We start from the raw sequence: 114,634 nt of genomic DNA on the forward strand, positions 1-114,634 counted from the left end.
ACCACCCATGAGTCACAGAAAATCTGATTTGTGAATCCCATCCACCCCGATAACGTGAAAAATTCTGCCAAAGTAGTGCTAGGGCACGTACTCATAAATCCCCACGTCCGCTCTGCCTCCAATCGCGGCCGAAATGCCGGCTTTGGTCAAGAGCGGCCCCAAAACGGTCCGTGCCATAGGTCCGTCAAAACCGGTTGGCGCTTTGGGGTACTCGCAATCCTACCAGTAACGCCACCGTTTGGACGGCCCCAAATGCCCATGGCAGCTCCTTGGAGGGTGCCATTGGAACGCTATCGCTTCACAATTTGGGACGCCGACTCTTTCGAATACGTGGCCGAGTGGGAATACGTCAGCGCGCTGGCTGCGGAAGCGGAAGCGACACAGGTTGCCAAGGAATTGTCGGAAGGCGATGACACCTGGCACGGCGGCCGGATTTCGGTGGAAAATTCGCGCGGCTATGAAATCGCGAAGGTGCCGATCGGCATCGGAAGAACGCTCACGAAGTCGGATCCGTTCGGCTGAGATCCCGGGAAGCGATCCGAAGGTCGAACTCATATCCACCCGCCTGAGGAGGCGGCAGTCCGCCGGACGTGGTCGGCCGACTGATTGCGACGCCGACTGGCGCGGGGCCCATCGGCTATTTTGCGAGTTCCCTGCTTATGGTAACGATGGCCGCTAAACCGCGCCGCATAAGGCGTGTGACGGATATCAACGCGCTGCGACATCGGCGCCGCTATGGACATATCCATGCCGGGTGCTCCGCCCTTCCCGAACAGGGGTCGCAAAGCGAATTCTGTTCCGTCGACGGCCCTGGCCGAGGCGCCAGGCGGTGATTCCGCACTGCGCCACACGGGCATTCGCTTCATGGGTGATATGCCGTGGGGAACTCATGTTTGCCTGTTCTATGAAACTCCCCAGGATCTGCTCGACACCGCCGTTTGCTATTTCGAAGCGGGGTTAAGGAGCAACGAGTTTGGCGTATGGGCCGTCTCCGATCCGGTTTCGCTGGAGCAGGCGGAGGAAGCCCTGCGGCGCGCCATTCCGCGTTTTGACCGTTATCGAGAGGCGGGGCAGATCGAACTGATCGCAGGCAGCGAGTGGTACCTGGAGGGCGACGAGTTCGATCTTCAAAAGATCACCGGCGGCTGGAGCGAGAAGCTCAGCGCGGCCCTGGCCAAAGGCTACGATGGCGTGAGGGTGAGCGGAAATGCGTTCTGGATAGGAACGAAACATTGGAAGGAGTTCTGCGAGTACGAGCACGAACTCGATCGCTCTCTCGTCGGGCAGAAAATGATCGTGCTCTGCACCTATTCGTTTCAATCCAGCAGGGCCGTCGACATGCTTGATGTGGCGCGTGCGCATCAATGCTGCATCGTGCGACGGAAAGGCAATTGGGAATTTCTCGAGACGCCCGAACTCAAGCAGGCCAAGCGGGAAATCAGGAGGCTAAATGGCGCGCTGGATATCCTGTCGAAACCGTTCCCCGGACATCAGATTTTGACTCCCAAAGAACGTGTTGCGCTGGCTCAAATCATTCGGGGTGCCTCCAGCAAGGAGGCCGGACGGACACTAGGCATCAGCCCGCGCACCGTCGATTTCCATCGCGCCAATCTCCTGAAAAAGCTCGGTGCCCGGAACGTCGCTGATCTCGTCCATAAAGTTCTCGGCGAATAATGCGAGCCAATGGCCCGCTTCCCTCGCCGTCGGTGCCCTCAGCCCTTCTCCCGCTTGCCATCCTCCAGCGGCACCACGGTGCCCTTGCCTGACATCGCCGACAGCGCCTCGAGCGCCTCCTCGCAGAAATCCGCCACCATCTGCTCGTGCCGCGCGCCGAGGCGAAGCAGCAGCAAATTGCCGAGGTCGAGCCGGCCCTCCGCCGTCCCGTCGGGAAAACGCTTCTTCAGGATGCGCTCGTAATTGGCGTGCCGGTCGCGGTGATGCTCCAGCCGGTCCATCAGATCGGTGCGGATCGGCTCGATGTCGATGCTGTCGAGCGCATGCAGCCGGACCAGGAGATCGTCCTTGATCGAGGGCGGGGTGCTCGGCCGCGCGGCCCAGTGCCGCAGCGCTGTTCGGCCTTCGGGAGTGAGCGTATAGATGAGCTTGTTGGGTTTGCCCGTCTGCACGACCTCGCGGCCCTGGATGTAGCCGCGGTCGCGCAGCTTGGAGAGCTCGCGGTAGATTTGCTGGTGGTCGGCCTTCCAGAAGAAGCCGATCGAGGAATCGAACGTCTTGGCGAGCTCGTAGCCCGTCATCGGACGTTCCGTCAGGCATGCGAGGATCGCGTCGCCCAGCGCCATGTGACCTGCCTCCCTGTATTCTGAACCAACCAGCTTGACTTTATGCGCATCGGCGCATATGCGTCAATGTGCATATGAGGTGGGGCTCCAGACCCCCGGACAAGCGACCTTGGCGCTACTGTGCATGGGGTTGTTTTCGCGTTTTTGCCAAAGCCCTTTGGGAGGCACCTGACAATGACCGGCCTCGACTCCTGGTACGCCTACATGACGTCCCACGACAGCAAGGCGTTGTGGGAGCTGCTGCATCCTGACGCGGTGTTCGAAAGCCCTGTGGTGCACACCCCGCAGCGCGGGCGCGACATCACCTTCAAATACCTCGCCAGTGCCGAGAAGGTGCTCGGCGGTCCCGGCTTCAGCTATGTCGGCGAATGGCGCAGCGCCAATGGCGCCGTGCTCGAATTCAAGACCATGATCGACGGCATCGAGATCAACGGCGTCGACATCATCAGCTTCGATAGCGAAGGACGCATCACCCATTTCAAGGTGATGGTGCGTCCGCTCAAGGCCATCAACATGCTGCACCGCCTGATGGCGGAGCAGCTCGCCGCTGCCCAATCCTGATTCAGCATCATCACTTTCCAAGGCCTGCCGGGAGACCACCATGCCGATCTACAAAGCCCCCGTCGAAGACGTGAACTTCCTGCTCAACGACGTCTTCCAGATCGACCGCTACGACAACCTCGCCGGCTTCTCCGATGCCTCGAGCGACGTGCGCGAGGCGATCCTGGGCGAAGCCGCCAAGCTCGCCGAAGAGGTGCTGCAGCCGCTCAATCGCGTCGGCGATCTCGAAGGCTGCAAGCGCGCCGATGACGGCAGCGTCACCACGCCGAAGGGTTTCAAGGAGGCGTTCAAGCAAGTGGCAGAGGGCGGCTGGCTCGGTCTTTCCGCGCCGACCGAGTTCGGCGGCCAGGGGCTGCCGGTGACGCTCAGCCAGGCGGTCAACGAATTCCAGATCTCCGCCAACATGGCGTTCTCGATGTATGGCGGCCTCACCATGGGCGCGACCGCCGCGCTGCTGGTGCATGGTTCGCCGGAGCAGAAGCAGACCTACGTGCCGAAGATGATCGCCGGCGAGTGGACCGGCACCATGAATCTCACCGAGCCGCATTGCGGCACCGATCTCGGCATGCTCCGCACCAAGGCAGTGCGCCAGGCCGACGGCTCCTTCAGGATATCAGGCACCAAGATCTTCATCTCGGCCGGCGAGCACGATCTTGCCTCCAACATCATCCACCTCGTGCTGGCCCGCATCGAGGGCGCACCCTCCGGCATCAAGGGCGTGTCGCTGTTCGTCGTGCCGAAATTCCTGGTGAACCCGGATGGCTCGGTCGGTGCCCGCAACGGCGTCGTCTGCGGCTCGATCGAGCACAAGATGGGCATCCACGGCAACTCGACCTGCGTGATGAACTACGACAACGCCACCGGCTGGCTGATCGGCGAAGAGAACAAGGGCATGCAGGGCATGTTCGTGATGATGAACGAGGCCCGGCTCGGCGTCGCCGTGCAGGGCCTCGCGCAGTCCGAGGTCGCCTATCAGAACGCGGTGGCCTATGCGCGCGAGCGCATCCAGGGCCGCGCGCTCACCGGCGTGAAGGCGCCGGACAAGCCGGCCGATCCGATCATCGTGCATCCCGACGTGCGCCGCACGCTGCTCTCGATCCGCGCCTTCAACGAGGCCGCCCGCGCCTTCGTGATGTGGACCGCGCTGAAAAGCGACGTCGCTCATCGCTCCGAGGATCCGAAGGACCGCCAGGCCGCCGACGATCACATGGGCCTGATGACGCCGGTGCTGAAGGGCTTCCTCACCGACTACGGCTTCGCCAATGCGGTGCAGGCGCAGCAGATGTATGGCGGCCACGGCTACATCGCCGAGCAGGGCATGGAGCAGTTCGTGCGCGATGCGCGCATCGCCATGATCTATGAAGGCGCCAACGGCATCCAGGCGCTCGATCTCGTCGGCCGCAAGCTGCCGCGCGACGGCGGCCGCGCCATCATGGCGTTCTTCGGCGAGGTCATGGCCTTCGCCAAGGAGAACGGCGGCGACGAGGCGATGAAGCCCTTCATCACCCCGCTCTCGACCTCGCTTGGCCATCTGCAGCAGGCCACCACCTGGCTGATGCAGAACGCGATGATGAAGCCCGATAATGCGGGAGCCGCCGCAACCGACTATTTGCATCTCTTCGGCTTCGTCGCGCTCGGCTACATGTGGGCGAAGATGGCGAAGGTCACGCTGGCCAAGATTGCCGAGGGCGGCGCGACGCCTTATCTCTCGACCAAGCTCGTCACCGGCCGCTTCTTCATGGAGCGGATGCTGCCGGAGACCGCGGCCAATCTCGCGCGCATCCAGTCCGGCTGCGCCACCATCATGGAATTGCCGGCGGAAGCGTTCTGAGTCGGCTTCCGCATCATCAAAATTCGAACAACAGATCAGGAGGGCGTCATGCCTGAGGCATTCATCTACGATCACGTTCGCACCCCCCGCGGCCGCGGCAAGCCGGACGGCGCGCTGCACGAAGTCACCGCGCTCGCGCTCGCCACCGTGCCGCTGAAGGCGCTCAAGGACCGCAACAATTTGCCGGAAGATTCCGTCGACGACGTCGTGCTCGGCGTGGTCGATCCGGTCGGCGAAGCCGGCTCCGACATCGCGCGCTTTGCCGCGCTGAAAGCCGGCCTCGGCGAAGCCGTGCCCGGCGTGCAGATCAGCCGCTTCTGCGCCTCCGGCTTGGACGCCGTGAACTTCGCGGCCGCGCAGGTGATGAGCGGCCAGCATGAGCTGGTGATCGGTGGCGGCGCTGAATCGATGAGCCGCGTAGGCATCGGCGCCTCCGGCGGCGCCTGGCCGATGGATCCCTCGATGGCCGTGCCGGCCTATTTCATGCCGCAGGGCGTCTCGGCCGATCTGATCGCGACGAAGTACGGCTTCTCGCGCGACGACGTCGATGCCTACGCCGTGCAGAGCCAGCAACGCGCGGCCAAGGCCTGGGACGAGGGCCGCTTCAACAAGTCGGTGGTGCCGGTGAAGGACATCAATGGCCTCACCATCCTCGCCAAGGACGAGCATATGCGTCCTTCGACGACCATGCAGTCGCTGGCGCAGCTGCAGCCGTCGTTCACGATGATGGCGCAGATGGGCGGCTTTGACGGCGTCGCGATTCAGTCGCACCCGGAGATCGAGCGCGTCAATTACGTGCATCATGCCGGCAACTCCTCCGGCATCGTCGACGGTGCCGGCGCCGTCCTGCTCGGCAGCAAGGAAGCGGGTGCCAAATACGGCATGAAGCCACGTGCAAAGATCCGCGCGTTTGCGAATATCGGCTCGGAGCCGGCGATGATGCTGACCGGTCCGGTCGACGTCACCGAAAAGCTGTTCGCACGTTCCGGCATGAAGAAGTCCGACATTGACCTGTTCGAGCTCAATGAGGCCTTCGCCTCGGTCGTGCTGCGCTACATCCAGGCCTTCGACATCGACAACGCCAAGATCAACGTCAATGGCGGCGCCATCGCGCTCGGCCATCCGCTTGGCGCCACCGGTGCGATGATTCTCGGCACCGTGCTCGACGAGCTCGAGCGCACCAACAAGTCCACCGCCCTGGTCACGCTGTGCATCGGCGGCGGCATGGGCACGGCGACCATCATCGAGCGCGTTTAGCTAGCTGCCGTAGGGTGGGCAAAGCGAAGCGTGCCCACCACCTGTTTCGATCGGAGAAAGATGGTGGGCACGGCGCAAGAGCCTTTGCCCACCCTGCGAGATCACAGTCAACCGCCGCGCCTGCATTCGGCCGCGGCTCCGAGGAGCAACCAACATGGCTTACAAGAACTTCAAGGTCGAGACCGATACCGACGGCGTCGCGCTCGTCACCTGGGACATTCCCGGCCGTTCGATGAACGTGCTCGACGAGACCTCGACCAGCGAGCTCGAAGCGATCGTCAAGGAAACGACCGCTGACGCCGCGGTGAAGGGCGTCGTCATCACCTCCGCCAAGGAGGCGTTCTGCGCCGGCGCTGATCTCTCCATGCTCGAAGGCATGAACCAGGCCTACGCAAAAGTCCTCAGGGAGCAGGGCGAGACCGCGGCGAACCAGATGCTGTTCGACCAGAGCCGTCGCTTCTCGCAGGTGCTGCGCGGAATCGAAACGTCAGGCAAGCCGTGGGCGGCGGCGATCAACGGCCTCGCGCTCGGCGGCGGTTTCGAGATCACGCTGTGCTGCCACTATCGCGTGGCCGCGGAGAATCCCAAGACGCGTCTCGGCCTGCCCGAGGTCAAGGTCGGCCTGTTCCCCGGTGCTGGCGGCACGCAGCGCGTGCCGCGGCTAGTGCCGCCGCAGGACGCCATGACGATCCTGCTCAAGGGCGATCCCGTTACCATCGACAAGGCGAAGCAGCTCAACCTCATTCATGCCATCGTCCCCGCCGCCGATCTCATCAAGGCCGCGAAGGACTGGATCAAGGGCGGCGGCAAGGCCGTCGCGCCCTGGGACGAGAAGGGCTTCAAGCTGCCCGGCGGCCCGGTGTTCTCCAAGGCCGGCATGATGATGTTCCCGGCCGGTAACGCGATCTATCGCCGCGAGACCTACGACAACTATCCGGCCGCGCGCGCGATCATGAGCTGCGTCTATGAAGGCCTGCAGCTGCCGATCGACGCGGCGCTTCGCGTCGAGTCGCGCTACTTCACCTCGGTGCTGCGCTCCAAGGAAGCGGCCGCGATGATCCGCAGCCTGTTCCTGTCGATGCAGGAGCTCAACAAGGGTGCGCGCCGTCCGAAGGACGTAGCCCCGACCAAGGTGAAGAAGATCGCCGTCATCGGCGCCGGCTTCATGGGCGCCAGCGTCGGCTACGTCTCGGCCCGCGCCGGGCTCGACGTCGTCCTGATCGATCGCGACCAGGAGAGCGCCGACAAGGGCAAGGCCCATGCCCAGAAGGTGATCGAGGACCAGATCAAGAAGGGCCGCGCCAAGCCCGATGATGCCGAGAAGCTGCTCGCGCGCATCACGCCGACCGCGGACTACGCGGCCCTGAAGGACGTCGATCTGGTCATCGAGGCCGTGTTCGAGGACCGCAAGGTCAAGGCCGAGACCTTTGCCAAGGCGCAGGACTATCTCAAGCCCGACGTGATCTTTGCCTCGAACACCTCGACCCTGCCGATCACGTCCCTGGCCGAGAACTTCAAGGACCAGGGCAAATTCGTCGGCATTCACTTCTTCTCGCCGGTCGAGAAGATGATGCTGGTCGAGATCATCAAGGGCAAGAACACCGGCGATCTCGCGCTCGCGACCGCGCTCGACTATGTCCGTCAGATCGGCAAGACGCCGATCGTCGTGAACGATTCCAGAGGCTTCTTCGCCAACCGTTGCGTCGGCCGCTACGTCGCCGAGGGCAACGAGATGTTCCTGGAAGGCGTGCCGCCGGCGATGATCGAGAACTGCGCCAAGATGGCCGGCATGCCGGTCGGTCCCCTCTCGCTCTCGGATGAGGTCGCGCTCGATCTCGGCCTGAAGATCATGAAGGCGACCGAAGCCGATCTCGGCCCCAACGCCATCAACCCCGACCAGAAGAAGCTGATGGTCGAGATGGTCGAGAAGCAGGGCCGCCTCGGCCGCAAGAACAAGAAGGGCTTCTACGACTATCCCGAGGGCAAGGGTCAGAAGAGCCTGTGGCCGGGTCTCTCCGCGCTGCAGCCGAAGCAGCTCGATCCTGACACGCTCGACGTCGAGGAATTGAAGCAACGCTTCCTGGTGGTGCAGGCGGTCGAGGCCGCGCGCACCGTCGAGGATCACGTCATCACCGATCCGCGCGAGGCGGATGTCGGTTCGATCCTCGGCTTCGGCTTCGCGCCGTTCACCGGCGGCACGCTGTCCTATATCGACTTCATGGGCACGAAGACCTTCGTCGAGCTCTGCCACAAGCTCGAGGCGAAATACGGCTCGCGCTTCACGCCACCCAAGCTGCTCGAGGAGATGGCGGCGAAGGGCGAGACCTTCTATGGCCGTTTCGCGCCGAAGAAGGCGGCTGCTTAAGGCATTCGTAGCCCGGATGGAGCGCAGCGAAATCCGGGAAGAGTTTGTCAGTCGCGAAAGCCCTCCCGGATTGCGCTTCGCTCCATCCGGGCTACGCGGCTGTCATCCCGGAGAAGCGGGGTAATGGGTCCTGGCTTTCGCCAGGACGACGCTTGGATGGATCGCAGCAAACCGAAAAAGGCCGGATCGTCGATCCGGCCTTTCGCGTGTTCGCATCTTGTGCGGGCTCACTTCGCCTGCGCCAGCCCTTCCTTGGTCAGCGCTTCCTGCACCTTCGGCCGCGCGGCGACGCGGGCCTTGTAGGCGGAGAGGTTCGGCATTGCCGAGAGGTCGAACTTCATCCGGTCGGCCCAGGTCAGCATGGTGAAGAGATAGCCGTCGGCGACCGAGAACTGCTTGCCCATCAGGTAGTCCTTGCCGGCGAGCTGGCTGTCGATGTGCTTCAGCTTGCCCATGACACGGTCCTTGAAGAAGGCCTTGGCGTCGTCGTTCAGCGCCGGCGCGAACATCGGGCCGAAGCTCTTGTGTACCTCCGAGGTGAGGAAGTTCAGCCATTCGAGCAGCTTGTAGCGTTCGGAGCTGTCGCGCGCGGGCGCCAGCGCCTTGGCCGGAACCTTGTCGGCGATCATCTGGACAATGACCGGGCCTTCGGTCACGATCTCACCGTTATCGAGGCCCAGCGCGGGGACCTGACCCTTGGGATTGACCTTCAGATAGTCTTCACCGTTCTCGAGCTTCTTGGCCCGGATATCGACCTTGACCAGCTCATAGGGCAGGTCGGCCTCCAGAAGCGCGATATGGGGCGACAGCGAGCAGGCGCCGGGCGCGTAATACAGTTTCATGGAATTTCCTCCTCTTGAGGCTTGGTAGGGGCGAAAGAACGCCTACATGCACCTGCATGCAATAGTCAAGATTGATGCAGGTGCATCGAGTGGGGTAAGAAGCGGACGACGAGCTTGAGCGGGACCATGAAGCGCAAACCATCGACCGAGGCAACCAGTGCCTGGATCCGCCTGATGCGGGTGCAGAGCCGTGTGCTGGACTGCGTGGAGCAGGACCTGAAGAAGGCCGGGTTCCCGCCACTGGCGTGGTACGACGCGCTGCTCGAATTGTCGCGCGCGCCGAGTGGCGAATTGCGGCCGGTGGAGCTCGAGCGGCAGATGCTGATCCCGCAATACTCCACCTCGCGGCTGATCGACCGCCTGGTCGACGAGGGGCTCGCCTCCCGGCGTGAATGCAAGATCGACAAGCGCGGCCAGTTCGTCGAGATCACGGAGGCCGGCCGCGAATTGCAGAAGCGGATGTGGGGCGCCTATTCGGCTGCGATCGAGAAATACGTCGGCTCGAAGCTCTCTGACGCCGATGCCGTCAAGCTCAGCGGTCTGCTCGACCGGCTGGGATGCTCGTGCGGCGAGATGAAGCTGCCCGTCGTCAACGTCAACGAAACCACGCCGTCGCGATGACCGCGCGGCAAACCAGCTCGTCCGTGCACCCCAAGGGGTCCGCGGACCATCCCGTCACCCGCGCGCCTTCGATCGAAGCGCCCTTTTGATTAGAGTTTGATATGGCGCGAGACCAGATCGATATGACGCCGCTGCAATCACGCAACGAACTCGTTGCGTGGTTCGAGGCCGGCTGCAAGCACCCGTCCGAATTCCGCATCGGCACCGAGCACGAGAAGACGCCGTTCACGCTCGAAGGCCATCGTCCCGTGCCGTACGAAGGCGCGCGCGGCATCGGTGCGCTGCTCGAAGGCATGAAGCTCCTGCTCGGCTGGGAGCCGATCATGGAGAAGGGCAACATCATCGGGCTCTACGACGTCACCGGCGGCGGCGCGATCTCGCTGGAGCCCGGCGGCCAGTTCGAGCTGTCAGGCGCGCCGGTCGAGAACGTGCACCAGACCCAGAGCGAGCTGATGGCGCACCTGGCGCAGGTGCGCGAGATCGCTGCCCCGCTCGGTATCGGCTTCCTTGGGCTCGGCATGACGCCATCCTGGTCGCGCGCCGACATCCCTGTGATGCCCAAGGGCCGCTACAAGATCATGACCAATTACATGCCGAAGGTTGGCCAATACGGCCTCGACATGATGTACCGGACCTGCACGGTGCAGACCAATCTCGACTTCTGCTCGGAAGCCGACATGGTCAAGAAGCTGCGCGTGTCGCTGGCGCTGCAGCCGGTTGCGACCGCGCTGTTCGCCAATTCGCCGTTCACCGAAGGCAAGCCGAACGGCTTCCTGTCTTTCCGCTCCGAGATCTGGCGCGATACCGACAATGCGCGGTCAGGCATGATGCCGTGGGCGTTCGAGGACGGCATGGGTTTCGAGCGCTATGTCGACTACGCGCTCGATGTGCCCATGTATTTCGTCAAGCGCGGCGAGGAATATATCGACGTGTCGGGCTCCTCGTTCCGAGCCTTCTTCGAGGGCCGCAACAACAACCTTCCCGGCGAACGTCCGACGTTGTCGGACTGGGCCAATCATCTCTCGACGATCTTTCCCGAGGTGCGGCTGAAGCGTTATCTCGAGATGCGCGGCTCCGACGGTGGCCCATGGGGTCGGCTGCCGGCACTGCCGGCGTTCTGGGTCGGGCTGCTCTATGACGGTGCGTCGCTCGATGCGGCCTGGGATTTGGTGAAGCACTGGACCGCACACGAGCGTCAGGCCCTGCGCGACGATGTGCCGCGCTTCGGCTTCAAGGCCCGGATCAAGGACCGCTATCTGTTCGAGATCGCCAAGGAATGCCTCGTTCTGGCACATGCGGGCCTGCGGCGGCGAGGCCGCATCGATGCCATCGGCCGCGACGAAACCCGGCATCTGGAGCCGCTGGATCGCATCATCGATTCCGGCCGGACACCGGCCGAGGACATGCTCGAGAAGTTCAACGGCCCCTGGAAGGGCTCGGTGGAACCGGCCTACGCGGAGTACGCGTTCTAGTTTTGGGCAAATAGGCCGACGAGCAGATTCGGGACCGTTCATCGGCCGTACAGGTTTGCGGCGATCAAATGACCGGCCGAAAAAACCTGAGCGTCGTCAATAACTCGAAAGCTGTTCCGATGGGGAAGGGCCGCCTGCCTGGGACCGTCATGGCAAAGGTCTTGATGGCGAGGGCTTTGGCTTGCGTCGTGGCCTGTGCCGCGCTGCTCTCGCTCGTCCTTGCGAGTGTGCCCGCGCGCGCCCAGACGGCATTCGACCGGCCCGGCGGCGATTATTTCAATACGCCGGTCACATCGGGTGATCCCGAGGACTGCGCGCTGCTTTGCGAGCGCGATCGCCGCTGCCGCGCCTGGAGCTTCGCCTATCCCGATATCGATGGCGCCGCGGCGGTGTGCTGGCTCAAGAATACCGTGCCGCCGCGACAGCCCGCCAATTGCTGCATCTCCGGGGTACGCGGGGCCGGCGTGATCGAGCCGCGCGTCGAGGGCGTCGAGACCTCGATCGACCGCCCCGGCGGCGATTTGCGCAATTTCGAGCTCAAGGAAGGAGAGGGCGAGGACGCCTGCAAGGCCGCCTGTATCGCCGACAACAAGTGTCGCGCCTTCACCTATGCCCGCCCCGGCTACACCGGCCGCGAAGCGCGCTGCTTCCTCAAGAAAGATATCAAGCCGCCGCGGCGGAAGGCCGGGTTCACGTCGGGCGTGGTGAGATAGGCAAGGTGCCGTAGGTGGGTTAGCCGTGTGGGCAAAGGCGCACTTGCGCCGTGCCCACCACCTCTCCATGAGTCCGACAGGACGTGGGCACGTCGCGCGAAGACGCGTGCCTTTGCCCACCCTACGAGATTTCACTCCGCGGCAATCACCGTCAGCTCCGGCCACAACGCCTTCCATCTCTGAGCTTTCACCGCGTAATTCGCCGCGGAGAAATTCGGACCCGGATTGGGGCGCGCAATCAGGCCTGCGACGTCATCGAAGCCATGCGGCGCGTAGACTTCGAAACCATCACCGGCGCGCCTCACGCCCACTTGCGTGTTCTGCGTCAGAAAACGGTCGATGCCGTCGGTCGAGCACGACAACGCCGGATAGGGCAGGCCGTGCTTGGCCGGGTACCACAGATGCACGCGGGCCTGGTTGCGGGTCTCGATCTTGACGCCGAGATGATCGAGGCGCGTTTGCAGCTTGCGGATGACGGCGTCCTCCGCGTCCCAGGAGGTATCGGGATCGAAGTAGAAGATGTCGTAATCCGCAATACCGTAATCGACGGCACGGCCCGTGAGCACGTTCCACACCGTCTGCACCAGGCATCCCGAGACCAGCCACGCGTCCGGCAGCGCAAGTCGATGAAGCTCGTCGATGATTGCGGTGTTGACCGGATTTTTCAGGGCGAGGGCGAGAAACTCGTCCTTGCCCATGTCGCGATCCCCTCAGCGCACGGCGGTGAAGAACCGCGCGAGGCGGAAGCCGGAGAGCCAGGTCCAGACCGGCTGGCCGCGCATGCCGAGATCCCAGGAGCCGAGCACGGCATCGGCACGGCCGACCAGATTGTCGACCGGCAAGAGGCCGACGCCGCCGGAGCGCAGCGGCACGCGGCTGTCGGCCGAGTTGTCCCTGTTATCGCCGAGCACGAACAAATGCCCGGCCGGCACCTTCACCTCGGGTGTGTTGTCGAGCGGGCCGTTGTCGCGCATCTTGAAGATCAGATGCGAGACGCCATTCGGCAGCGTCTCGACGTAACGGTAGGCCGGCTCGCTGCCGCCATTGTCGTCCTCGGCGGCGCCAACGCCGTCAGGCTTCAATTCGGCGGGACGGTCGTTGATGAAGAGCTGCCCCTGCCGCATCTGGATGCGGTCGCCGGGCAGGCCGACGACGCGCTTGACCCAGGCCTGCGAGCGGTCGCCGGGCCATCGGAACACGACGACGTCGCCTTGCTTCGGCATTTCCGCGAAGACACGGCCGGTCTCGGGCAAGTTGATCTGGATCGGCAGCGACGAGGTGCCGTAGCCATAGGGGAATTTCGAGGCGAGCAGCGCATCGCCGATCAGCAGCGTCGGCTCCATCGAGCCCGACGGCACGTAGAACGGCTCGGCCAGCGCGCCCTTGGCGATGAACACCGCGGCGACGATGCCGGCAAGCTGCATCAACTGGCCGGCCCAGCCGGAGCTCTTCCGCTTCGGAGCGGCCGTTACCTTCTCAACGCTCATGCGCCCGTTCCACCCACCGTAATGCGTTCCATCAGAAGCGACGGCTGGCCGACGCCGACCGGCACGCCCTGGCCGTTCTTGCCGCAGGTGCCGATGCCGGTATCGAGCGCGAGATCGTTGCCGATCATGCGGATGCGATGCAGGTCGGTCGGCCCGTTGCCGATCAGCATGGCGCCCTTCAGCGGCGCGCCCAGCTTGCCGTTCTCGATCTTGTAGGCCTCGGTGCACTGGAACACGTATTTGCCCGAGGTGATGTCGACCTGTCCGCCGCCGAAATTCGCGGCAAACACGCCGTTCTTCACCGACGCGAGAATCTCGGCCGGGTCGCGGTCGCCCGCGAGCATGTAGGTGTTGGTCATGCGCGGCATCGGCACATGGGCATAGCCCTGGCGGCGGCCGTTGCCGGTCGGCTTCATGTTCATCAGCCGCGCGTTCTGGCGGTCCTGCATGTAGCCGACCAGGATGCCGTCCTCGATCAGCACGGTCCGGTTGGTCGGCGTGCCCTCGTCGTCGATCGACAGCGAGCCCCGCCGCGAGGCGATGGTGCCGTCATCGACCACGGTGACGCCCTTGGCCGCGACCTGCTGGCCCATCAGGCCCGCAAAAGCAGAGGTCTTCTTGCGATTGAAGTCGCCTTCGAGGCCGTGGCCGACTGCCTCGTGCAGCATCACGCCGGGCCAGCCGGCGCCCAGCACGACGTCCATCTCGCCGGCGGGGGCGGGAATCGATTCCAGATTGACCAGGGCCTCGCGCAGTGCGCCGTCGGCGGCATCGCGCCACGACTTGGTCTCGATGAACTCGGCATAGCCGGCGCGGCCGCCATAGCCCTTGCTGCCGCTCTCCTGGCGGTCGCCTTGCCCTGCGACGACGGAGATGTTGACGCGCACCAGCGGGCGGATGTCGCGATAGCTCTCGCCGTCGGGCCGCAGGATCTCGACGACCTGCCAGGTCGCGCCCAGGCTGACGCTGACCTGCCGCACCCGCGGATCCTTGTCGCGCAGGTAAGCGTCGATCTCGGCCAGCAGCTTGACCTTGGTCTCGAAGCCGGGGGCATCCAGCGGGTTTTCATCGCCATAGAGGCGCACATTGGTGTGCGGAGGCGGCGCGGCAAAGCTGCCGGAATAGCCGCCGCGCACGGCCGCGACCGCATCGGCGGCGCGAATCAGCGCCGGCAGCGACACATCGGAGGAGTGGGCGTAGCCCACGGCATCATCCTTGACCGCGCGTAAGCCAAAACCTTGCGAGGTGTCGTACGTCGCCTGCTTGAGCCGTCCATTGTCGAACATCAGCGCTTCGGTCTGGCTGTATTCCAGGAACAATTCGCCGTCGTCGGCACCGGAGAGCCCGCGCGCGACCTCGTTGCGAACCTGGTCGCGATCGAGATTGGCGCGGTCGAGCAGGGAGGTTGTGGCAGGGTTGGTCATCGATCACCCATTGTCGGAGAGATGTCGGGCAACATAATGGCTTCGGGACCGTTCGGCGAGAGGGCGGTGCGTCACATTACGGAAACGACATGATTGAAATCATTGCCATATCCGAAGCCCGGATCGAAAGCTTCCACCGCGCGCTCGACACGGTTGCGCGGGAGCGGCGTTATCTGGCCTTTCTCGAGGCGCCCCCGCTGGAGGCAACGCGCAGTTTCGTCCTCGACATGATTGCGCAGGGAAATCCGCAATTCGTTGCGCTTTCCGGCGGCGACGTCGTCGGCTGGTGCGACGTCAGGCGCTATCCGCGCCCGATCTACGCCCATGCCGGCGTCCTCGGAACGGGAATTTTGCAGCCTTTCCGAGGCCAAGGGCTCGGAACGCGGCTGATCACGACGACGCTCGCCGCCGCGCAAGCGATAGGCCTGTCGCGAGTCGAACTCTCTGTTCGCGAGAACAATCTGAGCGCGATCGCGCTCTACGAGAGGGTCGGTTTTGCCGTCGAGGGGCTGTCGCGCAACGCCGTCAGAATCGACGGCGTGTACGAGAACGTGATCCAGATGGCGGTGCTGTTCTAGTGCTATCAGGACGGCTACGGAGCGCCGTGTGTCGGCTATGAGTTTAGTCCCTCACCGTCATCCTGAGGTGCTCGCCTTGCAAAGCAAGGCGAGCCTCGAAGGACGGCGGCCCGACTGGCAGCTCGGCCGTTCATCCTTCGAGGCTCGCACGGCAGCGCAACCGCGCTGCCGAACTCGCGCCTCAGGATGACGGGCCTGAGAACATGCGCCGGGCCCCTACGGCAGCTTGTCGTACCCCTCGCCGAGCCCGTTCAGGCTGAGCGGGAAGCCGATGCCTTCTTCCGGCGTCTCGAAGATGATGAAGGTCGCGGTCTTGGCGCTGCGGAGCTGGCCGAGCAGCTTGTCGTCCATGACGACCTCGGCGACGCAGCCATTGGGCAGGCAGCGCACGAAGCCGGCGCGGCCGACATCCTGGTTGTCGAGCTTCAACCCGAGGCCGGAGGGCAGCAGCACGCCTAAGGGGGCCACCACGCGCATCAGGCGGCTCTTCTGGTCGGCGGTCTTGAGCACGATCACGGTGAGGCCGGCATTGGAGCGGTCTTCGGCCACCACGCTCTGGATCAGGGCGCATTGCTCGGCCTGGGCGCCCGGCGGGGTATCGCAACGGATCTGCCAGTCGCCATGAACGGAACGCACCGCGCCCTGCGCATGGGCAGCGCTTGATAGGAAAAGGCCGGGAAGGGACAGGAAAAGGACGACCGCCACGAGGCGGATCAGCGTCGTGAGGCAGTCAGCCGGCCATACAACCGATCTTGGAGCCGATCTTGCCATGCATCTCGAAAGCCCCATCGGGGTCGGTCCCTCTGCTCGCTCGGGTCGCTCGCGCTGGTGGACAGATACGGGAATGACGGCGTCTTGAAGGCAATTCACAAGCAAATTCCGCGCCGCCTTGGCCGCCCTTGCCGCCACGAATCAGGTTCCTGCACGGCCCTGCGCCTGTGCCTACAGCGGGCAATTCGGCTGTCAAGCCGCGGCCTCCCGGGAAACGGTATTTTTGTCTGATGTTACTAGGAAATATCTTGCGGGTGATCGCTGACAGAGGGGCCTCAAGACTGCATTGCGATAGATCAAGAATTATGGTTTGAGAGGCTTGATTTCGGCGTTCTAGCGATCTGGCCCCAATTCCTCCTAGAGGTATTCTTGCGGCGGTTTGTCAGACGGGCGGATCGAATAAGCGTTCCCCAAAAATAGGGGAATGCACTTGGGGTGATTTCGTTAGGGGAGCGCGAACGGCATGAAGATGTCGATGGGCCGGGTGGGCCGGCACTTGCTGGGATTGGCCGTGGCGGGTCTGACGCTGGCGACGGGCGGTGCGGCATTTGCCGAGCTTGGGCAGCCCGAGCCGTGGGAATGGCACCTGCAGGGTTCCGGCTCCCCGGTGATGGACAACATCGTCTGGTTCCACAACTTCTTGTCCGTGCTGATCATCCTGATCACGCTGTTCGTGCTGGCGCTGCTGGTGATCGTGGTGATGAAGTTCAACGCGAGGGCCAATCCGGTGCCGTCGCGCACCACCCACAACACGCTGATCGAGGTGGTGTGGACGCTGGTGCCGGTGCTGATCCTGGTCGGCATCGCGGTGCCGTCGTTCCGCCTCCTGTTCCTCGAGCTCGACGTGCCGAAGGCGGATCTGACCGTGAAGGCGACCGGCAAGCAGTGGTACTGGTCCTACGCCTATCCTGATAACGGCAAGTTCGAGTTCGACTCGCTGCTGGCCCAGGACAAGCAGCCCCGCCTGCTCGGCGTCGACAACGAGATGGTGGTGCCGGTCAACAAGGTGATTCGTGTTCAGGTCACCGGTGCCGACGTCATCCACGCGTTCGCGCTGCCGGCGTTCGGCGTCAAGATCGACGCCATCCCGGGCCGGCTGAACGAGACCTGGTTCAAGGCCACCAAGACCGGCATGTTCTACGGCCAGTGCTCGGAGCTTTGCGGCAAGGACCACGCCTTCATGCCGATTGCCATTCGCGTGGTGAACGACCAGGAGTTCGCCTCCTGGGTCGATGCGGCGAAGAAGAAATTTGCGAGCGGCGGCACCAGCACCTTCGCCTCCGCAGCCGGTCCGACGCAGTAAGCGCCGGGCGACGGCTCAACCGGACTGAACGCGACATAAAGGGCGGGACCTCCACAGGTCCGAATGGGACGCAAGGCAGGATTTGAAAATGGCAACGAGCGCAGCGACACACGGCGATCACGCGCACCATGACGAGCACGCCCATCCGACCGGATGGCGTCGCTACGTCTATTCGACCAACCACAAGGACATCGGCACGATGTACCTGATCTTCGCGGTCATCGCGGGTATCATCGGTGCCGCGATGTCGATCGCGATCCGTGCCGAGTTGATGTTTCCGGGTGTGCAGATATTCCACGAAACGCACACCTATAACGTATTCGTGACCTCGCACGGCCTGATCATGATCTTCTTCATGGTCATGCCCGCGATGATCGGCGGCTTCGGCAACTGGTTCGTGCCGCTGATGATCGGCGCGCCCGACATGGCGTTCCCGCGCATGAACAACATCTCGTTCTGGCTGCTGCCGGCCTCCTTCGCGCTGCTGCTGCTGTCGAGCTTCGTCGAGGGCGAGCCCGGTGCCAACGGCGTCGGCGCCGGCTGGACCATCTACGCGCCGCTGTCGACCACGGGCCATCCGGGTCCGGCCGTCGACTTCGCGATCCTGTCGTTGCACCTGGCCGGTGCCTCCTCGATCCTCGGCGCCATCAACTTCATCACCACGATCTTCAACATGCGCGCGCCGGGCATGACCCTGCACAAGATGCCGCTGTTCGTGTGGTCGATCCTGGTGACGGTGTTCCTGCTGCTGCTGTCGCTGCCGGTCCTCGCCGGCGCGATCACCATGCTGCTCACCGACCGCAATTTCGGCACGACGTTCTTCTCGCCTGACGGCGGCGGCGATCCCGTGCTGTTCCAGCACCTGTTCTGGTTCTTCGGTCACCCCGAGGTGTACATCCTGATCCTGCCCGGCTTCGGCATGATCAGCCAGATCGTCTCGACCTTCTCGCGCAAGCCCGTGTTCGGCTATCTCGGCATGGCCTACGCCATGGTCGCGATCGGCGGCATCGGCTTCGTGGTGTGGGCGCACCACATGTACACGGTCGGCATGTCCTCGGCGACGCAGGCCTACTTCGTCGCCGCCACCATGGTGATCGCGGTGCCCACGGGCGTGAAGATCTTCTCCTGGATCGCCACGATGTGGGGCGGCTCGATCGAATTCCGCGCCCCGATGATCTGGGCCGTCGGCTTCATCTTCCTGTTCACGGTCGGCGGCGTCACCGGCGTCGTGCTGGCGAATGCCGGCGTCGACCGCGTACTGCAGGAGACCTACTACGTCGTCGCGCACTTCCACTACGTGCTGTCGCTCGGTGCGGTGTTCGCGATCTTCGCCGGCTGGTACTACTGGTTCCCGAAGATGACGGGCTACATGTACAACGAGACGCTGGCGAAAGCGCATTTCTGGGTCACCTTCATCGGCGTCAATCTGGTGTTCTTCCCGCAGCACTTCCTCGGCCTGTCGGGCATGCCGCGCCGCTATGTCGACTATCCGGATGCGTTCGCCGGCTGGAATCTGATCTCCTCGATCGGCTCCTACATCTCCGGCTTCGGCGTGCTGATCTTCCTCTACTGCGTGCTCGACGCCTTCATGAAGAAGGTCCCGGCGGGCGACAATCCGTGGGGCGCCGGCGCCACCACGCTGGAATGGACGCTGCCCTCGCCGCCGCCCTTCCACCAGTTCGAAGTGCTGCCCCGCGTGCAGTAAGCAACACGACTCCCGCGGCGCCCGCGACGGGCGCCGCGGCTCTGCAACGAAACGAGCAGGTTTAAGTGTCCGTCCTCGATCAGAACGCCATCGACATCAATCCCCGCATCTCCGAGGCGGAGGTTGGTGACTACCTCGCGCTGCTCAAGCCGCGGGTGATGTCGCTCGTGATCTTCACCGCGCTGGTCGGGATGGCGATGGCGCCGGGACATTTCCACTGGGTGCTCGCCATCACCTCGCTGCTCTGCATCGCCGTCGGCGCCGGCGCCTCCGGTGCGCTCAACATGGCGCTCGAGGGCGATATCGACGCCAAGATGTCGCGCACCGCGAACCGCCCGATCCCGCGTGGCCGCATCACCCGGCCCGAGGCGATGACGTTCGGGATGACGCTCGCCTTCTTCTCGGTGATGACCCTCGGCATCCTCGTCAACTGGATCGCGGGCGCGCTGCTCGCCTTCACCATCTTCTTCTACGTCGTCATCTATACCATGGGCCTGAAGCGCTGGACCGCGCAGAACATCGTGATCGGCGGCGCCGCCGGCGCCTTGCCGCCGGTGGTGGCCTGGGCGTCCGTCACGGGCACGGTCGACGTCGAGCCGCTGCTGCTGTTCGCCATCATCTTCTTCTGGACGCCGCCGCACTTCTGGGCGCTGGCGCTGTTCCGTTCCGAGGACTATGCCCGCGCCGGCATTCCGATGCTGCCCAATGTCGCCGGCCCGGACGCGACCCGCCTGCAGATCCTGCTCTACACGATCGTGCTGATCGCGGTGGCCGCAGCGCCCTGGGCGCTCGGCTATTTCGACGCCGTCTACGGCATCGTCTCGCTGATCCTCGGCGCCGGCATGCTGGTGCTCGCCATCAACGTCTACTTCCGCCGCGAGCGCAGCCAGTCGCTGCGCGCAACGCGAAAGCTGTTCGCCTTCTCGATCCTGTACCTGTTCGCGCTGTTCGCGACCTTGCTGGCCGAGGTCGTATTCCCTGTGCTTGCTCGGATGGTAGGGGGCGCATGATCACGGCGATGGCTGACAAACCCGAGCCAGATGGAATCGTCCTCACCGAGGCGCAGAAGAAGAGCCGTCGTCAGCGCTCCATTGCCATTGCTTTGGCGCTCGGTGTGCTCGTCGTCCTTTTCTTCGCCGTCACCATGGTCAAGGGACCGGCGGTTCTCGTTCGGCCGTTGTAGGGGCAGATGGATCAGAAGCCGACCATATCGCAGCATCAGAGCCGAACGGCCGGCAAGGGCCGGGGCCTCGGCCGCGATGTGCTGGTCGCCTCGATCTGCGGCGGCGTGGTCGCATTGATGGTCGGAGCGTCCTACGCGGCGGTGCCGTTCTACAACTGGTTCTGCCGCGCCACCGGCTTCAACGGCACCACGCAGGTCGCGACCTCCGCGCCCGCCAGCGGCCCGATCGCACGCAAGATCGCGGTGCGGTTCGATTCCAACGTCGCCCCCGGCCTGCCCTGGAAGTTCGAGCCGGAGCAGACCGAGGTCGAGGTCAATATCGGTCAGGTCACCACCATCTATTACACCGTGACCAACCAGGCCGCGCGCATCACCTCAGGGCAGGCCGCCTACAATGTCGCGCCGCTGACGGTCGGGTCGTATTTCCAGAAGATCAACTGCTTCTGCTTCACCGAGCAGACCATGGCGCCCGGCGAGAAGCGCGAGATGCCCGTGGTGTTCTACGTCGATCCGTCGATCGTCGGCGACCACGACAATGACGGGCTCAGCACCATCACGCTGTCCTACACGTTCTATCCGGTGAAGGATCCGGTGGTGAAGCCGCTCGCATCCGGTGATGACAACAAGCGCAAGGGAAATCTCCAGCCGCCGGGTTGACGCTTCGGAGGTTGGACCAAGGGGATAAGTGCCGGACAGGCACGGGATTGAGGAGACAGACCGCAATGGCTACCGCGCAAGGCAAGCATCACGACTACCATCTGGTCGATCCGTCTCCGTGGCCGGCGGTCGGCTCGGTCTCCGCCTTCATCATGGCGGTCGGTGCGATCTCCTGGATGCACCACATGTTCTCCGCCGCGCCGATCGTGTTCGGTATCGGCACCGTCGGCGTGCTCTACACCATGGCGAGCTGGTGGGGCGACGTGATCAAGGAAGCCCAGTACAAGGGCGACCACACCCGCGTCGTGCAGCTGCATCACCGCTACGGCATGATCCTGTTCATCGCCTCCGAGGTGATGTTCTTCGTCGCCTGGTTCTGGGCCTATTTCAACGCCGCGCTGTTTCCGGCCGACGCCGTCCACGCCACCCGTGACGCGGTGTTCGGTTGCGGTCTCGGCACGGCGGCCGGCGCCTGCGCGGTGCCGGGCACCTGGCCGCCCCATGGTATCGAAACCTTCGATCCCTGGCATCTGCCGCTGCTCAACACGCTGATCCTGCTCACCTCGGGCACCACGGTCACCTGGGCGCACCACGCCCTGCTCGAGAACGATCGCCAGGGCCTGAAATATGGCCTGATCCTCACCATCCTGCTGGGCGCGACCTTCACCTGCGTGCAGGCCTACGAATACAGCCACGCGGCGTTCTCCTTCGCCGGCAACGTCTACGGCGCGACCTTCTTCATGGCGACCGGCTTCCACGGTTTTCACGTGCTGGTCGGCACCGTCTTCCTGATCGTGTGCCTGGCGCGCGCCTATGCCGGCCACTTCACGCCGAAGCAGCACCTCGGCTTCGAGTTCGCCGCCTGGTACTGGCATTTCGTCGACGTGGTCTGGCTGTTCCTGTTCCTCTGCATCTATGTCTGGGGACACGGTGCCGAGGCCATGGCCCACGGCGCGCACTGAGCCGGGACGGATCAATCTGCAAAGGGCGGCCGCAGGGCCGCCCTTTCGTTATCCAGCGGCCGGAGTTTGGGCCGAAATTGTGATAGGCTTGCGTGTGATGAACGACACTGCCGACACCCCGGAGGCCCAGCCCACCGTCCTGCAAAGCGCGCTGCGCGGGCTCGCCTGCAAATGCCCGCGCTGCGGTGAGGGCAAGCTCTATGCGGGCTTCCTGACGCTGGCGCCTTCCTGCAGCCGTTGCGGCCTCGACTACGCCTTCATCGATGCCGGCGATGGTCCGGCGATCTTCATCATCATGCTGGCCGGCGCGATCGTGGTTGGCTGCGCGCTCGTCGTCGAGGTCAAGTATCAGCCGCCATTCTGGCTGCATGCGGTGCTGTGGCTGCCGCTGATCCTCGCCACCACGCTCCTGCCGCTACGCTCGATGAAGTCGCTTCTGATCGCGCTGCAATTCCATCACAAGGCAGCACCCGGCCGGTTGATCGACCGCGCGAAATGAACGAGACGTCGCGCAAGCCCGGCGTCGCCGGCTTCATGCTGTTCACACTTTTGCTGACCGCGGCTTTCGTCGCGCTCGGAATCTGGCAATTGCAGCGCCGCTCCGCCAAGCACGAGCTGGTCGCAGCGCTCACCGAGCGCATCGCGGCAGCACCCATTGCGCTGCCGCCTTCAGAGCAATGGCCCGCGCTGACGCCTGCGCGCGATGAGTTTCGCCGCGTCAGCTTCACCGCGACCTATGCGCCCCTGCCGGATGCCATGGTCTATTCCTCCGGCTCCGCGGTGCGCAAGGATGCGTCCACGCCCGGCACCTGGGCCTTCCTGCCGGCGCGGCTGCCGAGCGGCGAGATCGTGGTGATCGATGCGGGCTTCGTCGAGAACACGATGCAGGACCGCGGCGTCGAGGATCGCGCCGTGCAGAAGCTCGTCACCGGCACGCCCGCTACACTCACGGGCTATTTGCGTTTCCCGGAGGCGCCGGGATGGCTGACGCCGGCCGAGAATCGCGACAAGCGGTTGTGGTTCGTGCGCGATCATCTGGCGATCGCAGGTGCCTTGGGCTGGGGCACGACCGCGCCGTTCTATATCGATCTGGAGCAGCCGGTGCCTGCGAACGGCATCCCACGTCCGGGGCCGCTCGATGTGCATCTGAAGGACGATCATCTCCAATACGCCATCACCTGGTTCACGCTCGCCGGCGCCGTGCTCATCGCCTTTGCCGTGTGGGTGAGAGGACGGCGCCAGGGCGGCGCGAGCCCGTAGGTTCCCGGTGGGAACCCGGTATCGTCCGGTCTATATTATTCAGCGCATATTCACGAGGGTGGTCCTAATCCGCCTTCAGGTTTTTTCCGCGGCAAACAGGATTGCTGGCGTTGAGCGATTTCGATCAGATGGGACTTGTCATTGATTGGGTGGATGCCTGCCGCAAGGGCGACCTAGCGATGCTACTCGATCTCTATGCCGACGACGCCAAGCTGGAATGCACGTGCAACGGCACGCAGATTTATCGCGGCCGGGGCGAACTCGAAACCTATTGGGGACCGAAGCTCAGCGCCTTTTCCTCGGCGGGTTTCGGCCTGGAGGAAATCCACCCGGCACAGAGCGGCATCGATCTCGAATATTCCGTTGCGGGTGCGCTGCGCATCCGCGCCTCGTTTCGCTTCAGTGCGGAAGGCAAGATCCACAGCACGCTGTGCGAACCGGCGCAGCAGGGTTCGCACGATTGCTGTGCGTGTTAATCTACCTCGGCTCGGCCCTGATCTCCCCGCGGGGAAGGCGGCAGCGCACATAGGTGCGTTGGTCCGCACGCAGCAATGACAGCGAGCCGCTGAGCGCGCGCACGCGCTCGTGCATGCCGGTCAGGCCGCGGCCGAAGACATTGTCGGCGGGAAAGCCGCCGCCGTCGTCGGAGACTTCGATGGTGAGCGCATCGCCTGACGTCGCCGCCTCGACATGGGCATTCCTCGCTCCGGCGTGGCGCAGCACATTGGTCAACGCCTCCTGGATCACACGATAGACGGTCTGGGCCAACGGCCCTCTGATCCCGTTGAGATCAGGATCGATCGTTGCGGTGAGGCCGATATCCGGTGCCTGCGCGCGAAAATTGCGCAGCAGCGTTTGCACGCTGGCCTCGAGCCCCAGTTCCTCGATGTAGAGTGGCCGCAACCGGTCGAGGATGCGGCGATTGGTCTGCTGGAGCGCCTCGATGGACCGCATCACCTCCTGCACGGAGTTGCCGAGATGTCCCGTCTGCGGCGAGGCTTCGCTCAATGCGATCGTGCCGGCACGGATGCTGAACAGCAACGGGCCAAGCTCGTCATGCAGCTCGCGGGCGAGATCGTGCCGCTCATCATCCTGGAGCGACACCAGGCGATGCAACAGGTCGCGATTGTGCTGGCTCAATTGCGCGAGCGTTGCGGCAAGGGCATTGGCTTCCTTGCAGCTCTGCCGGATTTCCGGCGGCCCCGCGACCGGGATCGGCGTCGCATAATCGCCGCGTTGTATGCGCGTCAGGCCTGCGCCGAGATCTTGCAGCGGCTGCAGCGTCGATCTTGCGAAGAGATAGGCGATCGCGCCGGTCAACGCCATCAGCACCGCGACGAGGCCCATCAGGGCCAGAAAACCGACCCATTTCTCGAACAGGTCGGCCGACAGGTCGGGCCTGAACACGATGTCGCCAACGCGCCTGCCGTCGATCATCACAGGCGATGCTGCATCGATATCCGGGATGGCGATCAGGTCCACGAACCATTGCGGGACGCCATGCGCGCCGTGCAGGCCGTCCCGGACGGAAGGCGCGGGACCCGCCTCCGCTGGATGGAATTGGATATCGGAGGAGGTGCCCAAAGATTTGACAAAAGCGTCGAGCATCTTGCTCGGATTGTCTGACGCGCTCAGGGCGCTGTTGAGTGCGACCGCGATGGTCTGAGCCGAGCGTCGACCAGGCTCGTTCTCGTCGGCCAGCTGGCCGGCCGAGAAGGTCTGGAGCAGCACGCCGCCCATGACCAGCGCGGCGACGAAGCTCACGCCGAGTGGGAGGAATAACTGGGTCCTGAATGGAAGTCGTTGCCACATTAGGACAATTCTAACGCGCATTGGCGGGATTCTCTCTTTCCATTTGTTCCCGCCGGTCTATGACTTGCCAAAACACGAGAGCGCGAATGCAAGATACAACCAAACTGGCGACCCGGGTCCTCATCGTCGACGACCACCCCGTTGTGCTGTCAGGTTGTCGCACCCTGTTTGCCTCCGATCATTCGATTCGGATCGACGAAGCGAACGACGCCAAATCCGGACACAAGGCCTATATCAGCAAGCGGCCGGACGTCACGGTCATCGACATCAGCCTGCCAGACGTCTCGGGCTTCGAACTGATGCGCCGGATCCGCAAGGACGATCCGGGCGCCAAGATCATCATGTTCAGCATGAATGAAGATCCGGCCTTCGTGGTGCGCGCGGTGGAGCTCGGGGCGCAGGGCTATGTCTCCAAGGGCGACGATCCCCGGATCCTGCTCAAGGCCGTGCGCAAGGTGGTCGCCGGCGACAATTTCATCTCGCCGCAGCTTGCGGAGGCGGTAACCTTCTCGGGCGCCGCGATCAAGGCGAATCCGGCCTCGCAGATGACGCCACGGGAGCTCGAAATTCTCCGCCTGCTCGGGCGCGGCCACAAGATCGTCGAAGTCGCCGAGGCGCTCGGTATCTCCTACAAGACCGTCGCCAACACCACCTCCCTGCTCAAGCAGAAGCTGGGGGCCAAGAACCATTCCGACCTGATTCGGATCGCGGTGGAAATCGGGATGAACTCACCCGTCAGGGGCTGAGCCGGCTGCCCCAGGATGCAGCCGGCTCGGCCGGCGGACCGGTTTGCCGCACGCCTTCTGCGTAGAGTTAGGAAAAAGCGGCAATGATGCCGCGCGCCCGGCGACGCTCGCGGGCACTGCGCCGGGGGCAACCGGGAAAAGCCGGAACATTTGGCGCCGCGCGCCGTTTTCTCCTTGACGATTTCGTGACAGGAAACGATAGCTCGAACCAGCGATTTTCGGGGCAGGCGCCCCAGCGACGAAACCGGGTCTGCACACATCAACGACAGACCTTCCAAGAGAAGGGCTGCGGCCTCGCCGCAGCCCTTTTTCGTTGGGCATGGTGCGGCCCTCCAAAACACTCTATGGTGCCGCAAAGCCTCTGGCTTGGAACTAGGAACATCGTGAAATCAAAGGCTTAAGGCCCGGACTGGGACCGCGCCAGCCTTTGGAGGGCAGTTTGACTCGTTATATCTCGACCCGGGGCGAGGCCCCTGAGCTTGGCTTCTGCGACGTGATGCTGACGGGGCTTGCCCGCGACGGCGGCCTGTACGTGCCGGTGACCTGGCCGCTTCTGCCAGCCGAGACCATCGCCGGCTTCTTTGGCCGGCCCTATTGGGAGGTCGCGGTCGACGTGATCCGTCCGTTCGTCGGCGGGGAGATTTCCGACGCCGAGCTCGGCCGCATGGCGAACGAGGCCTATGCCACCTTCCGTCATCCGGCCGTGGTGCCGTTGCGGCAGATGTCGCCGCATCAATTCGTGCTGGAGCTGTTTCACGGTCCGACGCTCGCGTTCAAGGACGTGGCGATGCAGCTGATCTCGCGGCTGATGGACCATGTGCTCGCCAAGCGCGGCCAGCGCACCACCATCGTGGTCGCAACCTCGGGCGACACCGGCGGTGCCGCGGTCGAAGCCTTCGCAGGCCTGGAGAATGTCGACCTCATCGTGCTGTTTCCGCACCAGCGCATCTCCGAGGTGCAGCAGCGCATGATGACGACGACGGGCGCGGCCAATGTCCACGCGCTCGCCATCGAGGGCAATTTCGACGATTGCCAGGCGCTGGTGAAGGGGATGTTCAACCATCATCGCTTCCGCGATGCGACCTCGCTGTCCGGCGTCAATTCCATCAACTGGGCACGCATCGTCGCCCAGGTGGTCTACTACTTCACGTCGGCGGTTGCCGCCGGCGCTCCGGCGCGCGCGGTGGACTTCATCGTGCCGACAGGCAATTTCGGCGATATTTTTGCAGGATACGTCGCCAAGCGCATGGGTCTTCCGGTGCGCACGCTGCGCATCGCCGCCAACGTCAACGACATCCTTGCCCGCACGCTCAAGACCGGCATCTACGAGGTGCGGGAGGTGCACGCCACGGCATCGCCGTCGATGGACATCCAGATCTCCTCGAATTTCGAGCGGCTGCTGTTCGAGGCGAGCAAGCGCGATGCGGGCAGTGTGCGGCGGCTGATGGATCAGCTGAAGCAATCGGGACGTTTCGTCCTGCCCGACGCCACGCTCGCCGCGATCCGCGAAGAATTCGACGCCGGCCGCGCCGACGAGACCGAGACCGCGGCTGCGATCCGCGCCGCCTGGCGCGAGGCCGGCGAGTTGGTCGATCCCCACACCGCGGTGGCGCTTGCGGTTGCCGATCGCGATACCACCGACACGACCGTCCCCAACATCGTGCTCTCGACCGCGCATCCCGCCAAATTCCCTGATGCGGTCGAGGCGGCCTGCGGCCAGCGACCGCTTCTGCCGGCCTGGCTCGACGGTCTCATGACCAAGTCCGAACAGATGAAGGTGATGAAGAACGATCAGGCCGAGGTGGAGCGGTTCGTGCTGTCGGTCAGCCGCGCCGCAAAACAGGGAGTTGCCGGATGAGCGTCGAGATCACCAAGCTTGCGTCCGGCCTGACTGTCGTCACCGACAACATGCCGCATCTGGAGACCGCCGCGCTCGGGGTCTGGGCCGGGGTCGGCGGCCGCGACGAGAAGCCGAACGAGCACGGCATCTCCCATCTGCTGGAACATATGGCCTTCAAGGGCACCACGGGACGTTCCTCGCGCGAGATCGTCGAGGAGATCGAGGCGGTCGGCGGCGATCTCAACGCCGGCACCTCGACCGAGACCACGTCCTATTATGCCCGGGTGATGAAGGCCGACGTGCCGCTCGCGCTCGACGTGCTCGCCGACATCCTCGCCAATCCCGCCTTCGAGCCCGACGAGCTCGAGCGCGAGAAGAACGTCATCGTGCAGGAGATCGGTGCAGCGCAGGATACCCCTGATGACGTCGTGTTCGAGCATCTCAACGAGCTCTGCTATCCCGACCAGCCGATGGGCCGCTCGCTGCTCGGCACCGCCAAGACGCTGAAGAGCTTCAATCGCGACTCGCTGCGCAATTACCTCTCGACGCATTATCGCGGCCCCGACATGGTGGTGGCGGCGGCGGGCGCCGTCGATCACAAGCAGGTGGTCGCCGAGGCCGAGAAGCGCTTTGCGAGCTTTGATGCGACGCCGGGGCCGAAGCCCCAGCCTGCCCAATTCGGCAAGGGCGGCACCAAGGTCGTGCATCGCGAGCTCGAGCAGGCGCATCTGACGCTGGCGCTGGAGGGCGTGCCGCAGACCGATCTGTCGCTGTTCTCGCTCCAGGTCTTCACCAACATCCTCGGCGGCGGGATGTCGTCGCGGCTGTTCCAGGAGGTGCGCGAGAAGCGTGGCCTCTGCTATTCCATCTACACCTTCCACGCGCCCTACACCGACACCGGCTTTTTCGGTCTCTACACCGGCACCGATCCGGCCGACGCGCCTGAAATGATGGAGGTCGTGGTCGACATCATGAATGATTCGGTCGAGACCCTGACCGAGGCCGAGATCGCCCGCGCCAAGGCGCAGATGAAGGCAGGCCTCTTGATGGCGCTGGAGAGCTGTTCCTCGCGCGCCGAGCAGCTCGCCCGGCACGTGCTGGCCTATGGCCGGCCGCAGACGGTGCAGGAACTGGTGTCCCGGATCGATGCCGTCAGCGTCGAATCGACCCGCGATGCGGCGCGGGCACTGCTGTCGCGCAGCCGCCCTGCCGTTGTCGCATTAGGCAGCGGCAGGGGTCTGGACACGGCGGTGTCTTTTGCGGAAGGATTGACCCGGGCGCGCGCCAAAGCTCGGCTTCACTAAAAGGCGCGGCTGCATGAGGAGCCGCTTTGGCGGAAGGTCCGCCCCGGGAAGCATCACATGGCCCTGTTCCGCCTGCCCTCCAGTGGACCTGCCGCTCTCGCCCCGCGCGGCAACGGATTGTTGCTGCGCGCCCCGCAGATGTCGGACTTCCTGCAATGGGCGCATTTGCGCGAGACCAGCCGCGATTATCTGACGCCGTGGGAGCCGATCTGGCCGTCGGACGATCTGACCCGCTCCGGCTTTCGCCGCCGGCTGCGGCGTTATTCCGAGGATATCGCCGCGGACCGCTCCTATCCCTTCCTGATCTTCCGCGAGCTCGACGGCGCCATGGTCGGCGGCATCACGCTCGCCAATGTCCGCCGCGGCATCGTCCAGGCCGGCACCATCGGTTATTGGGTCGGCCAGCCCCATGCCCATCGCGGCTACATGACGGCAGCGCTGCGCGTGTTGCTGCCGACGCTGTTCGGCGAGCTCAATCTGCACCGGGTCGAGGCCGCCTGCATCCCCACCAATGCGCCGTCGATCCGGGTGCTGGAGAAGTGCGGCTTCTCCCGCGAGGGACTGGCGCGCCGCTATCTCTGCATCAACGGGGTCTGGCAGGACCATCTGCTGTTCGGCCTGCTGCACGAGGATTTCCGCGGTTGAGCTGAGCCATCGCGCAGCGAGCTCAGCCTTTTTTCCTGCCTTGTTTTCTCGCCTTGGGTTCGCCGATTTTGGCGATATAACGCGCGGGATCGACCGGCGATTGGCCGGGATATTGTCATGGAGTACAGGCGTTCATGAATGAGCTTCGGTCATTGCGGAAGGCGCTGCGGCGGGGTCCGGTGATCGCGCTGGCGCTGTCGGTTTCACTGGCGGCGGTCTCGCCGGTCGCCGCGCAGTCGTTGACCGACCGTTTCAAGAGCCTGTTCGGCGGCAAATCCGACGAGCCTGCCCAGCCTAAGCCGGCGCCCGCGCCAGGCGCGCCCCAGGCCGATGACGAATATGATTGCCCGCAGGTCACGGTGCGCGCCGGAGCGTCGACCTATGGCGTCGGTGCGAACGGCAAGCCGGCGGTCGGCAATGACGTGCGCTTCCAGGCCTCGATCTCCAAGATGGCGCGCGAATGCATCCGCAATGGCGGCGAAATCACCGCGCATATCGGCATCCAGGGCCGCGTCATCGCGGGCCCCGCCGGCGCGCCTGCGACGGTCGAAGTTCCCTTGCGCGTCGCCGTGGTCCAGGGCGGCGTCGGCGAGAAGGTGATCGCCTCGAAGGCCTACCGCACCACGGTCCAGATGACCGAGGGCGCCAGTGTGCCCTTCACCTTCGTCGCCGAGGACCTGTCCTACCCGCTGCCGTCTCCCGCGGTCGCCGATTCCTACATCTTCTATGTCGGCTTCGACCCGCAGGCGCTCTCGCCGGAGCCGAAGGCGCGGAAGAAGAAGTAGGTAGCCGCAATCTCAGCTGTCATGCCCCGCAAAGGCGGGGCATCCAGTACGCCGCGGCTCCTCGGTTCAAGCACAGCCGCCCCTGGAATACTGGATCACCCGCCTTCGCGGGTGATGACATCGCATTTGCGGATGCGGTGTCGAAAACAAAAAAGCCGGCGCTCATCGCGCCGGCTTTTGATTGGATGAGGCGTTCGCCCCTCAGTTCAGCTTCTGGCGAACCTCGGTGATGCCCTTGGCGAGCAGATCGTCGGCGACCGGGCCCTTGACCGACTGCGACAGGATCGTGGAGGCGGCCTGCACGGCGGCTTCCGCGGCTGCGGCGCGGACATCGGCCAGCGCCTGGGCCTCGGCGAGCGCGATCTTGCCCTCCGCGGTCTTGGTACGGCGGGCGAGGAAGTCTTCCATCTTCGCCTTGGCCTCGGTCGCGATGCGCTCGGCTTCGCTCCTGGCGTTGGCGATGATGTCGGCGGCCTCGCGTTCCGCCGAGGCGCTGCGGGCCTTGTAGTCGGCCAGCACCTTGGCGGCTTCCTGCTTCAGGCGCGTCGCGTCGTCGAGCTCGGCCTTGATGCGCTCGGCGCGCTTGTCGAGCGCCGCCATCGCCGATTTGAAGACCCCGAGATAGCCGAATACGACCATCAGGATCACGAAGGCGACGGCGACCCAGGTTTCAGGATCGAAGAACATATCGACTAACCCTTCAAGGACGCATCAACGGCGGCATTGACCGACGCCGCATCCGGAACGACGCCGGTGAGCTGCTGCACGATGGTGCCTGCCGCATCGGCCGCGATGCTGCGGACGTTGCCCATGGCGGTCGCGCGGGTCGAGGCGATGGTCTTCTCCGCCTCGGCGAGCTTGGCCGCCAGCTGCTCTTCCAGGGCCTTGCGCTCGGCTTCCGCCTGCGCATTCGCCTTGTCGCGGGATTCGTTGGCGATCGCCTGCGCCCGCGCGCGCGCCGCAGCGAGCTCGCTTTCATAGGCCTTCAGCGCCGCCTCGGACTGATCCTTCAGCGCCTGCGCCTCGGTGAGGTCACCCTCGATCTTGTTCTGACGCGCCTCGATCGTCCCGCCGACCTTCGGCAGCGCGAGCTTGGACACGATCACGTAAAGCGCGACGAAGAAGATCGCGAGCGACACCAGCTGCGAAGCAAAGGTGCTGCTCTCGAACGGCGGAAAGCCGCCGCCGTGATGACCGCCATCGGCTTCGGTGTGGGCGTCGGTCGCCGGAGCTTTCGCCCCGCCATGACTCTCGGCCATGGAGTACTCCTGTTGCTGTCACGCGCCGCTTCGGATGAAGCGGCGCGGAAGAAGTCGTTCTTTAGAAAACGAACAGCAGAAGCAGCGCGATCAGCAGCGAGAAGATGCCGAGCGCTTCGGTCACGGCGAAGCCGAAGATCAGGTTGCCGAACTGGCCCTGAGCGGCCGACGGGTTGCGGACGGCTGCGGCGAGGTAGTTGCCGAAGATCACGCCCACGCCGACGCCCGCACCGCCCATGCCGATGCACGCGATGCCCGCGCCGATAAGTTTTGCTGCTGCCGGATCCATTTTAGACTCCTTGGAAGAAAGATTGGGTTGTGGGTGGAAATTCCCCGGACCGCTCAGTGTCCCGGATGAATGGCGTCGTTGAGGTAGATGACGGTCAGGATCGCAAACACATAGGCTTGCAGGAACGCGACCAGGATCTCGAGGGCGTACAGCGCGATGGTGAGTGCCAGCGGCAGCACGCCGCCGACCCAGCCGATGGCGCCGAGCGAGAAGCCGAGCATGGCGACGAAGCCCGCGAACACCTTCAGCGCGATGTGGCCGGCCAGCATGTTGGCGAACAGACGGATGCTGTGCGAGACCGGCCGCAGGAAGAACGACAGGATCTCGATGAACATGACCAGCGGCAGGATGTAGCCGGGGACGCCGTGGGGAACGAAGATCTTGAAGAATTTCAAGCCGTTCTTGGCGACGCCGTAGATCAGCACGGTGAAGAAGACCAGCAGCGCCAGCGCTACGGTGACGATAATGTGGCTCGAAATCGTGAAGGTGTAGGGGATGATGCCCACGAGATTCGAGACGCAGATGAACATGAACAGCGAGAAGATCAGCGGGAAGAATTTCATGCCTTCCGCGCCGGCGTTGCCGCGGATCGTGGCGGCAATGAACTCGTAGGAGATTTCGGCGACCGACTGCAGGCGCCCGGGAACCAGCTGCGTGCCGCTGGCGAGCATCAGGAGCGAGATGATGACGACGGCCACCAGCATGTAGAGCGACGAATTGGTGAAGGCGATCGTCTGATGGCCGATATGGCCGATCGTGAAGAGAGGCTCGATGTTGAATTGGTGGATCGGATCGATTTTCATCGGCGCGGCATCTCTTGGTCTGCCGGACGAGCCGGCGTGTCTCGATTCTGCCGGCCGGGCCGGCCCGCACCGGGGATCCCGGCGCGACAATTCCTCTCCGTGTGCGGATTGGCCTTACGAACCACCACGCCTGTTCTGACCTGCGCCCGCCGACCTCACCACATTCACCACGCCGGCCACGAAGCCCAGCAGCAGGAACACGATAAATCCGAAAGGCGACGTCGACAGCAAGCGGTCGAAACCCCAGCCAATCCCCGCTCCGACAGCGACACCGGCGACCAACTCGGAGGATAACCGAAAACCAAGCGCCATCGCCGAGGCTCTGGCCGCTCCGTCTCCACCGTCACCTGCGGGTTGCTCGGTCTTGACGTGGCGGCCGCGAAATTCGGACAACCGCTGGTCGAGACTTCCGAGCCGTTCGGAAAGCGCAGCTTCCTCGGGCGATCTATCGCGATCTCCATTCCCGTTGTGTCCCGTGTCTTGAGCCATGCCACGAAGACCCGAAACGCTGCGGTTGAATGGAAATTACGCCCGCCACCCTCAAAAGCCGCGCGGACCATACTGACCGCACATAATCAAGTCAAGCCAAGTCACGATCGCGTCGTGATCAGCTATATAGCTGATTTTACTGGAGATATCGACCTGCGCGCAAGCGCTGCACACAGCGTGACGCCGCACCGCAGCAGCTCGCCGCGTGATCTGCCGCCGCAGTCGACATTTCGCCGCGCTCTCGGGATCAAAGGGATGGCCGTCATCATTGATTCCGCAAGGTGCGGTTCAGGCGGCGGATTCGCGCGCGCCGGCGATGCGCGGTCGGCCGCAGGGGTGTAGAATTCGATGATGTGCCACCTGCGCGGCGTGGCGGAGAGCACGATGAGACCTGCAAAACCATCCACAACATCATGGTGTGCGGCGGCCATCGTCGCGATGACGGCGGTCAGCGGCAGCCTGGTTGCCGCGCAATCCGCGCCCGACGGCGAAAATGGCCGCTATACCATGACGCCGATCCCCGAAGGCGTGCTGCGGCTCGACACCCGCACCGGCACGGTCTCGACCTGCAGCAAGAATGGCGCCGGCTGGGCCTGCTACGCCGTGCCTGACGAGCGTTCTGCACTCGATGCCGAGATCGGCCGCCTCCAGGCCGAGGTCGAGAAGCTCAAGGGGCAGCTCGCCGCCGGGCCCACAGTCTCCGGCAAGATCGACGAAGCGCTGCCGAAATCCGACCCGCTGAAAAAGGCCGAGCCAAAGGTCGCCGAGGGCGAGCGCAAGCTCGAGATTCCGCTGCCGAGCGACCAGGACCTCGACCGCGCGATGTCGTTCCTGGAAAGGGCCTGGCGCCGCCTGATCGACATGGCCAACCGCGTGCAGAAGGACGTGTCGGGGAGGATTTGATACACCACGCGGTGCCGTAGGGTGGGCAAAGGCGCATCGCGCCGTGCCCACCATCTGGATATCGTCGCACGGATTTCGTGGGCACGCTCTGCTTTGCCCACCCTACGGCACTACGGCACCTTGCGCGTTGAGAGACCTTCGATGACATCGGCCAAATCCATCATCCGCTCCACGCCATCTTCGGTGCAAGCCACCACGATCGTCTCATCGCTGCTCACCGTGCAGACGAAGGGCCGCGGCTTCACCGATCTCACCAGCGAGGCCGCAAAATTCGTCCACGAGGCCCACGCAAGCGACGGCGCGCTGACGCTGTTCATCCGCCACACCTCGGCGTCGCTGACCATCCAGGAGAACGCCGATCCGTCCGTGCTGGTCGATCTCACCACCGCGCTGTCGCGGCTCGCGCCGGAAAGCGTGCCGTGGACACACGACACGGAGGGGCCGGACGACATGCCGGCGCATGTCAAGACGATGCTGACGCAGACCTCGCTGCAGGTGCCGGTGTTGGGCGGCAAGCTCGCGCTCGGCACCTGGCAGGCGATCTACCTCGTCGAGCACCGCAGCCGTCCGCATCGCCGGGAGATCGTGCTGCAATTCATCGGCAGCAATCACTAGAGCCCAAAAGCAAACCGGCCGCGGATTTCTCCGCGGCCGGCTTTGTCGGCGTCTCGCGACGCGCGATCAGGACTTGGTGATGTCGACGTCCTTTGTCTCGGGGACGAACAGGAAGCCGACCACCGCCGTGATGGCCGCGAACACGACGGGGTACCACAGGCCCGCGTAGATATCGCCGCTCGCTGCGGTGATCGCGAAAGCGGATGCGGGCAACAGGCCCCCGAACCAGCCGTTGCCGATGTGATAAGGCAGCGACATCGAGGTGTAACGGATGCGGGTCGGGAACAGTTCGACCAGCATCGCCGCGATCGGGCCGTACACCATGGTGACGTAGATCACGAGGATGAACAGCAGGCCGATGGTCGCCGACACCTGCGGACGGAAGATGTCGAACGGATTCGACATCTTGACGATGCCCGCGTCACCCGGCTTCGGATAGCCCGCCGCCTGCACTGCCGTGGTGATCGCGGGGTTCGACGTCTTGGCGTCCGTGTAGGGCACTTCCTTGTCGTTGACGAGGATCTTCACGGCGCCCGCGGGTCCCGGAACCGTGGTGTACTTCACCGACGATTGCGCGAGGAAGGCGCGTGCCGTGTCGCAAGGCGCGGTGAAGACGCGGGTGCCGACCGGGTTGAACAGATCGCCGCAGCCTGCGGGATCCGCCACCACCTGCACCTTGACCGTCTCATAGGCCTTTTCCAGCGCCGGGTTGGCGTTGGACGAGATCATCTTGAAGATCGGGAACAGGGTCAGTGCACCGATCAGGCAGCCCGACAGGATGATCGGCTTGCGGCCGATCCGGTCGGACAGCGCGCCGAACACCAGGAAGAAGCCGGTGCCGAGCAGCAGCGACCAGGCGATCAGCAGGTTGGCGGTGTAGCCGTCGACCTTCAGGATCGATTGCAGGAAGAACAGCGCGTAGAACTGGCCCGTGTACCAGATCACCGCCTGGCCCATGGTCAGGCCGATCAGCGCCAGGATCACGATCTTGGCGTTGCTCCAGTTGGCGAAGGCTTCGGTCAGCGGCGCCTTGGAGGTCTTGCCTTCCTCCTTCATCCGCTGGAACACGGGCGACTCGTTGAGGCGCAAGCGGATCCAGACCGAGATGCCGAGCAGGAACACCGAAACCAGGAACGGAATGCGCCAGCCGCCCCAATAAGCGCCCGGAGCGCCGGCAAAGCCCGGCTCGCCAGTCGCGGTGCGGGTGAACAGGATCACCAGCAGCGACAGGAACAGGCCGAGCGTCGCGGTGGTCTGGATGAACGAGGTGTAATAGCCGCGCTTGCCGGGCGGCGCGTGCTCGGCGACATAGGTCGCCGCGCCGCCATACTCGCCACCGAGCGCGAGGCCCTGCAGCAGGCGCAGGCCGATCAGCAGGATCGGCGCCGCGATGCCGATCTGCGCGGCACCCGGCAGCAGGCCGACGATGAAGGTCGACAGACCCATGATGAGGATGGTGACGAGGAAGGTGTATTTGCGGCCGACGATGTCGCCGATCCGACCGAACACGATTGCGCCGAACGGACGGACCAGGAAGCCTGCCGCGAACGCCAGCAGCGCGAAGATGTCGCGCGTCGCCTGATCGAACATCGGCTTGCCGTCGGCGCCGGCGATGGTGAAGAACTGCGTGCCCACGATGCCGGCCAGCGATCCGTAGAGGTAGAAGTCGTACCACTCGAAGACGGTGCCGAGTGACGATGCGAGGATGACGAACCGCTCATCCTTCGTCATGCCGGTCGACCGAGCCGACGTTGCAGCTAGTGTGGACATCGTGAATGCGCTCCCCGTATCTCGTTTCCTCGCGTCCCGGTCCGGGCATGCCGGATCAACCCAGGTCTTGCCCCCAAGGTAACATCGGCGTGAAACCTGCCCCAATACGACTTTCGGCCTTCCGCACTGACGCGCGACTGACGGTGCTGATTTATAGTGCCGCGCGGTCGCGGGCGGCTTGCGGATTAACCCCCTTTTGGCAAAGGAATAATGTGCTCTTGCATGCCACGGCCGGGCGGGGAAGAATTGACCACCGCGCCCATCAGGATTACTGGCGCTGACGTCAACGACAGCAAGAGATCGATGAACGCTCCCTCCACCCATCTCGTCATTGCCGATGACCATCCGCTGTTCCGTGATGCGCTGCGGCAGGCGGTGGCGGGCGTTCTCTCGACCGCGAAGATCGACGAGGCCGGATCGTTCGACGATCTGACCAAGCTCCTGGAACAGACTTCGGACGTCGACCTGGTCCTGCTCGACCTCTCGATGCCCGGCATCTCCGGCTTTTCCGGCCTGATCTATCTGCGCGCGCAATATCCGGCGATCCCCGTCGTGATCGTCTCGGCCTCCGACGACAGCGCCACGATCCGCCGCTCGCTCGATTTCGGCGCCTCCGGCTTCATCCCGAAGCGGTTTGGCGTCGAGACGCTGCGCGATGCCATCCTCAAGGTGATGGAAGGCGACGTCTGGGTTCCCGCCGACACGGATCTGACGGCCGCCGCCGACCCCGACATGACCAAGCTGCGCGACCGCCTGGTGACGCTGACGCCGCAGCAGGTGCGGGTGCTGATGATGCTGTCGGAGGGATTGCTGAACAAGCAGATCGCCTACGAGCTCGGCGTCTCCGAGGCGACCATCAAGGCGCATGTCTCGGCCATCCTGCAAAAGCTCGGCGTCGAGAGCCGCACCCAGGCCGTGATCGCCGCCGCCAAGATCGCCGGCGGCCAGTGGAAGCAGGGCACGCCGACGGGGTAGCTACCGGCTGCTGTAGCCCGGATGAAGCGGCTTGTCCCGCCGTGGCTCGCAGAGCGAAGGTGGAAAGCGTAATCCGGGCAAAAGGCTCGACCGTCATTTCGGGCGCGCGACTTGTCCGCCGAAGCCGCAGAGCGAAGGTGGAAGCGCAATCAATGATTGAGCCGAGAGGCCGCGTCGTACTGGATTTCCCGCCTGCCGCCTACGCTCAAAGCTTCGGCGCTCGGGGAATGACAGCGTCATTTGGAGGACTGCAATGCCCCTCTTGCTCCGTCATTGCGAGCGCAGCGAAGCAATCCAGAGTCTTTCCGCGGAGGGATTCTTGATTGCTTCGTCGCAAGAGCTCCTCGCAATGACGGGCTTTTGATGGAGTGCCTCACAACTTCTCACAAGTCCAAACGGGCGTCCCGCGTAACACGCTGATAGTCAGTTGCGTAGCTGCAACGAGGCGCTCATGAGCGCAAGATGCGTGTCCGACAGCGACGTCAGCAACTAACAAGGAACCAAGACCATGACACAGATGATCGATCAGCATCGCCGCCAGTTCCTCGGCATCGCAGCCACAGCCGCTGCCGCCAGCCTCGGCGTGATCGACCTGGCGCACGCCGAGACGTCAGCCGCGCCGTCGCTAGCATCGAACGCATCCTTCGGCACGATCAAGCAGATCAATGCCGGCGTCCTCGACGTCGGTTACGCCGAAGCAGGTCCCGCCACCGGACCGGTGGCGATCCTGCTGCACGGCTGGCCCTACGACATTCACGCCTTCATCGACGTTGCGCCGATCCTGGCCAAGGCCGGCTATCGCGTCATCATCCCGCATTTGCGTGGCTATGGCACGACGAACTTCCTCTCCAGCGAGACGCCGCGCAACGGCGAGCCGGCGGCGCTGGCGGTCGACATCATCGCGCTGATGGATGCGCTCGACATCAAGAAGGCCGTCCTTGCCGGCTTCGACTGGGGCGCGCGCACCTGCGATATCATCGCCGCGCTGTGGCCGGAGCGCTGCCGCGCGCTGGTATCGGTCAGCGGCTATCTGATCTCCAGCCAGGCGGCGGGCAGCGCGCCGTTGCCGCCGGCGGCCGAGCTGCAATGGTGGTACCAGTTCTATTTCGCCACCGAGCGCGGCCGCGCCGGCTACGAGAAGTACACGCATGATTTCGCCAAGCTGATCTGGAAACTGGCCTCGCCGCAATGGAAGTTCGACGACGCCACTTTCGATCGCAGCGCGGCTTCGCTCGATAACAAGGATCACGTCGCGATCTCGATCCACAATTACCGCTGGCGACTCGCGCTCGAAAAGGGCGAGGCGAAGTACGAGGAGATCGAACAGAAGCTCGCTTCTGCTCCCATCATCAGCGTGCCCACGATCACGATGGAGGGCGATGCCAACGGCGCGCCGCATCCCGATCCCGGCGCCTACGCCAAGAAATTCTCCGGCCGCTACGATCATCGCCTGATCACCGGCGGCATCGGTCACAATCTGCCGCAGGAAGCGCCTCAGGCCTTTGCCAAGGCCGTGATCGATGTCGACGCTGGCGCTTGAGAATTGTCGATGGCGGCGGCCGGCCTTACTCCGCCGCCACCATCTGCTGCGTGCGCCACTGCCCGAGCAAGGCGCGCAGCGAGGCCGGCTTCACCGGCTTGTTCAGCACCGCGATCTTCTCGTCGCGCGCGGCGCTTTGCACGGCCGGGCTGCGGTCGGCGGTGATCAGGATCGCGGGGATGGAGTCGCCGAAGCGGCGGCGAATCTCGCGGATGGCGGCGATGCCGTTGCCGCGGTCGAGGTGATAGTCGACGAGTAGCCCGGTCACGCGCTTGCCGGCCGCCTCGATCGCCGCGATCGCGCCTTCGGGATCGGTGACCGCGATCACCTCGGCGTCCCAGGCCTTCAGCAGCGTCCGCATGCCGTCGAGGATCGCCGCATCATTCTCGATGCAGACGATCAGCGCGCCCGAGATCGGCGTGCGCGCCAGTGGCGTTGCACTGGTCACCGCCGCGGTCAGCGTCACCGCCTTGGCCGTCGGCACCGTCACGGAAAACAGCGAGCCGCCGCTCCTGTTGGCGTCGATGGAGATGCTGTGGCCCAGCACGCGCGCCAGCCGCTCGACGATCGAGAGCCCGAGGCCAAGGCCGCGCGCGATCCGCGCGCCCTGCTCGAGGCGGTGGAACTCCTTGAAGATCTCGCCGCGCTTGACCGCGGGGATGCCGACGCCGGTGTCGTAGACGTTGATGGCGAGCGAGTCTCCGCGGCGGCGGCAGCCGACCAGCACGCGTCCGCGTGGCGTATATTTGATCGCGTTCGAGATCAGGTTCTGGAGCAGCCGCCGCAGCAGCAGCCGGTCCGACTCGACCGGCAGCGAGCAGGGCACGAAGGTGAGATCGAGGCCCTTGGCGCGCGCGATCGGGGCAAATTCGATCTCCAGCGAGCGCATCAGATCGGCCATCTTGAAGCTCGAAATCGAGATTGCCATCGCGCCGGCATCGAGCCGGGAGATGTCGAGCAGCGCGCCGAGGATCTCCTCGATCGCCTGCAGCGATTCATCGATGTTCTCGACCAGCCGCGTCTCCTCGCCATTGTGCTGGCGCTCGACCAGGCTCGTGACATAGAGCCGCGCCGCATTCAGCGGCTGCAGAATGTCGTGGCTGGCGGCGGCGAGGAAGCGCGTCTTGGAGATGCTGGCGTCCTCCGCGGTGCTCTTGGCCCGCGCCAGCTCCGAATTCAGCCGCGTCAATTCTTCAGTGCGGTCGCGCACCCGCTTTTCCAGCGTCGCATTGGCGCGCTCCAGCGCTTCCGCCGCCTCGAAGCTGGGCGTGACGTCGGTGAAGGTGATGACGAAGCCGCCGCCGGGCATGCGGTTGGTGAGCACCTCGATCACCATGTGGCGTTCCGGCAGGCGTTCGAGATAGGGCTCGCCGTCGGTGGTGTAGGCCACCAGCCGCTGCTCGATCATCGCCTCGCGACCAGATTGATCGGCGGGATCGCTCACGCCCATGAATTCCAGGATTTCGCGCAGCGGCGTGCCGAACTGGATGAAATGCGGGGGCACGTTGAGCAGGTCGCCGAACTGCCGGTTGGAGCAGATCAGGTGCAAATCGGCGTCGAACACCGCGATGCCCTGCCGCACATGGTTGAGCGCGGTCTGCAGGATCTCGCGGTTGAAATGCAGGGCCGCATGCGAATCATCGAGCAGCTTGAGTGCGGCCTTGGCGGAGACCGTGCGCTTGCGCAGCAGCAGCGACATCACGAGGCGCGAGGACGCGGCCCCGATCGAGGAGGCGATCAGGTGCTCGGCGTGCTGCAGCAGCTCGAAATCGGCGGGCGCTCCCGGCTCCAGCCGCATGTTGCGCCGCGCCGAGAAAGCTTCGAACGAGTGCTGGGTGCGCTCAGGCCCGAGATATTGCGTCACCGTGGCCTGGATGTCCTGCACCGTGATGGTGGTGCGCCAGCGGCGGAAGTTCGGCGCGATCGGCGCGAGCGTGTTGGGCACGAACAGATCGGCCTGCACCAGCTCGATGGACGAAGGCTGCCGCGCCAGCGACAGCAGCACATAGGTGAGGATGTTGAGCGAGAGCGACCAGACCACGCCGTGCATCAGCGGTGGCAAATCGGCGCCGAACAGCGCCTGCGGCCTCAGCGCCTCGATGCCGAAGGGGCCGTGCTGGAGCAACAGCAGGCCTGCGGTCGAGGAGTCCATGAAGCTCGGCAGGAACAGCGTGTAGAACCACACCGCGAAGCCGACCAGCATGCCGCCGATGGCACCGCGCGCGGTCGCCCGCCGCCACAACAGTCCGCCGAAAAAGGCGGGTGCGAGCTGCGCGATGGCGGCAAAGGACAACAGGCCGATCGCCGCAAGCTGGGTGTTGCCGAGCGCGCGATAGTAGAAATAGGCCATCACCATGATGGCAAAGATCGCAAGCCGCCGCGAGCGCAGCAGGAAGTCGCCGAAAGCGGTGCCGCCTGCGCGCCCCTCGGGCCGACGTTGCAGCACCAGCGGCACCACGAGGTCGTTCGAAACCATGATCGAGAGCGCGACGCATTCGACGATCACCATCGCGGTCGCCGCCGACAGGCCGCCGACGAAGACGGCGACGCTGAGAAGTCCTGCGCCGCCCTCCATCGGCAGGGCCAGCACATACATGTCGGGATCGGCCGCACCGAACGGGAAGGTGATCAGGCCGGCGAGCGCGATCGGGATCACGAACACATTGATGGCGACGAGATAGAGCGGGAACAGCCAGCGCGCGCGGCTGACCTCGGCATCGCTGGAATTCTCGACCACGCTGACGTGAAACTGCCGTGGCAGCAGCATGACCGCGCACAGCGACAGCAGCGTCATGGTGAGGAAGTTGCCGATCGACGGCGAATACTCGATGGCGCGCACCGCCTCCGGTGTCTTCATCGCGCGCTCGATCAGTTCGTGCGGCGAGAACATCCAGAAGGTGACGAAGATGCCGGCGGAGAGGAAGGCTGCCAGCTTGATGGTGGATTCGGTCGCAACCGCCAGCATCAGGCCGTGCTGATGCTCGGTGGCGTCGGTCTGCCGCGTGCCGAACAGCACCGCGAACGCCGCCATCGCCAGCGTCACCATCAGCGCGATGTCACCGAGGATCGGGATGTGGGAGAACGCCTGGTCCTCGCTCAGGATGACTGCGAGCGAGGAGGCGACCGCCTTGAGCTGCAGAGCGATGTAGGGCACCGAGCCGATGATGGCGATCAGCGCCACCGTCGCCGCCACGGCCTGGCTCTTGCCGTAGCGCGCGCCGATGAAGTCGGCGATCGAGGTGATGTTGTGCGCCTTCGCGAGCTGGATCACGCGGCGAAGCACGCCGGCGCCGAGGCCGATCATCAGGATCGGACCGACATAGATCGCGAGGAAGTCGGTCGAGGTGCGGGTGGCAAAGCCGACCGAGCCGAAGAAGGTCCAGGAGGTGCAGTAGATCGCCAGCGACAGCGGATAGATCAGCCCGGACGCGCGGCCGGGGCCGGCCGGCGAACGGCGGTCGCCGTGGCTCGCCACCAGGAACAGGAAGCCGATATAGCCGAAGGCGGTAGCAATCACGCCCCAATCGTGCAGCATGGCGAGCGTGCGTCTCCCTGGGCGCGACAATCCGTGCCCGATCTCATTTTCCCAGCAAATCTAGCGCGTTGGGAGAGTAGAGGCGACAGCGAAATGCCGGGATCGGGCGGGAACCGGGGTTGTCGTTAAGGTGCCAACCCCATCGTCGTCCTGGCCTACTCCGCCGCCAGCGACTTCTCGCTCAGCGGCAGGCCCAGCCGGTCCCACACCTGCAGCAGCGCTTCGGCGAGCTGATCGATCAGGCCGTCGTCATGATAGGGCGAGGGCGTGATGCGCAGGCGCTCGGTGCCCTTGGCGACGGTGGGATAGTTGATCGGCTGGATGTAGATGCCGTGATCCTCGAGCAGCATGTCCGAGGCCTGCTTGCACTTCTCGGGATCGCCGACGAACAGCGGCACGATGTGGGTGTCGTTCGACATCACCGGGAGACCCGCGGCATTGAGGATCGCCTTGACACGGGCGGCGCGGTCCTGATGGCGCTCGCGCTCCCAGCTCGAGGTCTTCAGATGCTTGATCGCGGCGGTTGCGGCCGAGCAGATCGCCGGCGGCAGCGCGGTGGTGAAGATGAAGCCCGGCGCATAGGAGCGCACGGCGTCGATGATGTGGCCGTTGCCGGCGATGTAGCCGCCGAGGCAGCCGAACGCTTTCGCCAGCGTGCCTTCGAGAATGTCGATGCGATGCATGACGCCGTCCCGCTCGGCGATGCCGCCGCCGCGCGGGCCATACATGCCGACGGCGTGGACCTCGTCCACGTAAGTCATCGCATGATACCTCTCGGCGAGATCGCAGATCCTGGCCAGCGGGGCGACGTCGCCGTCCATGGAATAGAGGCTCTCGCAGGCGATCAGCTTCGGCCGGCTCTCGCCTGCGGCCTTCAGCTTCGCTTCGAGATCGGCCAGATCGTTGTGGCGGAACACGACCCGCTCGCAGCCGGACTGGCGGATGCCTTCGATCATTGAATTGTGGTTGAGCTCGTCCGACAGGATCAGGCAATTCGGAATGAGCTTGGCAATGGTGGCGATGCCGGTCTGGTTCGAGACATAGCCCGAGGTGAACAGCAGCGCGGCTTCCTTGCCATGGAGGTCGGCGAGCTCGGCCTCGAGCTGCACCAGCGGATGATGCGTGCCGGCGATGTTGCGGGTTCCGCCGGCGCCGGTGCCGACGCGGGTCGCGGTCTCGACCATGGCGCCGACCACTTTCGGGTGCTGGCCCATGCCGAGGTAATCGTTGGAGCACCAGATCACGACGTCGCGCTTGCCCTTCGGCGAATGCCAGACCGCGTGCGGGAACCGGCCGGCCGTGCGCTCCAGATCGGCGAACACGCGATAGCGGCGCTCGGTATGGAGGCGATCCAGGGCGGAATTGAAGAATTCAGCGTAATCCATCGGTGCAACCTGAGACGGAACTAACCAAAACAGCGCTTATCCTTAGAGCTATTCCAACTCCAATGTCTATGCGCTATCCCACATTTGGCCGTGGGGGGCCTTTGGGCAAAATGCCCTATCGTGCAATTTTAAACTTGATCCCGATCAAGTTCGCGCGAGAGGGAATGTTGCTCTGCAGCATCAGCCGAATGCGGGCTCGGTCAGGCCTGGGCTTCCTTCGCGGTTCGGCACACGCTTTCCTAGAGCGCGGCCGCCGGCTCTACCCCATCCGATTCTCGCAGCGCATGCGCCATTGGCCCGGAGAGCATGCTCGATTTTTGCCTCCGAAAGGACCTTTTCATGAAGCGCGTGATGATCCTCAACGGCCCCAACCTCAACATGCTCGGCATCCGCGAGCCGCACATCTACGGCACGACGACGCTCGCAGAGGTCAATGCGAGCTGTGAGGATGCCGCCGCCAAGCTCGGGCTCAAGCTCGTCTTCCACCAGTCCAACCATGAAGGCGTGCTCGTCGATCTGATCCAGTCGGCGCGGCGGGATGCCGATGCCATCGTCATCAATCCGGCCGGCCTGTCCTTCACCTCGGTCTCGATCATGGATGCGATCAAGATATTCGAGGGCCCGGTGCTGGAGGTGCACATCTCCAACATCCATGCCCGCGACGAATATCATCGCCGCTCCAAGATCTCGTTCGTGGCAACGGGCGTGATCTGCGGGCTGGGGCCGTTCGGCTACATCGCGGCGCTGCACGCCATCGCAAATATGAAGTGAGGTGTTGCTGCGAACGCGTCATGCCCGGGCTGGTCCCGCCTGCGCGGCCGAAGCCGCTTCGGCGAGGCGAAGGCCCGGGCATTCACGAACTTGCTTCCACGTCAGAGAGCGTGGATGGCCGGGACAAGCCCGGCCATGACGGTGACCGCTCACGTCGTCCGGAACTGCAGCACGCCGTCCTTGGTCTCGGCCGTCAGCCGGCCCTCGACGATCATGTAGTTGACGTGGGCAACGAGCTCGCCGGCGGCAAAGCCCATCTGGTGCTCGTCGAGCACGTGCTTGTTGAAGACGACGGGCACCAGCGCGCGCGAGGTCTGCGGCACCTCGCGGCAGGCTTCCGCGATCAGGCGGCAGCGCTCCTCGTGGTGGTCGGCGAGCTGCTTGATGCGGGTCTTCAAGCCGTAGAACGGCACGCCGTGGCCGGGCAGCACCAGGAGATCATAGGGCAGGGTAGTGGTGAGGCTGGCGAGCGAGGCCAGGTATTCGCCGAGCGAGTTCTGGTCGGGCTCGACCGCCCACACGCTGACATTCGGCGAGATCTTGCTCAGCACCTGGTCGGCGGACAGGAACAGCTTGTCGTCGGCGCAATACAGCATCACCTGGTCGAGCGCGTGGCCGCCGCCGGTGATCACCTTGAAGCGCCGCGTGCCGATCACGACCTCGTCGCCATGCGAGATGCGGCGGTAGGACGGCGGCAGCACCGAGACGCGCTTGAGATAATCCTGGCCGCGGCCGAGCAGCTTCTCGGTGAGCGACTCGTCCATGCCGTGCCGGCGGAAAAACAGCCGCTGCGCCTCGCGCCGCTCCTCGGTACCGCGGTTCTGGTGATAGACCGATTGCAGATATTCCACCTGCGACATCACCAGCGGGCATTTGAACCGCTCGACGATCCAGCCTGCGAGGCCGACATGGTCGGGGTGCGAATGGGTGACGATCAGGCGCGTGATGTTGACGCCCTTCAGCGGCCCCTCGAATAGCTTGGTCCAGGCCTCGATCGTCTCCTCGTTGCCGAAGCCGGCATCGACCATCGCGTAACCGTCGCCATCGGCGAGCAGGTAGATGTTCACGTGGTTGAGGCGGAACGGCAGCTTCAGCCGCGCCCACAATACGCCTGGCCTGATTTCCACGATCTCGTCGTGGCCGGGATGCTGCTCCCAGGGATAGCGCAGGGCCTCGGCCGAGGACTGCACGGTGTCGGTTTTTGCGTTCATGCTACCGGCTTAAACCCAGCGCGGGCGGGGCGCCAGCCGAAAAAGGACGCGCGGCACGCCCGCATAGCGGTCATTCCGGGCGGTGTTTTTCCATGCCCCGGTTGAAGCCTGCAAAAAACGCCGTCATTCCCGGGCGCGCGTAGCGCGAACCCTGTCTTGAGTGATAAAACAGTGAGATTGCTTGATGAGAACCAGATTTTTCTTTAGTGAGAGCCAGTTGATTTCGTCGAGAGCCGCGATGGCGAGCTACGGTGGCGCAAAGGTCAGCAAGCGAAAGAGCGATCCCGCACAGGTTTGGGATCACTTGTTGCGAAAACCGCAAAAGTCCCGCGGATCGCTTTCTATGCAACTCGTTGCATCTTTTATCGATGCAATAGACGGAAAGAGGATTCCGGAAGGCGTGCGGCTGCCGTCCAGTCGATCAATAGCGGAATCGCTCAAGATCGGTCGGAATACGGTTATTGCAGCGATAGATTCCTTGATCGAGCAAGGCTATCTCCTGGCAAAAGATCGCTCGGGGATTTTTGTCGCCGCGCGCAACGATATCGAGCATCGGGATATTCATCCCGTGCAGGCGGTCGAACCCTACGATTGGCCTTCGAGACTTCGGTCGGCTCGTCGGGTGCCGGTCAGGCCGTCGGATGATCCCCAGTTGAGGCTCGCTTCTCACAATCTCCTGTATGGCCAGTTTGATCCGAGTACATTTCCGATCAATCATTGGCGGCAATGCGAGCGAAGCGCACTGGCCGTGACTGAAATTGCGGAATGGGGCCGCGACGCATTCGATCGTGATGACGACGCCTTGTTATCCAGCCTTCGCCAGCATGTTCTGCCAAAACACGGGATTTGGGCGGAGCAGGACGAGCTGCTCGTAACTCTCGGCGGCCAGGAAGGTCGATATCTCGTCGCTCAGCTTCTCTGCAGGGCGGGAACAAGGGTTGGGATCGAGAATCCCGGCCTGACCGACATGGCCGAGATTCTTGCAACAACGCCGGCAAAGCGGGTCAGCTTGAATGTCGATGAATTCGGTGTCCAGCTGTCGGATGAATTGAATTCCTGCAACGTGATTTTCGCGATGCCCGGACATCATTGCCCAACAACGGCGGTCATGCCCGCCGAGCGCCGGCTCGAGTTGCTCGATCGAGCGCGGCGCGAGGATATGATTGTTGTTGAGGATACTTACGAAACGGAACTGCTTGCGCACGCAAAAATGATTCCTTCCCTCAAAAGTCTCGATCGAGAGGGGCGGGTCATTCATTTGGGCAGCCTGTCAAAATGCGTTGCACCAGGGCTTCGTGTTGGTTTCGTCGTCGCCTCACCTGTCGTTATCAGTGAGCTACGCGCAATTCGTCGACTCATACATCGTCATCCGCCGGGCAACATTCAGCGCGCGCTTGCGATGTTTATCGACCGTGGTTACTACCACTCCTATATGAGGCACGTCTCGACGACCATCCGGCGGCGAACAGACACGATGGTAAAATCGATCGCTCGATGGATGCCCGAGGCACGCGTCAAGCATTGTGACGGGGCGTCATCGTTCTGGATGGAGTTGCCCGCGGACATTGAGGCGGGCGTGCTGTCCTCAATGCTCACGAAGCAAGGCATTCTGGTTGAATCTGGCGAACGGTTTTATTCCGAGAATGCAAGGCGCAATTGCTTGAGGATTGCAGTCTCACAGATTCCGGAATCGAAAATTGACGGTGCAGTGAGAAGCATTCGCGCGGCCATGCGGCATCAAGCGTCGCAGAAAGCGAAGATCTCGGCTTAGACGCTGTCTAGCCCATCAACCGTAACTCTTGTAACGCTCAATCGCGATCGCCATCTCATTGTCGTTGAGCATCTTGATTGTTCCGGCCTGTCGCGCCTGGATGAACTGACGGCAAAGAGTTTCAAGACGCAAAGCTGCATTGAAAGCTTTTTGAAGCGTCGTTCCGTGACAGATCATGCCGTGGTTGCCCAGCAAACATGCTGTGCGTCCGACCAGGGCTTCGACGGCATAATCTCCCAACTCTTTCGAGCCGTAGGTCACGTAAGGGGTGCAACGAACATCGTCACCGCCGAACGCGGCAATCATGTAGTGAAACGCCGGCAGCGCCTGCCCGGTGCAGGCCATTGCGACACAACTGTCCGAGTGCGTGTGCACCACTGCCGCCGCATTTGGAAATCTACGATAAATCGATGCATGCATAGACCATTCGCTCGACGGCTTTTGATCCGAATGGCAGCTTCCATCGAACTTCGTTCGCACAAATGACGAGGTCTGAATCGTATCGGCTGTTGCGCCGGTTGGAGAAATCAGCATATCGCCGCCATGTCGGACGCTGATATTGCCTGCGGCCAGGAATATCAGGCCTTGTTGATCAAGTTCTTGGTAGATGCGAGTGAGATCTTCGCGATTACTGGCTTCATTCAACATCTTCGCCTCATGTTTTGTCCGCTGGTTCTCAGTCGCAGGAGACCCTGCCGCACGTCGGGCAGCATCGACCGGAAAACATATCGCGTTGCCAGATTGCATAGGTCTCATGGAACGTCCTGATGTCGCGCAGCCGCTCGCTCGCATCAAAGCGTATATTCTCGGCAACAAGTTTCGCTTCTCGTAAAACCGCAGCTTCGTCCAGGACGATGATCGTTCCGTCTCTCAGCAGCCAGCGACCATCGATCATAAGCGAGCGAACGTTTCTGGGATCGGCGTGAACGACAACAGAGTTGAGCGTCTTTGGCGATGTCGCCAACCCATTGGTTTCAAGATCGAGCAAGAGAATGTCCGCGGGGCCGCCGGCTTCCAATCTACCGGTTGCCGACGTCGCGCGGATCGCCCTTGCCCCGCTTGTTGTCGCGGCATCGAGCACTTCTTCCGGTGTCAGCCATCGGTCGAAATCGGAGCCCGGTTGCCGTCCCGAAATCAGCATATGGCGCATCACTTCAAAGAGATCGTGCCGCCCGCCGGTGTTGGAGCAGTCGGTACCGAGCGCGACATTCAGGCCGGCATCCAGGTCATCTCGAATCCGCTTTTGTCCCGATCCCAGCATGCCGTTGCTGATCGGGTTGAAGGACACAGTGACCCCGCGGTCCGCCAGAAGCTCTCTGTCTGTTGGATCGAGCCAGATGGCGTGGCCAACGGACAGGCCATCGTTCAGAAGACCCGCATCTGCTAGCGCCTTGATCAACCCGCCTGGCCAGCGCCGCCGGGCGGCCTTGAGCTGCGGATAGGTTTCGAGAAGATGCGTGTGACTCCCGATACCGAACGTGTCCTGCAGATCCTTCCAGAGGCGCCACAGATCGTCGGAGCATCGCTGCGGTGAATTTGGGCCGGCGAGCAGAGCAACTCGTCCCTCTCCGGAACCGCGGATTTCGGCGGTGAGGTCCGTGAAAGTTGACTTGATCTCGCTCGAGAGCCTCGGAGCGCGTGGCGTCAATCTCCCCACAACGTCCCGATCAAGCGGAATGCCCAGGATATCTTCGTCCCAGAGATCGGCGAAGAATGGCGCGAAGCCGATCCGCAGACCCGATTGGACATGCGCCGAAAGCGCCGCGTTTACGAAGCGCGTTTGCGGAAAATGATCGATATAGCCGCCGATGCCATTTCTGATCATCTCGATATTGGTCGTCAGAGCGGCACATCGCGCAGCACCCTCGCTGAAGCCATGTCCGTAACCGATCGCGTAGTAAGACCACAATTCGAGCGGCAGAGAGTTTTCCGTACCTCTGAGCAAGGTCGAGGTCGAATGAACATGTCCGTTCACCAGCGGCGGCATGATCAACATGCCAGACACATCGATGATTTCGTCCGCGCTTCTGGAAGCCTCTTCTTCTTCGTGTGGCGCGAGCAAGTCGCTGATACGCCTCCCCGATATGAGTACGCCGCCGCGTGCCATGACCGCGCTGCGGCCTGGCCAGGTATAACCACCCGTGAGGCAAATTCTCTTATCGGCTTGCATCAGGATGCCCGCGGCACAGTGAAATGTTCCCGTATCAAGGTCGGCGGGAACACGCCTACAGCTGTTGCGATGGCGGACACCAATTTCGGCGGCGTCACATCAAAGGCTGGATACCATCCTTTGGCAAGCGGGGTCGCCGTGCGCATGCCGAGGCAATGCAGCGATTCCTCCCCGTCGCGCTCCTCCATCCGCACATCATCTGGCGTTGATGCCGCTGCGTCCGGAAGTCTTACCATCGCGATAAAAGGCAGGCCGAAGTTGTTGGCTGCAATGGCCAATTGAAGTGTACCGACCTTGTTAATGACATGGCCCGAAAGCGTGACCCGATCGGCCGCCGTCAGAAGCTTGCTGACGATCCCGCGATCCATGGCATGTGCCCCCATGTTGTCGGTGATAACGGTGACGTCGATGCCCATTTCCGCGACGCTATGTGCCGTCAACCGCGAGCCTTGCAGATAGGGACGCGTCTCCGTGCAGACGACCTTTACTTTCTTTCCAGCATGCAGCGTGGCATTTAGCGTTTCCACGATTCCGGACTCTCCCCAGCAATGCGTGAGGATGGTGTCGCCGTTGTCGATAAGTCTGGCTGCATTCGCTCCGAGACTGCGACTGAGCTCCTGCTGACGGGTCCAGGCGGCTCGTACCAATTCCTCCATTTTGACGCCGATATCCTCATCCCCCAGGATCGCGTCGGCCTCCTTCACCAGATGGGTCACGACATCGCGGATGTTGTTGTTCGTCGGCCGCGTCTGGATGAGACGCACCGCGGCCTTCGATAGCAAAGCGCGGCGATCTTCGTTGCTACGCATCCGATCCGCCTGCTTGGCGGCTAACACAAGGCCGGCACTTGCCGCAAAGAACGGCCCGCTGCTTTGCGTCACCATCTGCTCGATCGCAACGGCAACATCTTCGTAAGTCCGACAAACCACGTATTCCGTCTTCAGGGGGAAGGTCCGCCGGTCCAGAATCCTGACCGCCTCGTCCTCAAGCAGGACACCTTTGGCAATGATTGTAGGCATGGTGATTGCGTTCATCACCGTCTCCTCGACCAGCAGATTCCACGAACGTTTGTTGGGACGACTAGGAAAGATCAGCCGCTATAATGCTTCGTCTTCCTGCTTGAGCTACCCGTTGGTCCCAAAGCGTCAGTCGCTTCACCGCTTCGGCGGCGACCAGACATGCCTGTGCAACACCTCCGTTGTCACCCCAGGCGCCGGTCACGCGATTGGCAATCACCGAACAGATTGACCCGGCGCGCAAACCAAATATCCGCGAGAGCGTCAACAAAGTCGCCGTTTCCATTTCGAAGTTCAGGACGCCAGCGCGCTTCATTTCTTCAAAAACCCGTTCGCCCTCAAATGAAATATAGTTTCTGAAACCGGGTCTGCCCTGTCCCACCCAAAACGAAGCCGTGGTCGCGCCGGTTCCTACGCGATAAGAATGGGCGCCAGCCACCGCGGCATCGACAAGCGCGAACGTCACTTCAAATGAGGCCGCCGCGGGAAACTCCTTGCGAATGTAATTTTCACTGGTTCCGTCGAGCCTGACCGCCGCGTCATTGATGATCAGGCTGCCTGTCCGGATCTCTTCATGCAGCGTTCCACACGTACCAACGCGAATAAACGTATCGACGCCAAGCCATGCCAAATCCGTGAAAACTCCATCCAGGGATGGCGCTCCAATCATTGCGGAAACCGCCCCAATCCTTACTCCCTTGTAGTCTCCGACAGCAGCCCGGTATCCCCGTGGCAAGTCGACTAGCTTCGCATTCTTCCACTGGCTTGCCATTAAGTTTACCCGATCGGGATCGCCGGGAAGCAACACGTAACGGGGAAGATCGAGCTCCTTGAGCTGATTGTGACGCCTGGTGTCGCCATTCGCCGCACTCGCGATCTCGGAACGCTTGTCAGTCATCTCGATATTCTCCTTGAGGCCACACTCAGTGCGCTTTCCATGTAACGAAATACTTCTCGAGCAAGGCCACGATCCCGAACATGCAGAGGGCAAGCGCTGACGACATTGCAATCGCTGCGTAGAGAAGCTCCGTCCGATAATCAAAGGTAGATTGGATTATCAGGACTCCGATGCCGGACTCCGCTCCCACCCACTCGCTGACGATTGCGCCGATGACGCTGCTCGTTGCAGTGATTCTCAACGCAGAGAAAAGGAATGGCAGCGAGCGAGGCACGCGAAGGCGGAGAAACACCTCCCTGCGACTTGCCGACAGGATGCGCATCAGCTCCATTTCCGATTGCGAAACCGCCTCAAGCCCGCGCAACGCGTTTACCAGTGTCGGAAACATGCAGATGATTGCGGCAATCGCGACTTTTGACGTCATCGACAGCCCGAAGATCAGAATCAAGACGGGAGATAACGCGATAATCGGAATGGTGTTGAACAGAATGATCACCGGCAGATACGTCCTCCTAATTCGCTCGCTATGTACGAACACGGTTGCGAGAAGAATCCCGATAGTATTGCCGACCAGAAATCCAAGCACGGCTTCCGACGCCGTAACTCGCAGGTTATCCCAGAGCAGTTGCCGATTCATCCAGATCGATTTTGCAACCGAGATAGGATCAGGGGCGATGAAACGGCGCACCTGAAAGCCGACGATCACGGCCTGCCACAGGGCAAGCAGCGACAGGATGCCCAGCAGGGGCCAAATCCAGGAGAAACCTCTCTTCACCGCCAACCCACTAGCCGTGCGCTTTTTCGAGGACTGCACGAAGACGAGAGGTGATGTTGAAGAATTTCTCTGACTTGCGTTCGATGTGATTGCCTGGCTTTTCATCATCTAGATCTATCTGCTCAACGATCCGTCCGGGATTCGTCCCCATGACAACGATGCTTTGGCCGAGGAAGGCTGCTTCAGCCAAGCTGTGCGTGACGAAAACAATCGTCGTTCCCGTTTCTCGCCAGATCCGAAGTAGCTCCTCGTTCAAACCATCGCGAGTGATTTCGTCCAGTGCACCGAAGGGCTCATCCATCAAGAGAATATCGGGTTGAGTGACGAGCGCGCGCGCAATCGCCACGCGCTGCCGCTGGCCACCGGACAGCTGCCATGGATATGCGTCCTCGCGGCCTTCCAATCCGACGAGATCCAGGAGCTCTCTTTCGTCCCGGCTTTGCCGTCCGAGGCCGGACCAACCCCCGACCTGTAACGGCAGCCTGACGTTGTCGAGCGCATTTCGCCACGGAAGCAGCGTCGCTTCCTGGAATACGAATGAGAAGCGGCGCCTTCGCCTACTCTCTGCCGGGCTTGCGCCGAAGACGCGAATCTCGCCGTCGGTGCTTGTCAGCAAGTCTGCGATGTTACGAAGCAGAGTGGATTTCCCGCACCCGGACGGTCCGATCAGAACTACGAAGCGTCCGGGTTTGACGTCGATCGACAAATCGCGAAAGGCGACCAACTCGCCGAACGACATTTCGAGGTTACGGACATTGATCGCCGCATCGTCCAGCATCATGCTCAACCCAGCTTCGGTCGGACGTCGGCAGTCATATCAAGGATCTCCCACGTGACAGACTCGGCAACGCCTGCGGAATTCGGAGGGATGTTTCCTGTTTCCTTAAACAGCGCGACCTGGGTGGTGAGCTTCTCGCGGCTCATCCAGCCCCAACCGGACTGCTTCGTCGTTTCATCAAATGACAACGACATGATTAAGTCGATCGTATTGTACTCGATCTGCCGGTCCAGCGTCGGATAGGCGTCGCACATGATATCGACGGCTTCGCGCCTATTGCTGAACGCCCAGCCCCACCCCTTCGAGGCAGCCCGAATGAATCTCGCCAAGTTTTGCTTCTGGACTGGATATGCGTCTTCCGAAGTGAAGTACGCATTCGCGTAGTTGGGAACGCCAATTTTGGCGGGAAACAGGGTTACGATATCTGGGCCAAGAACCGATAACGCCGTTGTGTTGGTGATGAATCCGGTAACCGCATCCACCTGGCCGGAGATCAGCGGAGCCATATCCGTTCCCATCGTCACCACCTTGACTTTCGATCGATCCAGCTTGTTGGCGACCATGATGAGATCGAGAAGATAACGTCCGTTGGGATTGATCGCGATGGTCTTTCCAACCAAATCCGCCGGTGTGCGTATCGGATTTTTTGGCAGCGAAATGTATGCATATGGCGAGTAACTGAAGCCGCATGCAAAAAGCTTCAGAGGCCGCCCGGCCCCGTAAGCCGTAAAAAATTGGGCGGTCGACGAGAGCTGCGCGAACTGCGCCTGCCCCGAGAGAACCGGCGGTACTGTCTGTGCGTTGGGACCACCCGGGCCGAAGGTTACGTCCAAACCCTCTTCAGCAAAGTAACCTCTTTTTTGCGCGACAATATCGCCGATCTGGCCGTTGCCTATGAGCCAATCATATTGGATGCGCACAGGAGTCGCAGCGGTGGCCGCCGTGTTACCAAAAGAGACAATTGCACCAGTTGTTGCGGCTGCCGCCGCTGCCTTTACAAAGGTCCGGCGGTCTAGTGCGTTCGGCGTAAAATCAACTGCGTCCTTACTCACAATTGCCCCCTACATTTCGACCGGATTATTGCAGAACCTTGCATATCGGTCTTTCGGGCGGCTCTTAAGAACCAGTTCTTCCTTTCTTCGGGGCCACTTTGATACTCGCCACGCGGGGACAAATCGAACCACCGCCGGCCTGATACTGGGATTACGAAGATTAGGTGACACCCAGGGACTGGACTGCCCCCCGGAGGTGAGACACGGGAATTACAGCGACAGTGCGGTTGCCTATCGCACTGTTGGTCCGGAGGCCCGACAGAAGCGGGGACTTCGCGCGCTGCCTGTGGCGATTGGCTTTCGCTGCTTTGGGATGGCCAGCATGACATAGTACCACTGTTTTGCCCGACGGGTCAAACGGTATTCGAAAAATACGAAATAGCGTTGACCTCAATCGCGGCCGACGGACGGCGCGGCTGGTTACGAAGACGAACCCGCGCCGCACATGTGGCGATCCTTGCTGGTTTGCCGCCTGTTTGCTCGACGCGCCAATGACGTAACCGAGCAGATCCCGTGCCGGCGAGCAACCGCGGTTCTACTGTGCATGGGGTTGTTTTGCAGTTTTTGCAGAAAGGCGGCCTGGCAAAGGAGAGGAGGGAGCGCGGATCGGCTCCTCTCTCTCGGCCCTTTCCTGTTTTGATGTCCTTCGTGCGGATGACGCTTTCGCACCATCCGCCTTGCGGGACGGCGGCTTACGCCGCCCGCATATTGTTGAGGAACGCGTCGATTTCCCCGCGCAGCATGTCGGCCTCGCGGCGGAGCGCGTCGGACGCGCTCAGCACTTCGGTGGCCGCAGCGCCCGCCTCGGCCGAAGCCGTGGACACACCGACGATGTTGCTGGAGACCTCGCTGGTGCCCCCCGCGGCATGCTGAATGTTGCGGGCGATCTCGCGGGTCGCGGCACCCTGTTCCTCGACCGCGGCCGCAATCGTCGTGGTGACGTCGTTGATCTCGCCGATGATGCGGCCGATGCCCTGGATGGCGCCGACGGCCGAAGTCGTGACCTGCTGCATGCTGGCGATCTGGGTGCGGATCTCCTCCGTCGCCTTCGCGGTCTGGCTGGCAAGGCTCTTCACCTCGGAGGCCACCACGGCGAAGCCGCGGCCGGCTTCGCCTGCGCGCGCCGCCTCGATGGTGGCATTGAGCGCGAGCAGGTTGGTCTGCGAGGCGATGGTCTGGATCAGATCGACCACGACGCTGATGCGGCTTGCGCCGTCGGCAAGGCTCTGCACCGTGGCGTCGGTGGCGCTGGCTTCATCCACCGCCTTCTTGGCGATCGCAGCCGAGGTGACGACCTGCTTGCTGATCTCCTCGATCGACGAAGACAGCTGCTCGGTGCCCGACGACACGGTCTGCACGTTGACCGAGGTCTCCTCCGCGGCGGAGGCAACCGCGTTCACCAGCGCGTTGGACTGGTCTGCTGTGGTCGACATGCTCTGCGCGGTCGCCTGCATCGAATTGGCCGATCGCGCGAGATTGTCGAGCGCGGTGCGCACCGTGCCCTCGAATTCCGCGATCTTGGCTTCCAGGCGCGCGGCACGCTCGGCCTTGGCTACGCGATCCTTGTCCTGCTCGCCGGCAAGCGCGCGGGCATCGATCATGCTGTCGCGGAACACCGTCAGCGTCTCCTTCATCGCTCCGATCTCATCATTCTGACGAGAGCGGACGATCTCGGTGTCGAGGTCGCCGGCGGAGAGCAGCTGCATGGCGCGCTGAAGCTCACGGATACGGCGCAGGATGTTGCGGCCGACATAGAGCCAGACGAACAGCGCCGAGCCGATCAGCGTCAATCCGCCGAGGGCCAGCATTGCCGTCGTGGCGAGCGAGATCTCCTGGCGGGCCCGGAAGGTCGACGCATTGGTCTCCTTCTGCACGCCGTCGACGAGCGCCTGCACGCTGATGCCGAGACCGACGTTGAGCTTGCGGGTCTCGTCCAGGATGGTCTGGCCGTAGTCGATGGAGTCGAGCTCCTTCTGGCGGATCTTGAACACGCCGGTCTTGCCTTCGCCGAACGCGAACAGCTTCTCCACGGCGCTGCGCACGGCCTGCATCGAGGGAATGTTCGGGAGGTCCTCGAGGTTGGACTTGACGCGGTCGCGGGTGGTCTTGAATTCCTTCTCGATCGCCTCGAGCGTATCACTGCTGTTGGCCGAGAGTGCTGCCATCATGTCGGCGGCCATCAGATTGCCATTGGCGGAGATGGTCGAGACCTGGGCGACGGTGCGCGCGGCCTCGGTGGCGTCGTCGGCCGAGACTTCCGCCGAACCGAGGATCGCGTTCAGGCGCGTCTGTGTATCCAGCATCGCGGGGCCGGCGGCGCCGACGAACGCGATCTGCGCCTTGCGCAGCGCTTCATATTGCTTGTCGTGCAGCGCGCCGGTGTCGAGCCGTTCGCGCGCCGCCGACACCAGGCTCTGGGTGGCCTCGTCGATGCTCTTGGCGGTGTCGCGCAGCGCGTTCGCGGTCTGCTGGTCGGCGCCAAGCTCGATGATCTCGCCGAGCTTGGCCATCGCTTGCTGCTGGATCTCTTTCACGTTCCTGGTGCGATCGTTCAGCGCGTCATCGCTGGGAGAAGCGAGCAGGCCGGGGCCTTGTGCTGCGAGCGTCGCGCTTTGCGAGGCGAGCTGAAGGCTGGCGGCGAGGCGGGGGATGTCGCGGCCGCTCAAATCCATCATGGTCGAGCCGAGATGGTTGAACACGAAGCCGGCGCCGGCTGCGATCACGAGGCCCATGCCTGCGATCACGGCGAAGGCCGCAATCAGGCTGCCCCGCAATCCCCATTTCGGCATTTTGAAGCGCGGCTTGAAACGGCCCAAGCTCGGACGGATCGCCATCGAAAATTCCCCCACAGCAATGATCTCTTATTTTCGCTGCGCAGTATCGTCAGCGCGGGTTAAAAAATAGCATGTTGCACAAATGCTTGGCAGTTCCGCAGAGCGAAAAAAGAAAGGGCCGGCAGCGATGCCGGCCCTTGTTAGCGAGAAGCGTTGATGAGGCGTGATCAGTAGGGCGCGACGACCGGGCTGGCCCAGTTGAAGCGGTAGTTGAGACCGGCCTTGAAGGTATGGTCGTCGGTGGTGAAGTTGCCGGTGCCGACCAGCGGGCCCGCGGTGAAGTGCGCATCGCCGAAATTGTAATACTGGTACTCGGCCTTGGCTGACCAGCTCGGTGCGAACATGTATTCGAGACCGGCACCAACGGTATAGCCGTTGCTGTGATCGCCGGAGATGATGAAGCCGGTCGGCACGCCGCCAACAGTCACCTTCTCATTATTGTCGGAATAGGCGTAGCCGCCCTTCACGTAGACCAGGCCCGGGCCCCAGGTGTAGCCAACACGGCCGGTGATCGAGCCGAGGCCACGCTGATCGTTGGTGTAAGCCACGCCGCCCGGGAACACCGCGCCAACGCTGCCGGAGAGCCAGGAATACTGGGCTTCGGCGCCGACCACGAAGTTCGGGTTGACCTGCCAGTCCATACCGGCCTGCACGCCGCCGAGGAAACGGCCGTTGCCGTTGTTGCCGGTGGAGAGGCCGTTGAAATTATTGTCGCTGGAGAACGCACCGCCGACATGCGCACCGATGTAGAAGCCGGTCCAGTTGTAGATCGGCGCGGCATAGGCCGGCGCGGCCTTGCTGTAATAGGGGCGGGCGCCGAGGTCGGCACCGATCGCCGGCGCGGACGCGCCCACCACGAGCAGCGCAACGGTCGCAAACAGAATCTTCTTCATCGTCTCGAACTCCAACACTTCAGGTCCCCGGCAGGCGCGCAGTCCGCGCCGCGTTGGTTTTGCAGATAGCTCGCTTTTGAGGAAAATGCTGTCACATGCGTGGCACAACGGCCCCCAACCTAACTTATTGGGCTGCAATTGATTTTCGTGCTTAATGGCGGCTTAAGAAGTGGTGAAGGAAGGCTTAATTCGCGCAGCCTGCGGTAACCAGCGCACGCGTTCCGTTAACCAAGCCGCCGCCGCACCTCGTCGCGCATCTGCGCGCGGAAGGCCGCGCGCTTGGCGGGGCGGTCTTCCTCGCGCACGTCGTGGCGATCGAAGATGTCGAACTTCTCCAGGATCGGATAGCGCTCGCTCGCCATCGCGAGCACGCGCAGCACCTTGGTCGCGGCCAGCGTTGGGCCGCTGACCTCCCAGCGCCGGATGGTGTCGGCGCCCCCCTGCTCCGGCAGCGCGCACAGCTTCGCCATATCGGCTGCGGTGAGCTTCCGCTCGATGGCGTCTGAGAGGTCGTTGCGGAGTTGCTTCAGTTCGGGGCCGGTCATGTCACTCGCGTCCGGAAAGCTCAGTGCCATGCCCTAGCGCTGATTCGGGTCGATCCGAAGGCGAGTATCGCGCGGCGCCAGTCCGCGCGGCGCCGGTCCCGGCACGTCCGTGTGCGCACGGAGTTATGAACGTGCTGCTCTGGAAAATCGTCCGATACATGAACAGATGGCAGAGCAGGCCCTGACGAGGAAGGGATCGGCCATGACAAGCATCAAATTCGCCATTGCGGCGTTCGTCTCCGCCAGCCTGGTGGCAGCGCCTTTCGCAGCCGAAGCGAAGAAGCAGAGATCCAGCGGCCACCACAGCACGCGCGTGCTGGCGCCAACTTATAGCAGTCCGAGCGTGATCGCGGCCCAGCCGAGGCCCTCTTACGGCTCATCAGGGCAAACGGTCGGCACGGTCACGGCGCCGTCGATAGGAGCATACAGTTGGCCGACGGTCGGCGTCACCAATGCGGTTCCGACCTGGAGCAATACCAATCCAAAGTGAAATCATGCGCGACTGCGCCGCTAGATTCCGCGGCCGTTCTGCTGACCGATCACGCAGCGCCAGGCCGCCAGGCGTTCGGCCGGATGCTGGTTCATCCAGTCGGCAAGCTGCGGCGCGCCCATCAGGCAGGATTGAACCGAGACCTGCGCAAAGTCGGAGCTGGTGACGAGTTGTTCGTGGCAATTTGACGGTGAGGCGAGGCTGCAAAGCACGGCGACGATCTTGATCATGCGAGATTGCCCCTGTCGCTCTGGCGCGTATCGGCTCCGCCCGATTGCTCGCTGCCCGGATCGGTCGGCGGGAAGATGCTGTCGTAGATCGCGCGCGCTTCCTGGATGAGGCGAAGACGCTCGCGCTCGGACTTCGACACAAACTGAACAATCTGGCCCATATCGGTCTCCAATAGATGTCAGATCCATCATCAGATGATGGAAATCATTCCATGCGAATGTGGGGCGCCGGCTTCATCGTTGCAGCCGTGCAGGCAGTCACAGGGGATAAAAAACCCGTGACCGATCCGTTCCTAGGCGGACCGGAATACCGGATGGAACCGCGCCTCACGCGGCTGGCGCGCGTTCCTTCTGCCCCGGCACCGCCGCGAGCAGTTCGCGCGTGTAGGCATGCTCCGGCGAGGTGAACAGCTGCACCGTCGGCTTCAGCTCGACGATGGCGCCGCGCTGCATCACCGCGATGCGGTCGCAGATTTGCGCTGCGACGCGCAGGTCGTGGGTGATGAACAGCATCGACAGGCCGAGGCGCGCCTTGAGGTCTTCGAGCAGCTTGAGCACCTGCGCCTGCACCGAGACGTCGAGCGCCGAGACGGCTTCGTCGGCGACGATGATCTCGGGCTCGAGCGCGAGCGCGCGCGCAATGCCGATGCGCTGGCGCTGGCCGCCGGAGAATTCGTGCGGATAGCGCTCGAGCGCACCGGCGTCCAGGCCCACCATTTTGAGGAGATCGCGGGCGCGGTCGAACGCGACCTTCGGATCAATGCCGGCCGCGATCGGGCCGTCGGCGATGATGTTGCCGATCTTGCGCCGCGGATTGAGCGAGGCGAATGGATCCTGAAAGATCATCTGGATGCGATGGCGTTCAGCGCGCAGCGCCTTGCCCGAGAGCTGCGTGAGATCGGTGTCTCCAATCCGCACTGTGCCGCGGTCGGCCTCGATCAGCCGCATCACGAGCCGCGCCACCGACGATTTGCCCGAGCCGGATTCGCCGACGAGGCCCAGCGTCTCGCCCTTGAGGATATTGAAATTGACTGCGCGCGCGGCATCGACGCGGCGGTCCTCGCGAAACCAACCGCCGGAGGTGACGTAAGTCTTGTCCAGCCCGATCACCTCGACGGCCTTGGCCTGATCGTCGAGCGCTGCACGTTTCGGCGGGTGCATCGACGGCACGGCGGCGAGCAGCGCTTTGGTGTAATCGTGCTGCGGATCGTTGAACACGGTCGCAGCCGGGCCTTCCTCGACGACCCTGCCATGGCGGAGCACCACGACCTGGTCGGCGACATCTGCGACCACGCCGAAATCATGGGTGATGAACATCACCGCCATGTTGCGGTTGCGCTGGAGGTTGCGGATCAGCTTGAGGATCTGCGCCTGCGTGGTGACGTCGAGCGCAGTGGTCGGCTCGTCTGCGACCAGCACGGCCGGCTCGAGCGCGAGCGCCATCGCGATCATGGCGCGCTGGCGCTGGCCGCCGGAGAGCTGGTGTGGATAAGCCCGCACGATACGCTCGGGATCGGGCAGGCCGACCTCACGCGCCAGCGACAACGCCTTTGCGCGTCGCTCCCTGGGCGTCAGCAGGCCGTGCGCCTCGAACATCTCCGCCATCTGGTCGCCGATCCGCATCAACGGATTGAGCGCGGTCATCGGCTCCTGGAAGATCATCGCGAGGCGGCGGCCGCGCAGATCGCGCCAGCCGTCGTCGTCGAGCTTGAGCAGGTCGCGGCCTTCGAACTGGATCTCACCAGAGGTCACCGAAACGGTGTCCGGCAGCAGGCCCATCAGCGCATGTGCGCACATCGATTTGCCGGAGCCGGATTCGCCGACCACGCAGACGATCTTGCCGGGTCGCAAGTCGAGCGAGACGCCATCGACCGCGAAGGGACGCTCGGCGCCCTCAGGCAGCGCAATCTTGAGATTCTTGATCGAGACGGCGGGCGGGGCGGTCATCATCAGCGTCCCTCCCGCGATAGCCGCGGATTGAGCGCGTCATTGAGGCCTTCGCCGATCAGGTTCAACCCGAGCACCGAGATCAGGATCGCGACGCCGGGGAACACGGTGATCCACCAGGCCTGGCGGATCACGGTGCGGCCGGCGCCGACCATGTAGCCCCAGGAGATCAGATTGGGATCGCCCAAGCCAAGGAACGACAGCGAGGATTCCAACAGGATCGCGGTCGCGACCATCAGCGAGGCCAGCACGATCACGGGCGACAGCGCATTGGGCAGGATCTCGCGCAGGATGATCCTGCTGTTGCTCTGGCCCGTGACCACGGCAGCCTGGACATATTCGCGCGTGCGCAGCGACAACACCTCGCCGCGGACGAGGCGGGCCACTGGCGGCCAGCTCACCACCGCGATCGAGGTGACGATCGAATAGATCGAGGGCTGCAGGATCGCGACCAGCACGATCGCCAGTGCAAAGCTCGGAATGGTCTGGAAGAATTCGGTGAAGCGCATCAAGGCGTCGTCGACCTTGCCGCCGAAATAGCCGGCCATGGCGCCGATGGGAACGCCGACGACCAGCGCGGCCAGCGTCGAGATGAGGCCGACCAGCAGCGAGACTCGCGCACCAAAGATCATGCCGGCGAATACGTCGCGCCCCAATGCGTCGGTGCCGAGCGGCACGGTCGAAAGCGTGAAGGGCGGCAGGAACGGCCGCTGCACCATGCGCCAGGGCGAATTCGGGAACAGCAGCGGCCCGAACACGGCGATCGAGATCGCAAGCAGCAGGATGATGATCCCGATGACGCCGCTCGGGCTTCTCAGCATCGATGTCCAGAACTGCTTCATGATGCGAATTCGATGCGCGGGTCGACCAGGCGATAGACCAGGTCGGTGATGAGGTTGAAGATCAGCACCATGACCGAGCAGGTCACGAAGACGCCGAGCAGCAGATTGTAGTCGCGCTGCAGGAGCGCGTCGTACATCAGCCGCCCGATGCCGGGCCAGGCGAACACGGTCTCGGTGATGACGGCGCCGCCGATCAGCGTGCCGGCATGCACGCCGGCGAGTGTCACCACGGGCAGCAGCGCATTGCGCAGCACATGGCGGCGCTGAATGACGGAATCCGAGAGGCCCTTGGCGCGCGCGGTCTTGACGAAATCGAGCCGCTTCACCTCCAGCATCGAGGCGCGCGTCATCCGGGTGTAGGTCGCCATGAAGAACAGACCGAGCGTCATCGCCGGCATGATCAGGTGCTTTGCGACGTCGATGACATGAGCAAAGCCGGGCAAGTTCGCGCCGACCGTCTCGTAGCCGAAACTCGGCAGCCAATCGACCGTGACCGAGAACAGCAGGATGCCCATCAGCGCCACCCAGAAGATCGGCGTGGCGTAGAAGATCAGCGCAAAGATGGTGATGCCGGTGTCGAGGAAAGTCCCGGCGAAGCGGGCGGCGAAGGTGCCGAACAGAACGCCGAGGGCCAGCGAGATGGCAAATGCGGTGAGCGTGAGCAGCAGCGTCGCCGGCAGCCTCTCCGCGATCAGCTTCGCGACAGGTGCCTGCTGACGGAAGGAGAAGCCGAGATCGAGGGTCGCGATACCCTTGACGTAGATGAAGAGCTGCTCGGGCAGCGGCTTGTCGAGGCCGAATTTTTCCCGGAGCTGCTGCACGAAGATCTGGTCGCTGGCCCCGGCCTCGCCCGCCATCACCACAGCGGGGTCACCGGGGGCCAGCCGGATCAGGAAGAAATTGAGGACCACGATCGCAAGCAGGACGATCACGCCCTTGAGGACACGCTGGGCGACAAAGGAGAGCATCTATACTCGTATGCAGTTAGTTGGAGACGGTCTCGCCGGGACGAACACCTCTCCCCAACGGGGAGAGGTCGCGCCGCAGGCGCGGGTGAGGGGGCTCAGGTTCCGCGAGCTCAGGTTCGATGAGAAAGCGTAAGCCCTCACCCGGATCGCATCTGCGATGCGATCCGACCTCTCCCTCCGGGAGAGGTGGGCACCGCCATTCACTTGTCGAGCCACGCGTCCTTGAAGCCGTCATTGACCCCGATCCCCGTGGTGATCAGGTTCTTGACCTTGCAGCGCGTGATGGTCGGGAATTGCAGCTCGAGCATCCAGGCCACCGGCACGTCCTCGACCAGGATCTTCTGCGCCTTGTCGTAGATCTCCTTGCGCTTGCTATCAGGTGTTGCGACCGCGCCGTCGGCAAACAGCTTGTCGATCTCGGGATTGACGTAGCCCTCGGCGTTGTTGAAGACTTGGCCCTTGGCGATGTTGCTGGAGACGTAGTTGCGCCCCACCCCGAGCGCGGGATCGCCATACTGGTAGAGATAGGTGAAGGCGATATCGAAATCCCAGTCCATGATCTTCTGGTTGCCACCGGCGACATCGGTGGCGATGGTCTCGATGTTGATGCCGACGTCCTGGAGGTTCTGCTTCACCGCTTCGCCCCAGCGCTGCCAGGTCTCGCCATAGGCGAGCGGCAGCAGGCGGATCTTCTCGCCCTTGTAGCCGGCTTCCTTCAGCAGCGCCTTGGCCTTGGCCGGGTCGTAGGGGTATTTCGGCACGTCGCCGGTGTAGAACTTGATGGTCGAGGCCGACGGGCCGGTCGCGACCTTGCCGAGCCCGTTCCAGATCACGTCCTTGGCGAAGTCGCGGTCGATCGCATACATGATCGCCTGCCGCACCCGCTTGTCCGCGAGCGGGCCCTGGCGATTGTTCAGCCACAGCCAGGCCAGCGGCGAGAAGAACTCCCAGCCGGCACCGGTCACGCAGGTGTCCTTCAGCTTGGACAGCCGCGGCACGTCGAAGTTCTCAACCGAGCCGCCGGGCAGCACGTCGACCTTGCCGGTCTCATAGGCCACCGAGCGCGCGGCGGCGTCGGGAATGACCTGCCAGTAGATCTCGTCGAGATAGGGCTTGCCCTTCTCGTAATAGTTCGGGTTCTTGACCAGACGAATGAACGAGCCCTTCTGCCATTCCTTGAACATGAAGGGGCCGGTGCCGACGGGCGCGTTGTTGTAAGGATTGGTCTTCCAGTCGGTGCCTTCATAGAGATGCTTCGGCACCATCGGCATCGAGCCGACCTCGAAGATACCGAGGAACGGGCCGAACGGCTGCTTCAACGTGAAGATGACGGTGGTGTCGTCGGGCGCCTCGACCTTGTCGACCTGCACCAGATTGGCGCGGGCGCGTGCGTGGGTCTGCTTCAGCATCTCGATCGAGAACAGCACGTCGGCGGAGGTGAAGGGCTTGCCGTCGTGCCAGGTGACGCCCTTCCGGAGCTTGAACGTATAGGTCTTGGCGTCTTCGCTGACGTTCCAGCTTTCGGCGAGTTCCGGCAGCGGTTCGAGCTTGGGGCTGTAGCGCAACAGGCCCTCGAAAATGTTGCCCGACACCATCTGGACCGGACCGTTCTGAACCATCGCCAGCATCAGGCCGGGCGGCTCCGGCTGGATCACGGCATTGATCACGCCGCCCGCCTTCGGCTCCTGAGCCAGCGCGGAGGCCGTGAGGCCACAGGCCAGGAGGAGACCAAGCAACACTCGTTTCGACATGTCGTATCTTTCTCAAGCGCGACCGGCCGCAAACGCTTCGCGACATCTTCGCGCACCAAGCGACGGCCGGCCTTCCCAGTCCCCATCCGGGCGCGAGGCTCCCACGGTCCCGTTCCCCGCCGCAAGATGAAAGTCTCGACAGTGTCAGCACAAAAAATGTACAGCGCGTCCTGATATTCGCGTCGGGAGCCTTGCCTTGGTCACCTCAGTCCCGCGCGCCGAAATCCTTCCAGATAGTGCTGGCGGTCGGCATCGTTGGCCCAGGGCAGCTGCGTCGCGATCCAGTCCAGTGAGATATTGGGCTGGGTGCGGCGGAGCTCGCCCAGCGCCATGGCCGCCAGCGCGCTGTCGCCGGTCATGCCGGCGGAGACCGCGAGCACGCGATAGGCGCCGGTAAGTTCACCCCGGTGGCGGATCGCTTCGCGCGCCAGTGCAATGGCCTCGTCATAGCGCTGCTCGGTGAAGCGCGCATAGCCGGCAATGCCGTAATAGATCGCCAGCGATGGATCGCGCGGTGAGAGCCTGATCGCCTTCTGCGCCGCCTCGAACGAGTCGGAGGATCGCCCTGCATAGGACAGCGCAAGCGCGTAGTAGCCTTGCGCGAGCGAGAAGTTGGGATTGAGCGCGAGCGCCTGTTCGAACTCGCAGAGCGCGTCCGCCAGCCGCCGGGTCGAGAAGCAGACGCTGCCGAGCGCGGCATGGGCCCAGGCATTCTCATGGTCGCAGCGCATCGCCGCGAGCGCGGCGTTCTCCGCGATCGGCGCCGTCGCGGCAAGCTCCGCCCAGCCGAGATGCACGCCGAACATGTGGCTTGCCGCCAGCACCGCCAGCGCCTGGCCGTAATCAGGATCGATAGCGAGCGCGCGCTCGAGCAGCTTTTGCGCCGCGGCGTGGTCCTGCGGCGTGATCCGCCAGTAGTGCGAGAGCGCCTGCATCAGCAGGTCCCAGGCATCCAGGCTCGCTGGCGGCTTGCGCTGCGTGCGAAAATTCTCCGCGGCGTGGATCTGCGGCTCGATCGCCGCGACGATTCGCTCGGTGATCTCGTCCTGCACGGCGAACACGTCGACCAGCTCGCGGTCGTAGCGCTCGGCCCAGAGATGACCGCCGCTGCTGGCGTCGTTGAGCTGCGCGGTGATACGCACGCGGTTGTCCACTTTGCGCACGCTGCCCTCGACGATGTAACGGACGCCGAGCTCCTCGGCGATCTGCTTGATGTGGACCGCACGCCCCTTGTAGGTGAAAGACGAGTTGCGGGCGATCACGATGAACCAGCGCTGCTTCGACAGCGCGGTGAGGATGTCCTCGCTGATGCCGTCGCCGAAATAGTCCTGGGCGGGATCGCCGCTCATGTTCTCGAAGGCGAGGACGGCGATGCCCGGACGGTCGGTCGCGACGCGCGGGGAAACTGGCCCTGCCTCGGCCGGTACGGGCCTGGTTACCACTTCTTCCCGGACATCGCCGACGAAACGAAAGCCCTTCCGCGGAATCGTCTTGATCAGCCGCTGCGTCGCGCCGTCGTCGCCGAGCGCCCTGCGTGCGGCGTTGATCCGGCTGTTCAGCGCCGAATCCGAGACGATGCGGTCGCTCCAGATCTGGCTGATTAGGTCATCCTTGCTGACGACGCGGGCGCGCTCCGCAACGAGGTAAAGCAAGAGGTCAAACACCTGCGGCTGCAACGGCACGGTCGTCCCTGCGCAGGTCAGTTCGCGCAGGTCGCCGTCGAGCACGTTGTTTTCAAAGAAAAATCGCACGTTTTTGGTCGTCTCAAGCAAAAATCAAAGTCGTCTCAGGCGAAAATCAACCCTCCGCGAAAGTCTTCCGCAGTCCGGTCCGGCATGGTGCAGAGACCAAACAGTGCCGATGCCTCGGCACAACGGAGCTTTCTATGACCCAACTCGATCATCAGGTTCATTCCATCGGCCCGGAGATTGCGGGCTCACGCATTTTCAAGTTCATCGCCTTTCTTTACGGAATTGCGGCGTATGCCGTGTTTTTCGTCACCATTCTCTATGCCATCGGCTTTGTGATGGGGCTGGTGGTGCCGAAGACCATCGACACCGGTACCGATACGCCGACCGCCGAAGCAGTGATCATCAATCTCGTGCTGATGATGCTGTTCGCCGTTCAACACAGCGTGATGGCGCGCCCGCGCTTCAAGGCGTGGTGGACGCAATTCGTCCCCAAGCCGGTCGAGCGCTCGACCTATGTGCTGCTCGCGAGCCTGTCATTGCTCCTGCTGTTCTGGCTGTGGCGTCCGTTGCCGTCGGTCGTATGGGACGTCGCAAGCCCCGATCTTGCCGTGACGCTGGTCACGCTGTCCTTCGCGGGCTGGGCGCTGGTGTTCGCCTCGACCTTCGTCATCAATCATTTCGAATTGTTCGGACTGCATCAGGTGACCAATCATCTCGTCGGCAAGGAGGTGGAGCCGCCGCGATTCAAGACGCCGCTGTTCTACAAATTCGTCCGTCATCCGATCTATCTCGGCTTCATCATCGCCTTCTGGGCGGCACCGACCATGACTGCTGGCCATCTGCTGTTCGCAGCCGTGACCACGGCCTACATCTTCGTCGGCATCGCGCTGGAGGAGCACGATCTCGTCGACCTCTTCGGCGACGAATACCGGCAGTACAAACAACGGGTGTCGATGCTTATTCCCTGGCGCCGGTCGGTTTAGCCGTGCGTCCTCTGCCACGTGTCCGCCGAACGGAGGATGCGTGGCAGCGGTTCATTTGTAAGCCAAGAATTTCTATCCCAATCCATCTCAGGAGAACCAAGATGAAACATGTCGGACACTGCTTCTGCGGCGCGGTCACCATCGAGGTCACGGGCGAGCCGGCCGCGATGGGCTATTGCCATTGCCGCTCCTGCCGCTCCTGGTCGGGCGGGCCGGTGAACGCCTTCAGCCTGTGGAAGCCCGAAGCCGTGCGCATCACCGAAGGCGCACAGAATGTCGAGACCTTCGCCAAGACCCCGCTCAGCCAGCGCAAATATTGCAGGAAGTGCGGCGGGCATCTGATGACCAATCACCCGCCGCTCGATTTGATCGACGTGTTCACGGCAACTGTCCCGACGCTCGCCTTTGCTCCCGGCGTCCACGTCAACTATTCCGAGACGGTGCTGCCGATGCGCGACGGCCTGCCCAAGCTGAAGGATTTTCCCGCTGAGTTCGGCGGCAGCGGCGAGATGATGCAGGAGTAGGGCGCTCCCGCCTCACGCTAGATCTCCCCCGCAAGCGGGGAGAGATCTTCGCTACCTCATCCCCGCGCGCCGAAAACCTTCGAGATAATGCGCGCGGTCCTCTTCGCGCAGCATCGGCAGCTCCCGCGTGATCCAGGCGAGCGAGATGCCGGGCTGGGCGCGGTGCAATCCTTCCAGCGCAGCGGCGGCCAGGAGGGGATCGCCTGACATGCCGGCGGCGGCCGTCAGCACGCGGTGCGCGCCGACGAAATCGGCCCGCTGTCGCATTGATTCCCGCGCCATCTGCATGGCGCCCTCGTAGTTGCGGCCGATGAACTGGGCATAGGCGGCGACACCGCAATAGGTCGCCGCGAGCGGATCGCGCGGGCTCAGCCGCAGCGCGCGGCGCGCGGCCGCATCGCCGTCCTGCCATCGTCCCGCGTAGCACAGCGTCACGCCGTAGAAGGCGTGCGCCATCGCGCAGTTCGGATTGAGCCGCAAGGCAAGCTCGAACTCGGCCAGCGCGTCGTCGAAGCGGCGGCGGAACAGATAAGTATAGGCGAGGCCGAGATGGGCAAAGGCGTCCTCGCGATCGGCCTCTACCGCGGCAAGCGCCGCGCGTTCGGCGACCGGCACGGTCGCGGCCATATCGGCCCAACCCATATGCGCACCAAAAATGTGGCTGGTCGCGAGCAGGCCCAGCGCCTTGCCATAGGCCGGGTCGATCGCGATCGCCTGCTCGAGCAGCCTCTGCGCCGATGCATTGTCCTCGCGCGTGACGCGCCAGTAATGCGACAGCGCGCGCATCACGAAGTCCCAGGCATCGAGGCTGCCCGGCGGCTTCTGCTGCGCGCGAAAATTTTCCGCGGCGTAAAGCTGCGGCTCGATCGCGGCGACGATGGCGTCGGTGATCTCGTCCTGCACGGCAAAGATGTCGGCAAGCTCGCGGTCGTAGCGCTCGGCCCAGAGATGACCGCCGGTCGAGACGTCGTTGAGCTGGGCGGAGATGCGGACGCGGCCACCGCTTCGCCGCACGCTGCCCTCGACCACGTAACGCACGCCGAGCTCGCGCGCGATCTCGTCGAGATGCACGGACCGGCCCTTGTAGACGAAGGACGAGTTGCGGGCGACGACGAAGAACCAGCGTAGTTTCGACAGCGCGGTGATGATGTCTTCGCTGATGCCGTCGGAGAAATAGTCCTGCTCGCGGTCGTCGCTCATATTGGTGAAGGGCAGCACGGCGATCGCGGGGCGATCGGGCAGCGCAGGAGCCGCGTGCGACGGCGTGACGCTGCCGCGCGATTCCACCGTCGCGCCTCTGGACTTGGTCTCGACGCTGCCGACGAAGCGAAAGCCCTTTCGCGCAATGGTGCGGATCAGCGCCTGGTTCGCCCCGGTGTCGCCGATCGCCTTGCGCGCGGCATTGATCCGGCTCGTCAAGGTCGATTCGGAGACGCTGCGGCCGTGCCAGATCTTGTCGATCAGCTCGTCCTTGCTGACGACCCGGTCGCGGTTCTCCATGAGGTGGACCACGAGATCGAAAACCTGCGGTTCCACGGCAACGGGGACCTGCTCGCGGCTCAGTTCGCGCAAGTCGGTGTCGAGAAGATGGTCCCGGAACAGAAACTGCACGTCGAAAACTCGGACCTCGCGGCGACTTCAGGGCAATGATGAATCAAAATGGATTTCGACTTGAAGCCTGTGAGTCGGCCGGGAGGTCGATCAGGTTCACCGCGACATCGGATGGCTGCTATGCCATTTGCGCGGAGGAATACAGCTTGAACGAGAGGTGATCGAGGCGGCGGCGCACAATCTCGAGATCGTCTCCCGGCTTCGCCGGCCCGGCTCTGGTGCATGTCAAACCGTGAATGTCCATTGCCGGGCACCGCCGGCCGCGTAAGCTACCTCTCACTCACAACGACAGCTGCAAAGAAACGCCCATGCCCGCTTTTCCCGCCTCGACCACCGTGCTCGATTCCATGCTGTTCCGCGATGCCTTCGGCACGCCTGCGATGCGTGAGGTATTTTCCGACGTCGCGCTCGTCGCGCGTTACGCCGAGGTCGAGGTGGCGCTGGCCAAGGCGGAGGCGCGATGCGGCGTGATCCCGCAAGCTGCCGCCGACCAGATCGCGGCGCGGACCGACGTCACGGCGCTCGACTTCGATCTGTTGCGGCAGGAGACCGACATCGTCGGCTATCCGATCCTGCCTCTGGTGCATCAGATGGTGAAGCAGTGCGGCGAGGCCGGCCGTTACGTGCATTGGGGCGCGACCACGCAGGACATCATGGACACCGCCGTGGTGCTGCAGCTGCGCGCCGGATTGGAGATCATCGAGCGCGATATCGCCGAGCTGCGAAGGATCCTCGCGGACCTCTCGCAGCGCCATCGCGACACGCCGATGGCTGGCCGCACCCATCTCCAGCAGGCGCTGCCGGTGACCTTCGGCTACAAGACCGCGATCTGGCTTGCGATGTTCGACCGCCATGCCGAACGTCTCGTTCAACTGAAGCCGCGCGTGCTGGTCGGCCAGTTCGCCGGCGCGGCCGGCACGCTGGCCTCGCTCGGCGCCAAGGGGTTCGAGGTGCAGGAGGCGCTCTGCGCCGAGCTCAAGCTCGGTGTTCCCGCCTCGACCTGGCACGTCGCCCGCGACGGTTTTGCGGAAGCGGTGAATTTCCTCGCGCTGGTCACCGGCTCGCTCGGCAAGATCGCGCTCGATATCATGATCATGGCCTCGACCGAGTTCGCCGAGGTCTACGAGCCCTTCGTCAAGGGGCGCGGCGCCTCCTCGACCATGCCGCAGAAGCGCAACCCGATCTCGTCGGAGCTGATGCTGGCAGCAAGCAAGGCCGTGCGCCAGCAGGCGGGCCTGATGCTGGATGCCATGGTGCAGGATTTCGAACGCGCCACAGGTCCCTGGCACGCCGAATGGATGGCGATCCCCGAAGGCTTTGTGCTCACCGCAGGCGCCCTGCACCAGGCGAAGTTCGCGCTCGCCGGCCTCATCGTGGACGAGGCCAGGATGAACGACAATCTCGCCCTTAGTCGCGGTCTGATTGTGGCCGAAGCGGCCATGATGGGGTTGGCGCCGCAGATGGGACGGCAGGAGGCGCATGACGTGGTCTACGATGCCTGCCGGCTGGCCAATGAGAAGGGTCTGACCCTTGCGGACGCGCTGTCGTCCGATCCCCGCGTCTCCGTCAGGATCGATCGTGCCACAATCGAGGCCCTCACTTCACCGAAAAATTACCTCGGCCTTGCGCCTGAAATGGTCGATCGGGTGCTGAGATCGGCAACGCGTTGAAAACCAAGATGCGTGAAACTGCGTATCTTTCAGGCTTCGCAAGGCGCTCGCACACTTGTGTCTCGTGATGCTAGACTTAGATTGAACTGTAGATTCCGACAGAGGGCCCGGCATGACCGATCAACGCAATTCCGCCACGTCCATCGATCCCGTGAAACTCGACCGGTTGGCCGAGGTGGCGGTGAAGGTGGGACTGGGCTTGCGGCCGGGACAGGATCTTCTTCTGACGGCGCCTGCGATCGCGCTGCCGCTGGTGCGGCGCATCGCCGTCCACGCCTACAAGGCCGGTGCCGGTATCGTGACGCCGATCCTCTCCGACGAAGAGATGACGCTGGCGCGCTACCGCTACGGCCAGGACAACAGCTTTGATCGCGCCGCCAACTGGCTCTACGAGGGCATGGCGAAGGCGTTCTCGGACAACACCGCGCGGCTCGCCATCGTCGGCGACAATCCGATGCTGTTGTCGGGGGAGGATCCTTCCAAGGTCGCGCGCGCCAGCAAGGCCAATTCCATGGCCTATCAGCCGGCGCTGGAAAAGATCGTCAATTTCGACACCAACTGGAATATCATCGCCTATCCGAGCCCGTCCTGGGCGAAGCAGGTCTTCCCCAATGATCCCGAAGAGGTTGCGATCGGCAAGCTCGCGGATGCGATCTTCGCGGCGTCCCGCGTCGATCGCGAGGACGCCATTGCGAATTGGGCGAGCCACAATGCGGTGCTGCGCGAGCGCACCAACTGGCTCAACGGCCAGCGTTTTCGCGCGCTGCAATATTCCGGTCCCGGCACCGACCTCACCATCGGTCTCGCCGATGGCCACGAATGGGAAGGCGGCGCCTCGCTGTCCAAGAACGGCATCAGCTGCAATGCCAACATTCCAACCGAAGAGGTCTTCACCACGCCGCATTGCCGGCGGGTCTATGGCCATGTCATGAGCTCGAAGCCGCTGTCCTACCAGGGCACGTTGATCGACAACATCGCGGTGCGCTTCGAGGATGGCAAGATCGTCGATGCCAAGGCTTCACGCGGCGCGGAGGTGCTGAACAAGGTGCTCGACACCGATGAGGGCGCGCGCCGGCTCGGCGAAGTGGCGCTGGTGCCGCATTCCTCGCCGATCTCGCAGAGCGGCCTGTTGTTCTACAACACGCTGTTCGACGAGAACGCAGCATCCCACATCGCGCTCGGCCAATGCTATTCGAAGTGCTTCATCAATGGCGCCCAACTGACGCCGCAGCAGATCGCCGCGCAAGGCGGCAATCAGAGCCTGATCCATATCGACTGGATGATCGGCTCGGCCGAGACCGACATCGACGGCATCCTGGCCGACGGCAGCAAGGTGCCGGTATTCCGCAAGGGCGAGTGGGCGAAGTAAAGGTTTCTACACCTCTCCCCGTCGGGGAGAGGTGAACATCGCGGCGGGATCTCGCCTGAAATCAAACTCTAATGATTTGCCTCACGCCGCCGCGTTGCGCAGCATCGGGTTGTTGTCGATGCTGAAGCGGTTGAACAATGTCGTGAACGGGCTGCCGTCGGTGGCACGCACGATGGCGTCGGACGCCGCGACCGCCTCGTAGAGCGCGCCGACCGGATCGTCGGCCTCCGGCAGGCCGAGGCGCGCCCGGATTTCCTCTCTCGCCTCGTTGACGTCGTCCTCGTCCTCGAGTGTCGCCTCGAGCGCATCCGCCGCGCGCCGCATCTGCTGGAGATCGCCGCCGGCGGAGAATTTGAGGATGTCGAGCCAATAGGGGCGGGCAACGACGAGCTGGATGAACGCCTCGAAGCTCTCGGCGATGATACCCGCGCGACCGTCCGATGAGACGTAGAGCACATGTTGCGACGGCAGCAGCACGAAGGCGCCGCCTGAGGCGTCACTGCCGATCTGCCGGGGGCTTTCGATGCCGTCGATGTTGAACCAGAGCTCTTCGTCTGGTGCGAATGAGACATCAAGGCTCTCGAGCCAGGCGACGACCTCGCCTTGGGCTGTCAGAACCTCCGGGGTCAGGGGCATCATGGGCTCCTTTTCGGTCTTTCCGCGCATTTTGTCGCACCCCGCAAAAGACCGGTTCATGTGCGCGAATTTGCAGGGGAATCCCGGCGTTAACAGGTTTGCGTCTGCAACTTGCGGTGGATTGTCGGTGCCAAGCGTAAGGAAGAATTAAAAACCGGGGACTAGCGTTCCCATCATCTTTCGAAACAATCCGGGATTAAACCCGGTTAATCATATTGTACCTGGGGAAACGGATGTCGCAGGCATCGATTGAAATTGGTAGTTGCAATGTCGATCTCGAGCTGCGGCCGATCGAGCCGGCCTGGATCATCGAAGGCAACCCGGTGTCGCGCTCGCACATCCTCTCGACCAGCTCGGATGGCACCTCCTCGACCATCATCTGGTCCTGCACCGAAGGCCGCTTCAATTGGTACTATGATTTCGACGAGACGATCATGATCCTGGAAGGATCGATCGTGCTCGAAAGCGATGGCTTGCCGCCGAAGCGCTATGGCGTCGGCGACGTCATCTTCTTCCGCGACGGCGCGCATGCCAAATGGCATGTCGAGGGTCACGTCAAGAAGATCGCCTTCTGCCGCAAGACCAACCCGGCCGTCATCGGCTTCATGATCCGCGTCGTCAACAAGCTCAAGCGCATGTTCCTCTCGCCCGTCGAACGCCGTCCGGCGACGCTCATGGGTGCCGGCTAGTCTTCATCAAATTCAAGGACGCTTCCCAGCGACCACGACGGAAGAGGGGACGGGACCAACATCCCGGCCCCTCTTTCGCGTCATGACGGCAGTTCGAGCCGGTAAAAGTCGGTCGCGGTCCGCGAGAACAGCGCCGTCTTTTCCGCCTCGCTCATCGGTGCCGCAATGCGCTTGAAAGCGTTGAAGATCACTTGGTAGCTGCACTGGCCTTTATCGGGCGGGAAATTGCTTTCGAACATCGCGCGCGTCGGCCCGAACGCCTCAATGCAGGTCTCGACATAAGGCTTCCACGCCGCGGCAAGCTCTTCCGATGACGGCGGCCTCTCGCGCAGATGGAAGTCGTAGCCGAGCAGGCACATCGCGAGCCCGCCAAGCTTCACCACCACGTTCTCGCAACGGGCGATCTCCCGGATCGAAGCGCGCCACTCTGGAAACACCTCTTCACGCCGTCCGGCAAAGCGGCCGACGCCGGCCGGGCCGCCGCAATGGTCGAGCACGATCCTGGTGTCGGGGAAGGCGCGCGCCAGCTCGGTGAGCTCGCCGATCTGCGGATGAAACAGCCAGGCATCGAAGCTGAGGCCAAGCGGCGCAAGGCAGGCAAAGCCCCTGCGGAAGGCCGGATCCTGCAACAATCCCTTCGGCCGGTTCGCATACATGCCGGCGACGACCGGGTCCTGGTCCCAGGCGGACGAATGCCTGATACCGCGGAAGCGGCCATTGCCGGCGGCGATCTCCGCCTCCAGCACGGGCCTTGCCGCATCGCCGAGCAGCAGGTTCACATGGCTGACGATGCCGGCGCAGATCGCCGCCCTGCCGTAACCGCCGCTCGCGCTCATCGCCGCGACGCCGTTGGCGAACTCGACCTCGCCGACGGGTCGGAACGCCTCGGGCCCGTACGCGCGGTACATCGAGCGGCAATCGACATAGACGGTGGCGATGATGTTGTGGCCGGAAGAGATGTCGGCGGCCATCTCCTCGATCAGGTAGCGATGGCCGCGATTCCAGAGATGATGATGCGGATCGACGATCGGCCTGGCGGGATCGATGATCTCTTCCTGATGCTGCGCGAGCCAGTCCTCGCGCGGTTCGACGAAGAGCCCGCTGGTGTTGGCGGGCAGACCGCTTGCAGCCATCGACATTCGCTCCCTCATGTTTTTGTGACGGGAGCCTACCACCTCATTTGACTGCGCGGCAGCGCGGCTTGTGCAAGCGCGCCCTCCGTGGCGAGCGCAGCAATGTTCCGCTCAGCCCTTGCGCCGCCTCGCCCTTACATCGACCACCAGCCGCCAATCGGCCTCCGCCGCGGGCTTGACCTCGCCGAGCCAGTGGAAGGAGTCCGTGGTGATCTCGGTAAAACTCCAGCGCGTCAGGTCACCGGCTTCGGTCGTGCCCTCCTGCACGATGTCTTCGCCGCGCGGGCGGCCGATCTGCTGTCGGAATACACGGCGTCCGGGATCGAACCAGGAAATCCGCCACGCGGAAATGGTGGGATCGTAGATCCGCAGCGTCGTGCCGTACCAATTGCCGGCGATCGGAAAGGCGGGGCCATCAGCGCGACGGGGAATGATCCAGACATCCTGCACGGCCCGTCCTTCCAGCACCCAGCCGAAATGGATCTCGCCGGGCGCGGTGTGCTCCGTTCCATCAGCGCCGTGGGCCGTGATCTCGGCGTCCCAATCGCCGACGAAGCGGCCATAGAGCTGAAGCGCCGCCGCGTGTTCGGGGTTGGGACCATCCGCGTGCAATAATCTGGCAAGGCCGGTCATGTCGATCTCCTGTTGGCCAGGGAGATCAGCACGACCGGCCGAGAACCGACTTGGAGAAAATTGCCGTCGATGGCTCAGGTCTTGTGCAAGGACAGATCTCCGACGCCCCGGCCAGCCTTGTCGCTCGTCGGATGACTCTCTGGGCGTTCCGCGCACCAGATGACGATCACCGAGATAATGACGAGCCCCGCGCCAAGCAGCATCATGCGAGAGAACGGCTCGCCGAGCACGAGAGTGCCGAGCAGCACGGCGATGACAGGATTGACGAACGTGTAGGTCGATACCAGCGAGGTCGAGACATTCTCCAATAGCCAGTTGTAGGCAACGAATCCGATCACGCTGCCCGAGATGATCAGCCAAAGCGCGGCCGCAAGCGACGTCGGCGAGACGTCGCCCGGTCTGAAGCCGCCGATCTCGCCCGACAGCCAGCTGATTGCGAACAACACCATGCCTCCGACCGAAAGCTGCATCCCCGACAGCAGAATGGCGGACGCCTGGCTCGACATGCGTCGGGACAGAACCGTCCCTGTTGACCACGACAGCGCCGCAAGCAGCAGCCCGACGATGGGAAGCATGCCGATGCCGGCCTGCTCGACGTGCTGCCATGCGACGAGTCCAACGCCGAAGAAGCCCGGTACTAGTGCGAGCAGAGCAAGGGGCCTTGGTCGCTGATCGTCGGGAAACAGGACGTCGATCAACAGGATCCAGAACGGGATTGTGGCGAGCACGATCGCCGCCACGCCGGAAGGAACCGACTGCTGCGCGAAGGCGAGCACGCCATGGCAGCCCACGAAAAAGAGCAGCCCGCACAGACTCGCATTGATCCACGTCCGCAACGGCACAGTCGCGACCTGCCTGCCGCTCATGGCCAGCAACACGATGCCGCCGCAGAACGAGCGAAGCGCCATCAGCAAGAACGGCGGGATCGATTTCAATCCCAACGTGATGGCGAAATAGGTGGAACCCCAAAGCAAATAGATGGCGCCAAACGCGCCGATGACCAGGAACCTTCTGCTCATGATTGCTCCGATCGAGGATGATCTCGACGCAACCAAGTCGGAGCGGGGTCATGCGTTCCGGTGTCGGCCTCAGACCCCGTCGAGGATGATCACCGTCGGCGTCGTCGGCAGCGTATCCCGTGAGATCCGCAAGGAGCGCTCGGGGCGGCGGTCGATCTCGAATTGCCGGCCGATGCGTTGCATGAACTCGTCGAGCGGGGTGGCGAAGCGGTGCATCGGCAACACCACCGAGGCACGCAGCCGCTTGGTGATCTCCGAAACGCCATCGAGCGACATGGTGTAGGTGCCGTCGATCGGCACCATCACGATGTCGAGCCGGCCGATCTGCGCAAAATGGCTGTCGTCCAGCTTGTGGTGGAGATGGCCGAGGTGCCCGATGCACAGGCCCGCGACCTCGAAGATGAAGATCGAATTGCCGTCGCGGATCATGTTGATGCCGGAATCGTCGCCGAAATAGCGGCGGATGTCGGTCGTGACGTTGCGGATGAAGCTATCGCCGATGCGCTCCGAAATGACCGCCGGCTTGCCGTCCTCGCCCCAGCCATGCAGCACGTGGGGAATGCGCTTGTCCGGATTGAGCGAATAGTGGGTGCTGTGCGCCCGGTTCATGGTGACGACATCGGGCAGCCGGCCCACTTGATATGCGCCGCTGTAATCGGTCGCGATGCGCACGCCGCCCGGCGTGTCGATGAAATAGGTGGAGTGACCGGCATAGGTGATCTCGACCTCAGGCGCGGCGGCGGCCTGCCTGAAAGCGACGGGTAAGGCGCGGGGCGCAGCATTCGCCATCGCCAGGCATTCGCTGCGCTGAGGCGGCTGCTGGGCCAGGGCCGGTGAGAGACACGCGCTCAACAGCGCAATCGCCGCCGAAATAAGTCGCCGCATGAAATGCATCCCCGATGACCTCGGGGGAAAGTCTAGCGTGCAACGCAGCGGGTCGCCAACAGGACGCAATCAACAGCGCGTCAGTGTCGCACCGTCAGCCCCTGCCTTTAATCGCGCCTCGGACTGAACTTCCAGGTCATCGCCACCAGGCCCGCGGTGATCAGGCCGCTGACGATGCCGGCGGTCGGCAGCGTCAGCAGCAGCGCGGCGGTGGCGGCCCAGCCGATCGAGGAGAAGGCTTCGGCAAAGGTCGCAAGCCGCGACGAGGTCTGGCGGCGACGGAACTGGCTGCGCCGGGCCTGGACCCGGAACCAGAGCTGGATCGCGGTGGCGGAGGCCGCGCCGATGATGATCATGGTGGCCGTGATGGCCGCCTGGAATGGTGAAGCAAAAACCAGCGCGGCCACCAGCGGGCAGAAGATGATTGCGATCGCGATCAGCACCACTTCGATCTTGGCGCGGATGACGCTTGAGGGCGTCAGCGGCGCGGTCGCGACCAGGTCCGGCGCGTCCTCGCCCGAGATCGTCAGCCAGGCGAGCCCGCCGGCGAGCTGACCCGCGGCCATCACGATCACGGGCGTGATCAGCGTCAGCGCCGCGGAGCTGTCGCCAAAGCTACGCCAGAGCAACAGCGCCGGCGGCACCAGATAGAGCAGCTGCATCAGGGTCTGCGAGATCAGCCAGGGATCGCGACAGAGCAGCACGAACTCCTTGCGCCGCAGCGCCTGTTGCCGCGAGCCGCCGCGGAACGGACGTTCCTTCGCGCGCTTGCGGCCGGACGTGCCGTAAGCGGCAGCGTCGATTGCGGTGTCGGCGAAGCGGCCCGAGAAGATCGTCATCACGCATCCGAGCAACATCAGCCCCAGCGCGAGAAGCAGCAGCAGCGCCTTGACATCGCCCATGGTGGCTCGCGCCGGCCACCACCAGATACTGTCGATGTCGGGCGCGTGGGCGGCGAGGGCGCCTGAGGTCAGGATGGTGAAGCGCGACAGCGTGCCGTAGGAGACGATCGCCGCGACCTGGAGCGCGATCACGAAGCCCGCACCGATGATCGCAGCCAGGATCTGGGCGACGAAGCGCGTTCGCGCCGGGCCGATCAGGCGGAACAGGAGAATCGTGACGGCGATCGCGATCGCCGCGGCCGACAGGCCCATCGCGATGACCACGCCGAAGGCGGCAAGCCAGCGCACACCGCCACCGATCAACAGCACGTCGATGAACGGCGTCGAGAACAGCAGCGCCATCATCGTGACGGTGAGTGCGATTGCGGCGATGCGCACCGAGAACAGATTGGCGAGCGTTGCCGGCGAGGACATGATGAGATCGAGATCGGCGCGGGCGTAAAACACCCGCGTCACCGATTCGATCGCCTGCGAGACCATCAGGGTCCAGGCGAGGAAGATCGTCGCCGAGATCACGATCAGCGAGGATTTGTCGAGCGGCAATTGCAGATTGGCGAAGCGGCCGATCACCGCCCAGGCCGGGACATGCAGCAGTGCGGCGAAGAACAACAGCCCGATCATGGCGGCGCGGGCGCGCCGGCGCCGGCCACCGGTCATCATGGCGAACCATTCGCGCCAGGCGAGGCGGAGCTCGTGACGGGCAAACCAGGAGAGCGCGGTCGCCGAGCTCATGCCGCGTCCTGCAGCGTCACCAGGGCGATGAAGAGATCTTCGAGACTGGTGTCGGCATGGCCGTTCTGCTGGCGCAGCTCGGTCAGCGTGCCCTCCGCGACGAGACGGCCCGCGGCAATCACGCCGATGCGGTCGGCCATGCGCTCGGCGACCTCGAGAATATGCGTCGTCATGATCACGGTGCAGCCGGCCCGGACGCGCATCCCGAGCAGCCCCTTCACATTGCGGGCCGAGACGGCGTCGAGGCCCGTCAGCGGCTCGTCGAGAATGATGAGGCGGGGATCGTGCACCAGTGCGCCGGCAAGCGCCACCTTCTGGCGCATGCCCTTGGAGAAACCTTCGCAGCGCTCGTGCCGGTGCGGCTCAAGCCCGAGCGAGCTCACCAGCTCCTCGGCGACCGGTTTCGACGCTGAAGGCGCAATGCCCCAGAGGCCGGCGACGAATTCGAGGTACTCAAGCGGTGTGAGCTTGTCATAGATCATCGGCTCGTCCGAGACCCATGCCATCACCTGCTTGGCCGCGACGGGATTCGCGAGCGCATCAATGCCGAAGATCGAAACGCCGCCCTCATCGGGCCTGAGCAGGCCCGCGACCATGCGCAACGTGGTGGTCTTGCCGGCACCGTTAGGGCCGACCAGCGCATAGAATTCGCCGGCATGAATGGTGAGATCGAGGTTGTCGACCGCCAAGCGGTCAAAACGCTTCGTTAACCCTCGGACTTCGAGCGCCGAGCTGTCCGGCTTCATGACGGTCATACCAACAGGTTCTGCATCGGTCGCGACCATGACCCGAACATGTTTCGGCCTCCTGAATCGCGCTGCCGCAAATGCGGTCACTTGCGAGGTCATCTGCAAATGGGAGCGCGGCAGCGGTCCGTAAAGAGGGCCTACCGGATCCCGCAGGATCGCTGCACCTTCCTCGGTCACCTTGAGCGGGCAGGCCTTGGATGTAGTTACCGGACTGCGAGCTGGATCAATGTGCCTCGGTCGAGACGTGCTGGCTGTCGACGCCCGCGAGCCGCACGGGCTCGCCGACATATCTCAGCACGGCGGACTGATAGAGCACGAACAGCGGCTGATAGTTGCGCGCGTCGTCATCCTCGACCATCGTCATGCGGCGGTTGTCCAGCATCAGCCAGTGGCCGTCGAGCCTTGCGGAGGCAATGGCATGGCCTTCGCCGCTCCTGATATCGCGCACCACGACGAGGCGGAGGTCCTCGGCGGCGACGCCGGCAAGCCGCAACGCGGCCAGCTTGGCGATGGCGTAATCCTCGCAATCGCCGGCGCCGCGCTGGAAGGTCTCCAGCGGCGAGCTCCAGATATCTTCGGCGCCGTCACTCTCGGCGTGGATGGCGAGGTTGATGGCGCGGTTGGTCTCGCCGAGCCGCGCGCGGCCGTCGCGGGTGCGGGCCTCGTCGACGATGGCGAGCAGCTTCAGCGCCGCGGGCGAAGCGCAATTGTCGCGATCGCCGTCGCACAGCACGAGCTGCACCATGTCGTCGTCGAGCTTCTCCTTCAGTCCAAGCCATTTCTGCCGCATGCCTCCGCTCGAAATGGCGAAGGCGAACACGCCGAACGGCTCGGCTGATTTGCGTATGAGCGCGCCCGCGCCCGGCGACAGCAAATTGGCTGCGCGAAGATCGGCGGCCGATCCGAGCAGGATCAATCCGCACAGCATAAGGATAGCGCGCCAGGCGCGCGAGCGAGCAGCGGTCTTCATCTGACATCCCTGTCCGGCTTCGACGGGTCCCTCTTGACCTGGACGCGCCGGGCTTTGTTGCTTTCGCGAAGATGGTGCGAGACGGGGCGTTTTGTTCTGCTTAACGCGCGCGGCAGGGGGCCGACTGGCGGGGAGCACGCTCAACCGCTCCTTCTCGGACTCCGTAAAATCTTACAGGCCCGGGCAACGAGAGACGCCGCCGCGAAATCAACGGGAGTGCAGTCGGAAGTTGCGGGAAGCGATTCTGCTTCCATGGCTAATGACCAGCTATTTTACGGGTTCTGTTAGTTAGGTCACAGATTTAGCTCCGTATTTGCCACAGTATGGCCCGGGGTGCCGCGAAGAAAAGATGACATAAGTATCCGATGGATGGTTAATACCATCGAATACGTAATCTAGTGGAAGATGGACTTGGGCGCGCGACGATTTACTCGAAATCTCTGTAAGTCTTACTTCATTTTATCTTTGGATGTCGCCGTAGGCATAGGCCTCCGCCGCCAAGTGACACGAAACCACACAAGCAATAGATGGTTTCGCTAAGGACTTGGTAATGCTATGCAAGCTTAAGCGGTCGATACTTACTTAGATTTTAACCCTTTTCATGGTGCCCGGTTGAATTACGCTGGCAAATTTGGCGCCGGGCTCACCTTGGATGGCCAGGGTTCCCGTTCGTCCGCCGATAGCCATGTTGAATCCTTTACCGCCACGGCGCATGGCCACGTGCCTGACGGCGCGGTGGTCATTGCCGACCCCAATCTGATCTTCCATGGCGAGTTCAAACGCACCGGCAGTGATCTCGTGCTCTCGCACGACGGTCACGACTTCGTCGTTCACGACTATTTCAGGGGCGACAAGCGCGCGGCGATCGCCTCGCCCGACGGCGCCCATCTTACCGGCGACATCGTCAGCGCGCTCACCGGCTACGTTCAGGTCGCGCAGGCTGCGCCCGGCGCCGCCGCGGCGCAGGTCATCGGTCACGTCACCAAGCTGACCGGCAGTGCGACCGTGGTCCGCAACGGCGTCTCGGTCATCCTCAACAATGGCGATAACGTCGAGAAGGGCGACGTGGTCTCGACCGGCTCGGACTCGACGCTCGGCATCACCTTCATCGACGGCACCGTGTTCGGCCTGTCCGCCAACGCGCGGATGGTGCTGAACGAGATGGTCTACGACCCCAACGGGTCGAATAATTCCTCGCTGCTCAGCCTGGTCGCGGGCACCATCACCTTCGTCGCCGGCGAGACCGCCAAGCACGGCGACATGAAGGTCGACACGCCGGTCGCCACCATGGGCATTCGCGGCACGGCGGTGCTGACCGAGATCGCGTTCGTCGTGCCCTCGGGTGGCGGCGACCCGCAGCCGCAGGCGAACTTCCAGGTGCTGGTCGAGCCGAACGGCACCACCGGCTCCTACATCCTGTTCGACAAGCAGACGCTGCTGCCGATCGCGACGGTCAACCAGGCCGGCCAGATGATCCAGATCAGCGGCGGCAACGTCTCGGTCACCAATGCACTGCTGTCCCCGGACGTGCAGAAGCTGATCAACGACGTGTTCACGCTGAAGTTCACCGACAACAACACCAACACCAAGCTCACCAACAACTCCACCGACAGCATCACCCAGACCGGCGACATCGTCCTGATCAAGAACCCGGACGGCACCACCGCACAGGCGATCTTCACCAACACCGTCGCCGGCGGTGCCGGCAGTCCTGCGCCGGGTGGGTCCGACAAGGGGGGTGTCGATCGAATTCCAGGCGCGCCGTTCGCAAGCGTCCTCGATGCCAACGGCAATGTGGTGACTGCGTTCGCCCTGACCGAGCACGCGAAGGCGACCGGCGACCACGGCGACGCCACCGGCGATGCCGTACCTCCCGATATCATCATCTTCAGGGTCAACTTCGTCGACCAAAACCTGGGCGACCGGCCGACGGTGTCGGTGGACCTCGATGCATCAAAATACACCTATACGGATTCCGGCCATCACGACGTCACTCCCTCGCTCACTGCTCTCCAGAAGCAGGATATTGCGGCGACGCAGGTCAAGATCGATGTTGTCGCCGATGGCGGCAACAACAACAACGGAACCGCGGTTGCAACCTACACGATCCCTGACCACGCGTTCGACTTCCTCGCCGACGGCGAAACGCTGACGCTGACTTACGTTGTCCACGTCAACAACAATTTCGCGGTCAACCCTGAAACCAAGGACATCCCGATCACCATCACGATCACCGGCACCAACGACAGGCCGGTGATCACGACCAGCGTGCCGACCATCACCTTCTCCGGCGGCACAAGCGTGCCGGGCGGGCCGCTCACCACCAACGTTCCGACCGCTGGCACCCTCACCTTCAAGGATGTCGACCTCACGGACACCCACACCGTGTCCGTGGCGCTGGCCAGCGCGAGCCTGCCGGACGGCACCACCGTGCCTCCCGGCCCGCTCGCCGCGTTCCAGAAGGCCATGTCGGTTGCGATCGGGACCGGCTTGGATTCAACCGGCACCGGCACCGGGACCATCAACTGGTCGCTGGCCGATCTGCCCGTCTATCTCGCCGACTTCATTCCGAAGGGCGAAGTGCTGACGCTGGTCTACACCGTCACGGTCGCCGACGAGCACAATGCGACCTCGCAACAGACCATCACCGTCACGCTCACGGGCACCGACGCCCCGGCGGTGGTTTGGATCGGGACGAACCAGCCCTCGGGTGGTTTCTGGAAGGACGCTGCGAACTGGGAAACCGGCACGGTTCCGACCAGCAAGGATGACGTCATCATCATCACCGATCAGCTGCATGGGCTGACGCCGTCCTATCCCGTCACGATCGACGCTGCCGCGTACGGCAAGTCGCTCACGATGGATGATTACGACACAACGGTGCACCACACGGCGCCGGAGGTCATCAATCACAGCACGTTGACGCTCGGGGGCAAGCTCACGCTCAATGCCGATGCGAAGTTCACCAATGCGGCTGACGGCACCGTTCTTGTCGGCGGCGCGATCGATGTCGAGACGATCACCAGGACGAACGGCGACGTCGTCGCCAGTACCGCCAAGATTACCAACGCGGGCCAGCTCACGCTCGCGGCAGGCGGCAAGATCGACACGCTGACCACCATCACCAATTCCGGCACAATCGAATTGTCGGGCGGCACGCTCACGCTGGACACCGGCATCGCCAATGCCGGCGGTACCGTGCAGGTCGATTCCGTCGCGACGCTGGTCGCCGACGCCGTGACGATCGACGGCGGCACCCTCGCCATTCTCGGCACGCTGGAGCTCGACGGCACCAACCTGATCGAGAACGGCACGCTGAACAATTCCGGCGCGGTCCACGTCAAGGGTGCGGTCGAGTTTGCGAACGAGACCGTCGGCAATTTGTCCCTCGGCACGATCGAAGTCTTTGCGGGTGCTGTGCTGACGATCGACAAAGGCTCGATCGTCAACAACGCCGGCAACGTCAGCGTCGACGCCCATGCGGAGATGTTCCTGAACGACGCCACGATCAGCGGCGGTGTCGTATCGATCGAGGCGGGCTCGACGCTCGATCTTTCTACCGCGACGATCGACGGCGGCACGCTGACGCTTGCCGGTACGCTGGAATCGACCGGTGCGAGCGCCATCAGCAATGCCGACATCACCAACACCGGCACGATATCAGTCACCAGCGGCACGCTGACGATCGACCCCGTCGTCATCCATACGCTCACCAACAGCAAGCTGCTCCAGGCCAACGGCGGCGAGCTCGACGTCATCGGCGAGGCCATTGTCAACACTGCTGATATCAAGGCGATCAATAGCGGCATTCTGAAGCTGTCGAGCCTCAACGTGACCAACAATAGTGGCGCGGTCACCGTTGACGGCACCTCGAAGCTCTATCTGACGGTGGCTTCGATCAACGGCGGCAGCCTCAACAATTCCGGCCATCTCTACGGCGTCTCCGGCTTCAACACGATTTCGGCCGGCATCACCAACACCGGCACGATCGAGGTGCAGGCGGGGACACTGAACCTCTCCGGCGGCCTCGCGGACGCCGGCTCGCTGGTCATCGACGATGGCGCAACGCTGGAGCTCGCCGGCGCGACGGCGCAGACCGTGACCTTCGCCGGCGGCGCCGATACGCTTCAGCTCGACAAGGTCGTCGGCCAGAGCTTTACCGGCACCATCACCGGCCAGTCCTCGACCGGCGGCACGTTCACGGTCACCGGCGCGGCCGACATCACGACCTCGAGCGGTGATGCGCTGGATTTCACTGCATCCGGCGGCATGGCCGGCGCACCAGGCAACGTCGTGCTCACGCCCAGCGGCACGCTGAAGGGCGCGGCGAATGGCGTCGTCGTCACCCAGAATGGTGCCGGCAACATCTCGCTGACCGCGACAGGTGACATCACCGGGCTCGCCGGCAACGGCATCGCGCTGACCGACAGCGCGACGGCTTCGGGCAACATCACGATCGACAATCTCACCGGCAAGGCGACGGGCACCGGGGCGGATTCGGAAGGCATTCTGGTCGAGAATCTGAATGCCGCCAACGCCGGCGACATCTCGATCACCCAGCTTGGCGGCGCGGCCGGCGCTGCCTACGGCATCGATGCAACGACCCACGGCGACGGCGACGTCACCATCGATGCCGGCGGCAACGTGACGGGTAGCTCGATTTATGCCATCCGGGCGCGCAGTTACGGCGTCGGTGACATCAAGGTCACGACCGAATCGGGTAGCGTCTTGACCTCGGACAGCACCGGAATCGTCGCCGTCAATCGGGCGATCTCGCTCGATGCGTCCGAGGACAGCACGATCACCGTCAATGCGCATGGCACGATCAACTCCGGCAGCAGCCTGAACCAGAGCGGCAATACGCCAGCCGGCATCCAGGCCGGCTACACCGGTGCGACCACCGGTTCGGTGGCCAACACGGATGTAAACGGCAGCGTCGTCGTCAACAACTACGCCGATATCACTTCTGGCGGCTATGGCATCCACGCCTACAACTACGGCAATGGTGATGTCACGGTGAATGATGGCGCCGGCACCACCGTGACCGGCGCGGTGGCGGGCATCAAGGCATCGGCGGTCAGCGGCGGCACGGGCGACGTGATCGTCAACATCGGTGCCAATGCTCATGTCGAGGCAACGTCAGGCTACGGCATCGATGCCTACAGCCTCAACGCCGGTGACATCAGCGTCGTGATGTCACATGGCGACGTCCTCAGGTCGGGCAGTGTCGGTATTGACGCCGTCAACGAGGCGACCGCGATCGGCAGCGACGTGCACAGCACGATCTTCGTCAGCGCCCACGGAACGATCCACTCCGGCGTGATCAACACCAAGAGCAACCATGCACCGGCCGGCATCATGGCCGGATACACCGGCGGTGGCAGCAATTTCGACGGTGCGGTCCATGGTGACGTCACGGTCCAGAGCGATGCCACGATCATCACTGATGCGGGCTCGGGCATTGCGGCTTTCACGCAAGGCGTTGGCACGGTCACTGTGACGACGGGCGAGGATTCCTCGATCACGGCCGCAGGCACCGCGATCAACGTGTTCGATCTCGGCGGGGGTGACATCAATGTCACCAATGGAGGCTCCGCCACCGGTGCAGCCGGCCTCACGGCTTTCGGCAATGGCGCCGCCAACATCACCATAACCAATGACGGCCGCATCACCGGCACGAGTGGCGTCGGAATCGGCGTAACGCAGGCGTTCAACGCGACGGGCCAGGTTCACATCACCAACGATGCGGACGGCCACGTCACCGGCGCGGACGGCTTTGCGGCGATTTCGGTGCATGCGGGCAGTTCGGCCTCGGTTCTGATCGACAATTCCGGAACGATCGGGCTCGACGATGCCGGATCCGTGACGTCGACGACCTCGGCGATCGTCGAGACCGGCGGTCCCGTCACCATCAACAACAGCGGGCACATCAACGGCAACATCTCGGTCGCCAGCGCCACGTTCGACAACAAGGCGGCTGGCACCTGGACGGTTTCAGGTACGAGCGTGTTCGGTACGCTGTCCAAGATCGACAATGCCGGCGAAATCGATCTCCATGACGGCGCCTCGGTCTCGAGTGCAGACGGGGTGAGCTTCGGCATCACCAACTCCGGCAAGATCGAGAGCTGGGGGACCACCTCGATCACCGGCAGCATCACCAACACCAACACGATCGAGATCCATACCGACGGCACCCTGTCGCTGTTCGGTTCGCTGTCCGGCTCCGGCTCGGTCACGATCGATGCCAATGCGACGCTCGATGTCGACGCCGCGGTGTCGCAGACGATCACCTTCAACGGCGGCGGCGCCGAGCTCCAGATCGACACGTCCAGCTTCGGCGGGTCGGTTGCAGGCTTTGCGTCGACCGACAAGCTCGACCTGTCGACCATCGAGTTCGACGGCGGTACCTCCGCGACCTACGATTCCGCGACCGGCGATCTCGTCGTCAGCGATGCCTACGGCCACAGCATCACGGTGAAGCTCACCGGAGGGGACTACAGCAACGCGCATTTTGCCGGTAGCAGCGACGGCCATGGCGGCACGCTGATCACGCTCAACGCCGCCGACGACGCGCCGGCGTTCAACGCCGCCGAGACGTCGCCGAGCGTCAGCTTCGCCGAGCTTGACAACAAAACCGGCGACGCCACGATGGATCCGGCGTCGGGCGGCACCGGCACCATCGATTTCACCGACATCGATCTGACCGAGCGGCCGACGGCGAAGATCACCCATCAAGACGTGACCTGGCTTGCCGCCGATCACACCACGGCTCTGACCCTGACGCCGGACGAGATCTCCGCGCTCGAACACGCGCTGACGCTGCAGCAGACCGGCAACAAGAACAACGGCACCGTCGGCTGGAGCTACTCGATCGCCGACAGCGCGCTGGATTTCCTCGGGCAGGGCCAGACCGCGACGGTGGTCTCCACCATCACGCTCGACGACGGCCACAAGTCCGACACGGCCGAGGTCACCGTCACGATATCGGGCGCGAACGATGCGCCGGCCCTCGCCGATCTCGACATCGGCACGCTCGCCGATACGGGCGTCTCCGACAGCTTCGCCGATCTCACCGGCAAGCTGGCCGGCACCGATGCCGACACCGGCGAGACGGCGACGCTGAGCTACGCCTTGCTCGATGCCGAGCACAACGCGACGACGACGGTGGTGGGACAGTACGGTTCGCTGACGGTTGATTCCAGCGGCAACTACGACTACGTGCCCGACTCTGCGGCAATCAACGCGTTGCAGGCAGGCGCCTATGTCGACACGTTCACGGTCCAAACCACGGACGCGCATGGCGCGCACGGCACCGCGACGCTGACGGTGAACGTTAACGGCGCCAACGATGCCCCGACGCTCGACGGCACGACGCTGGATTCCGTCGCTGCCGACAACACCAATCCGACCGGCAGCGCCGTCAGCGACCTCTTCGCGGGCAAGTTCCACGACGTCGATACCGGCGCGAGCTTCAAGGCGATCGCGGTCAGCGCCGACAACGCCACGTCGGACCAGGGCAGCTGGCAATACGAGATCGCCGGCACCGACCAGTGGGTCGATATTTTCGGCGTCAGCAATACCAATGCGCTGGTGCTCAGCACTGATACGCTGATCCGCTTCGTTCCGAATGAAAGTTTCAGCGGCACGCCCGGCACGCTCGATGTCCACGCGATCGACAACACCTATACTGGCGCGGTCAGTGCCAGCTCCCCGGTCTCGATCGACATCTCCGGCGCCGGCCACGGCGGCACGACGCCGGTGTCGGACCAGGCTGCCTCGATAGGCACGGAAGTGACGGCGCCGGCGGAGGTTGAAATGGCCGTCGCTCCGGTCCTGTCGCTTGGGCCGAATACGAGCATCTATCCCACGGATGGCTCGGCGCTTCTGACCCCGCTGTCGCTGCATGCCGGTGACATCGTCAGTGTTGATTGGAATTTCACCACTGATGACTATCTGCCGTACAACGACTTTGCCTTCGCAAGCGTAAATGGCGCCGCGTTCCTGTTATCGGACATCGAGGCGACCGGAAGCTATGGCTCGACCGGCTGGCACACATTTACCTATAAGATTCAGACCGACGGCACCTACGCCTTTGGCGCAGGTGTGATGAACGAGAAGGACTATGCAGTTACGTCCTTCCTGGTCGTCGACAATATCCGGGTGAACGGCGAGGTCCTGCAGAGCTTCGAGAATGGCTTCGGCGACACCCGCGTCACCGGTCAGGTCGCCATCGTCTCGACGGCGCACAGCGATGTCAACGGCTCCCAAATTGTCCCGACTGACGGAAACTTTGAAGCGTTTTTGAGCTCATATCCCACGTACACGGCTTCGATCGAGGACTTCCTGGGGCTTAGTTCCGGCGAGTTGTCCAATATTGCCAAATCGGAAGGGCCTGAGCACACCCCAATCAACGTTCCGATCACGGTCACCATCCCGACCGGCGCGCACCCCGACGACACCTACGTGACGATCGCAGGTGCGCCCGTCGGTTCGGAATTCAACTACGGAACCTACGACGCCGGCAACAACACTTGGCACATCGAGGCCACCGATCTCGGTGGCAACCTCACGCTGACGACGCCGGTCGGCTATGCCGGCAGCTTTAACATCACGGTGACCGCAACGAGCGTCGTCGACAGCAGCCATACCTCCGCGACGACCTTGCCTCAGACTCACGCCGTCACGATCGATCCGCTCGCTGGTCCCGAAATCGATACGACCCATTTCACTGTGTCGGAAAATCCGGACGGCACGACGTCCGTGCTTGGTTTGGCAATCACCGACGAAGATCCCGCGGCACCGTCAGAAGCATTTGCGCTCAGCGCCACGACTCAAGCAGAGGGATCAAGCGTTTCTCCGGCAACGGGGGCCGGCAATCTAAACGACATCAATTCCCTCTTGGCGAGCGGTGTCACCTACGCTCCGGGAGAGGACAAGCCGGCGACGGACATGGTCACGTTCAAGGTCACCGACAATTTCGGCGCCAGCGACTCCGTCAACTTCATCTTCAATGAGGGCGGCTCGGGACCGGTCTCGCTGGTCGGCACCAGCGGCAAGGACGTGTTGTTCGCGAGCGGGCAAAGCGACACGTTGGACGGCAAAGGCGGGCAGGACCAGTTTGTGTTCGCGCCAAAATCCTTTTCGGATACGGTCCAGCACACGGTCTACGAATTCGACACCACGCTCGACAAGATCGACGTACGCCAGTTCGACATCATCAACTCGTTCGGCGATATCACCCTCACCCAGCAGAATGCCGATACGCTGGTCCGGCTGGACGATCACGAGACGATCCTGTTGAAGAATGTCGTTGTCAACAACCTGCATGCCAGCGACTTCATCGTCACCAATCACTCCGTCGGTGGCTCCGTGTAACGAGGCTGGTCGCGGCCAAAAAGACCGTATCGTCCGCCGATGGGGCATGGCAATTTGCAGGCCTTCGCTGCATGATCGGTCCAACGGAGGCGGCGCGCGGCAGGAACTTCGACCAACATGAAACGTCTCAAGATCCTGCGCCGGTGGTTTGCGCGAAAGTTCGGCTTGGCGCGGCTGCTGTGCCTTTCGCTGCTGGTCGTGTTCGCAGCTCTGCGCGTCTGGGATCCGCCGCCGGTACAGGAGCTGCGGCTGCGCGTCTTCGACATATTCCAGCATGTCGACCCTCGCCACAAGACGGTGCGGCCGGTCACCATCGTTGATATCGACGACAAGAGCCTCGCCAAGTTCGGTCAATGGCCGTGGTCGCGCACGCGGATCGCGGACATGATCACCAACCTCACCAATCTCGGCGCGGTGGCGATCGGTTTCGACGTGGTGTTTTCCGAACCCGACCGGCTCAATCCGGATCTCGTCGCCAACCAGATGCGTTATCTTGATGATGCCACCCGTGCCAGGCTGCGCGAGCTGCCGAGCAACGATCAGGTCCTTTCTGATGCCATCAAGCGCTCGCGCGTGGTGCTGGGCGAGACCGGGCAGCAGGAGATCACGTCCGACATCGACAAGACGCTGCCCTTTACTGGCGTTGCCACGGTTGGCGAAGCGAACGCCGAGCGCTTCATGTTCGAATTCCCCGGGCTGCTCCGCAACGTGCCTGTGATCGAGAAAGTCGCGGCAGGTCGCGGCCTGTTCAGTATTCCGACCGAGCGCGACGGTCTGATCCGCCGCGTGCCGATGATCATGCGGGCCCAGGGCAACACCATGCCCTCGCTCAACCTCGAGATCTTGCGCGTCGTCACGGGAACGCCGACGCTGCTGGTTCGCACCGACAAGACTGGCATCCGCGCCATTCGCCTCAAGGGCGTCGAGATCCCGACCGACAAGAACGGTCAGTTGTGGGTGCACTATGCGCGTCAGGATCCATCGATTTATGTCTCGGCGGCCGACGTTCTCGATAATTCGGTGCCGCCGAGCAAGATCAACGGCAAGCTGGTGTTGATCGGCACGTCCGCCGTCGGGCTGAACGATCTCAAAACCACGCCGGTGTCGGCGAACATGCCGGGCGTCGAGATCCACGCCCAGGTACTCGAAAGCGTACTGACCGGCGCGGTCATCTCGCAGCCGAACTACGCGCTCGGCGTCGAGTTGATAACCGCACTGATCATCGGCATCCTCGTCATCATCTTCACCCCGAATCTCGGCCCCGTTCGGCTGGTGCTGGCCGGCGCGATGTTTGCCGCGGTCCTGTTCGGTACGTCCTGGTTCTTCTACTGGAAATACCGCTACCTGATCGACTTCACCTATCCGCTGCTGTCGACCACCGCGATCTACCTCACCTTCATCTTCGCGAGCTTCGTGCGCGAGCAGCGCCAGCGCGTGCAGATCCGCGGCATCTTCGCCCAATACATGTCGCCGGTGCTGGTCGAGCAGCTGGCGCAATCGCCGGAGAAAGTCGTGCTCGGCGGCGAGGAGCGCGAGATGACGATCATGTTCTCCGATGTGCGCGGCTTCACCACCATCTCGGAGAGCTACAAGCACGATCCGCAAGGCCTGATCGCGCTGATGAACCGCTTCCTGACGCCGCTGACGGACGTGATCATCGAGCAGAAGGGTTACGTCGACAAATATATGGGCGACGCCATCATGGCGTTCTGGAACGCGCCGCTCGACGATGCCGAGCACCAGGTCCATGCCTGCGAAGCCGCGATCCAGATGCTCGAGAAGATCGACGTGGTCAACAGGGAGCGCGAGCAGGAAGCGGCCGACGGCGGCCACGTCTACATCCCGCTCAATGTCGGCATCGGCCTCAACACCGGCATCGGCGTGGTCGGCAACATGGGCTCCGATCTGAAGAAGAACTATTCGGTGCTCGGCGACAGCGTGAACCTCGCCTCGCGCCTGGAAGGCCAGACCAAGGAATACGGCTTTCCGATCATCGTCGGCTCGCGGACGGCGCTCGCCGCCAAGGACCGGTTCGCGATCCTCGAGCTCGACTTCATCATGGTCAAGGGCAAGACCGAGCCGGAGGTGATCTATGCCATCGCGGGCCGCGAGGACGTGATGCAGTCGGCCGCGTTCCAGCGCCTGCGCAACATCACCATCGAGATGCTCGGCTGCTACCGCAATCGCGACTGGCAGGGCGCGCTCGACGCCATCGAGCGCGGCCGCCGCAGCGAGGACGCCGACACGCTGGAAAAGCTGTTCAAGCTCTACGAAGCGCGCATCAGCGAGTTCGAAGCCAATCCGCCGCCGGAGGGCTGGACCGGCGCATATGCGCTGCTGACGAAGTAGGCGGCTACGCTAACGCTCCCGTAGGGTGGGCAAAGGCGCGTAAGCGCCGTGCCCACGACCTTTCGCCGAATGTCGAGGTGGTGGGCACGCTACGCTTTGCCCACCCTACGGCACCTATGCTCGCCGCCTTCACTCCACCCCGATCGTGGTCAAATCCTGGAACCAGTGCTGCGCCTGCACGAACTGCTTGATCTTCGGCGACAGCGCGTGCGGGTTGGTGTCGTGCACGACCCAGACCAGCACGGCATCGTCGACGACAAGCGCATGGGCCCGGGCCAGCAGTTCGTCCTGCTTGGCGCTGTCGAAGGTCTGCTTGGCCTGGTCGATCAGCGCGTCGACCTCAGGGTTCTTGTAGCCGCCCCAGTTGACGCCGACAGGCGCGATCTGGCCGGAGTGGAAGAAGCGGACGATGGCGTAGAGCGGGTCTGACGTGACATAGGCGATGTTGTTGGCGGTGATGCCGGCATTCATCTCGTCGGCGGCGCCCTTGCGCCAATGCGTATAGAGCGTCTCGAGCTCGACCACCTTGAAGTCGATCTCGATGCCGATCTCCTTGAAACTCTGCTGCAGGAATTCGTTCATCGGCAGCGACAGCATCTGGCCGGTACCGCCCTGCGCGATGATGAAGGTGGTCTTCAGCGGCTTTGCTTTGGAATAGCCGGCTTCCTCGACCAGCTTCTTCGCGGCGGCGAGATCGTACTTCAATTCAAAACTCGGCTTGCCGAACCATGGGCTCGACGGGTCGACCTGGCCCTTGGCGGGTTTGGCGAGGCCGTTCATCAGGCCGACGACCTCGTCACGGTTGATGGCAAGGTTCAGTGCCTTGCGCAGGCGGATGTCGGTCCAGGGCGAACCCGGCAGCACGCTGAGATGATAATTCCAGACATGCGGCGTGACGTTGTCGACGAGCTTCATGCCGGCGGCTTTGAGCTGCGGTACGGCATCGGGAGCCGGCGTCTCGATCAGGTCGACCTGGCCGGCGAGTAGCGCATTGGTGCGCGTCAGCGCTTCCGGCATCGGCACCAGCACGATCTTGTCGACCTTGGGAATCCGCTTCGCGTTCCAATAGTCCGGATTCTTGGCTAGCTCGGCGAGCTCGCGCGGCACCAGCTTTGTCAGCTTGAACGGGCCGGTGCCGGAGGGCTGGCTTGCGAACTTGTCCCAGTCCTTGCCGAGCTTCTCATATTGCGCGGGGCTCGACACCAGGAACCACAGCATCTGATAGGGAAAGAAGGAATCGACCGTCTTGGTCGTGATCTCCACGGTGAAGTCGTCGATCTTGGCGTAGCTGGCGACCGAGGGCAGGCGGGTCTTCACCTGCGCGCTCTGGCGCTTGTCGAATTGCGGCGCCTTGTCGTTGAGCACCTTGTCGAGATTCCAGATCACCGCATCGGCGTTGAACTCGCTGCCGTCGTGAAACTTCACGCCCTTGCGCAGGGCGAAGCGCCACTTGGTCTTGTCGTTGTCGTCGACCTTCCATTCGGTCGCGAGCCCCGGCACCAGCTTGCCCGGGCGGTCGGCGACGTCCATCTCCCAGGCCACCAGCGGATCGTAGATGGTGTAGGCCGTGAACTGGTAGGCGCCGGCGCCGCGATCGGGCTGGCCTGATGTCAGCGGAATATCCGCCATCGAGATGCCGTAGCGCACCACCGTCTCGGCGCGCGCCGAGAGCGCTGATATCGCCAGCGCAAGCGCGGCGAGACAGGTCGTGAAACGAATACGCATGGCCCAAGCTCCCAGGAGAAATTCGGGGCCAAACCTGCAATCTTGATGCCAGAATAGGCAGGGCGGTGCCCATGCACACGCGCGATCACAAGGACTTGTCGTCGCAGGGGCAATTTGCAGAATAACTTTCCTCCACTGGCATAGCCATTGCATACGTTTGCATCAAAATTAATCATCGTTTCCGGGAAAAGGACGACGGCAATGCTTATCAAGACAACCGCGCGCGCAGCACTGATTGCTGCACTCGCCCTGACCTCTGCGGCCGCCTGGCCGCGCGCGGCCGGGGCCGAGACCGTGCTGCGCATCGGCATGACCGCGGCGGACATTCCGCGCACGCTCGGTCAGCCCGATCAGGGTTTTGAAGGCAATCGCTTCACCGGCCTCACCATGTATGACGCGCTCACCGGCTGGGACCTGTCGTCCGCCGACAAGCCGAGCGTGGTCATCCCCGGCCTTGCGACCGAATGGAAGGTCGACGATGCCGACAAGACCAAATGGACCTTCAAGCTGCGCCCCGGCGTCACCTTCCATGACGGCACGCCGTTCAATGCCGATGCCGTGGTGTGGAACGTCGACAAGGTCTTGAAGCAGGACGCGCCGCAGTTCGATCCGAGCCAGGTCGGCGTCACCGCCTCGCGCATGCCGACGCTGGCCTCCGCGAAGAAGATCGACGACATGACCGTCGAGCTCACCACCAAGGAGCCCGACAGCTTCCTGCCGATCAATCTCACCAATCTGTTCATGGCGAGCCCGGCGAAGTGGCAGCATTTCTATGAAAAGGCCGAAGGCACTGATGCCAAGGCCAAGTCGCAGGCCGCCTGGGCCGCCTTTGCCAAGGACGCCGCGGGCACCGGCCCATGGAAGATGGCGAGCTTCACCCCGCGCGAGCGGCTCGAGCTGGTCAAGAACGCTGACTATTGGAACAAGGCCCGCGTGCCCAAGATCGACAAGATGGTGCTGTTGCCGATGCCGGAGGCCAACGCGCGCACCGCGGCGCTGCTGTCCGGCCAGGTCGATTGGGTGGAGGCGCCGGCGCCGGATGCGCTGCCCGAGCTGAAGCAGCGCGGCTTCAAGCTCTACGCCAACGAGCAGCCGCATGTCTGGCCGTGGCAGTTCTCGCGCGTCGAGGGCTCGCCCTGGAACGACATCCGCGTGCGCAAGGCCGCCAATCTCTGCGTCGATCGCGAAGGCCTCAAGGATGGGCTGCTTGCGGGGCTCATGGTGCCCGCATCAGGCACCTTCGAGCCCGGCCATCCCTGGCGGGGAAAACCGACCTTCGAGATCAAGTACGACAAGCCGGCCGCGCAAAAGCTGATGCAGGAGGCCGGCTTCGGTCCGAACAAGAAGCTGACGGTGAAGATCCAGACGTCGGCTTCGGGCTCGGGCCAGATGCAGCCGCTGCCGATGAACGAATATCTCCAGCAGGCGCTCGCCGAATGCTATTTCGACGTGCAGCTCGATGTCATCGAGTGGAATACGCTGTTCACCAACTGGCGCCGCGGCGCCAAGGACCCTTCGGCCAACGGTTCGAACGCGACCAACGTCACCTATGCGGCGATGGACCCGTTCTTCGCGCTGGTGCGCTTCCTGCAATCGGGCATGGCCCCGCCGGTCTCGAACAATTGGGGTTATATCAACAATCCCAAATTCGACGAGCTGGTCAAGACGGCGCGGCAGACCTTCGATCCCGCCGCGCGCGACGCCGCGCTCGCCGAGTTGCACGCAGCCTCCGTCGACGACGCCGCCTTCCTCTACGTCGCCCACGACGTCGGCCCGCGCGCCATGAGCCCGAAAGTGACAGGCGTGATCCAGCCGAAGAGCTGGTTCATCGACTTCTCGCCGATTGCGATGCAGTGAGGTGATCGTCGCATCCAGGTCTCCCGTCATTCCGGGGCGATGCGCAGCATCGAACCCGGAATCTCGAGATTCCGGGTCTGGTCCTTCGGACCATCCCGGAATGACGGGGCTAAGTAAAATACGTGGGTGCCCGGGCCTTCGCCTCGCCGGAGCGGCTTCGGCCGAGCAGGCGGGACAAGCCCGGCCATGACGGCATCTCCGCGCTAACCGAGTAACCAAACGTGCTCGCCTATACTGCCAGACGCATCGTCTATGTCATCCCGATCGTCATCAGCGTCGCGCTGGTGTGCTTTCTGCTCGTGCACATCACGCCGGGTGATCCGCTGGTCGCGGTGCTCCCCGCCGATGCCTCGCAGGAGCTCGCGGCGCAGCTCCGCGCCGCCTACGGTTTCGACCGGCCGCTGCCGGTGCAGTTCGGGCTCTGGCTGTTGCGCGCGTTGCATGGCGACCTCGGCAATTCCATCGCGACCGGCCGCCCGGTGCTGGCCGAAGTCATGCGTGCGGTCGGCAACACGGTGACGCTGGCGATTGCCGCGGCCGTCATCGGCTTCACCATGGGCATCCTGCTCGGCCTGATCGCCGGCTATTTCCGCGAGACCTGGATCGACAAGGTCGCGACCTCGTTTGCCATCGCCGGCGTCTCGGTGCCGCATTACTGGCTCGGCATGGTGCTGGTCATCATCTTCTCGGTCGAGCTGAACTGGCTGCCCGCGGTCGGCGCCGGGCCCAACGGCTCCAATTCCTGGGCCTGGGACTGGGCGCATCTGCAATATCTCGTGCTGCCGGCGATCACGACCTCGGTGATCCCGATGGGCATCGTCACCCGCACCGTGCGCGCACTCACCGGCGATATTCTCTCGCAGGACTTCGTCGAGGCGTTGCGCGCCAAGGGGCTGCACGAACGCGGGGTGTTCCGCCACGTCATCAAGAACGCCGCCCCGACCGCGCTCGCGGTGATGGGGCTCCAGCTCGGCTACATGCTCGGCGGCTCGATCCTGATCGAGACCGTGTTCTCCTGGCCGGGCTCCGGCTTCCTGCTCAACTCCGCAATCTTCCAGCGCGACCTGCCGCTGTTGCAGGGCACGATTCTGGTGCTGGCGCTGTTCTTCGTTGTCCTCAACCTCCTGGTCGACATCGCTCAAGCCGCGATCGACCCGCGCATCAAGCGGGGCTAGCGGGATGAGGTTGAGTCATAGCACGTGCCACATAATAGGCGTCGTCCCGGCGAAGGCCGGGACCCATAACCCCGGTCAGCGGTTTTGGGACGAGCTGGCAACTCCGAGTCTTCGCAAAACTATTGCTGCGGCGTATGGGTCCCGGCCTTCGCCGGGACGACAGCGGAAATTGCAGCAATGACCGAGCTTCCCTTGTCCGCCACCGCCGACGCCGCACTGCAGGTCGCGCCCGCCACCAACGCCCGCGGCTATTGGGCGACGGTCGGCCGCCGCATCCTGCGCGACAAGGTCAGCATGGCCTGCGCCATCGTGCTGCTGCTGATCTTCGTCTCCGCGATCCTGGCGCCGTGGTTGGGTCTGGAAGATCCCTACAAGGGCTCGATGATCCGACGCCTCCGCCACATCGGCACATCAGGCTATCCGCTCGGCACCGACGAGCTCGGCCGCGACATGCTGGCGCGGCTGATCTATGGCGGGCGGCTGTCGCTGGTCATCGGCATTCTGCCCGTGATCCTCGCCTTCTGCATCGGCACCTCGCTCGGCATCATCGCCGGCTATGTCGGCGGCAGGCTCAACACCGCGATCATGCGCACGGTCGACGTGTTCTACGCGTTCCCCTCCGTGCTGCTGGCGATCGCGATATCCGGCGCGCTGGGTGCCGGCATCCTCAACTCCATCGTGGCGCTGACCATCGTGTTCGTGCCGCAGATCACCCGCGTCGCCGAGAGCGTCACGACCGGCGTGCGCAACATGGATTTCGTCGAAGCTGCGCGCGCCTCCGGCGCCGGGCCGCTCACCATCATGCGCGTGCACATCCTCGGCAACGTGCTGGGCGCGATCTTCGTCTATGCCACCAGTCTCATTTCGGTCTCGATGATCCTGGCCGCCGGCCTCTCCTTCCTCGGCCTCGGCACCAAGCCGCCGGAGCCGGAATGGGGCCTGATGCTGAACACGCTGCGCACCGCGATCTACGTCAATCCCTGGGTCGCGGCTCTGCCGGGCGCGATGATCTTCGCCGTCTCGATCTGCTTCAACCTGCTCTCGGACGGCCTGCGCAGCGCCATGGACATCAGGAATTGAGAATGATGATGCGAAGGCGGACTATCGCGGCGTGCTCCGTACACCTCTCCCGTAGGGAGAGGTCGGATTGCATCGCCAGATGCAATCCGGGTGAGGGGTTACGCTGCACCGAGTTTGCCGCGCCCCCTCACCCGCGCCTTCGGCGCGACCTCTCCCCGACGGGGAGAGGTGGGAGCGCGCGGCCATGACCGAGATCAACACTTCCGTTGCCATGCTGGAGCCGGTGGAAGACCGCGGCGGCGTCGCGCAGCCGCTGCTTCAGGTCAACGGACTCACAAAACACTTCCCCGTGCGTGGCGGCCTGTTCGCCGCCAAGCGCACCGTGCGCGCCGTCGACAACGTCTCCTTCTCCGTCGCCAAGGGCGAGACCGTCGGCATCGTCGGCGAATCCGGCTGCGGCAAGTCGACCACCGCGCGCCTCCTGATGCACTTGATGCCGCGCGATGACGGCGACGTCATCTATGACGGCATGACCGTCGGGCAGTCGCTGTCCTTGCGCGAATTGCGCCGCGGCATGCAGATGGTGTTCCAGGACTCCTATGCCTCGCTCAATCCACGCCTGACGATCGAGGAGTCCATCGCCTTCGGCCCGAAAGTCCACGGCATGGCCGATGGCGCGGCGCGCGCATTGGCGCGCGAGCTGCTCGGCAAGGTCGGCCTCGTCCCTGCAAATTTCGCCAATCGCTACCCGCACGAAATCTCCGGCGGCCAGCGTCAGCGCGTCAACATCGCGCGTGCTCTGGCGCTGTCGCCGCGGCTGGTGATCCTGGACGAAGCCGTCTCCGCGCTCGACAAATCCGTCGAGGCGCAGGTGCTCAATCTGCTCGCCGATCTCAAGCGCGAGTTCGGGCTGACCTATCTCTTCATCAGCCACGACCTCAACGTCGTGCGCTACATCTCGGACCGCGTGCTGGTCATGTATCTCGGCGAGGTCGTCGAGCTCGGCCCGGTCGACCACGTCTGGGATCGTCCCGCGCATCCCTATACGCGCGCGCTTCTTGCTGCGATGCCGTCCTCCGACCCTGACAGGCGCACCGAGAAGCCGCCGATCTCGGGCGACCCGCCCAACCCGATCGATCCGCCTTCAGGCTGCCGTTTCCACACCCGTTGCCCGTTTGCGGAGCCGCTCTGCGCAAATGCGACGCCAAAGCTGACGGCGCTCGATAGTATGGGCCACGAGGCTGCGTGCTACATGGCGATTCCAGGTTCAGGCCACAGCCGCGCGCCCCAAGAGGAAACCGCATGACAAGACCGACGACAAAGGAAATCCAGGCGACGGCGCAGATCGCCGGCGTCCCCGTGAACGAGGAGATCGCAACGCGCATCTCGAACTCCATCGGACCTGCCTTCGAGGGCTTTGCCGCCATCGCCGGCACGCTGCCGTTCGACCTCGAGCCCGCGCTCTATCCGCTCGCGCAGACCCAGAAGGTGTCGAAATGAGCACCGAGCCCGCCTTGATGACGCTCACCGAGGTCGCGCGCGCGATCGCGATGAAGCAGGTGTCTTCGCATGAGGTGACGCGCGCGCTGCTGCACCGCATTGCGCAATGGCAGCCTCATCTCAACGCCTTCATGTCGATCGAGTCGGAGGCCGCGCTGAAGGCGGCAGATCGCGCCGATGCCGAGCTTGCGAAGGGCGTGGTGCGGGGTCCGCTGCACGGCGTGCCGCTCGCGCACAAGGACATGTATTATGATGCCGGCAAGGTCTGCACCTGCGGCTCGCTGATCCGCCGCGATTTTGTGCCGACGGTGACGTCGACGGCGTTGCAGCGGCTGAAGGATGCCGGCCAGGTCAGGCTCGGCACGCTGCATCTGGCCGAATTCGCCTATGGCCCGACCGGGCACAACGCCCATTACGGCCCGGTGCGCAATCCCTGGAATGTCGCCCATATCACCGGCGGTTCCTCCTCGGGCTCGGGCTCGGCCGTCGCCGCGCGACTGACCTATGCGGCGCTGGGCTCGGACACCGGCGGCTCGATCCGCTTTCCCGCGCATTTCTGCGGCGTCACGGGGCTGAAGACCACGGTCGGCCGCGTCAGCCGCGCCGGTGCGATGCCGCTGTCGCAATCGCTCGACACGGTCGGACCGCTCGCCCGCACCGCCGAAGATTGCGCGCTGCTGCTGGCGTTGATAGCTGGCCCCGACCCCGAGGATACGACCACGAGCCAGGAGCCGCTGTCGGACTATGTCGCGGCGACCAAGGGCTCGCTGAAGGGCCTCAAGCTCGGGGTGCCCGCATCCTTCTATGTCGACGATCTCGATCCCGAGGTCGCGCGCGTGCTTGACGAGACCATTGCGGTGCTCAAGCGCGAGGGCGCCGACATCGTCAAGGTCGAGTTGCCCGACCAGCGTCAATTGCAGGCCGCAAGCCAGCTCGTGCTCGCCGCGGAAGCGGCCGCCTTCCACAAGCGCTGGATGATCGAGCGGCCCCAGGACTATGGCGCGCAGACCTTGATGCGGCTTCAGAACGGCCTCGCCATCCCCGCCATCACCTATCTCGAGGCGATGCGCTGGCGTGGCCCGGCGCTTGCCGCGCACAATGCGGCAACCGCCGGCGTCGACGCGATCATCGCGCCGGCCTCGCCCGTGCCGGCACCGACGATCGAGGAAAGCGATGTCGGCGGCGGGCCGAACGCGCATGCGTTGTTGCAGCGGCTGGCGCTGTTCACGCGTCCCGTGAATTTCCTCGGCCTGCCGTCGCTCACCGTGCCGTCCGGCTTCACCAGGAGCGGCCTGCCCGTCGGCATGCAGCTGATCGGCCGCTGCTTTGATGAAGCGACTTTGCTGACCATCGGCGCCGCCTTCCAGCGCGTCACCGACTATCACGAGAGGTTGCCCAAACTGCCGTCATGACAAAGCTCGTCGAGATCTCAGGCCTCAACATCCGCTTCACCGGCGAGCGTACGGTCTATGCCGTGAACGATCTCAATCTCTCGCTCGGGACCAGCGAGGTGCTGGGCCTGCTCGGCGAGTCAGGCTCGGGCAAGAGCGTGACCCTGCGCGCCCTGATGCGGCTGTTGCCGAAGAAGCGCACGCAGATTTCCGGCACGGTCGATGTGATGGGGCAGGATGTGCTCGCGATGAACGACGAGCAGCTGTCGTCGTTCCGCGGCCAGACCGTGTCGATGATCTTCCAGGAGCCGGCGCTCGCGCTCGATCCTGTCTACACCATCGGCGCGCAGATCGCCGAAAGCGTCGTGCGCCATGAAGGCAAGAGCTATGCGGAAGGGCGCACGCGGGCGCTCGAGATGCTGGACATCGTGCGCATCCCCTCGGCGAAGAGGCGGCTGGACGCCTATCCGCACGAAATGTCCGGCGGCATGCGCCAGCGCGCGATGATCGCGCTCGCGCTCGCCTGTCGTCCCAAGATCCTGCTCGCGGACGAGCCCACCACCGCGCTCGACGCCACCGTGCAGATCCAGATCCTGCTGCTGCTGCGCGAGCTGCAGCGCGAGTTCGGCATGTCCGTCATCTTCGTCACCCACGACATTGGTGTCGCGATCGAGATCTGCGACCGCGTCGCGGTGATGTATGCCGGCCAGATCGTGGAGCAGGGGACCTTGCGCAACATCGTCCGCACCCCGGTCCACCCCTATGCCAGGGGCCTGCTCGCCTCGACCATCCACGGCGCCAGGCGCGGCCAGCGGCTGGAAACCATTCCCGGCACCCCGCCGTCGCTGGCCGAAAAGCCGAACAACTGCTCCTTTGCCCCGCGCTGCGCTGCGGCCCAGCCCCGCTGCCTTGAGCAGCTGCCGCCGGTCGTCGAGGTCGGACCTGGCCGGGCGGCACGATGCGTGCTGGCGGAGCCGGTGCACTCCTGAACTCAAAAATCCCCTGCGCCGGCACGCCCTTGTCACAAGCCGCACCCCGCATCGCGGCGATGGCCATTTCTACTGTGCATGGGGTTGTTTTAGCGATTCCAGGACTGAGGGGCCCCGCGGGGAACACCATTCAGACCCCGTTCATCCCGGTTCCCGTTCCATGGCCCGGTTAACGGAGAGGGACTTCATCTTATGTACATTTCTGGTCAAAGCCTGATCGTCATCCTGTTCGTCGGCCTGGTGGCCGGGTGGCTTGCTGGCAAGGTGGTGCGGGGGAGCGGGTTTGGCATCATCGGCGATATCGTGATCGGCATCGCCGGCGCGTTCGTGGCGACCTTCCTGTTCCCGAGGCTCGGCATCCATCTCGGCCTCGGGCTGGTCTCGGAGATCATCTATTCCGCGATCGGCGCCATCATCCTGCTGCTGGTGGTCCGGCTGGTCCGCGGCGGCGGCCGGCTCTAGCGGTCCGACCGGTCGGAACCTTGCGCCTCTCCCCCAGCGGCTTGTCAGCGCCCTGGGGGGAGGCGCTTGTCTTTGCTCGAAAAAGCCGCAAAGACTGTGAAACACCGGACTTGCGGATCGGGCTGTCCGCAGTAGATGTGGCCAGGCCCGGATGAATTAGATTGCATTGCAAGCGGGGAGAACCCGATATTAATCCGCGGCGCATACGCCACGATTCGCCTTTGAATCCAGGGGCTCTGCCCCTCACCCGAAAGAGATCAGACTGATGGCAGCCGTTCCCGGCCTCCGCCGTTCAGAGCTCGGTGACGCGCTGCGTGCCTGCCGCACGGCATTCGTTGGCGTCGGCTTCATGAGCTGCATGATCAACCTGCTCTATTTGACCGGGTCGATCTTCATGCTGGAGGTCTACGACCGCGTGCTGCCGAGCCGCAGCATCCCGACCCTGGTCGGCCTGATCGTCCTCGCCGGCGGCCTCTACATGGCGCAGGGCGTGCTCGACATGATCCGCAGCCGCATCCTGGGACGGGTCGGCACCGCACTCGACGAAGCCCTGAACAAGCGCGTGTTCGACACCATCGTGCGGCTGCCGCTGCTGGTCGGCAATCGCAACGAGGGGCTGCAGCCGCTGCGCGACCTCGACAATGTCCGCTCTTTCCTCGGCGGCATGGGCCCGAGCGCCTTCTTCGACCTGCCCTGGCTGCCGCTCTATCTCGGCATCTGCTTCGCCTTCCACGTCTGGATCGGCGTGACCGCTTTGGTCGGCGCGGTCATCCTGGTCGGCCTGACGCTGGTCACCGAGTTTCTGTCCCGCCAGCCGGCCAAGGAGGCCATGGGCCTTGCCGCCCAGCGCAACGACCTCGCCCAGTCCAGCCGCCGCAATGCCGAGGTGCTGGTGTCGATGGGCATGGCCGGCCGGCTCAACGCGCGCTGGAGCGCGGCCAACGAAAAATACCTCGCCGGCAATCAGCGCGCGAGCGACGTCGCCGGCGGCCTCGGCGCCATCGCCAAAGTGCTGCGCATGATGCTGCAATCCGCCGTGCTCGCCGTCGGCGCCACGCTCGTCATCCACCAGGAGGCGACCGCCGGCATCATCATCGCCGGCTCGATCCTCTCGGCCCGCGCGCTGGCACCGGTCGATCTCGCCATCGCGCATTGGAAATCCTTCGTCGCGGCCCGCCAGAGCTGGCACCGCCTCAGCAAGCTTCTGGAGCAGATGCCGGCGCAGGCGACGCCGACGCAATTGCAATCGCCCACCAGCCGCCTCTCGGTCGAAGGTGTTGCCATGGTGGCGCCGGGCGACCAGCGTCTCATCGTGCAGGACGTCACTTTCGCGCTCGAAGCCGGCAACGGCCTCGGCGTGATCGGGCCGAGCGGCTCCGGCAAATCCTCGCTGATCCGCGCGCTGGTCGGCGTCTGGCAGCCGGTCCGCGGCAAGGTCCGGCTCGACGGCGCCGCGCTCGACCAATGGTCGAGCGACGTGCTCGGCCGCTACATCGGCTATCTGCCGCAGGACGTCGAATTGTTCGGCGGCACCATCGCGCAGAACATCAGCCGCTTCGACCCCGATGCGACCTCCGACGGCATCATCGCCGCGGCCAAGGCAGCCGGTGTGCACGAGATGATCATCAAGATGCGCGAGGGCTACAACACCCAGGTCGGCGAGCAGGGCGCCTCGCTCTCGGCCGGCCAGGCCCAGCGCGTCGCGCTGGCTCGCGCGCTCTACGGCAATCCGTTCCTGATCGTGCTGGACGAGCCCAATTCCAATCTCGACACCGAAGGTGACGAGGCGCTGACACGGGCGATCCGCAGCGCCCGCGAGCGCGGCGCCATCGTCGTCGTGGTGGCGCACCGGCCGATCGGCGTCGAGGCGGTCGACCAGATCCTGGTGCTGCGAGACGGCCGCATGCAGGCCTTCGGTCCGAAGGAGCAGGTCCTCGCCCAGGTGCTCCAGCCCCGCGTCGCGCCGCCGGCGCCGATCAAGGTCGTCAGCGAAGGCGGAGTGACCAAAGCATGAGCACGATGACGGTTGGCGGCACCAAGGCGGCCGCGACCAAGACTGTCCGGGACTCCATCCGGTTTCATCTGATGCTCGGGCTTGGAACCGTGGCGTTCCTCGCCGTCGGTCTCGGCGGCTGGGCCTCGACGGTGCTGATCTCAGGCGCGCTGATCGCGCCGGGCCAGGTCGTGGTCGAATCCAACGTCAAGAAGGTGCAGCATCCGACCGGCGGCGTGGTCGGCGAGGTGCGCGCCCGCGACGGCGACGTGGTCAAGGCGGGTGACATCGTGGTGCGGCTCGACGACACCGTGACCAAGGCCAACCTCGCCATCGTCGTCAAGAACCTCGACGCGGCGCAGGCGCGTGCGGCACGGCTTCAGGCCGAGCAGCGCGGTCTCGACAAGATCGAGTTTCCGCAAGCGCTGCTTGACCGCCGTGACGATCCTGACGTCAAGGCGCTGCTCTCCGCCGAAACCAAGCTGTTCGAGGTCCGTGTCAACGGCCGTGCAGGCCAGAAGGCGCAGCTGCGTGAGCGCATCCAGCAGCTCAACGAGGAGATCGAAGGTCTCTCCGCGCAGGAGAAAGCCAAGGACAAGGAGATCGCGCTGGTACAGCAGGAGCTCACCGGCGTCCGCGATCTCTATGACAAGCATCTGGTGCAGATCTCGCGCCTGACCACGCTGGAGCGCGACTCGGCCCGCCTCAACGGCGAGCGCGCGCAGTACGTCGCCTCGCGGGCCCAGGCCAAGGGCAAGATCACCGAGACCGAATTGCAGATCATCCAGGTCGACAAGGACATGGTGAGCGAGGTCTCCAAGGATCTGCGCGAGACCAACGACAAGAGCGGCGAGCTGATCGAGCGCAAGGTCGCGGCCGAGGACCAGCTCCGCCGCGTCGACATTCGCGCTCCGCAGGACGGCATGGTGCTGCAATCGACGGTGCACACCGTCGGCGGCGTCGTCACCGCCGGCGACACCTTGATGCTGATCGTGCCGCAGACCGACGATCTCCAGGTCGAGGCCAAGGTCAATCCGGTCGACATCGACAAGCTGCAGATCGGCCAGAAAACGCTGCTGCGTCTGTCCGCCTTCAACCAGCGCACCACGCCGGAGCTCAACGGCGTCGTCAGCCGCGTCTCGCCGGACGTCACCACCGACCAGCGCACGGGCCAGAGCTACTACACCATCCGCGTCTCGATGTCGGCGGAAGAGGTCGCCAAGCTCGGCGATTCCAAGCTGATCCCCGGCATGCCGGTGGAGGCGTTCGTGCAGACCGGCGACCGCACGATGCTGTCCTACCTCTTGAAGCCGCTGCACGACCAGTTCATGCGTGCGTTCCGGGAGAAGTGACGCGCGAAAGCGCGTCATCCCGGAGCGCGCCTAGCGCGCATCCGGGATCTGGAGCGGCAGACTGGCTGTCATCGCCCGGCTTGACCGGGCGATCCAGTATTCCAGAGACAGTCGTGGTTGACTCGAGAGGCCGCGGCGTACTGGATGCCCCGACCAAGCCGGGGCATGACAGCAGTGCGTGTGACAGGCAATCTACCCTTCGCTGACGATTGCCCACGTTGTTGCTATAGTTCGACTCACGTTCCCAAAACCCAGCCGGTCGAACCATGCAGTCTCCACCATCCATCGCCACCAAATCCTTCTCCGACGCATCCGCGGCCGTCGCCCGCCTCGAAGAGATCTACGAGCGCAACACCAAATTCCTGCGCGACCGGTTCGAGGCCTATGTCTCCGGTGAAGCGATCACGACGCGGGTGCGGGCCTATTATCCGTTTGTCCGTCTCACCACCGCGACGCATGCGCGGCTGGATTCGCGTCTCTCCTACGGTTTTGTCGCCGGTCCCGGCGTGCACGAGACGAGCGTGACGCGGCCGGATCTGTTCCGGGCCTATCTCACCGAGCAGATCGGCCTGCTGATCCAGAACCATGGCGTGCCCGTCGAGATCGGTGAATCCGCCGAGCCGATCCCGATCCACTTCGCCTATCGCCGCGATATCAATATCGAAGCGGCCATCACCACCAGCGAGAACTCGCCGGTGACGCGATCGCTGCGCGACGCGTTCGACGTGCCTGTTCTCGCCACGATGGACGATTCCATCGCCGACGGCACGTTCCAGCTTCAGGCAGGTGCGCCCGAGCCGCTCTCGCTGTTCCGCGCCGCCCGCGTCGACTACTCGCTGCGCCGGCTCTACCACTACACCGGCACGGACCCCGAGCATTTCCAGAACTTTGTGATCTTCACCAACTACCAGTTCTATGTCGATGCCTTCGCGCAATCGTGCCAGCAGCGGCTCCAGTCCGGCGAAGCCGGGCTCGACGCGTTCGTTGCGCCCGGCAACGTCGTCACGCGCGGCGACGGGAGCACGACCGGGGTCGCCCCTGCGCGCACGCCGAACATGCCGGCCTTCCATCTGGTCGCGCCTGATTATCGCGGCATCACGCTGATCAATATCGGCACCGGTCCCTCCAATGCGCGCAATGTCACCGATCACGTCGCGGTGCTGCGGCCGCATGCCTGGCTGATGCTCGGGCACTGCGCGGGCTTGCGCAACACGCAGCGGCTCGGCGATTACGTGCTTGCGCATGGCTATGTGCGCGAGGACCACGTGCTCGATCGCGAGTTGCCGCCGTGGGTGCCGATCCCGGCGCTGGCTGAGATGCAGGTCGCGCTGGAGCAAGCGGTTGAGGACGTCACGGGTCTGGAAGGTTTCGAGCTCAAGCGATTGATGCGCACCGGTACGGTCGCCAGCGTCGACAACCGCAATTGGGAAATCTCCGGCCCAGAGGTCATCCGTCGCCTGTCGCAATCGCGCGCCGTCGCGCTCGATATGGAATCGGCTGCGATCGCCGCCAACGGTTACCGCTTCCGCGTGCCCTACGGCACGCTGCTCTGCGTCTCCGACAAGCCGCTCCACGGCGAGATCAAGCTCGCGGGCATGGCCAGCGAATTCTATCGCGCCCGGGTCGGCCAGCATCTCGAGATCGGCCTGAAGGCGCTCGAGCGGCTCAAGCAGCAGGAATCGGAGCGGCTGCATTCGCGCAAGCTTCGTAGCTTTGCCGAGGTCGCGTTCCAGTAGATCGATCAGAGCTGCCCCCAACAACGGCAGCACGCTTGTCGTGTCGAGCTCGTCGTATGCCCGCGTGCGTGCCCGCGGGAATATCCCTGCCGAAGCAGGGTTATCATCTCGTCCGGGGCGTGTTCGAGCAGATATCAGGAGACCACAATGGTCAGTCCGATCATCAGGCTTGCCGTTCGCGGCGCGTATCTTGCGGCGCTCACTGCCATAGCCGGATCTGCATCTGTCTGGGCAGCAGGTGGCGGAGGTGGCGGCGGAGGCGGTGGAGGTGGAGGCGGTATGGATCCCTTCGCCCACCCCTCTTCCAGCCAGAGTACGCCGGCGCCGACCTATCCGTCGCGCAGCGGCACCAAAGCCACCCAGAAGGGCAAGAAGGCCAATAACCAGTCGAGTATCGATGATCCGGCCTTTGCCGCAGGCTACCGCGTGGCCTACCACACCATCTATGAGCGCAACGACTACCTTGCGGCGATCGCGCAGTTGAAGTCACTCGGCCACGACGACAATGCGAATGTTGCCAATCTGATCGGTTACTCCTACCGCAAGCTCGGTGACTACAAGCAATCGCAGGTCTGGTACGAGCACGCGCTGAAGATCGACCCGAACCACGTGCTAACCTGGCAATATTATGGCCTGTGGCAGCTCGAGCAGGGCAATCGCGAGCAAGCGATGTTCCATCTCAACCGGATCGCGGCCATTTGCGGGACGGATTGCGACGAGTACAAGTCACTGGCAGCGGCACTGGACAAGCCCACCGGTACAGCTCTCGCCTACTGAAGCCTGTGAGCCGACTGCCACCTGTGGGGTGACAAGTCCGGCGAATTTCAGCATTGTCCCGTTCGGGGGCGAACGGGACAATTGCATGCCGCTGACGCGCGACAGGATCATCGGCCACGACCTCGAACGTCTGGCCTTCCGCTTCACCATGCTCAACGATGGTGACGTTGTGGATTGCCAGATCAGCGACGCCGCGATGGACGAGCTCGCGGGCATGCAGGGCACCGAAAGCAGCGCCCGGCAAGCGCAGTTCTTGTCCTTGCGCGAAACCATCGAGCGGATCGCGTCAGATCTCTATGACGAGGCGCCGCGGTTCAAAGGCCATGTGGTGCGAATTTTTGTGCGCCATTTGGGAAGGTGAGGTCGGTCCTTGCCTCGAGCAATAGTGCCTCTCCGTCATCCTGAGGTGCGAGTGGCGCGATGCGAAGCATCGCGCCGGGAGCCTCGAAGGATGCACGGCCGAGATGCAGCCGGGCCGTCGTCCTTCGAGGCTCCCCTTGCGGTGCAAGGGGAGCACCTCAGGATGACGGTACCGAAAGCGTGGTCGCTGGCAACCGCTCACCCCTCCAGCTTCCTCAACAACAACTTCAGCGCCGTCGCCGCGAACATCTGCATGTTGGCGAGGCGATCATTGCTGCCCGTCTCCAGTGTCATCACCTGCGTTGCGGGCCCCGCGACCGCCATGCAGCTGTGGCCGGCGGCATCGCCGTAGCGGTTGCCGGTCGGGCCGGCTGCGCCGGTCTCGGACAGGCCCCAGTCGGAGCTGAAGCGGCCGCGCATCTGCTCGGCGAGGAGTTTTGCGTAGGGCTCCGAGGATGAGCGGAAGCCTTTCATCCCCTCGTCCGAAATATCCATCAGCACGCGTCTGGCGTCGCGGGTGTAGACCACGGCGCCGCCGAGGAAATAGGCGGAGGCGCCGGGCACCGCGAGCAGGCTTGCCGCGATCAGGCCGCCGGCCGAGGATTCCGCAACCGCAATCGTCTGTTTGCGCGCGATCAGTTTCGCTGCCACCTGTTCCGCAATGCCGACGAGTTCTTTCATCCTCTCCCCCTTGTTTCCTTCGCAACCGAGCTCAGCCTTCCTAGCATATGACAGCAGCGTTGGCCGAGTTGCGGGCGAGGGGCAGGCCTGCTTGAATGGCTACAAGGCGGAGCGGCAAGGAGCCGCCCGCGAACGGAGCGGCCAAGCGCCGCCCCACGACGAGACCGAGACCGACGAGGAAACGTGAGAAGGGAGACGTCATGGCGTCCCTGATCGCCGGTGGGGTGGATTGCGATGTTCATCCAGCCGTGCCGCATCTGACCAGCCTGCTGCCCTACCTGAACGACTATTGGCGCGACCAGGTGACGACGCGCGGCATGGTCGACCTCGTTTCGCAATCCTATCCGAAGAATTCGCCGATCGTGGCGCGACCCGATTGGCGTCCCGAGACCGGCAAGCCCGGCGAAAGCCTTGAGGACATGCAGCGCCATGTGCTCGATCCCTTCCAGCTCAGCTGCGCCATCTGCAGTCCGCTTTACGGTGTGCAGATGGTGTTCTCGGAGGACATGCAGGCCGCCTTCTGCCGCGCGCTGAATGAATGGCTCGCCAGGGAATGGCTCGATCGTGACTCCCGGCTGCGGGGCTCGATCGTGATCCCGACGCAAAGCATCGAGAAATCCGTCGCCGAAATCGAGCGCTGCGCAGAAGACAAGCGCTTCGTGCAGGTGCTGATGCTTGTGATGGGCGACACGCCGCTGGGCAAGCGCGCGCTGTGGCCGATTTATCAGGCGGCGGAACGGCTCGACCTTCCCGTCGGCATCCACGCCGGTTCCGCCTATCACAATCCGCCGACCGCGGTCGGTTGGGGTTCCTATCACATCGAGGACTATGTCGGTCAGGCGCAGGCGTTCCAGACCCAGCTCACCAGCCTGATCGTCGAGGGCGTGTTCGCAAAATATCCGCGGCTGAAGATGGTGATGCTGGAGTCGGGCGTGTCCTGGATCTCGCCTTTTCTCTGGCGCCTGCACAAGTTCTGGCGCGGGGTGCGGATGGAGACGCCCTGGGTCGATCGCGCGCCGCTGGACATTGTGCGCAGCAACATCCGCTTCTCATTACAGCCATTTGATGCGCCGCCGGAACCCGAGACATTAATTCGCCTGTTTGATCATATGCAGTCCGACGAATTGGTCCTATTCTCCACGGACTATCCGCACTGGCAGTTCGACGGCAAGGATGCGCTGCCCGAGGGTCTCACCCCTGATCTCGTGCGCAAGATCATGATCGACAATCCGCATGCTACCTATCCCCGCCTGAAATGAGCCCGCTGCCAAAGGAGGCAAGGCGATGAATATCCAGTTCCGCGAGAGCACCGAAACGTCCTCCCCCTTGACGACCAAGACCGCGATTGCAGACTGCGACATCCATCCGGCACGCGCGACCCGGACCGAGCTTTATCCCTACCTCGCCAAACGCTGGCAGCATCATCTCGAAATCTACGGCGTCCATGCCTATCAGGGCATGATGGAAGGCCCGCCCTATCCGAAGGCCCAGCCCAACGCCTCGCGCCGCGATGCCTATCCGCCCGAAGGCGGGCCGCAGGGCTCTTCGCTCTCCTTCATGCAGAAGCAGCTGCTCGATCCCAACAATGTGCAGCTCGGTGTGCTCAATCCGCTCAACACCGGGCAGGGCATCCGCAATCACGAGCTCTCGGCGGCGCTGTGTTCCGCGATCAACGACTGGCAGATCGACAAATGGACCAGCAAGGACAAGCGCCTGAAGGCGTCCATTGTCGTGGGCAACGAGGACGGGATGTCGGCTGCTGCGGAGATTCGCGAGCGCGCCGGCGACAAGAATTTCGTCCAGGTGCTGCTGCTCAGCCGCAATGTCGAGCCGCTCGGCCAGCGCCGCTATTGGCCGATCTATCAAGCCGCGGAAGAGGCGGGGCTTCCGGTCGGCGTGCACGCCTTCGGCTTCGGCGGCAACCCGATCACACCGTCGGGCTGGCCGTCCTATTACATCGAGGAGATGGTGGGCCACTCGCAGTGCCAGCAATCGGCACTGGCGAGCCTGGTGCTGGAAGGCGTGTTCGACCGCTTCCCGAAGCTGAAGATGGTGATGATCGAGGCCGGCTTCGGCTGGGCGCCGTCGCTGGCGTGGCGGCTCGACAAGGTCTGGCAGCGGTTGCGCAGCGAGGTGCCGCATGTGAAGCGGCCGCCGTCCGAATATATCCGCGAGCAGGTGTGGTGGACCACGCAGCCGATGGAAGATCCCGAAAGGCGCGAGGATCTGTTCGACGTCATCAAATGGATCGGCTGGGACCGGCTGTTGTTCGCGACCGACTATCCGCATTGGGATTATGACGAGCCGTCGCGGGTGCTGCCGGCAGGCGTGAGCGAGGCCAATCGCGAAGCATTCTATCTCGGCAATGCGAAGAAGCTGTACGGGATTGCTTGATGGCGCGGCATGTGGTTGCCGCGGTCGATGAATTGCCGCCCGGCACGCGAAAATTTCTCGAGATCGACGGCCGGCCGATCGCGGTCTTCAACATCAAGGGCGAGTATTTCGGCCTGATGAACCGCTGCCCGCATCAGGGCGCGGCCTTGTGCGAGGGGCCGCTGATCGGCCTCGCGCAGTCAAAGGATCCCGGCGAGATCGAGTACACCAAGCTCGGTGAGATCATCCGCTGCCCCTGGCACGGCTGGGAGTTCGACATCCGCACCGGCCAGTCCTATTGCGATCCCCGTCGCTTTCGCGTGAAAGCCTATCCCGCCCACGTCGAGCCGGGCGCAAGCGTGGTGAAGGGACCCTATGTCGCCGAGACGATTCCCGTGAAGGTCGAGAGCGACTACGTGGTGGTGGAGTTGTAGCTCCCTGTCATTCCGGGGCGATGCGAAGCATCGAGCCCGGAATCCATCGTGCGTCAGGAATGCTGGGAGAAATGGATTCTCAGGTGCGCAATTGCGCACCATAGTTCGCGCTACGCGCGCCCCGGAATGACATCAATGCCCAGCCGTCGGCTCGACGACCGGATCATACGTCGGCACCGCCTTGCCGCCGCCGCGATAGACGATCGAGGCCGCAATGATACCCAGCAGCGCCGCGAACATCAGCCAGGCGCCGGGCATGGCCTTGTTGCCGGTCTGCTCGATCAGCCAGGTCGAGGCGAACGGCGTGAAGGTGCCGAACAGCGCGGCTGCGAGCGCGAAGGCCAGCGAAAAGCAGGTCGTGCGCACATGCGCCGGCACGATCTCGACCAGCGCGCCGAGCATGGTGCCGCTGTACATGCCGAAATAGAACGAGAACATCATCTCGACCGCCAGCAGCTTGCCGAAGGTCGGTGCCGCCACCAGCCAGCTCAGCGCCGGATAGGCGGTGAGCAGTGCAAGCGTCGCGATCCCGATCAGCACCGGCTTGCGGCCGATGCGGTCGGACAGCGCACCGCCCACCGGGTTCCAGATGAAATTGGTGACGGCGACGAGCAACGTCACCAGCAGCGCATCCTGCGTCGACAGCTTCAGCACGGTCTTGCCGAAGGTCGGCGTGTAAACGGTCACGAAGTAGAACGTCGTCGTGGTCAGGATCGCGATCATCATGCCGAGGATTACGATGCGCCAATTGGCGAGCGCGGAAGCAAATACTTGGCTCGCGGTCGGGTGCTTCTTCATGGCGAGGAACGCAGGCGTTTCCTCCAGCGTGCGCCGCAGGAAGAAGATCAGGGGAATGATCAGGCAACCGACGAAGAAGGGAATGCGCCAGCCCCAGGACGCGACCGTGTCGGCCGGCATCAGCTCGGACAGGATGTAGCCGAGGATCGAGGCGACGAAGATCGCGACCTGCTGGCTCGACGACTGGAACGAAGTGTAGAAGCCGCGATTGCCGGGTGTCGAAATCTCAGCAAGATAGACCGACACGCCGCCGAGCTCGACACCCGCGGAGAAGCCCTGCAGCAAACGGCCGATCAGCACGATGACGGGCGCTGCGATGCCGATCGTGGCATAGCTCGGACAGAAGGCGATGACGACAGTGCCGACCGCCATGATGCCGAGCGTGACGATCAGGCCCTGACGGCGGCCGATGCGATCGATGTAAGCGCCGAGGACGATTGCGCCAACGGGGCGCATCAAGGCGCCGAGCCAGAACACACCGAAGGTGTTGAGCAGCGACGCGGTCTCGTTGGTGGAGGGGAAGAACGCCTTGCCGATTGCGGCGGCATAGAATCCAAACAGGAAGAAGTCGAACTGCTCGAGGAAATTGCCCGATGTCGCACGCAGGATCGCGCCGATGCGCGATTTGATTGCGGGCGGATTTGATGCTGCTGCTGGTCCAGCCATTGGCGTTACTCCCCTTCAAGACGTGGCCGGACCGGAACTCATTTTCACGGCAAGGCGGCAGATTGCTGCTGCGACAATCTGCCTAACCCCTGTCGCGCGAGGCCCTGCGAGTCAACCCGTTTTGCCGCGGAAGCTGATGAATTTTCAGGCTTTATTCTGCGTTGCCGCAATTATCCATTCCCGGAAGGCGGCGAGCTTGGGCGCCTCGCGGCGACCCTCCGGCGAGACCAGATAGAAGCCGGCATCGGCTGGCAGCGCGATCTTGAAGGGAACCACGAGCCGGCCCTTGGCGATGTCGTCCTTGACGTAGGAGGTTCGTCCCATCGCGACGCCGATGCCGTCGATCGCGGCCTGGATGGTCATGAAGATCATGTCGAAGGTGATACCGGGCTGCTTGGCGATGTCGGCCGGCAGGCCGGCCGCCGTCAGCCACAGCCGCCAGTCGTCGCTGTTGGCGTTGGAGGTGTGCAGCAGCGGATAACCGCGCAAATCCTCT

The 114,634-nt window shown here is 63.7% G+C and carries 101 protein-coding genes (1 of these 101 cut by a window edge); 55 read left to right on the top strand and 46 right to left on the bottom strand.

The features are described 5' to 3' along the window. Window positions 1–282 precede the first annotated feature (282 nt). On the top strand, window positions 283–522 hold the full coding sequence (locus XH80_RS14005) for a DUF6894 family protein (protein WP_271599070.1): 240 nt from the start codon (window positions 283–285) through the stop codon (window positions 520–522). 213 nt (window positions 523–735) lie between these two features. Next, complete coding sequence (locus XH80_RS43970; RefSeq protein WP_442869143.1) at window positions 736–1,674, top strand: MEDS domain-containing protein; 939 nt, start codon at window positions 736–738, stop codon at window positions 1,672–1,674. 38 nt (window positions 1,675–1,712) lie between these two features. Here XH80_RS43970 and XH80_RS14020 read toward each other — a convergent pair whose 3' ends face one another. Further along, a complete protein-coding gene (locus XH80_RS14020) occupies window positions 1,713–2,300 on the bottom strand; it encodes a PadR family transcriptional regulator (protein WP_057746008.1) in 588 nt (195 codons plus the stop codon). A 174-nt stretch (window positions 2,301–2,474) separates the two neighbouring features. Between XH80_RS14020 and XH80_RS14025 the strand changes: the two genes are divergently transcribed. The 4 genes from XH80_RS14025 (at window position 2,475) to XH80_RS14040 (ending at window position 8,314) form a co-directional block, all read left to right on the top strand. Then, window positions 2,475–2,861, top strand: coding sequence for a nuclear transport factor 2 family protein (locus XH80_RS14025; protein ID WP_271599071.1), 387 nt, complete (start codon window positions 2,475–2,477; stop codon window positions 2,859–2,861). A 40-nt stretch (window positions 2,862–2,901) separates the two neighbouring features. Continuing rightward, a complete protein-coding gene (locus XH80_RS14030) occupies window positions 2,902–4,692 on the top strand; it encodes an acyl-CoA dehydrogenase C-terminal domain-containing protein (protein WP_271599072.1) in 1,791 nt (596 codons plus the stop codon). Window positions 4,693–4,740: 48 nt separating this feature from the next. Then, window positions 4,741–5,949, top strand: coding sequence for an acetyl-CoA C-acetyltransferase (locus tag XH80_RS14035; protein ID WP_271599073.1), 1,209 nt, complete (start codon window positions 4,741–4,743; stop codon window positions 5,947–5,949). A 154-nt stretch (window positions 5,950–6,103) separates the two neighbouring features. Beyond that, window positions 6,104–8,314 carry an FAD-dependent oxidoreductase gene (locus tag XH80_RS14040; protein ID WP_271599074.1) on the top strand — a complete coding sequence of 737 codons (2,211 nt, stop codon included), beginning with the start codon at window positions 6,104–6,106 and terminating at the stop codon, window positions 8,312–8,314. Window positions 8,315–8,541: 227 nt separating this feature from the next. Here XH80_RS14040 and gstA read toward each other — a convergent pair whose 3' ends face one another. After that, on the bottom strand, window positions 8,542–9,156 hold the full coding sequence (gene gstA, locus XH80_RS14045; protein WP_271599075.1) for a glutathione transferase GstA: 615 nt from the start codon (window positions 9,154–9,156) through the stop codon (window positions 8,542–8,544). Between the two features lie 126 nt (window positions 9,157–9,282). On the opposite strand from gstA, the gene XH80_RS14050 reads away from it, so the two are divergent. The 3 genes from XH80_RS14050 (at window position 9,283) to XH80_RS14060 (ending at window position 11,962) form a co-directional block, all read left to right on the top strand. After that, window positions 9,283–9,777, top strand: a complete 495-nt coding sequence (locus tag XH80_RS14050; protein ID WP_057746026.1) for a MarR family winged helix-turn-helix transcriptional regulator — start codon at window positions 9,283–9,285, stop codon at window positions 9,775–9,777. Window positions 9,778–9,878: 101 nt separating this feature from the next. Continuing rightward, window positions 9,879–11,249: a glutamate--cysteine ligase gene (locus tag XH80_RS14055; protein WP_057746029.1), complete on the top strand. Its 1,371-nt coding sequence runs from the start codon at window positions 9,879–9,881 to the stop codon at window positions 11,247–11,249. Window positions 11,250–11,368: 119 nt separating this feature from the next. Continuing rightward, entirely contained in the window at window positions 11,369–11,962 is a 594-nt protein-coding gene (locus XH80_RS14060; protein ID WP_271599184.1) for a PAN domain-containing protein, read from the top strand. A 131-nt stretch (window positions 11,963–12,093) separates the two neighbouring features. Here the strand turns inward: XH80_RS14060 and XH80_RS14065 are convergent, their stop codons facing one another. From XH80_RS14065 to tldD, 3 genes are read right to left on the bottom strand one after another with little or no spacing between them, the layout of a single operon-like run. Then, window positions 12,094–12,660 (bottom strand): nucleotidyltransferase family protein, encoded by a 567-nt coding sequence (locus XH80_RS14065; RefSeq protein WP_271599076.1) that lies wholly within the window; start codon window positions 12,658–12,660, stop codon window positions 12,094–12,096. Between the two features lie 12 nt (window positions 12,661–12,672). Continuing rightward, window positions 12,673–13,449, bottom strand: a complete 777-nt coding sequence (lepB, locus tag XH80_RS14070) for a signal peptidase I (RefSeq protein WP_057746034.1) — start codon at window positions 13,447–13,449, stop codon at window positions 12,673–12,675. After that, a complete protein-coding gene (gene tldD, locus XH80_RS14075; protein WP_271599077.1) occupies window positions 13,446–14,873 on the bottom strand; it encodes a metalloprotease TldD in 1,428 nt (475 codons plus the stop codon). The genes lepB and tldD overlap by 4 nt, the downstream gene beginning before the upstream one ends. A gap of 89 nt (window positions 14,874–14,962) precedes the next feature. Here tldD and XH80_RS14080 point away from each other — a divergent pair, with 89 nt between their 5' ends. Further along, window positions 14,963–15,451, top strand: a complete 489-nt coding sequence (locus XH80_RS14080; RefSeq protein ID WP_271599078.1) for a GNAT family N-acetyltransferase — start codon at window positions 14,963–14,965, stop codon at window positions 15,449–15,451. Between the two features lie 216 nt (window positions 15,452–15,667). Here XH80_RS14080 and XH80_RS14085 read toward each other — a convergent pair whose 3' ends face one another. Next, window positions 15,668–16,240, bottom strand: a complete 573-nt coding sequence (locus tag XH80_RS14085; RefSeq protein WP_271599079.1) for an invasion associated locus B family protein — start codon at window positions 16,238–16,240, stop codon at window positions 15,668–15,670. A 445-nt stretch (window positions 16,241–16,685) separates the two neighbouring features. Here XH80_RS14085 and coxB point away from each other — a divergent pair, with 445 nt between their 5' ends. The 9 genes from coxB to XH80_RS14130 all read left to right on the top strand — a co-directional run bounded on the left by coxB (window position 16,686) and on the right by XH80_RS14130 (window position 23,768). Next, complete coding sequence (gene coxB / locus XH80_RS14090; protein ID WP_057746038.1) at window positions 16,686–17,525, top strand: cytochrome c oxidase subunit II; 840 nt, start codon at window positions 16,686–16,688, stop codon at window positions 17,523–17,525. A gap of 88 nt (window positions 17,526–17,613) precedes the next feature. Next, complete coding sequence (gene ctaD, locus XH80_RS14095) at window positions 17,614–19,230, top strand: cytochrome c oxidase subunit I (RefSeq protein WP_220006769.1); 1,617 nt, start codon at window positions 17,614–17,616, stop codon at window positions 19,228–19,230. A 65-nt stretch (window positions 19,231–19,295) separates the two neighbouring features. Then, complete coding sequence (locus XH80_RS14100; RefSeq protein WP_271599080.1) at window positions 19,296–20,240, top strand: heme o synthase; 945 nt, start codon at window positions 19,296–19,298, stop codon at window positions 20,238–20,240. Beyond that, a complete protein-coding gene (locus XH80_RS14105; protein ID WP_057746048.1) occupies window positions 20,237–20,413 on the top strand; it encodes a hypothetical protein in 177 nt (58 codons plus the stop codon). Before XH80_RS14100 ends, XH80_RS14105 begins: the two co-directional genes overlap by 4 nt. Window positions 20,414–20,419: 6 nt before the next feature. Next, complete coding sequence (locus XH80_RS14110; protein ID WP_271599081.1) at window positions 20,420–21,070, top strand: cytochrome c oxidase assembly protein; 651 nt, start codon at window positions 20,420–20,422, stop codon at window positions 21,068–21,070. Between the two features lie 65 nt (window positions 21,071–21,135). Further along, window positions 21,136–22,032, top strand: a complete 897-nt coding sequence (locus XH80_RS14115) for a cytochrome c oxidase subunit 3 (RefSeq protein WP_271599082.1) — start codon at window positions 21,136–21,138, stop codon at window positions 22,030–22,032. Window positions 22,033–22,129: 97 nt separating this feature from the next. Then, entirely contained in the window at window positions 22,130–22,531 is a 402-nt protein-coding gene (locus tag XH80_RS14120; RefSeq protein WP_057746057.1) for a DUF983 domain-containing protein, read from the top strand. Beyond that, a complete protein-coding gene (locus tag XH80_RS14125) occupies window positions 22,528–23,292 on the top strand; it encodes an SURF1 family protein (RefSeq protein WP_271599083.1) in 765 nt (254 codons plus the stop codon). Before XH80_RS14120 ends, XH80_RS14125 begins: the two co-directional genes overlap by 4 nt. 110 nt (window positions 23,293–23,402) lie before the next feature. Beyond that, a complete protein-coding gene (locus tag XH80_RS14130) occupies window positions 23,403–23,768 on the top strand; it encodes a nuclear transport factor 2 family protein (protein WP_057746063.1) in 366 nt (121 codons plus the stop codon). Between the two features lies 1 nt (window position 23,769). On the opposite strand, the gene XH80_RS14135 is transcribed toward XH80_RS14130, so the two are convergent. Next, on the bottom strand, window positions 23,770–25,104 hold the full coding sequence (locus tag XH80_RS14135; RefSeq protein WP_271599084.1) for a histidine kinase: 1,335 nt from the start codon (window positions 25,102–25,104) through the stop codon (window positions 23,770–23,772). A gap of 86 nt (window positions 25,105–25,190) precedes the next feature. Here XH80_RS14135 and XH80_RS14140 point away from each other — a divergent pair, with 86 nt between their 5' ends. The 5 genes from XH80_RS14140 (at window position 25,191) to XH80_RS14160 (ending at window position 30,424) form a co-directional block, all read left to right on the top strand. Then, window positions 25,191–25,850, top strand: coding sequence for a response regulator transcription factor (locus tag XH80_RS14140; protein ID WP_057746069.1), 660 nt, complete (start codon window positions 25,191–25,193; stop codon window positions 25,848–25,850). A gap of 439 nt (window positions 25,851–26,289) precedes the next feature. Continuing rightward, window positions 26,290–27,708 (top strand): threonine synthase, encoded by a 1,419-nt coding sequence (thrC, locus tag XH80_RS14145; RefSeq protein ID WP_271599085.1) that lies wholly within the window; start codon window positions 26,290–26,292, stop codon window positions 27,706–27,708. Beyond that, window positions 27,705–28,994, top strand: a complete 1,290-nt coding sequence (locus XH80_RS14150; protein WP_057746075.1) for a M16 family metallopeptidase — start codon at window positions 27,705–27,707, stop codon at window positions 28,992–28,994. Before thrC ends, XH80_RS14150 begins: the two co-directional genes overlap by 4 nt. Before the next feature lie 57 nt (window positions 28,995–29,051). After that, the gene (locus tag XH80_RS14155; RefSeq protein ID WP_018316343.1) at window positions 29,052–29,639 is read left to right on the top strand and encodes a GNAT family N-acetyltransferase; all 588 of its coding nucleotides are present in this window, start codon (window positions 29,052–29,054) and stop codon (window positions 29,637–29,639) included. A gap of 134 nt (window positions 29,640–29,773) precedes the next feature. Then, window positions 29,774–30,424 (top strand): hypothetical protein, encoded by a 651-nt coding sequence (locus XH80_RS14160; protein ID WP_271599086.1) that lies wholly within the window; start codon window positions 29,774–29,776, stop codon window positions 30,422–30,424. Window positions 30,425–30,625: 201 nt separating this feature from the next. Here the strand turns inward: XH80_RS14160 and XH80_RS14165 are convergent, their stop codons facing one another. The 5 genes from XH80_RS14165 to XH80_RS14185 form a co-directional block, all read right to left on the bottom strand. Then, on the bottom strand, window positions 30,626–31,111 hold the full coding sequence (locus tag XH80_RS14165) for a F0F1 ATP synthase subunit B family protein (RefSeq protein ID WP_271599087.1): 486 nt from the start codon (window positions 31,109–31,111) through the stop codon (window positions 30,626–30,628). Between the two features lie 5 nt (window positions 31,112–31,116). Next, window positions 31,117–31,683, bottom strand: coding sequence for a F0F1 ATP synthase subunit B family protein (locus XH80_RS14170; RefSeq protein WP_271599088.1), 567 nt, complete (start codon window positions 31,681–31,683; stop codon window positions 31,117–31,119). Between the two features lie 61 nt (window positions 31,684–31,744). Further along, window positions 31,745–31,972, bottom strand: coding sequence for a F0F1 ATP synthase subunit C (locus XH80_RS14175; RefSeq protein ID WP_018643436.1), 228 nt, complete (start codon window positions 31,970–31,972; stop codon window positions 31,745–31,747). 53 nt (window positions 31,973–32,025) lie between these two features. Further along, the gene (locus XH80_RS14180; protein WP_271599089.1) at window positions 32,026–32,775 is read right to left on the bottom strand and encodes a F0F1 ATP synthase subunit A; all 750 of its coding nucleotides are present in this window, start codon (window positions 32,773–32,775) and stop codon (window positions 32,026–32,028) included. Between the two features lie 114 nt (window positions 32,776–32,889). Then, window positions 32,890–33,264, bottom strand: a complete 375-nt coding sequence (locus XH80_RS14185; RefSeq protein ID WP_220006779.1) for an AtpZ/AtpI family protein — start codon at window positions 33,262–33,264, stop codon at window positions 32,890–32,892. Here XH80_RS14185 and XH80_RS14190 point away from each other — a divergent pair. The 3 genes from XH80_RS14190 (at window position 33,145) to XH80_RS14200 (ending at window position 34,782) form a co-directional block, all read left to right on the top strand. Next, on the top strand, window positions 33,145–33,606 hold the full coding sequence (locus XH80_RS14190) for a hypothetical protein (protein WP_271599192.1): 462 nt from the start codon (window positions 33,145–33,147) through the stop codon (window positions 33,604–33,606). The two genes, XH80_RS14185 and XH80_RS14190, sit on opposite strands and share 120 nt — an antisense overlap. Before the next feature lie 42 nt (window positions 33,607–33,648). Continuing rightward, entirely contained in the window at window positions 33,649–34,167 is a 519-nt protein-coding gene (locus XH80_RS14195; protein ID WP_271599090.1) for a hypothetical protein, read from the top strand. A 141-nt stretch (window positions 34,168–34,308) separates the two neighbouring features. Beyond that, entirely contained in the window at window positions 34,309–34,782 is a 474-nt protein-coding gene (locus XH80_RS14200) for a secondary thiamine-phosphate synthase enzyme YjbQ (protein ID WP_271599091.1), read from the top strand. 66 nt (window positions 34,783–34,848) lie between these two features. Here the strand turns inward: XH80_RS14200 and XH80_RS14205 are convergent, their stop codons facing one another. Next, window positions 34,849–36,552: an MFS transporter gene (locus tag XH80_RS14205; RefSeq protein ID WP_271599092.1), complete on the bottom strand. Its 1,704-nt coding sequence runs from the start codon at window positions 36,550–36,552 to the stop codon at window positions 34,849–34,851. 303 nt (window positions 36,553–36,855) lie between these two features. Between XH80_RS14205 and XH80_RS14210 the strand changes: the two genes are divergently transcribed. Both XH80_RS14210 and XH80_RS14215 read left to right on the top strand, forming a co-directional pair. After that, window positions 36,856–37,527, top strand: a complete 672-nt coding sequence (locus tag XH80_RS14210; protein ID WP_057746103.1) for a response regulator — start codon at window positions 36,856–36,858, stop codon at window positions 37,525–37,527. A 508-nt stretch (window positions 37,528–38,035) separates the two neighbouring features. After that, complete coding sequence (locus XH80_RS14215) at window positions 38,036–39,067, top strand: alpha/beta fold hydrolase (protein WP_271599093.1); 1,032 nt, start codon at window positions 38,036–38,038, stop codon at window positions 39,065–39,067. Between the two features lie 25 nt (window positions 39,068–39,092). Here XH80_RS14215 and XH80_RS14220 read toward each other — a convergent pair whose 3' ends face one another. Together XH80_RS14220 and hemA are read right to left on the bottom strand one after the other, a co-directional pair. Then, entirely contained in the window at window positions 39,093–42,602 is a 3,510-nt protein-coding gene (locus XH80_RS14220; protein WP_271599094.1) for a PAS domain-containing hybrid sensor histidine kinase/response regulator, read from the bottom strand. A 155-nt stretch (window positions 42,603–42,757) separates the two neighbouring features. Further along, window positions 42,758–43,987 (bottom strand): 5-aminolevulinate synthase, encoded by a 1,230-nt coding sequence (gene hemA / locus XH80_RS14225; protein WP_271599095.1) that lies wholly within the window; start codon window positions 43,985–43,987, stop codon window positions 42,758–42,760. A 339-nt stretch (window positions 43,988–44,326) separates the two neighbouring features. On the opposite strand from hemA, the gene aroQ reads away from it, so the two are divergent. Continuing rightward, window positions 44,327–44,758 carry a type II 3-dehydroquinate dehydratase gene (aroQ, locus tag XH80_RS14230; protein ID WP_271599096.1) on the top strand — a complete coding sequence of 144 codons (432 nt, stop codon included), beginning with the start codon at window positions 44,327–44,329 and terminating at the stop codon, window positions 44,756–44,758. Window positions 44,759–44,907: 149 nt separating this feature from the next. Here aroQ and XH80_RS14235 read toward each other — a convergent pair whose 3' ends face one another. Then, a complete protein-coding gene (locus XH80_RS14235; protein WP_271599097.1) occupies window positions 44,908–45,969 on the bottom strand; it encodes an MBL fold metallo-hydrolase in 1,062 nt (353 codons plus the stop codon). 184 nt (window positions 45,970–46,153) lie between these two features. Here XH80_RS14235 and XH80_RS14240 point away from each other — a divergent pair, with 184 nt between their 5' ends. Next, window positions 46,154–47,740, top strand: coding sequence for an aminotransferase-like domain-containing protein (locus XH80_RS14240; protein ID WP_271599098.1), 1,587 nt, complete (start codon window positions 46,154–46,156; stop codon window positions 47,738–47,740). Between the two features lie 15 nt (window positions 47,741–47,755). Here XH80_RS14240 and XH80_RS14245 read toward each other — a convergent pair whose 3' ends face one another. The 10 genes from XH80_RS14245 to XH80_RS14290 form a co-directional block, all read right to left on the bottom strand. Then, window positions 47,756–48,388 carry a class II aldolase/adducin family protein gene (locus XH80_RS14245; RefSeq protein ID WP_271599099.1) on the bottom strand — a complete coding sequence of 211 codons (633 nt, stop codon included), beginning with the start codon at window positions 48,386–48,388 and terminating at the stop codon, window positions 47,756–47,758. Between the two features lie 28 nt (window positions 48,389–48,416). Then, complete coding sequence (locus XH80_RS14250) at window positions 48,417–49,910, bottom strand: amidohydrolase family protein (RefSeq protein ID WP_271599100.1); 1,494 nt, start codon at window positions 49,908–49,910, stop codon at window positions 48,417–48,419. Further along, the gene (locus XH80_RS14255; protein ID WP_271599101.1) at window positions 49,910–50,944 is read right to left on the bottom strand and encodes a s-methyl-5-thioribose-1-phosphate isomerase; all 1,035 of its coding nucleotides are present in this window, start codon (window positions 50,942–50,944) and stop codon (window positions 49,910–49,912) included. The genes XH80_RS14250 and XH80_RS14255 overlap by 1 nt, the downstream gene beginning before the upstream one ends. Window positions 50,945–50,990: 46 nt before the next feature. Continuing rightward, window positions 50,991–51,824, bottom strand: coding sequence for a nucleoside phosphorylase (locus XH80_RS14260; protein ID WP_271599102.1), 834 nt, complete (start codon window positions 51,822–51,824; stop codon window positions 50,991–50,993). Window positions 51,825–51,849: 25 nt separating this feature from the next. Next, window positions 51,850–52,599 carry an ABC transporter permease gene (locus tag XH80_RS14265; RefSeq protein ID WP_271599185.1) on the bottom strand — a complete coding sequence of 250 codons (750 nt, stop codon included), beginning with the start codon at window positions 52,597–52,599 and terminating at the stop codon, window positions 51,850–51,852. A 10-nt stretch (window positions 52,600–52,609) separates the two neighbouring features. After that, complete coding sequence (locus XH80_RS14270) at window positions 52,610–53,380, bottom strand: ABC transporter ATP-binding protein (RefSeq protein ID WP_271599186.1); 771 nt, start codon at window positions 53,378–53,380, stop codon at window positions 52,610–52,612. A 2-nt stretch (window positions 53,381–53,382) separates the two neighbouring features. Further along, complete coding sequence (locus XH80_RS14275; RefSeq protein WP_271599103.1) at window positions 53,383–54,429, bottom strand: ABC transporter substrate-binding protein; 1,047 nt, start codon at window positions 54,427–54,429, stop codon at window positions 53,383–53,385. 692 nt (window positions 54,430–55,121) lie between these two features. After that, on the bottom strand, window positions 55,122–57,263 hold the full coding sequence (locus tag XH80_RS14280) for a methyl-accepting chemotaxis protein (RefSeq protein WP_271599104.1): 2,142 nt from the start codon (window positions 57,261–57,263) through the stop codon (window positions 55,122–55,124). Window positions 57,264–57,430: 167 nt separating this feature from the next. Continuing rightward, window positions 57,431–58,156: an outer membrane protein gene (locus XH80_RS14285; protein WP_271599105.1), complete on the bottom strand. Its 726-nt coding sequence runs from the start codon at window positions 58,154–58,156 to the stop codon at window positions 57,431–57,433. 224 nt (window positions 58,157–58,380) lie between these two features. Beyond that, a complete protein-coding gene (locus XH80_RS14290) occupies window positions 58,381–58,701 on the bottom strand; it encodes a hypothetical protein (protein WP_057746824.1) in 321 nt (106 codons plus the stop codon). A 202-nt stretch (window positions 58,702–58,903) separates the two neighbouring features. On the opposite strand from XH80_RS14290, the gene XH80_RS14295 reads away from it, so the two are divergent. Then, window positions 58,904–59,191 carry a hypothetical protein gene (locus XH80_RS14295; protein ID WP_271599106.1) on the top strand — a complete coding sequence of 96 codons (288 nt, stop codon included), beginning with the start codon at window positions 58,904–58,906 and terminating at the stop codon, window positions 59,189–59,191. 20 nt (window positions 59,192–59,211) lie between these two features. Here the strand turns inward: XH80_RS14295 and XH80_RS14300 are convergent, their stop codons facing one another. From XH80_RS14300 to XH80_RS14330, 7 genes are all read right to left on the bottom strand, one after another. Beyond that, the gene (locus XH80_RS14300) at window positions 59,212–59,421 is read right to left on the bottom strand and encodes a hypothetical protein (protein ID WP_057746117.1); all 210 of its coding nucleotides are present in this window, start codon (window positions 59,419–59,421) and stop codon (window positions 59,212–59,214) included. After that, window positions 59,418–59,582 (bottom strand): hypothetical protein, encoded by a 165-nt coding sequence (locus tag XH80_RS14305; RefSeq protein ID WP_271599107.1) that lies wholly within the window; start codon window positions 59,580–59,582, stop codon window positions 59,418–59,420. The genes XH80_RS14300 and XH80_RS14305 overlap by 4 nt, the downstream gene beginning before the upstream one ends. 166 nt (window positions 59,583–59,748) lie before the next feature. Further along, a complete protein-coding gene (locus XH80_RS14310; RefSeq protein ID WP_271599187.1) occupies window positions 59,749–61,368 on the bottom strand; it encodes an ABC transporter ATP-binding protein in 1,620 nt (539 codons plus the stop codon). 2 nt (window positions 61,369–61,370) lie between these two features. Further along, window positions 61,371–62,210: an ABC transporter permease gene (locus XH80_RS14315; RefSeq protein WP_271599108.1), complete on the bottom strand. Its 840-nt coding sequence runs from the start codon at window positions 62,208–62,210 to the stop codon at window positions 61,371–61,373. After that, complete coding sequence (locus XH80_RS14320) at window positions 62,207–63,178, bottom strand: ABC transporter permease (protein WP_271599109.1); 972 nt, start codon at window positions 63,176–63,178, stop codon at window positions 62,207–62,209. The genes XH80_RS14315 and XH80_RS14320 overlap by 4 nt, the downstream gene beginning before the upstream one ends. Before the next feature lie 200 nt (window positions 63,179–63,378). Next, on the bottom strand, window positions 63,379–64,929 hold the full coding sequence (locus XH80_RS14325) for an ABC transporter substrate-binding protein (protein WP_271599110.1): 1,551 nt from the start codon (window positions 64,927–64,929) through the stop codon (window positions 63,379–63,381). Between the two features lie 200 nt (window positions 64,930–65,129). Then, window positions 65,130–66,680, bottom strand: a complete 1,551-nt coding sequence (locus XH80_RS14330) for a winged helix-turn-helix domain-containing tetratricopeptide repeat protein (RefSeq protein ID WP_271599111.1) — start codon at window positions 66,678–66,680, stop codon at window positions 65,130–65,132. Window positions 66,681–66,814: 134 nt separating this feature from the next. Here XH80_RS14330 and mddA point away from each other — a divergent pair, with 134 nt between their 5' ends. Further along, window positions 66,815–67,603 carry a methanethiol S-methyltransferase gene (gene mddA, locus XH80_RS14335; RefSeq protein WP_271599112.1) on the top strand — a complete coding sequence of 263 codons (789 nt, stop codon included), beginning with the start codon at window positions 66,815–66,817 and terminating at the stop codon, window positions 67,601–67,603. Window positions 67,604–67,704: 101 nt separating this feature from the next. Continuing rightward, window positions 67,705–68,127 carry a GFA family protein gene (locus tag XH80_RS14340; RefSeq protein WP_271599113.1) on the top strand — a complete coding sequence of 141 codons (423 nt, stop codon included), beginning with the start codon at window positions 67,705–67,707 and terminating at the stop codon, window positions 68,125–68,127. Between the two features lie 51 nt (window positions 68,128–68,178). Here the strand turns inward: XH80_RS14340 and XH80_RS14345 are convergent, their stop codons facing one another. Further along, entirely contained in the window at window positions 68,179–69,738 is a 1,560-nt protein-coding gene (locus tag XH80_RS14345) for a winged helix-turn-helix domain-containing tetratricopeptide repeat protein (RefSeq protein WP_271599114.1), read from the bottom strand. A 308-nt stretch (window positions 69,739–70,046) separates the two neighbouring features. Here XH80_RS14345 and pcaB point away from each other — a divergent pair, with 308 nt between their 5' ends. Next, window positions 70,047–71,408 carry a 3-carboxy-cis,cis-muconate cycloisomerase gene (gene pcaB / locus XH80_RS14350; RefSeq protein WP_271599115.1) on the top strand — a complete coding sequence of 454 codons (1,362 nt, stop codon included), beginning with the start codon at window positions 70,047–70,049 and terminating at the stop codon, window positions 71,406–71,408. 112 nt (window positions 71,409–71,520) lie between these two features. Next, window positions 71,521–72,777, top strand: coding sequence for an aminopeptidase (locus XH80_RS14355; RefSeq protein ID WP_271599116.1), 1,257 nt, complete (start codon window positions 71,521–71,523; stop codon window positions 72,775–72,777). 81 nt (window positions 72,778–72,858) lie between these two features. Here XH80_RS14355 and XH80_RS14360 read toward each other — a convergent pair whose 3' ends face one another. Beyond that, on the bottom strand, window positions 72,859–73,413 hold the full coding sequence (locus XH80_RS14360; RefSeq protein ID WP_271599117.1) for a hypothetical protein: 555 nt from the start codon (window positions 73,411–73,413) through the stop codon (window positions 72,859–72,861). A gap of 233 nt (window positions 73,414–73,646) precedes the next feature. On the opposite strand from XH80_RS14360, the gene XH80_RS14365 reads away from it, so the two are divergent. Further along, window positions 73,647–74,102, top strand: a complete 456-nt coding sequence (locus XH80_RS14365) for a cupin domain-containing protein (protein WP_271599118.1) — start codon at window positions 73,647–73,649, stop codon at window positions 74,100–74,102. An 80-nt stretch (window positions 74,103–74,182) separates the two neighbouring features. On the opposite strand, the gene XH80_RS14370 is transcribed toward XH80_RS14365, so the two are convergent. The 7 genes from XH80_RS14370 to XH80_RS14400 all read right to left on the bottom strand — a co-directional run bounded on the left by XH80_RS14370 (window position 74,183) and on the right by XH80_RS14400 (window position 81,125). Further along, entirely contained in the window at window positions 74,183–75,235 is a 1,053-nt protein-coding gene (locus XH80_RS14370; protein WP_271599119.1) for an amidohydrolase family protein, read from the bottom strand. A gap of 111 nt (window positions 75,236–75,346) precedes the next feature. Continuing rightward, the gene (locus XH80_RS14375) at window positions 75,347–75,868 is read right to left on the bottom strand and encodes a hypothetical protein (protein ID WP_271599120.1); all 522 of its coding nucleotides are present in this window, start codon (window positions 75,866–75,868) and stop codon (window positions 75,347–75,349) included. 74 nt (window positions 75,869–75,942) lie between these two features. Continuing rightward, complete coding sequence (locus tag XH80_RS14380) at window positions 75,943–76,887, bottom strand: EamA family transporter (protein WP_271599121.1); 945 nt, start codon at window positions 76,885–76,887, stop codon at window positions 75,943–75,945. Window positions 76,888–76,956: 69 nt separating this feature from the next. Further along, window positions 76,957–77,772: an MBL fold metallo-hydrolase gene (locus XH80_RS14385; RefSeq protein WP_271599122.1), complete on the bottom strand. Its 816-nt coding sequence runs from the start codon at window positions 77,770–77,772 to the stop codon at window positions 76,957–76,959. Between the two features lie 107 nt (window positions 77,773–77,879). Next, complete coding sequence (locus tag XH80_RS14390; protein WP_271599123.1) at window positions 77,880–79,406, bottom strand: permease; 1,527 nt, start codon at window positions 79,404–79,406, stop codon at window positions 77,880–77,882. Further along, on the bottom strand, window positions 79,403–80,152 hold the full coding sequence (locus XH80_RS14395) for an ABC transporter ATP-binding protein (protein WP_271599188.1): 750 nt from the start codon (window positions 80,150–80,152) through the stop codon (window positions 79,403–79,405). Before XH80_RS14395 ends, XH80_RS14390 begins: the two co-directional genes overlap by 4 nt. A 226-nt stretch (window positions 80,153–80,378) precedes the next feature. Next, window positions 80,379–81,125 carry a transglutaminase-like cysteine peptidase gene (locus XH80_RS14400; protein ID WP_271599124.1) on the bottom strand — a complete coding sequence of 249 codons (747 nt, stop codon included), beginning with the start codon at window positions 81,123–81,125 and terminating at the stop codon, window positions 80,379–80,381. A gap of 612 nt (window positions 81,126–81,737) precedes the next feature. Here XH80_RS14400 and XH80_RS14405 point away from each other — a divergent pair. Next, a complete protein-coding gene (locus XH80_RS14405; RefSeq protein WP_442869144.1) occupies window positions 81,738–90,500 on the top strand; it encodes a VCBS domain-containing protein in 8,763 nt (2,920 codons plus the stop codon). 117 nt (window positions 90,501–90,617) lie between these two features. Next, window positions 90,618–92,849: a CHASE2 domain-containing protein gene (locus XH80_RS14410; RefSeq protein ID WP_271599126.1), complete on the top strand. Its 2,232-nt coding sequence runs from the start codon at window positions 90,618–90,620 to the stop codon at window positions 92,847–92,849. 129 nt (window positions 92,850–92,978) lie between these two features. Here the strand turns inward: XH80_RS14410 and XH80_RS14415 are convergent, their stop codons facing one another. Next, the gene (locus XH80_RS14415) at window positions 92,979–94,574 is read right to left on the bottom strand and encodes an ABC transporter substrate-binding protein (RefSeq protein WP_271599127.1); all 1,596 of its coding nucleotides are present in this window, start codon (window positions 94,572–94,574) and stop codon (window positions 92,979–92,981) included. 201 nt (window positions 94,575–94,775) lie between these two features. Here XH80_RS14415 and XH80_RS14420 point away from each other — a divergent pair, with 201 nt between their 5' ends. From XH80_RS14420 to XH80_RS14480, 13 genes are all read left to right on the top strand, one after another. After that, window positions 94,776–96,431 carry an ABC transporter substrate-binding protein gene (locus XH80_RS14420; protein WP_271599128.1) on the top strand — a complete coding sequence of 552 codons (1,656 nt, stop codon included), beginning with the start codon at window positions 94,776–94,778 and terminating at the stop codon, window positions 96,429–96,431. Between the two features lie 221 nt (window positions 96,432–96,652). Then, window positions 96,653–97,606 carry an ABC transporter permease gene (locus XH80_RS14425; protein WP_271599129.1) on the top strand — a complete coding sequence of 318 codons (954 nt, stop codon included), beginning with the start codon at window positions 96,653–96,655 and terminating at the stop codon, window positions 97,604–97,606. A 177-nt stretch (window positions 97,607–97,783) separates the two neighbouring features. Further along, entirely contained in the window at window positions 97,784–98,686 is a 903-nt protein-coding gene (locus XH80_RS14430; protein WP_271599130.1) for an ABC transporter permease, read from the top strand. Between the two features lie 184 nt (window positions 98,687–98,870). Continuing rightward, window positions 98,871–99,932 (top strand): ABC transporter ATP-binding protein, encoded by a 1,062-nt coding sequence (locus tag XH80_RS14435; RefSeq protein ID WP_271599131.1) that lies wholly within the window; start codon window positions 98,871–98,873, stop codon window positions 99,930–99,932. Next, entirely contained in the window at window positions 99,929–100,126 is a 198-nt protein-coding gene (locus XH80_RS14440) for a hypothetical protein (protein ID WP_057746179.1), read from the top strand. Before XH80_RS14435 ends, XH80_RS14440 begins: the two co-directional genes overlap by 4 nt. Then, window positions 100,123–101,538 (top strand): amidase, encoded by a 1,416-nt coding sequence (locus XH80_RS14445; RefSeq protein ID WP_271599132.1) that lies wholly within the window; start codon window positions 100,123–100,125, stop codon window positions 101,536–101,538. Before XH80_RS14440 ends, XH80_RS14445 begins: the two co-directional genes overlap by 4 nt. Beyond that, a complete protein-coding gene (locus XH80_RS14450) occupies window positions 101,535–102,506 on the top strand; it encodes an ABC transporter ATP-binding protein (RefSeq protein ID WP_271599133.1) in 972 nt (323 codons plus the stop codon). The genes XH80_RS14445 and XH80_RS14450 overlap by 4 nt, the downstream gene beginning before the upstream one ends. A gap of 192 nt (window positions 102,507–102,698) precedes the next feature. Further along, window positions 102,699–102,968 (top strand): GlsB/YeaQ/YmgE family stress response membrane protein, encoded by a 270-nt coding sequence (locus tag XH80_RS14455; protein ID WP_220005534.1) that lies wholly within the window; start codon window positions 102,699–102,701, stop codon window positions 102,966–102,968. Between the two features lie 265 nt (window positions 102,969–103,233). Further along, entirely contained in the window at window positions 103,234–104,982 is a 1,749-nt protein-coding gene (locus tag XH80_RS14460; protein WP_271599134.1) for a type I secretion system permease/ATPase, read from the top strand. Continuing rightward, a complete protein-coding gene (locus XH80_RS14465) occupies window positions 104,979–106,313 on the top strand; it encodes an HlyD family type I secretion periplasmic adaptor subunit (RefSeq protein ID WP_271599135.1) in 1,335 nt (444 codons plus the stop codon). Before XH80_RS14460 ends, XH80_RS14465 begins: the two co-directional genes overlap by 4 nt. Window positions 106,314–106,579: 266 nt before the next feature. Then, window positions 106,580–108,049, top strand: coding sequence for an AMP nucleosidase (locus tag XH80_RS14470; protein ID WP_271599136.1), 1,470 nt, complete (start codon window positions 106,580–106,582; stop codon window positions 108,047–108,049). 147 nt (window positions 108,050–108,196) lie between these two features. Beyond that, window positions 108,197–108,826: a tetratricopeptide repeat protein gene (locus tag XH80_RS14475; protein WP_442869145.1), complete on the top strand. Its 630-nt coding sequence runs from the start codon at window positions 108,197–108,199 to the stop codon at window positions 108,824–108,826. A gap of 85 nt (window positions 108,827–108,911) precedes the next feature. Beyond that, the gene (locus XH80_RS14480; protein ID WP_057746200.1) at window positions 108,912–109,187 is read left to right on the top strand and encodes a DUF1488 family protein; all 276 of its coding nucleotides are present in this window, start codon (window positions 108,912–108,914) and stop codon (window positions 109,185–109,187) included. Between the two features lie 197 nt (window positions 109,188–109,384). On the opposite strand, the gene XH80_RS14485 is transcribed toward XH80_RS14480, so the two are convergent. Next, complete coding sequence (locus XH80_RS14485) at window positions 109,385–109,867, bottom strand: CinA family protein (protein WP_271599138.1); 483 nt, start codon at window positions 109,865–109,867, stop codon at window positions 109,385–109,387. A 200-nt stretch (window positions 109,868–110,067) separates the two neighbouring features. On the opposite strand from XH80_RS14485, the gene XH80_RS14490 reads away from it, so the two are divergent. The 3 genes from XH80_RS14490 to XH80_RS14500 are packed head-to-tail and all read left to right on the top strand — an operon-like array spanning window position 110,068 to window position 112,674. Next, complete coding sequence (locus XH80_RS14490; RefSeq protein WP_271599139.1) at window positions 110,068–111,126, top strand: amidohydrolase family protein; 1,059 nt, start codon at window positions 110,068–110,070, stop codon at window positions 111,124–111,126. Window positions 111,127–111,151: 25 nt separating this feature from the next. Then, window positions 111,152–112,261, top strand: coding sequence for an amidohydrolase family protein (locus tag XH80_RS14495; protein WP_271599140.1), 1,110 nt, complete (start codon window positions 111,152–111,154; stop codon window positions 112,259–112,261). Beyond that, window positions 112,261–112,674, top strand: coding sequence for a Rieske (2Fe-2S) protein (locus XH80_RS14500; RefSeq protein ID WP_057746215.1), 414 nt, complete (start codon window positions 112,261–112,263; stop codon window positions 112,672–112,674). The genes XH80_RS14495 and XH80_RS14500 overlap by 1 nt, the downstream gene beginning before the upstream one ends. Before the next feature lie 132 nt (window positions 112,675–112,806). Here the strand turns inward: XH80_RS14500 and XH80_RS14505 are convergent, their stop codons facing one another. Together XH80_RS14505 and XH80_RS14510 are read right to left on the bottom strand one after the other, a co-directional pair. After that, the gene (locus XH80_RS14505; protein WP_271599141.1) at window positions 112,807–114,138 is read right to left on the bottom strand and encodes an MFS transporter; all 1,332 of its coding nucleotides are present in this window, start codon (window positions 114,136–114,138) and stop codon (window positions 112,807–112,809) included. A 144-nt stretch (window positions 114,139–114,282) separates the two neighbouring features. Continuing rightward, window positions 114,283–114,634 carry the 3' portion of a transcriptional regulator GcvA gene (locus tag XH80_RS14510; RefSeq protein WP_271599142.1) on the bottom strand. Its footprint extends 548 nt past the window's final position, so only the last 352 of its 900 coding nucleotides appear in the window; its start codon lies beyond the right edge, outside the window — the gene reads right to left on this strand; its stop codon occupies window positions 114,283–114,285.

The organism is Bradyrhizobium sp. CCBAU 45384 (genome assembly GCF_028128665.1).
Taxonomy (GTDB): domain Bacteria; phylum Pseudomonadota; class Alphaproteobacteria; order Rhizobiales; family Xanthobacteraceae; genus Bradyrhizobium; species Bradyrhizobium manausense.

Excerpts from the sequence above, each read along its gene's own strand:
- XH80_RS43970 (WP_442869143.1), top strand. The coding sequence starts at position 736 with ATGGACATATCCATGCCGGGTGCTCCGCCCTTCCCGAACAGGGGTCGC.
- XH80_RS14020 (WP_057746008.1), bottom strand. The coding sequence starts at position 2,300 with ATGGCGCTGGGCGACGCGATCCTCGCATGCCTGACGGAACGTCCGATG.
- XH80_RS14025 (WP_271599071.1), top strand. The coding sequence starts at position 2,475 with ATGACCGGCCTCGACTCCTGGTACGCCTACATGACGTCCCACGACAGC.
- XH80_RS14030 (WP_271599072.1), top strand. The coding sequence starts at position 2,902 with ATGCCGATCTACAAAGCCCCCGTCGAAGACGTGAACTTCCTGCTCAAC.
- XH80_RS14035 (WP_271599073.1), top strand. The coding sequence starts at position 4,741 with ATGCCTGAGGCATTCATCTACGATCACGTTCGCACCCCCCGCGGCCGC.
- XH80_RS14040 (WP_271599074.1), top strand. The coding sequence starts at position 6,104 with ATGGCTTACAAGAACTTCAAGGTCGAGACCGATACCGACGGCGTCGCG.
- gstA (WP_271599075.1), bottom strand. The coding sequence starts at position 9,156 with ATGAAACTGTATTACGCGCCCGGCGCCTGCTCGCTGTCGCCCCATATC.
- XH80_RS14050 (WP_057746026.1), top strand. The coding sequence starts at position 9,283 with ATGAAGCGCAAACCATCGACCGAGGCAACCAGTGCCTGGATCCGCCTG.
- XH80_RS14055 (WP_057746029.1), top strand. The coding sequence starts at position 9,879 with ATGGCGCGAGACCAGATCGATATGACGCCGCTGCAATCACGCAACGAA.
- XH80_RS14060 (WP_271599184.1), top strand. The coding sequence starts at position 11,369 with ATGGGGAAGGGCCGCCTGCCTGGGACCGTCATGGCAAAGGTCTTGATG.
- XH80_RS14065 (WP_271599076.1), bottom strand. The coding sequence starts at position 12,660 with ATGGGCAAGGACGAGTTTCTCGCCCTCGCCCTGAAAAATCCGGTCAAC.
- lepB (WP_057746034.1), bottom strand. The coding sequence starts at position 13,449 with ATGAGCGTTGAGAAGGTAACGGCCGCTCCGAAGCGGAAGAGCTCCGGC.
- tldD (WP_271599077.1), bottom strand. The coding sequence starts at position 14,873 with ATGACCAACCCTGCCACAACCTCCCTGCTCGACCGCGCCAATCTCGAT.
- XH80_RS14080 (WP_271599078.1), top strand. The coding sequence starts at position 14,963 with ATGATTGAAATCATTGCCATATCCGAAGCCCGGATCGAAAGCTTCCAC.
- XH80_RS14085 (WP_271599079.1), bottom strand. The coding sequence starts at position 16,240 with ATGGGGCTTTCGAGATGCATGGCAAGATCGGCTCCAAGATCGGTTGTA.
- coxB (WP_057746038.1), top strand. The coding sequence starts at position 16,686 with ATGAAGATGTCGATGGGCCGGGTGGGCCGGCACTTGCTGGGATTGGCC.
- ctaD (WP_220006769.1), top strand. The coding sequence starts at position 17,614 with ATGGCAACGAGCGCAGCGACACACGGCGATCACGCGCACCATGACGAG.
- XH80_RS14105 (WP_057746048.1), top strand. The coding sequence starts at position 20,237 with ATGATCACGGCGATGGCTGACAAACCCGAGCCAGATGGAATCGTCCTC.
- XH80_RS14110 (WP_271599081.1), top strand. The coding sequence starts at position 20,420 with ATGGATCAGAAGCCGACCATATCGCAGCATCAGAGCCGAACGGCCGGC.
- XH80_RS14115 (WP_271599082.1), top strand. The coding sequence starts at position 21,136 with ATGGCTACCGCGCAAGGCAAGCATCACGACTACCATCTGGTCGATCCG.
- XH80_RS14120 (WP_057746057.1), top strand. The coding sequence starts at position 22,130 with ATGAACGACACTGCCGACACCCCGGAGGCCCAGCCCACCGTCCTGCAA.
- XH80_RS14125 (WP_271599083.1), top strand. The coding sequence starts at position 22,528 with ATGAACGAGACGTCGCGCAAGCCCGGCGTCGCCGGCTTCATGCTGTTC.
- XH80_RS14135 (WP_271599084.1), bottom strand. The coding sequence starts at position 25,104 with ATGTGGCAACGACTTCCATTCAGGACCCAGTTATTCCTCCCACTCGGC.
- XH80_RS14140 (WP_057746069.1), top strand. The coding sequence starts at position 25,191 with ATGCAAGATACAACCAAACTGGCGACCCGGGTCCTCATCGTCGACGAC.
- XH80_RS14150 (WP_057746075.1), top strand. The coding sequence starts at position 27,705 with ATGAGCGTCGAGATCACCAAGCTTGCGTCCGGCCTGACTGTCGTCACC.
- XH80_RS14155 (WP_018316343.1), top strand. The coding sequence starts at position 29,052 with ATGGCCCTGTTCCGCCTGCCCTCCAGTGGACCTGCCGCTCTCGCCCCG.
- XH80_RS14160 (WP_271599086.1), top strand. The coding sequence starts at position 29,774 with ATGAATGAGCTTCGGTCATTGCGGAAGGCGCTGCGGCGGGGTCCGGTG.
- XH80_RS14165 (WP_271599087.1), bottom strand. The coding sequence starts at position 31,111 with ATGTTCTTCGATCCTGAAACCTGGGTCGCCGTCGCCTTCGTGATCCTG.
- XH80_RS14170 (WP_271599088.1), bottom strand. The coding sequence starts at position 31,683 with ATGGCCGAGAGTCATGGCGGGGCGAAAGCTCCGGCGACCGACGCCCAC.
- XH80_RS14175 (WP_018643436.1), bottom strand. The coding sequence starts at position 31,972 with ATGGATCCGGCAGCAGCAAAACTTATCGGCGCGGGCATCGCGTGCATC.
- XH80_RS14180 (WP_271599089.1), bottom strand. The coding sequence starts at position 32,775 with ATGAAAATCGATCCGATCCACCAATTCAACATCGAGCCTCTCTTCACG.
- XH80_RS14185 (WP_220006779.1), bottom strand. The coding sequence starts at position 33,264 with ATGGCTCAAGACACGGGACACAACGGGAATGGAGATCGCGATAGATCG.
- XH80_RS14195 (WP_271599090.1), top strand. The coding sequence starts at position 33,649 with ATGAGACCTGCAAAACCATCCACAACATCATGGTGTGCGGCGGCCATC.
- XH80_RS14200 (WP_271599091.1), top strand. The coding sequence starts at position 34,309 with ATGACATCGGCCAAATCCATCATCCGCTCCACGCCATCTTCGGTGCAA.
- XH80_RS14205 (WP_271599092.1), bottom strand. The coding sequence starts at position 36,552 with ATGTCCACACTAGCTGCAACGTCGGCTCGGTCGACCGGCATGACGAAG.
- XH80_RS14210 (WP_057746103.1), top strand. The coding sequence starts at position 36,856 with ATGAACGCTCCCTCCACCCATCTCGTCATTGCCGATGACCATCCGCTG.
- XH80_RS14215 (WP_271599093.1), top strand. The coding sequence starts at position 38,036 with ATGACACAGATGATCGATCAGCATCGCCGCCAGTTCCTCGGCATCGCA.
- XH80_RS14220 (WP_271599094.1), bottom strand. The coding sequence starts at position 42,602 with ATGCTGCACGATTGGGGCGTGATTGCTACCGCCTTCGGCTATATCGGC.
- hemA (WP_271599095.1), bottom strand. The coding sequence starts at position 43,987 with ATGGATTACGCTGAATTCTTCAATTCCGCCCTGGATCGCCTCCATACC.
- aroQ (WP_271599096.1), top strand. The coding sequence starts at position 44,327 with ATGAAGCGCGTGATGATCCTCAACGGCCCCAACCTCAACATGCTCGGC.
- XH80_RS14235 (WP_271599097.1), bottom strand. The coding sequence starts at position 45,969 with ATGAACGCAAAAACCGACACCGTGCAGTCCTCGGCCGAGGCCCTGCGC.
- XH80_RS14240 (WP_271599098.1), top strand. The coding sequence starts at position 46,154 with ATGAGAACCAGATTTTTCTTTAGTGAGAGCCAGTTGATTTCGTCGAGA.
- XH80_RS14245 (WP_271599099.1), bottom strand. The coding sequence starts at position 48,388 with ATGTTGAATGAAGCCAGTAATCGCGAAGATCTCACTCGCATCTACCAA.
- XH80_RS14250 (WP_271599100.1), bottom strand. The coding sequence starts at position 49,910 with ATGCAAGCCGATAAGAGAATTTGCCTCACGGGTGGTTATACCTGGCCA.
- XH80_RS14255 (WP_271599101.1), bottom strand. The coding sequence starts at position 50,944 with ATGAACGCAATCACCATGCCTACAATCATTGCCAAAGGTGTCCTGCTT.
- XH80_RS14260 (WP_271599102.1), bottom strand. The coding sequence starts at position 51,824 with ATGACTGACAAGCGTTCCGAGATCGCGAGTGCGGCGAATGGCGACACC.
- XH80_RS14270 (WP_271599186.1), bottom strand. The coding sequence starts at position 53,380 with ATGATGCTGGACGATGCGGCGATCAATGTCCGTAACCTCGAAATGTCG.
- XH80_RS14280 (WP_271599104.1), bottom strand. The coding sequence starts at position 57,263 with ATGGCGATCCGTCCGAGCTTGGGCCGTTTCAAGCCGCGCTTCAAAATG.
- XH80_RS14285 (WP_271599105.1), bottom strand. The coding sequence starts at position 58,156 with ATGAAGAAGATTCTGTTTGCGACCGTTGCGCTGCTCGTGGTGGGCGCG.
- XH80_RS14290 (WP_057746824.1), bottom strand. The coding sequence starts at position 58,701 with ATGACCGGCCCCGAACTGAAGCAACTCCGCAACGACCTCTCAGACGCC.
- XH80_RS14295 (WP_271599106.1), top strand. The coding sequence starts at position 58,904 with ATGACAAGCATCAAATTCGCCATTGCGGCGTTCGTCTCCGCCAGCCTG.
- XH80_RS14300 (WP_057746117.1), bottom strand. The coding sequence starts at position 59,421 with ATGATCAAGATCGTCGCCGTGCTTTGCAGCCTCGCCTCACCGTCAAAT.
- XH80_RS14305 (WP_271599107.1), bottom strand. The coding sequence starts at position 59,582 with ATGGGCCAGATTGTTCAGTTTGTGTCGAAGTCCGAGCGCGAGCGTCTT.
- XH80_RS14310 (WP_271599187.1), bottom strand. The coding sequence starts at position 61,368 with ATGACCGCCCCGCCCGCCGTCTCGATCAAGAATCTCAAGATTGCGCTG.
- XH80_RS14315 (WP_271599108.1), bottom strand. The coding sequence starts at position 62,210 with ATGAAGCAGTTCTGGACATCGATGCTGAGAAGCCCGAGCGGCGTCATC.
- XH80_RS14320 (WP_271599109.1), bottom strand. The coding sequence starts at position 63,178 with ATGCTCTCCTTTGTCGCCCAGCGTGTCCTCAAGGGCGTGATCGTCCTG.
- XH80_RS14325 (WP_271599110.1), bottom strand. The coding sequence starts at position 64,929 with ATGTCGAAACGAGTGTTGCTTGGTCTCCTCCTGGCCTGTGGCCTCACG.
- mddA (WP_271599112.1), top strand. The coding sequence starts at position 66,815 with ATGACCCAACTCGATCATCAGGTTCATTCCATCGGCCCGGAGATTGCG.
- XH80_RS14340 (WP_271599113.1), top strand. The coding sequence starts at position 67,705 with ATGAAACATGTCGGACACTGCTTCTGCGGCGCGGTCACCATCGAGGTC.
- pcaB (WP_271599115.1), top strand. The coding sequence starts at position 70,047 with ATGCCCGCTTTTCCCGCCTCGACCACCGTGCTCGATTCCATGCTGTTC.
- XH80_RS14355 (WP_271599116.1), top strand. The coding sequence starts at position 71,521 with ATGACCGATCAACGCAATTCCGCCACGTCCATCGATCCCGTGAAACTC.
- XH80_RS14360 (WP_271599117.1), bottom strand. The coding sequence starts at position 73,413 with ATGCCCCTGACCCCGGAGGTTCTGACAGCCCAAGGCGAGGTCGTCGCC.
- XH80_RS14365 (WP_271599118.1), top strand. The coding sequence starts at position 73,647 with ATGTCGCAGGCATCGATTGAAATTGGTAGTTGCAATGTCGATCTCGAG.
- XH80_RS14370 (WP_271599119.1), bottom strand. The coding sequence starts at position 75,235 with ATGGCTGCAAGCGGTCTGCCCGCCAACACCAGCGGGCTCTTCGTCGAA.
- XH80_RS14375 (WP_271599120.1), bottom strand. The coding sequence starts at position 75,868 with ATGACCGGCCTTGCCAGATTATTGCACGCGGATGGTCCCAACCCCGAA.
- XH80_RS14380 (WP_271599121.1), bottom strand. The coding sequence starts at position 76,887 with ATGAGCAGAAGGTTCCTGGTCATCGGCGCGTTTGGCGCCATCTATTTG.
- XH80_RS14385 (WP_271599122.1), bottom strand. The coding sequence starts at position 77,772 with ATGCGGCGACTTATTTCGGCGGCGATTGCGCTGTTGAGCGCGTGTCTC.
- XH80_RS14390 (WP_271599123.1), bottom strand. The coding sequence starts at position 79,406 with ATGAGCTCGGCGACCGCGCTCTCCTGGTTTGCCCGTCACGAGCTCCGC.
- XH80_RS14395 (WP_271599188.1), bottom strand. The coding sequence starts at position 80,152 with ATGAAGCCGGACAGCTCGGCGCTCGAAGTCCGAGGGTTAACGAAGCGT.
- XH80_RS14400 (WP_271599124.1), bottom strand. The coding sequence starts at position 81,125 with ATGAAGACCGCTGCTCGCTCGCGCGCCTGGCGCGCTATCCTTATGCTG.
- XH80_RS14410 (WP_271599126.1), top strand. The coding sequence starts at position 90,618 with ATGAAACGTCTCAAGATCCTGCGCCGGTGGTTTGCGCGAAAGTTCGGC.
- XH80_RS14415 (WP_271599127.1), bottom strand. The coding sequence starts at position 94,574 with ATGCGTATTCGTTTCACGACCTGTCTCGCCGCGCTTGCGCTGGCGATA.
- XH80_RS14420 (WP_271599128.1), top strand. The coding sequence starts at position 94,776 with ATGCTTATCAAGACAACCGCGCGCGCAGCACTGATTGCTGCACTCGCC.
- XH80_RS14430 (WP_271599130.1), top strand. The coding sequence starts at position 97,784 with ATGACCGAGCTTCCCTTGTCCGCCACCGCCGACGCCGCACTGCAGGTC.
- XH80_RS14435 (WP_271599131.1), top strand. The coding sequence starts at position 98,871 with ATGACCGAGATCAACACTTCCGTTGCCATGCTGGAGCCGGTGGAAGAC.
- XH80_RS14440 (WP_057746179.1), top strand. The coding sequence starts at position 99,929 with ATGACAAGACCGACGACAAAGGAAATCCAGGCGACGGCGCAGATCGCC.
- XH80_RS14445 (WP_271599132.1), top strand. The coding sequence starts at position 100,123 with ATGAGCACCGAGCCCGCCTTGATGACGCTCACCGAGGTCGCGCGCGCG.
- XH80_RS14450 (WP_271599133.1), top strand. The coding sequence starts at position 101,535 with ATGACAAAGCTCGTCGAGATCTCAGGCCTCAACATCCGCTTCACCGGC.
- XH80_RS14455 (WP_220005534.1), top strand. The coding sequence starts at position 102,699 with ATGTACATTTCTGGTCAAAGCCTGATCGTCATCCTGTTCGTCGGCCTG.
- XH80_RS14460 (WP_271599134.1), top strand. The coding sequence starts at position 103,234 with ATGGCAGCCGTTCCCGGCCTCCGCCGTTCAGAGCTCGGTGACGCGCTG.
- XH80_RS14465 (WP_271599135.1), top strand. The coding sequence starts at position 104,979 with ATGAGCACGATGACGGTTGGCGGCACCAAGGCGGCCGCGACCAAGACT.
- XH80_RS14470 (WP_271599136.1), top strand. The coding sequence starts at position 106,580 with ATGCAGTCTCCACCATCCATCGCCACCAAATCCTTCTCCGACGCATCC.
- XH80_RS14475 (WP_442869145.1), top strand. The coding sequence starts at position 108,197 with ATGGTCAGTCCGATCATCAGGCTTGCCGTTCGCGGCGCGTATCTTGCG.
- XH80_RS14480 (WP_057746200.1), top strand. The coding sequence starts at position 108,912 with ATGCCGCTGACGCGCGACAGGATCATCGGCCACGACCTCGAACGTCTG.
- XH80_RS14485 (WP_271599138.1), bottom strand. The coding sequence starts at position 109,867 with ATGAAAGAACTCGTCGGCATTGCGGAACAGGTGGCAGCGAAACTGATC.
- XH80_RS14490 (WP_271599139.1), top strand. The coding sequence starts at position 110,068 with ATGGCGTCCCTGATCGCCGGTGGGGTGGATTGCGATGTTCATCCAGCC.
- XH80_RS14495 (WP_271599140.1), top strand. The coding sequence starts at position 111,152 with ATGAATATCCAGTTCCGCGAGAGCACCGAAACGTCCTCCCCCTTGACG.
- XH80_RS14500 (WP_057746215.1), top strand. The coding sequence starts at position 112,261 with ATGGCGCGGCATGTGGTTGCCGCGGTCGATGAATTGCCGCCCGGCACG.
- XH80_RS14505 (WP_271599141.1), bottom strand. The coding sequence starts at position 114,138 with ATGGCTGGACCAGCAGCAGCATCAAATCCGCCCGCAATCAAATCGCGC.